We start from the raw sequence: 110,762 nt of genomic DNA, 5'->3' as shown, positions 1-110,762 counted from the left end.
CCACGCCCACCTGGGACACGGGACTGTTGGAGCCGGAGGAGCTGGTGGCCCGCCTCACCGCGTACCGACGGCTCGATGCCCGGCCGGGGACGGCCGACTTCGCCCAGGCACTGCTGAGGGTGCGGCGGGACGACCGGGCGACGGCGCAGGCAGCGGCGGTGCGGGCCCGCACCCTCGGCACCCCTGAGGGGTACCGGCTGGCCCAGTGGCTCACCGCCGAGGGGCCGGACCTTCCTCTGAGCCGACGGCGGACCTCGGGCGTCCTCATCCTGCTGGAATTGGGCGAACTCGAAGAGCTGCAGGGACAGTTCCCGCCGGAGTTCCGCGGGTTGGGGCGTCCGCTGTCCGTCTTCAAGGACCGCTGGCACTGCCCGCACTGGGACGAGTCGGATCGGCAGCACTGGCCGGCCGTCGTGCCCGAGCGGCGGGAGTTGGTGGCGGCACGCGTACTGGGCGACCTGTCCTCGGTGGCCGTGGACGACAGCCGACGGGGAGCCGCCATCCTGCCGCTGCTCGCCGAAGCCGACGGTGAAGCGGGCGAAGCGCTGCATCTGTGCCTGGCGTACGGGCTCGGGGCGCGGCATTCGGAGGACCGGCTCTGTGCCGTGGACGCCTTGCTGGTGCTGGCCGCGCGGGGGCAGCTCGACGCGGGGCGGCTCGGCGGCGACCTCGGGCAGTTGGTGCGCCGGGGAGCCGTCAAGCCGCTGCGGCTGGCCGAGTCCATACGGACGGCGGCGGCCACGGGCGCGTACGCCACCGTCTGGTCGGTGCTCCGCGAGACGCTGCCGATCCTGCTGGCCGATCTCGCGTCGGACGCGACGATCGGTAGGCCGGCGCGCGGGCTCGGGGATCTGCTGGCCGTCGCCGCCGACTGTGCCGAGCGGTCCGGGGCGCGCGGTGATGTCGCGCATCTGGCGCAGGCGGCCGGGAGGCGCGGCTCGTCCAAGTTGGTGACTCAGGCCCGTCGGCTGAGGACCGCGCTGACGCAGGGGGTCGCCGCCTGACCAGGGTCGTAAGCTCAGCCGTCCAACCTGAGCAAAAGAACCGTAAAAAGAACTGCAAAAGGTGCAGAACGACACTTAACCGATCAGTCACAAACCGTTCGTGATCACGCAACACCCTTCCTTCACAGTGGTTGCATGACTCCAGACATGTCTGATGTGACCCGTGCGAGGCACGGTCGACCCGTCCACCACTGGCGGCGGGACGTCATCGAACTCGCCGCGCTGTTCACGGCCGTCGCGGTCGCCGACGCCGTCGCCAACCTGATCGGGCACGGACCGGACGGGCCCGCCCTGCTGTTGATCTCGGCGATAATCCTCATCGCCACGGCCGGGTTCCACACTTGGTGGGCACGACGCCACGGTCACGCGCCGCCGGCGGACGATACCGGCGCCCGGCCGATCGCCGACGCGCGACGGGCCGGGCCGTCCGAGCAGCGAGAGCGGGACGGGGAATCCGGCGCGACGCCAGACGCCGTCGCCGGGGCGACCGTGCTGTGGCGGATGCGGACGACGGTGAAGGACGCGCCGGGTTCGCTCGCCGCGCTGTGCACGGCGCTGGCCCAGCGGCAGGTCGACATTCTGAGCCTGCAGACGCACCCGCTCGCGGAGGGCACGGTGGACGAGTTCCTGCTGCGCGCTCCCTCGGAGCTGGCCGCGTCCGAGATCACTCGTGCGGTGTCGCGGGCGGGTGGCGTCGGCATCTGGATCGAGCGGGCCGACACCCACGACCTGGTGGACGCGCCGACGCGGGTGCTCGGCCTGGCCACCCGCACCGCTCTGGACGCCGCGGAACTGCCGCTTGCGTTGCGGCAGTTGCTCGGCCGCTGCACGATCCGCTCACTGCCCGCCAAGTCCCCGGGTTCCGGGCGGGCTGAGGAGGGGGCTCCCGTGGAGGGGGCGCTCGAGGACACGGTGATGCGGCTGCGGGCGCCGGAGGGTGGGGTGATCACGGTGGAGCGGCCGTATCTGCCGTTCACGCCGACCGAGTTCGCGCGGGCGCGGGCTCTGGTGGAGCTGGACGCGCGGCTCGGTCCGCGGATCCCGCGCAGCCAGGACATGTTGACGCTGCCTCAGGGCAACGCCATCACCGTGCGACGCGCCGACGTCTCCGATGTCGAGGCCGCCAAGGCGATGCAGGAGCGCTGCTCGTCCCGCACGCTGAGCATGCGCTACCACGGCCCGGTCGGCGACGCGGACCGCTATCTCAACCATCTGCTCAGCCCCCGCTTCGGACGCACCCTCGCCGTGCAGACGGCATCGGGGCGGATCGTCGGGCTCGGCCACCTTCTGTGGGACGGCGACGAGACGGAGATCGCGCTCCTCGTCGAGGACGACTGGCAGCGACGCGGTATCGGCGGCGAACTGCTCGGCCGCCTCGTGACGATGGCCGTCGAGGCCGGCTGCGAGAGCGTGTACGCCGTCACGCAGGCCTCCAACACCGGCATGGTCGCCGCCATGCGCGGCCTCGGCCTCCCCCTCGACTACCAGATCGAGGAGGGCACCCTGGTCATCACCGCCCGCCTGGACGCCACTCCGGTGGCTTCGCGACTGCCGTACGACCAGGGGCAGCGGGGAGAGCACGCGGTGCGGGACTAGGGCGGGGCGGTCCCGGGCCGGGCGGCGCGCCTCGGGGTGACCGGCCCTTCCGGTGACTTCAGGTGGCTGGTGCGTCCCGGACCGCCCGCCCCACGGGCGCCCGCCCCAGGCGGACATCGCGTGCGGCGGGCGGCGCAGGACTGGTCTCGGGCGGTGTGGCGACCCGCCCCCGGGGAACCGGTCCGGCCCGCGGCCGAGCCCCGACTTCCTCAAGCCCCCAACGCCCCCTCCAGGTCCCCCCAAAGGTCCTCCACATCCTCCAGCCCCACCGACAGCCGGAGCAGGTGGTCGCTGACGCCCGCGTCGTGGCGGTCCTGGGGAGGGACGATGCGGTGGCTGATGGAGGCGGGGTGCTGGATGAGGGTGTCCACGCTGCCGAGGCTGACGGCGGGGGTGATCAGGCGGACTCCGGCGATGACGTCGTGTGGGTCGCCGTGGACCTCGAAGGCGATCATGGCGCCGCCGATGCGCGGATAGTGGACACGGGCGACGCGCGGGTCGGCGGCGAGGCGGCGGGCGAGTTCGGCGGCGTTCGAGGACGCGGCCCGGACCCGTACGGGCAGGGTCGACAGCCCGCGCAGCAGCAGATAGCCGGCCAGCGGATGCAGGACACCCCCCGTCGCGAAACGGACTTGGCGCAGCCGGCGGGCGAACTCCTCGTCGCAGGCCACGACGCCGGCCATCACGTCGCCGTGTCCGCCCAGGTACTTGGTCGCGCTGTGCAGGACGAGGCGGGCGCCGTGTTCGACGGGGCGTTGCAGGACGGGCGTGGCGAAGGTGTTGTCGGCGAGGAGCGGGACCGAACCGCAGGCGTGCGCGACGGCACGCAGGTCGAGTTCGGCGAGCGTGGGGTTGGCCGGGGACTCGACCATCACCAGGCCGGTGTCGGGGCGGACGGCGTCCGCGATGCCCGCCGGGTCGACCCAGGTCACCTCGGTGCCCAGCAGCCCGGCCGTGAGCAGGTGGTCGCTGCAGCCGTAGAGGGGGCGTACGGCGACGACATGGCGCAGACCCATCGCGTTCCGTACAAGCAGTACGGCGCTCAGTGCGGCCATGCCGCTCGCGAAGGCGACCGCGCTCTCGGTGCCTTCGAGGCGCGCGAGCGCGGTCTCGAAGCGGGCGACGGTCGGGTTGCCGAGCCGGGCGTAGACGGGCGGCCCCTCCGGTTCGGCGCCGTCGGCCGCGAACGCGTCGATCCGGGCGGCCTCACCACGGCTGTCGTACGAGGGGTATGTGGTCGACAGGTCGATCGGTGCCGCGTGCAGCCCCTGCGCGGCGAGATCCTCCCGCCCGGCGTGCACGGCCTCGGTGGCGAGCGCCCGAGCCAAGGGCGCGACAGGGATCTGGCCGGTTCCATTCAGCTCGGACTGAGCGTCGTATGTGTCGTACACCACGGATTCCATGCCCGAGAGTCTGAACACCGGCCGGGGTCCATGCGCCGAATCCCGTGTTACGTTCGCGCCATGGCCGAATCTGTCGTACTCGATCCGGTGGATCTGCATCTGCTGCGGCTGTTGCAGAACGACGCCCGGACCACATACCGCGATCTCGCGGCCCAGGTCGGTGTCGCGCCCTCGACCTGCCTGGACCGGGTGACGAGGCTGCGTCGGGCAGGGGTGATTCTCGGCCATCAGCTGCGGCTGGACCCGGCGAAGCTGGGGCGGGGTCTGGAGGCCTTGCTGTCCGTGCAGGTCAGGCCGCATCGACGGGAGTTGGTGGGGCCGTTCGTGGACCGGATAAGGGCGCTGCCGGAGTCCCGTACCGTCTTCCATCTCACCGGACCCGACGACTATCTCGTGCATGTCGCCGTCGCGGACATGGCGGACCTGCAGCGACTCGTGCTCGACGAGTTCACCTCGCAACGCGAAGTGGCACGGGTCGAGACACGGTTGATCTTCCAGCAGTGGGACTGCGGCCCGTTGCTGCCGCCCCAACGGGATCCCCACCCGGCCAGGCCGCCCGCGGACGAGCTCGCGGCGAAATCGGGTTGATACCGGCGCGAGGCCCTGCTTATCGGGCTGACGCCGACCGCATCCTCGTATGAGGATGTCCGCATGTCAGAGACGAAGAGCCCGTTGCCCCGAGAGGTCGCCGACGCCTATGTCGACGATCTCATCGCCCTCGACCCGGTTCTCGGTACGTATCTCGGTGTGAAGGAGAGTTACAGCAAGCTCCCCGACACCTCGCCCGCCGGCCAGGAGGCCGTCGCCGAGCTGGCGCGGGCGACCCTCGCGCGGCTGGACGAGGCGGAGCGGCAGCCCGGCGCGGACCGTGACATGGAGCGCCGCTGCGCCCGGCTGCTGCGCGAGCGCCTCACCGCCGAACTCGCCGTCCACGAGGCGGGAGAGGGCCTGCGGTCGGTCGGCAACCTGCACACGGCGGCGCACGGGGTGCGGCAGGTCTTCACCCTCACGCCGACCGAGACGGACGAGGACTGGGCCGCGATCGCCGAGCGCCTGCGCGCGGTGCCGGCCGCGCTGGAGGGGTACCGCGCGTCCCTCGCCCTCGGCCTGGACCGCAAGCTGTACGCGGGCCCCCGCCCGACCGCGACCTTCGTCGACCAGCTCACCGAGTGGTCGGACACCGACGGGCAGGGCCTCGGCTGGTTCGAGGACTTCGCGTCGGCGGGCCCCGAGGCGCTGCGCGACGAGCTGGACACGGCGGCCCGCACCGCGACCGAGGCGCTGGCGGCCCTGCGGGACTGGATGCGCGACGTGTACGCGCCCACGATCGAGGGCGCGCCCAACACGGTGGGACGCGAGCGCTACGCGCGACTGGCGCGCTACTTCAACGGTACGGATCTGGACCTCGACGAGGCGTACGCGTACGGCTGGGCCGAGTACCACCGGCTGCTCGCCGAGATGAGGACCGAGGCCGAGAAGATCCTGCCCGGCGCCGAGACGCCGTGGGTGGCGCTCGCGCACCTCGACGAGCACGGCAGGCACATCGAGGGCGTCGACGAGGTCCAGGCCTGGCTCCAGGGCCTGATGGACGAGGCGATCGAGGCCCTGGACGGCACGCACTTCGAACTCGCCGAACCGGTCCGGAAGGTGGAGTCCCGCATCGCGCCGCCCGGCGGTGCGGCGGCCCCTTACTACACCGCGCCGTCGGCGGACTTCACGCGGCCCGGCCGTACGTGGCTGCCCACGATGGGGCAGACCCGCTTCCCCGTCTACGACCTCGTCTCGACCTGGTATCACGAGGGCGTGCCCGGGCATCACCTGCAGCTCGCGCAATGGGTGTACGTCGTCGAGGACCTGTCCCGCTACCAGGCCACCGTCGGGCGGGTCAGCGCCAACTGCGAGGGCTGGGCGCTCTACGCGGAGCGCCTGATGGACGAGCTGGGCTTCCTGACGGACGCCGAGCAGCGGCTCGGTTACCTCGATGCGCAGATGATGCGCGCCGCCCGGGTCATCGTCGACATCGGCATGCACTTGGAACTCGAGATTCCGGCCGACTCGCCCTTCCACCCGGGCGAGCGGTGGACCCCTGAGCTGGCACAGGAGTTCTTCGGCGCGCACAGCAGCCGTCCGGCGGACTTCGTGGAGAGCGAGCTGACCCGCTACCTCACCATCCCCGGTCAGGCCATCGGCTACAAGCTCGGCGAGCGTGCCTGGCTGCTGGGCCGCGAGAACGCGAAGAAGCGCCACGGCGACGCCTTCGACGCGAAGGCCTGGCACATGGCGGCCCTCTCCCAGGGCTCCCTGGGCCTGGACGACCTGGTGGACGAGCTGTCGCGGCTCTGACGCTCACTGCGCGGCGGCCGGTCTCAGCCCCACCGCTCGAGCCCGGCCACCGCGGGTCGTCGTCCCCACACCGGGGAGCTCCCGTGATCGGCCGGCGTCAGCGGCGGAATCCGCCCTCCGAGTCGATGACCTCCCCGGTGATCCACGCCGCCTCGTCCGTGGCGAGCCATGCGATGAGGCGCGCGGGATCGTCCGGCCGGCCCCAGCGCCCGGCGGGAAACATCGCCGCGACGGCCGAGTGGGCGTCGCCGGTCAGGTAACCGGTGTCCACAGGACCGGGATTGACGGTGTTCACGGTGATCGCGTGCTCGGCGAGGGCGGTCGCCAGCGACCGGGTGATCGACGCGAGGGCGCCCTTCTGCAGGGCGTACGCGATCTCGCCGGGCATGCCGCCCGCGATGTCCTGGCCGGAGGTCATCATGACGATGCGGCCGCCCGGCATGCCCGGCGGCAGTGCGGCCCGCCCTCGGACATAGGCCTGGACGAGGAGGAGCACCGAGCGGGTGTCGACCGCCCAGTGGGCGTCGAGCATGGCGGCGTCGATGGTGTCGAGGGTGCCGTCCGAGCCGCTCAGCGCGTGGTTGGCGACGAGGATGTCGACACCTCCGCCGAGCGCGTCCGCGGCCGTCCTGATCAGCCGGGCCGGCTCCGTCGGGTCGGACAGATCGCCCGGCCCCTCGACGACCCGGGCCGCGGGGTCGCCGAGTGCCTCGCGCACCCCGGCGGCCACCTCCTCGGGGCGGTCGGCGCCCCACGGCATCGCGGCATCGTGCGGCACGTGGTGGTGCAGATACACGCTCGCTCCGTAGGCGGCGAGCCGCCGGGCCACGGCATAGCCGATCCCTCCGCGTCGGCCCGCCCCGGTGACAAGGGCGGTCCGGCCGCGCAGCGGAAGCACGTCTCGACGGAGTTCTTCGGGGGTGGGGTGCGGGAGTTGGGGCATGACCGCCCATGATGGGCGGTGTGCGGGTGCGGTGCACGTGAATTCCCGCGCACCACTCACTTCCTCAGGACGTCAGCCGACGCAGTTGTACGAGCCCTACCCACGTCTCAGGTCCCGGCTCCACGTACGCCGCTCGCACCGCGTACCGCCCCGGCTCCAGCGCGACCCTCAGGTGGTCCGTGCGCGCCGAGGCGGTTCCCGGCCAGGCCGCGTCGAAGAGGACCACGGGACCGGGCACGTTCCACTGCACCTCCGGCTCCCACTCCGCAGCCGCGAGGGCCGCGGGGACTCCGGAGAGCAGTTCGTCCTCCGACTCGGCGGCGCACCACCGCACGAAGGTGCCGTGCTCGGGCAGGTAGGAGGTCGAGGCGGGCTCGTCCCCGAGGACCAGGGCCCTGGTGTCGCCGACGGGCACGAGGCCGATGAATCCGTCGACGTCACAGGCCCGGTCGTAGTCGGAGGACATGTCGTCGCCATCGGCCCCCGACCAGAACGGCAGCACGACCTCCGGGATCGCTATGAGCGGTCCGCCGCCCGACTCCACCCACTCGACGGCACCTGGGTCCGCGTATCTGGCCATGCGCAGAAGCTACACGGCGGGGATGCGCGGGAAATTCGGTGTCCCCTCCCCTGTCCGATACGCGACCCTCGACCCCCACGAGCACGAGCGACGCTGTACGCAGGGCCGCTGTTCGCGGACGCCGTCGCCGTCGCCGTCGCCGTCGCCGGGGAGCCGGGACCGGGACTCGGATTCCTCGAGGCGCCGCCGGACTGTCCGGCCCGGCTGCCGTACGAACTCACGGGCAGGGAGATCGAGTTCAGCACCGTCGCCGAGACCCGACAGCTGCGACGTCCGGCGTTCTTTGAAGCCGCCCAACGATCAAGAGCCTTCCGGCGCGCGTCCATCAGGACGGCAGCCGGCTGCCCGGGCCGGACGCGGTGGACGACGACACGCCGTCCTCGTGAGCGACGTCATGGCGTTCACCGGGGAGTACCGGCTCTTCCTACTGGACGGCGAAGTCCGTGCCGGAAGCCGGTACTTCACGCGGGGCGAACTGGACGGCGCACCGCTCGACGAGGACCCCGGCGGGGACGAGGTGCTCGCCTTCGCCGCTCGCCTCTCCGAGGCGGGGTTGCGGAGTGCCGTCGTCGTCGACGTCGGTCCGACGGCCGCGCCGGGCCGTCGTCGAGGCCAACGCCGCCTGGGCCGGCGGGCGAGACGCCTGCGACCCCGACGCCGCCCTCGACGTGGTGCTGCGAGCGGCCCGCTCGGTGGCCGAGTGCACGGCGGCGGACCGCCGCTTCCCGCACCCGCTGCCCGAAGTCGTACGGGACTGAGCCGGACGCCCTGGGTGGCAGGGGACCCAGCGTGATGTCCGGGGCCGTACGGACTGAGCCGGACGCCCGGGGCCGTACGGGACTCGGCGTGATGTCCGAGACCGGTCAGCAGCCGCAGTCCTCCGCGTCGACCGGCGCCGTCAGCGGGTCCGCGGCGCGCCGCTCTCGTCCCTCCCAGGTCTCGAACTCGAAGCCCTCGCGTGCCCAGTACTCGAAGCCGCCGAGCATCTCCTTGACCTGGAAGCCGAGTTCGGCGAGGGCAAGGGCGGCGCGGGTCGCGCCGTTGCAGCCAGGGCCCCAGCAGTACGTGACGACGGGCACCGACCTGTCGAGGAGCTGCTCGGCCTGCTCGGGGATGAGCGTGGAGGGCAGGTGGATCGCACCGGGGATGTGTCCCTGGTCCCACGACTCGGTCGACCGGGAGTCGAGAACGACGAAGCCGGGGTCGCCGTCGGCGGCGAGGGCGGCGGCGACGTCGGACACGTCGGCGTGGAAGGCGAGGCTCGCGCCGAAGTAGGCGGCGGCCGCGGCCGGGGATGCCGGCGCGACACGCAGAACGGGGTTCGTCACCGTCGTGGAGCCGGCCACCGAGCTGGTCACGGAGCTGGTCACGGGGCTGCTCGCAGTGGTGTCACTCGCAGTGGTGTCAGCGGTCACGTTCATGGTCTGGCCTTCCCTCCCGGGTCCCGCGGATCCGGTGCCGTTTCCGGCACTCCCGGTGCTTCTTCCGCACCGGCCACGCGGGACTTCCTGGCCAAAAATCTACGGCTGGTGATCTGCTTCCTGAAGTGGCGATCCACGGCATCACTCTTGATCAGCCGGGGATTTCCCTGCTATCCATCGCTTATGACCGCGTATTCCCCGGACGCCACCGACTGGCGCATCCTCGATGTCCTCCAGCGCGAGGGCCGGTCCAGTTTCGCCGAGCTGGCCCGGGCCGTCTCCATGTCCGCGAGCGCGGTCACCGAGCGGGTACGGCGCCTGGAGGAGGCGGGCGTCATCCAGGGGTACGCGGCCGTCGTCGACCCGGAGAGCCTGGGCCTGCCCATCCTCGCGTTCGTCCGCCTCAGATACCCCAACGGCAACTACAAGCCGTTCCACGACCTCGTCGAGGCGACACCCGAGATCCTGGAGGCGCACCATGTCACGGGCGACGACTGCTTCGTCATCAAGGTCGCAGCACGCTCGATGAGCCACCTGGAGGAGGTGTCGGGCAGGATCGGCGCTCTGGGGTCGGTGACGACGAGCGTCGTCTACTCCTCACCGCTGCCGCGGCGACCGCTGGGCCACTGAGCCGGGGCCTGCCTGCCGGGCCTCGTCCGTCAGACCCGACCTGTCGGGCCCTGCCGGCCTGGCCTTTTCAGTCGTCGATGCCCCGCTGCCGTACGACCGACCCCGTTCTCCCCTTCACCACCTCCAGCTGGGCGTGGATGCGCCGGCGCAGGTCCGCGACATGGCTGACGATGCCGACGCTGCGGTCGCGCTCCCGCAGCGAGTCGAGGACGTCGAGAACCTCGTCGAGGGTCTGGTCGTCGAGACTGCCGAAGCCCTCGTCGATGAAGAGCGTGTCGAGCCGCACTCCCCCGGCCTCGTCCGTGACGACGTCAGCGAGGCCGAGGGCCAGCGCGAGGGAGGCGAAGAACGTCTCGCCCCCGGAGAGTGTCGCCGTGTCGCGCTCCCGGCCGGTCCAGGCGTCGACGACATGCAGTCCGAGCCCGCTGCGGCCACGGCCCGCACGGTCGTCGGAGTGCACGAGGGTGTAGCGCCCGGAGGACATCCGCTGCAGTCGCACGGTCGCGGCGGCGGCGACCTGCTCCAGGCGCGCGGCGAGGACATACGACTCCAGGCGCATCTTGCGCTCGTTGTCCGCCGACGTGCCCGCCGCGAGACCGGCCAGGCGAGCCACCCGGTCGTACTCCTTACGCAGCGGCGCCAGGCGGCGTACTCCTCTGGCCGCGCGCGCGGACAGCCCGTCGAGCTCCGCGCAGCGCCGCGCGGCCGCGTCCTGCGCGGAGGCGGCGTCCCGCAGGCGCCGGGCGGCGGACTCGGCGGCCTGCTCCGCGGCCCATACGTCGGCGGGCGGCCGCTGGGCCGCGGCCGACGTATCGGCCTCGGCGAGTACGGCACGCACCGCGGCCTCCTCCGACTGCCAGGCGTCCAGCCGTCGTTGAAGCTCCCGGTGGGCCGCGTCGTCGAGCAGCGCATCGGCCGCCGCCTGCGGCGTGTCGAACCCGGCACGGAAGGCCGCGTCGGAGAGTCGCGCGTCGGCGTCCTTGAGGCGCTGCGCGGCGTCCTCGGCCCCACGGACGGCGTCCGCGGCCTCGGTGAGCAGCGCGACCTGCCGCTCCAGCTGCGTGGCCCGCGCGGACACGCCTCCGGCGGCGCCGCGCGCCTGCTCCAGCTCCCCTTCCAGACCGGCCCTCTCGCGGTCCAGGGCATCTCTGAGAGAGGCGCGTGAGGCGACGCGGCGGGCGGCCGCCTGTTGGGCGGACAGCCGCCGCTCGTGCTCGTGTTCGGCCTGCTCCCGTGCCTCACGCGCGGCATGCAGCCCGGAGGCGGCGGCGCGCGCCTCGGCGTATCGTCGCTCCAACTCCTCGCTCTGTTCGGCGAGTTGTGCCGTGGGCGCGTCGCCCGCCTCAGCGCTCGCCGCAGCAAGTGCCTCGCGTACGAGACCGAGCCGCCGCTCGTCCTCGGCGACCGCCTCGTCGGCACGCTGATACGCGGTGAGGGCGCGCTCCTCCGCCTCCCGGTCGACATGTCCCGCGATCTTCCGCGCGGGCGCGGGGTGCTCGGTGGCGCCGCACACGGCGCAGGGCTCGCCGTCGACGAGACCGGCGGCGAGTTCCGCGGCGATGCCGTTCAGGCGCTGTTCCTTCAGGTCCAGCCAGTGGGAGCGCGCCTCCGTGGCGCGTTCGCGCGAGGCGAGGGCCCGCGCGGCGGCGTCGTCCGTATCCTGGGCGAACTCGTCGCGCTGTCGGGCCGCGTTGAGCCGCTTCAGCGCCGGTTCGCGCTGGACGGCGAACTGCTCGGCGAGCGTCGCGGCCTCCTGCGCGGACTCGATCCGTGCCTCGATACCCCCGCGGGTCGCCTGCCACGTGGCCAGCCAGCTCTCGGCCTCCTGGAGGACGTCCTCGTCGGCGCGCTCCTGCCGGTCCAAGTCGGCGCGCTCCTCGATGAGTTCGGCCACTCTGCGCTCGGCCCGGCGTGCCGACTCCAGGCCGCCCAGTTCCTCGAAAGCCTTGCGCGCCGCCGCCGCGAATCCGGGCGCACCGGCGTCGGCGAAGGTCCCCGGCAGGGCGGCACGCGCGTGTGCCTCCTCGGCCGCCGCGCGCCGGTGCTCGGCCTCGGCGGCCTCGCGCAGGTCGAGCGCGGGGGCCACAGCCTCGGCCTTACGGGCGCGCTCCATCCGCGCCTGGGCCTCCCGATGGGCGTCGGCCCGCTCCTCCAAGAGCACGGCACGCTCCCGGGCCTGAGCGAACCGGCGCTGCAGCCGGGCCACTTCGCGTACGTCGTCGAGCACGCGGTCCGCCGCTGCCTGCGCGGATTCGGCGGCCATACGCGCGCAGTGGGCGATCGTGAGCCGTTCACGGGCGGTGCTGCGGGCCACGGCGGCCCAGGCCAGGACGGCGCCGGCGAGGCCCGGATCGCCGGGCGCCAGGTCGGGCAGCGGAATCTCGACCGTGTTCCCGGCCTCCTGCTGCATCCGGTGCGCGTCGGCCAGCAACGCGGCGTCCTCGGCCCGTACTTCGGCCTCGGCCGCCCGTCGTCGCTCGGCCAGGCGCTTCTCGACCTCGGCGAAGCGGTGGGTGTCGAAGAGACGGCCGAGCAGCTTCCCGCGGGCCTCGGCGTCGGCCCGCAGGAACCGCGCGAAGTCGCCCTGGGGCAACAGAACGACCTGGCAGAACTGCTCGCGGCTCATGCCGAGCAGCTGGGTGATCTCCTCACCGATCTCCTGGTGGGAGCGGCTGAGGTCCTTCCAGGAGCCCGCCGTCGCGTCGTACTCGCGCAGCCAGCTCTGCGCCTTTTCGGTCGTCGTGCCGACGCCGCGCTTCTTGGGGCGCTCCCAGGGCGGCTGCCGGGTGATCTCCAACCGGCGTCCGGCGACGGTGAGTTCGAGGCGGATCTCGGTGCGGGTGGCGGCTGCCGCGTGGTCGCTGCGCAGGCCAAGGCCCTGACCGCTCTGGCGGGCGCCGGGCACCGCTCCGTACAGCGCATAGCAGACGGCGTCCAGGACCGAGGTCTTGCCCGCGCCCGTCGGCCCGTGCAACAGGAAGAGACCGGCGGCGGACAATTCGTCGAAGTCGACCTTCTGGGCACCGCCGAAGGGCCCGAAGGCGGTGATGTCCAGGCGGTGCAGCCTCATCGCTCCCCCTCGATATCCAGCGGGCGTCGGGCACTCGCGGAGCCCCACAGGCATCGGGCAGTCTTGGAGTCCACGAGGCATCGGGCCGTCTTGGAACGCACAAGGCATCGCGCCCTTTTGCACTCCAGTGCGCGTGATGTCACTGGGCGCCCTCCCTGTTCCGCAGCCGTCGCTTCACCGGGCGACCTCCCGTACGGCCTCGTCGGCGCGGACGGCGTCGAACGCGTCACGCAGCACGGCCTGTTCGTCCGCGTCGGGGCCCGCGCCGCGCACATGGGCCACGAAGTCCTCCGCGATCTGCTGCTCACTGCGGCCGGCCAGACGCCGGGCGTAGGAGATGTCCGGGTCCTCCGGAGCCCGCTCCGGGTCGAAGACGAGGCTGAGCGTGTGCGGGAAGCGCTCCGTCAGCCGCGCCATGGGGTCGGCCGGGCGCACCGGGTCGGTGAGGGTCGCCTCGATCCACGCCTCCTCGTGGCGCTCCAGCTCCGGGTCGGCGAGCAGGTCGTCCAGGTGGCCGCGGATGCGGGCGAGCGCCCGGGGGACGGGGCAGTCGATCCGCTCCGCGCCCAGGGAGCCTTCGGGGCCCAGGTCCACGAGCCACATGCTCTTGCGGTGGTCGGTCTCCGAGAACGAGTACGGCAGCGGGGAGCCCGAGTAGCGCACCCGCTCGGTGATGGTCTGGCTGCCGTGCAGATGCCCGAGCGCGGTGTAGTCGACGCCGTCGAAGACGCCGGCGGGTACGGAGGCGACCCCGCCGACGGTGATGTCCCGCTCACTGTCGCTGGCCTCGCCGCCGGTGACGAAGGCGTGGGCGAGCACGACGGAACGAGTGCCCGGCGCGCGCGTGGCGAGATCGGCACGGACCCGGTCCATGGCGGCGGAGAGCACGCTCTCGTGCCCGGCCTTCTCGACCCCGAACTCGTCCTTCACCAGGGCCGGTTCGAGATAGGGCAGCCCGTAGAAGGCCACGTCGCCGTGGGCGTCGGCGAGCACCACGGGTGTGCCGCAGGCCGAGGCCTCGGTGCGCAGGTGGATGCCGGCGCGCCCGATGAGGCCCGCGCCGACACCGAGCCGGCGCGCCGAGTCGTGGTTCCCGGAGATCATCACCGTGGGCACGCCGAGGTCGGCCAGCCGGTGCAGGGCCTCGTCGAAGAGCTCGACGGCGGCGAGCGGCGGCACCGCCCGGTCGTACACGTCCCCCGACACGACCACGGCATCGACGTCGCGCTCGCGCGCGGTCGTGACGAGGTGGCCGATGAACTCGCCCTGGGCGCCGAGCATGTTCACCCGGTGGAACGCCCGGCCGAGATGCCAGTCGGAAGTGTGCAGAAGCCTCATGATCCCCGAGACTAACGGGCGGGTCGGACATCACGGGCGGCTACTCCCGTATCGGCCCGGCTGCCCCGCCTATGCGTCCCCGTATGCCTCTCCGCCCAGTTCGAACCCGGCCGTCCCGGCGGTGACGTCGGCCAGCCACGCCCGGAAGGCCTCCACGTCGGAGTCCGGCAGCCCGATCTCGATGGTGACCGCCTCGGCGTAACGCACGTCACGCACGTCGCGCCCGGTGGAGCGCAGGTCGTTCTGCACCTTGCCGGCCCGCTGGTGGTCGACCGTCACCGTGGCCAGACGAAAGCGTTTGCGCGTGATGGTGCCGAGTGCGTCGAGCGCCTCGCCCACCGAGCCGCCGTACGCCCTGATCAGTCCGCCCGCGCCCAGCTTGACCCCGCCGTAGTACCGGGTGACGACGGCGACGACGTACCGCATGTCGCGGCGCAGCAGCATCTGGAGCATGGGGACGCCCGCGGTGCCGCCGGGTTCGCCGTCGTCGCTCGCCTTCTGGACGGCGGCGTCGGCGCCGATGACGTACGCGTAGCAGTTGTGCGTGGCGTCCGCGTGCTCCTTGCGGACGCCGGCGATGAACTCCTGCGCCTCCTGCTCGGTGGCGGCCGGGGCGAGGGCGCACAGGAAGCGGGAGCGGTTGACCTCGGTCTCGTGCACGCCGGCGCGGGCCACGGTGCGGTACTCGTCCTGCATCACGCCAGCGTATGTGCTGCACGCGCGCGTGGCGGACGGCGCATCCCCGCCGGGCCGCCCCGACAGCGGCGCGGGCAACGATGTGGTGGATACTCGCTCGTCGTTGTCCAAGGCCCCCGGCCAGACCATCGGCCCACGGGGCCCGACCGATCGCAGGGAGATCGCAGCATGACCGGCACTCAGGTGGAGAGCAAGGACGCCACCGAACCCGACGAACCGGGGCCCTCCGCTGCCACGCCCCGCCGGCGGGCATGGCTCCTGGAGGGCCTGAGCGAACAGTCGGCTCGGCACCCGGGCCCGCACGCCACCCCGGACGCCGAGCACCACGGCCACACGTGGTGGCGGGTCATGTGCCTCACCGGCGTGGACTACTTCTCCACGCTCGGCTACCAGCCGGGTATCGCCGCACTCGCGGCCGGACTGCTCTCCCCGCTCGCGACGCTCGTGCTGATCGCGCTGACCCTGCTCGGCGCGCTGCCGGTCTACCGCCGGGTCGCGCGCGAGAGCCCGCACGGCGAGGGCTCGATCGCGATGCTGGAGAGGCTGCTGCCCTGGTGGGCGGGGAAGATCTTCGTTCTCGTGCTGCTCGGGTTCGCCGCCACCGACTTCATGATCACCATCACGCTGTCGGGCGCCGATGCCGCCGCGCATGTCGTGGAGAATCCTTTCGCTCCGCACTGGATGCACCACGCCAACGTCTGGATCACCCTCGTCCTGGTCGCCGCCCTGGGTGCGGTCTTCCTGAAGGGCTTCAAGGAGGCCATGGGCATCGCCGTGGCGCTCGTGGCGACGTATCTCACACTTAATGTCGTCGTTCTGGCCGTCGCCGCCTGGGAGGTGCTGAGCCACCCGGTCAGGATCGGCGACTGGACCGACGCGATGACGGCCGAGCACTCCTCGCCGCTCGCCATGATCGCCGTGGCGCTCCTCGTCTTCCCCAAGCTGGCGCTCGGCATGTCCGGCTTCGAGACGGGTGTCGCGGTGATGCCCCAGGTCACGGGCGACCCGACGGACACCTACGCGAAGCCGACGGGCCGGATCCGTGACACCCGCAAGCTGCTCACCACGGCCGCCGTGATCATGAGCGGCTTCCTGCTGCTGTCCAGCCTGGCGACGACGATCCTGATCCCGCAGGACGCGTTCAAGAGCGGCGGCCCGGCGAACGGGCGCGCCCTCGCGTATCTCGCCCACGAGCACTTGGGCGAGGCCTTCGGCACGGTCTACGACCTCTCGACCATCGCGATCCTCTGGTTCGCGGGCGCCTCCGCGCTCGCCGGGCTCCTCAACCTCGTGCCGCGCTATCTGCCGCGCTACGGCATGGCACCGGAGTGGACCCGTGCGGTGCGCCCGCTGGTCCTGGTCTTCATGGCGGCCGCGGTCTTCATCACGCTGTGGTTCAACGCGAACGTCGACGACCAGAGCGGCGCGTACGCGACCGGTGTGCTGGTCCTGATGCTCTCCGCGTCCTTCGCCTCGGCGGTCGCCGTGCACAAGCGGGGCCGCCGGGCCGCCGCGACCGGATTCGGCGCGATCACCGCGGTCTTCGGATACACCCTGGTCACCAATGTGATCGAGCGTCCGGACGGCATCAAGATCGCGCTGATCTTCATCCTCGCGATCCTGATCACCTCGTTCGCGTCCCGCGTGCGCCGCGCCTTCGAACTGCGCGCCGCCGACGTCACCTTCGACGAGGCGGCGGCACGGTTCGTCGACGAAGCCGCCGCGAGTGGCCCCCTGCAGCTGATCGCGAACGAGCCGCAGGAGCACAGCACCCGGGAGTACCGCGCCAAGGAGCACAGCCAGCGCGAGCACACCCACATCCCCGACGGCCGCCCGGTGCTGTTCCTGGAGGTCTTCGTCACGGACTCCTCGGACTTCACGGCCGACCTGACGGTGCACGGCGACGAGAAGCACGGCGTGCGCAGGCTGCGGGTGGAGGGCGCGACCGTGCCCAACACGATCGCCGCCGTCCTGATGCAGCTGCGCGAGCGCACCGGCCAGGTGCCGAACGCCTACTTCAACTGGACCGAGGGCAATCCGCTGAGCCACCTCGTGCGCTTCCTCGTCTTCGGCGAGGGCGAAGTCGCCCCGGTCACCCGGGAGGTACTCCGGCGCGCGGAGCCCGACCCGGAGCGCAGGCCCCGGGTCCACGTCGGCTGAGCCTCAGGGGTGCTTCTTGCCCCTCGGCACGAGCATGTCCGTCAACAGGGCCGTGCCGGGGGCGAGTTCCCGCCAGCTGTTGCCATGCCAGGCGAGAACCGCGACGGCCGAGGTCGGGAACTTCAGGCGTACCTGGTCCAGCGCGTCGCCGAGCCCGTCCCCCGCCAGTTCGAGGACCAGCTCCTCAAGGCCGGGGTTGTGCCCGATCAGCAGCAACGTCCTTACCTGGTCAGGGACTTCGTGCAGGGCCTGAAGCAACTCCGGTACGTCCGCGCCGTACAGCCGCGCGTCCAGCCGTACGGGCGGCGGGGTGCCCCACTGCTCCGCGGCCAGCTCCCAGGACTGGCGGGCGCGCACCGCGGTGGAGCACAGCGCGAGGTCCGGCAGACAGTCGGCCTCGGCGAGGGCACGGCCTGCCGCCGGGGCGTCGCGCCGGCCGCGCGGCGCGAGGGGCCGCTCGTGGTCGGCCACGCCCGCGGGCCAGGCGGACTTGGCGTGCCGCAGGACGACGAGTCTGCGCAGCGGGCCGGCGCCGGCGCGCGCCATCACAGCGACGCCCCGATCTCCCGGGTGAGTTCGAGCCCGAGGAGACGGTCCGCGTAGGCGTAGGTCTCGAAGCGCGCCCCGTCCGGCACGTCGGACGTCTCCACCCAGCGCAGGACGCGCAGGACGCCGGGTACGTCCAGGTCGTTTTCCCAGGCTGCGCGCAGCCGCTGGCGTACATCCTCGGGGACCGGCCGGGACGGCCGGGTCGCCCAGCCGGCGACCGCACCGCGCCAGCGCGTGAGCGTGTCTTCGGCGTCCGCCAGGGTGGCCGCGTCCAGCCGCACGGGCTCGTCCCTGCGGTGCGCGAGCAGGGCCAGCCGCAGGACGGAGGGGTCCACGGGCCCCTTGCCGGGCTCGACCGGCGCGACCTCGACGCGCACGCCGCCCGTCGCCGCGCCCTCGGTCGTCCCGTCGTCCATCGGGTCGCAGTCCGGGCCGAGCACGTGGATGGTCTGCGCCTCGCCCGGCTCGGTCCCGGCCTCATGGTGCTCCTCGAACGGCCGGATACCGAGCGTCGCGGCGCCGGCTCGGAGTTCCGCCCGGTCCGCCGAGCAGCTCAGGGTCGCCCAGACGGGAGTTCCGCCGAGTTCCAGGGCCCGTACGAGGACATCGGCGACGAGGAGCACCCGGAGACCCGTGGTGTCGTACCCGCACGCGCGCGCGTGGACGCGGACCAGGCTGCGGCGGGCGCGGGCGGCGTCGGTGGGCTCGCCCGTTCGGGCGTCGGTGATACGGAGCACGAGGTGAGCGTAGGCGGGCCGGGGGCCGGGCGCAGGGAGGTGGGACCCATTCCAGACATGTGTACGCGTTTCAAGTGGCCTGTCGCCGTACGACCACGAGGGCCGCCGGCAGGTCTTCGGACTCGGGGTCACCCCGGACGGAGCTCCTTCCCGGGCCCGGGCAACAGGGTTCGACCGGCTCCCGCACAAGCTTCACCCGGCCTGCCATGGACCGCGCCGCGGCCGAGTCCGCCGAGACCGCCCGGCAGCCTGGGCTGCTGTTCCGGCGGCGTTCATCGTGCCGCCACGCGTGTGCCCCTGCGGCCTGAATGAGTGGTTCCGCTCAGTGAGTCACTCGGAGGCACCGGAGGGCCGCCCCATGGCCGGGACCGAACCCGCGTCCGCGATCAACCGCCGTCGATTTCTGCTCGCCTCGGGCGCCGCCGCGACAGTGGGGGCGGCCGGCACGGCGGGGGCACTCCTGCCCCCGCAACGCCGGCCCCATTCCGCGAAGCCCGAGCCCGTCGTACACACCGCCGCCAAGCGGTCGGCGCCGCGCGCCACGACCACCCTGGAGACGACGGCGCGCCTCGGGGGTACCGCGCACCCGGGCACCTACCGGCGGCTGGTCTCAGGCCCCGGCTGGCCCACGGTCGTACGGAGTGACCTGGCGCCTCCCCGTGCCGGGCGCGAGGACCGGCGCACGGCGCTCGCGTGCTTCGTGCAGTTCACCGACCTGCATCTCGCCGACGTGCAGAACCCCCTGCGCACGGAGTTCCTGCGATCGCGCACGCCCACCGCGTGGCGGGCGCAGGAGGCGCTGACGATGGCGGGCGCGGTCGCGCTCGTGGAGCAGGTGAACGCGCTCGGCGGGGGCCCGCACACCGGTCTGCCGCCCGCGTTCGTGATGACCACGGGCGACAACGTCGACAACAACTCCGCGATCGAGCTGGAGTGGTTCCTCACGCTGATGAGCGGCGGCCGGATCACCCCCAACACTGGTGACCCGGGGGTGTACGAAGGCGTCCAGAACTCCGGGCTCTCCCTGTACTGGCATCCGGGCGACGCGGCGCTGCGCGACCTCGACAAGCGGCGCGGGCTGCCCCTGATCCCCGGCTTCCTCGACGCCGCGACCCGGCCGGTGACCAGCCCGGGGCTGCGCATCCCGTGGTACTCGACGGTCGGCAACCACGACGATCTGCCCGGCGGTTGCCTCTCGCCCGCGCTGAGCGACTACGCGGTCGGCTCCCGCAAGCTGCTGTCGGTACCGCCCGCGGACGCCGCCGCCTACGCGAAGGCGCTGGGGTCGGGCGACGATCCCAAGAGCGAGGTGCTCAAGTCGATCCTGAGCAGGAACGCGGCATCGGCACGGACCGTGACGGCCGACGAGCGGCGCCGGACGTGCACCCCGCACGACTATCTGGCCGCGCACCTCGACCCCGCCCACGCCGGTGCCGGTCCGGTCGGCCACGGCTATACGGAGGACCATCTCGACGGCGATCGGATGTACTACACCTTCCGGGTCGCCGAGAACGTCATCGGGATCAGCATCGACACGACGTACCGCAGCGGGCACTACGAGGGTTCGCTCGGCACCGACCAACTGCGCTGGCTGGAAAGGACACTGGCAGCGCACAGTTCCCGTTCCTACGACGCGGACGGCCGTCTCGTCCGCAACCCCGGTGCCGACGACGCCCACATCCTGGTCTTCAGCCACCACCACAGCCCGAGCATGACCCGCCGCCCCGACGCCGCCCGCACCGACGAGCCGCGCCACGACGGCGCCGAGGTCATCGCCCTGCTCAGCCGGTTCCCGAACGTGGTCGCCTGGATCAACGGCCACAGCCACGTCAACCGGATCACACCGCACGGGAACGCGACGCCCGCCCGCTCCTTCTGGGAGGTCAACACCGCCTCCCACGTGGACTATCCGCACCACGCCCGGCTGTTCGAACTGGTCGACAACGAGGACGGGACGCTGTCGCTGTTCACCACCCTCATCGAGTCGGCCGCCCCGCACCGCACCGCCCCGGACTTCGACGATCTGTCGGCGGTCGGCCTCGCCTCCCTGTACCGGGAGCTGGCGTACAACGCTCCCGGCCTGGCCGACGGCATGAGGGCCGGGGTCCAGGAGGGCTGGGCGGGCGGCACCGGCGATCGCAACACGGAACTGCTGAGCACCGTGCGGCCCCACGACACACACGGACAGTGAGACCCTGCCGTGCGGCTCACCCTTGGCCGACCACGCTCCTCCAGGCGTCCGGCACAGCAGGCCTGGAGGCAGTCGCGAAGGGGCACCGGAGCAGTGGGCAGGGCGCGGGTGGTCCGGCGGGGAATAGGCCGCAGCAATTAAACATTCAATAAAGTGGATCTGACGACGGACCCTACGGGAGGCTCGCATGGGCATCTTCGACCTGGGGCGCGCCGATGTCTGAGCTGGGACTCCTCGACACCAGCGGCATCCTGCGCCAGGCATGGGTGAGCCCTGAGCGGACCAGCTCAGGCCTGGGCTGGGAGCACGCGTATGTCTCCACCCAGCGAGAACGGCCGTATCACGCGACATTCGACGCCGCCCCCACCCACCTGCTGATCCTGCACCTGGACGGCCCGGTGACCGTCCGGCGCCGCGCGGGCCGGTCGATGCGCACCCAGCGGATTCCGGCCGGCGGGATCTTCCTCCACCCCGCGGGCCGCGCGCTGGACGTGGAACTCCAAGGGGGACTCGACACCGTCCACCTCTACCTCGCCGACTCGGTCCTGCAGGAAGCGCACGGTGAGGGCCGGACGGTGGAACTCGCCGAGGAACTGGGCAGCTCCGACCCGCTGATCGAGCACCTCGTCCTGGCTCTGGACGGCGTCGTGCGGCGCTGGGAGCCCTCCGCCCGCACCTACGCGGACCACCTTGTCGGCACGCTCGCCGCTCAGCTCGCCCACGCGCACGCGGCCGGCCGGCCCGCGGAGCGCGACAGCGCGTCGTCAGGACTGACGGGTCCGCAGCTCACGTCCGCACGCGAGTTGATGGAGACGCGGCTCTCCGAGCCGCTGCCCGTGGCCGAGCTGGCCTCGGTCACCGGTCTGAGCGCGAGCCAGTTCACCAGACGGTTCCGAGCAAGCACCGGGAAGTCACCGCACCAGTTCCTGCTCCAACTGCGTCTTGACCACGCACGCCGGCTGCTGCGCACCACGACGGTGCCCATCGCCGACGTGGCTGTCCGCTGCGGCTTCTCCCACCAGGAACACCTCACACGCGTGATGCGCGACAAGCTGGGCACGACCCCCGCTGTCTTCCGCCGGGCGGCCTGACCTTCGGTTCCGCAGCCCGGACCGCCCCATCACTCGCACCTTCCGCCGCACTGCCCCGTGCCCGCCCCGCCGCGGTCCGACGCGCTCCGCACCGGACCGCCGGGCCTTGGGAGCACTGCGCCGATCCTGCAGAAACTCGCGTGAAACGTGCAGGAAACGGAACGTCCACGGCCCCGACACTCGGTGGCAGACGTCCAAGGACCCACGGCTCACGCGAAGGCGGAAAACGATGAGGAACTTCGTCTACACCTCCCACCCCTCGCGGGTCATCTTCGGCACCGGAACGGTCGGCCAGGTTCGCGACGAAGTCGAGCGGCTCGGCTGCTCCCGCGTCCTCCTCCTGTCCAGCCCGCAGGTGGCCGAGGCCGCCGCCCGAGTCCGTGATGTCCTCGGGGACCTCACCGTGGCGGAGTTCGACGGCGCCGCGATGCACACCCCGGTCGAGGTCACCGAGCGAGCGCTCGCCGTGCTCCGGGAGCACTCGGCCGACTGTCTGGTGGCTGTCGGCGGCGGTTCCACGACAGGGCTGGCCAAAGCCCTGGCACTGCGCACGGATCTGCCGCAGCTGATCCTTCCCACCACGTACGCGGGTTCCGAGGTCACCCCCGTGCTGGGCGAGACGCAAGGCGGACGCAAGACCACCCAGTCCTCGGCCGCGATTCTGCCCGAGACCGTTGTCTACGACGTCGAGTTCACCCGGGGTCTGCCGGTGGACATGTCGGTCACCAGTGCCGTCAACGCCCTGGCCCACGCCGTGGAGGCCCTGTACTCGCCGCAGGCGAACCCGGTGATCGACGCCATCGCCCTCGACGCGGTCGCCAGGATCTCCCGCGCCCTGCCCGCGCTCGTCGCCGAGCCGTCCGACACCGAGGCGCGCGCCGACCTTCTGCATGCCGCCTGGCTGGCCGGCACCTGCCTCGCCTCCGTCGGAATGGGACTGCACCACAAGCTGTGCCACACGCTGGGCGGCGCGTACGGGCTGCCGCACGCGGAGACACACACGGTGATCCTGCCGCACGCCATGGCCTACAACGCGCCTGCCGCCCCGGACGTCATGCGCCGCATCGCCGAAGCGCTCGGGGTGGAAGACGCCCCGAGCGGAGTGTTCGACCTGATCGCCTCCCTGGGCGGCCCCACCTCGCTGGCCGGACTGGGCATGGCGGAGGGTGACCTGGCGGAGGCCGCGCGGCTGGCCACCGCCACGCCGTACCCCAATCCCCGGGAGCTCACGTCCGAGGGCATCGAGAATCTGCTGCGTGACGCCTGGCGGGGCCGCCGTCCGGCAGTTCCTGCGGTGCAGGCGCCCCCTGCCGCCGGGGCGGCCACGGACCTGGAGCTCCTGACCGAACAGGTGGTGACGAGCTTCGCCGACGCACCCGATCCGCGGGTCGGGCAGCTGCTCGCTGACCTCGTACGGCACCTGCATCACTTCGTGACGAGCAACGACGTCACCGAATCCGAGTGGCAGTACGCCGTCGACTTCCTGACCCGTACCGGGCAGATCTGCACGAGCACCCGCCAGGAGTTCGTGTTGCTGTCCGACACCCTCGGGGTCTCCAGCGTCGTCGACCTGCTCACCAATTCGCGGACCCCCGAGACCACACCGTCGGCTGTCCTCGGACCGTTCTACACGGAGGGTCCCCCGGAGACCGCACACGGCGACGACATCTCGCAAGGGGTCGCCGGCACTCCCCTGTGGGCCGACATCCGTATCACCGACACGGACGACCGGCCCGTGCCGGACGCCGTCGTGGATGTCTGGCAGGCCAACAAGGACGGGTTCTACGACGTCCAACTGCCCGAGTGCGAAGGGCCGGTGCTCCGGGGCCGCCTGCGCACGGACGAGCAGGGACGGCTGCGCTTCTGGAGCATCCTGCCGGCCGAGTATCCGATCCCGGACGACGGGCCGGTGGGACAGATGCTCAAGGCGGTGGGCCGTCATCCCTACCGTGCCCCCCACCTCCACTTCATGATCGCCGCACCGGGCCACCAGCGCCTGGTCACCCAGTTGTTCGTGAAGGGCGGGCGCTACATGGACTCCGACACCGTGTTCGGAGTCAAGGAGGGCCTGGTCGTCGACTTCGCGCCGCGCGTCGGACCGCCCCCGGGCGGCCGCGCGATCGACGGGGAGTGGCGCAGCCTGCAGTTCACCTTCCGCATCGCCCGCCTCGCCGACGAACCGACCCGCTGATCAGGAGCAGTCCCATGGAATCGACCCACGCCTACGACACCGACGTCCTTGTGGTCGGCAGCGGCCCCGCCGGCGGATCCGCCGCCCTGCTCCTGGCCACCTACGGAATTCGCACGCTGCTCGTCACCAAGTACGGCTGGCTGGCCAACACCCCCCGCGCACACATCACCAACCAGCGCACCATGGAGGTGCTGCGCGACCTCGGTGTGGACGCCGAAGCCGCCGCGGCCGGCAGCCCCGCCGAACTCATGGGCGACACCGTCCTGTGCACCGCCCTGACCGGCGAGGAGATCGGCCGGATCCGCAGCTGGGGCACCGGTCCGCACGCGGCCACCGAGTACGGTGCCGCCAGCCCCACGCAGATGATCGACCTACCGCAGACGTACCTCGAACCGATCCTGGTGAACAACGCCGCCGCGCGCGGCGCCAAGGTCCGCTTCGACACCGAGTTCCTCAGCCTGCAGCAGGACGCCGACGGCGTCACCGCCCGGCTCCGGGACCGGGTGCGCGGAGACGAGTTCACCGTGCGGGCCCGCTATCTGATCGGTGCGGACGGCGGCCGCAGCCGGGTGGCGGAGCAGATCGGGCTGCCGATCGCCGGACAGAGCGGCAAGGCCGGCAGCATGAACATCACCTTCAAGGCCGACCTGTCCCGGTATGTGGCCCACCGCCCGAGCGTTCTGTACTGGGTGCTGCGTCCGGGCGCCCACATGGGCGGCATCGGCATGGGCCTGGTGCGCATGGTGCGGCCGTGGAACGAGTGGCTGCTGGTGTGGGGGTACGACATCGACCAGCCGCCGCCCCAGATGGACGAGGCGACGGCCCGGGACATCGTCCACGACCTCATCGGCGCCCGTGACATTCCCGTCGAGATCACGTCGAGCTCACTGTGGACGGTCAATCACAGCTACGCCACGACGTACTCGGCCGGGCGTGTCTTCTGCGCCGGAGACGCGGTACACAGGCACCCGCCGTCCAACGGTCTCGGTTCCAACACCTCGATCCAGGACTCGTACAACCTGGCCTGGAAGCTCGCCATGGTCATCCGTGGTCAGGCCGGACCGGGTCTCCTGGACACCTACACCACGGAGCGGGCACCGGTCGGCAAGCAGATCGTCGATCGCGCCAACCTGAGCCGCGACCAGTTCGGCCCGATCTTCGAAGCCCTGGGCCTCGACGGGTACAGCGGGGACGACGACATCGCGAACGGTCTCGCCGCATCCCGCAGCGAGACGCCCGACGGCACCAAGCGGCGGCAGGCGCTGGAGGAAGCCATCCAGCTGAAGAACTACGAGTTCAACGCCCACGGTGTCGAGACGAACCAGCGCTATGTGTCCTCCGCGGTCATCCAGGATGCCGGCCCCGCCGAGGTGTGGACAGGGGACCCGGAGCTGATCCACCGGCCCACGACCCGTCCCGGCGCCAAGCTGCCGCACGCCTGGCTCGTCGACAACGACGGCCACCGGCTGTCCACGCTGGACGTCGTCGGCAAAGGAACCTTCACTCTGGTGACCGGGCCGTCCGGAGGCGTCTGGGAGGCCGCCGCGGCCGCCTGCGAGGCCGCCCTGGGTGTTCCACTCAAGTGCGCGCGCATCGGCGGCGAGAAAAGCCGCGACGCCTACGGCGAGTGGCGCCGCGTATCAGAGGTGGCCGAGGACGCCTGCCTGCTCGTCCGTCCGGACGGATACATCGCCTGGCGGTCCGCCACGACGCCGAAGGACGAATCCTCGGCCAATGCCGAGCTGCTCGGCGCGCTGAGGACCGTGCTCCAGCGCTGACGGCGCGGCCCGGGCCCCACACAGGACCACACGAAGCCCCGGCCCCCAGACAGGACCACACGAAACAAGGCAGACGCCGTTCCGGCGAGCTGCCGGACCCGAACGGAGTGCAGTGCCCATGGACAAGGTGGTTGCCACCGCCGAGGAGGCGCTGGCCGGTGTCGTGGACGGAGCGTCGTTCGCCGTCGGCGGCTTCGGCCTCAGCGGTGTCCCCAATGTGCTGATCCAGGCGCTGTACGCGACCGGCGCGAGCCGGCTGAGCGTGGTGTCGAACAATTGCGGTGTGGACGGCGGCGGCCTCGGCATCCTCCTCGCGGCGGGTCGCATCGCCCGGGTCACCGGCTCATACGTCGGCGACAACAAGGAGTTCGCCCGGCAGTACCTCTCCGGGGAACTGCTGCTCGAGCTGACGCCGCAGGGCACGCTCGCCGAACGCCTGCGTGCCGGCGGCTGCGGAATCCCCGCCTTCTTCACCCCCGCCGGTGTCGGCACCCAGGTCGCCGAGGGCGGCCTGCCCTGGCGCTACACACCCGACGGCACCGTGGCAGTCGCCTCACCGCCCAAGGAAACACGCGAGTTCGACGGCCGGCGTTACGTGCTCGAGCAGGGCATCACCACCGACTTCGCACTTGTCCGGGCCGCCCAGGGCGACCGCCACGGCAATCTCGTCTTCCACCGCTCGGCCCGCAACTTCAACCCGCTCGCCGCCATGGCCGGCCGCGTCACGGTCGCCGAAGTGGAGCAGCTGGTGGAGCCCGGCGAGCTGGACCCGGACAAGATCCATCTCCCCGGCGTCTTCGTCCAGCGGGTGGTCGAACTGACGCCGGAGCAGGCCTCGGACAAGCAGATCGAACGGCGCACAGTCTCCGCGCCTCCGGCACGAGGGACGGTGCGACGCTGATGCCTTGGACCAGGGACGAGATGGCCGCACGAGCGGCCGCCGAAATCCAGGACGGCGACTACGTGAACCTCGGCATCGGACTGCCCACGCTGGTGCCCGAGCACATCCCTGAAGAGGTGCACGTGGTGCTCCAGTCGGAGAACGGCATCCTCGGTGTCGGCCCGTACCCGGCCGACGAGGACGTCGACCCGGACCTCGTCAACGCGGGCAAGGAGACGGTCACGGTGCTGCCGGGCGCGAGCTTCTTCGACTCGTCGTTGTCCTTCGGGATGATCCGAGGCGGTCACATCGACGCCGCGATCCTGGGAGCCATGCAGGTCTCCGCCGCCGGGGACCTCGCCAACTGGATGATCCCGGGCAAGATGGTCAAGGGCATGGGCGGTGCGATGGATCTCATCCACGGCGCCCGGCGGGTGATCGTCGTCATGGACCACTGCGCCAAGGACGGCAGCCCGAAGGTCGTGGAGGCCTGCACCCTGCCCCTGACCGGCAGGGCATGCGTCGACCGCATCATCACCGACCTCGGTGTCCTGGACGTCACCGAGGACGGTCTCGTCCTCGTCGAGACGGCTCCCGGCGTCAGGGCCGACGACATCGTCAGCCGTACCGCCGCGCGCGTACGAATGCCCGACCCCGTCGGATGACCCCGGGTCGGCTTCCCCCCGATCGCCCGCCGGCCGGGTTTCCCGGACAGCACCCCGGACCGGCGGGCTGACATCAGCCACCTTCCGTATCTCCCCCTCCACCACAAGGAGTCTCGATGAACGAGCGCCTGCGGGACGTCTACGTCGTCGACGCCGTCCGTACGCCGATCGGCCGCTACGGCGGCGCACTGTCGTCAGTGCGCCCCGACGACCTCGCCGCCGGCGTGCTGCGCGGCCTGCTCGACCGCAGCCCCGCCCTCGACCCCGCCCTCATCGGCGACGTGCTCTTCGGAAACGCCAACGGCGCCGGGGAGGAGAACCGCGACGTCGCACGCATGGCCGTCCTGCTCGCCGGGCTGCCCGTCACCGTCCCCGGAGCCACCGTCAACCGGCTGTGCGGCTCGGGGATGGAGGCCGTGATCCAAGCCGCCCGCGCGGTGGCGCTCGGCGATGCCTCCATCGCCGTCGCAGGCGGAGTGGAGTCCATGAGCCGCGCCCCCTGGGTCCTGCCCAAACCGGACAAGGCATTCCCGGTCGGCAACCAGCAGCTGTACTCCACCACCCTGGGCTGGAGGATGGTCAACCCGCGCATGCCCGAGGAATGGACCATCCCGCTCGGCGAGAGCGCCGAGCTGATCGCCGACAAGTACGGAATCACCCGCGAGGCCCAGGACGCCTTCGCGCTCGCCAGCCACGAGACGGCCTCGCGGGCGTGGAAGGACGGTGCGTACGACGACGAGGTCGTCCCCGTCGACGGCGTTGACCTGCCCCGCGACGAGGGCATCCGGGACGACACGTCCCTCGAGGCGCTGGCCCGCCTCAAGCCCGTCTTCCGCGAGGGCGGCACGGTCACGGCCGGCAACGCCTCGCCCCTCAACGACGGCGCGGCGGCCCTGCTGCTGGCCGACGAGGCCGGGCTGGCCCAGATCGGCCGTGAGCCGCTGGCCAGGATCCGGGCGGGCGCCGTGACCGGCATCGAGCCGCAGTACTTCGGTCTCGGCCCGGTGGACGCCATCCGCAAGGCGCTGGCGAAGGCCGGGCGCGACTTCGGCGACCTGCACACCGTCGAGCTCAACGAGGCCTACGCCGCACAGGCGTTGGGCTGCCTCGCGGCCCTGCCCGACCTCGACTCCGGCCTCCTCAACACGAGGGGCGGCGCGATCGCCCTCGGGCATCCCCTCGGAGCCTCGGGCGCCCGCATCACGGGAGCGGTCGCCCACCAGCTCGCCGCGGCGGGCACGGGCACGGGGCTGGCCGCGCTGTGCATCGGTGTCGGGCAGGGTCTGGCCCTGGTCCTGGAGCGCTGAGCCACGCCCTGGGGTCTGTGACCCGCGTCGCCGAGGAACGTGGACGCCAACGACCGACATGTCGCCGGACACGCGGGGCGTCCCTGTGGTGCCCAACTCGCCGCGTCTGCACCGGCATGGAGAGCGAGCCCCTCGGAGATCGAGCCTCTCGGAGAGAGGCCGAGTGTCGACCCGAGCCGGGATCGACCGACGCGAGGACACCGCACCCCGATCGCTGATCAGCGCCATGGGCGGCCCGGAAGCCCGGAAGGAATCCATCCCGGTGTGCGGAGTCGCTCGGCCTCCGGGGAATGGTCGCCCGCCGCACGCTGTTGGTCCGCTGGACAACACCCGCAGAGACTCCAAGGAGGCCGACCGTGTACGGCGACCCGGCAACGATCCGCAAGATCCTCACCGAGCTCGGCGACACCTGGGCAATCGTCGGCCTCTCGACGAACGAGCGGCGCGCGGCACACCGCGTGGCAGACGTCCTCCAGCGTTTCGGCAAGCGCATCGTCCCCGTCCACCCGAAGGCCGAGACGGTCCACGGTGAGAAGGGATACCCCACCCTCTCAGCGATCCCCTTCGAAGTGGACGTTGTCGATGTATTCGTGAACGGCGACCTCGCCGGCCCCGTCGCGGACCAAGCCGCCGCCATCGGCGCCAAGGCCGTCTGGTTCCAGCTCGACGTCATCGACGAGGCCGCGTACCACCGGACCCGGGCCGCCGGGCTCGACATGGTGATGGACCTCTGCCCGGCCATCGAGATCCCACGGCTCGGCTGACCGACCGCCGCCCCGCGGGCAAATGCGGTTGACGTCCCGTGGGCGACACCGGTTTCCTGCACCCCGTGTCCATCCTTCGCATCGAGCAGCCGGACGACGAAGCCCGTCTCAAGGACTGGCAGCACGTCCACAATGTGATCGTCCCGCCCGCCGCCATGTCGCTCGACGACGTACGGGAGCGCGTCCGCCGCAACCGCCTGGAGGTCGCGTATCTCGGCGACGTCCTGGTGGGCTGCACAACGGTGCGTCCGCCCACGAACGACACCGGCACGGCCACGGTGATCGCGCGCGTGCTCGCCGAGCACCGCGGGCAGGGCTTCGGCGAGGAGCTCTACGCACGCGGGCTCGAGCAGGCGCGCGAGCTGGGCGCCGAGGTGATCGAGACGGTCGTCCTGGCGGCCAACGAGGACGGTCTGCGGTTTGCGCGCAAGCGCGGGTTCGTCGAGATCGAGCGGTATGTGCTGCCGGGCGAGTCCGCCGAGTGGATCGACCTGCGGTTGACCTGAGGCAGTCACTTCTCCCGGTCGAGGAAGTCGGCGACGGTCTCGCTGAAGCCGTCCGGATCGTCGAGCCACGGGAAGTGCCCGGCACCCGGCTGGACGGTCAGCTCGGCCCGGGGGAAGAGTTCCGCGATGGCAGCGGCGACGCGCGGCAGCGGGCCGCTGTCCAGGGCGCCCGCGACGAGCAACACCCGCGCGTCCCAGGCGGCGACAACCGCGCGGGCCTCGGCGGGACGGAAGGCGCCGGAGGACGCGTACAGCTCCGCGGCCTCCTCATTGGTCTGTTCGGCGTCGGCCGCGGCATGCGCCTGGGCAGCCGCGTCCCAACGGCCGTAGAAGAACGGGGCGATGGCGTCCGAGTCGGCGTCACTCGCGGCACCGGCCCAGACCCGTTCGTAGGCCGGGTGAGCTGCCTCGAACCACGGCTCCGCCTTGCGCAGGGCGGCCGCCTCCCTGCGGTGCTCCTCCGTGAAGTCGACGCCGAGGGCCCGCGCACGGCCGGTGACGAGCGTGAGGGAGCGGACGCGCCGCGGGTACCCGGCCGCGTACAGGAGCGCGAGGTCGCCGGCCGCCGAGTGGGCGAGCAGGTCGACGCGTTCCAGCCCGAGGTGCGCGCGGAGTGCCTCGACGTCGCCGACCTGCCGGTCGCAGCGGTATGTCGCCGGGTCGGCCGGGATGCCGGAGTCGCCGGTGCCCCGCAGGTCGAGCCTGATCAGCCGGCGGTGCCGTGACAGTCCACCGAGGTCGCCGAGGTAGGCGGAGGCGCGCATCGGCCCACCGGGCAGACAGAGCAGCGGCTCGCCCTCCCCCGTTGCGTGGTAGGCGAGTTGGGTCCCGTCGAGTGCGGTGAAGGTGGGCATGGCGCCATCCTGACGACCGTGTGACGATCACGGCAAGCGGTTTGCTCGGCGGGCGACGGGGCAGCCGCGCACGCGCCCCACCGTGCCCCGCGGGGACTCCGTCCGATACGCCCGCAAACACATGTTCACCTTTACTCCGGCATGTGTGGGCTTCGCTTCCGATTCGCCGTGCGTATGCCTGCGGTTGCTTGCATCGAGGAATGGACCACATCACGTTCCTCGTGGCGGTCGTCATCGCCACGGCGCTGGCCTTCGACTTCACCAACGGGTTCCACGACACCGCGAACGCGATGGCCACCTCCATCGCCACCGGTGCGCTCAAACCGAGAACAGCGGTCCTGATCAGTGGCGTTCTGAACGTCGGCGGGGCGTTCCTGTCCACCGAGGTCGCCAAGACGATCTCGGGCGGCATCGTGGACGACACTCTGGTCACCCCGGGCATGATCTTCGCCGGGCTGGTGGGGGCGATTCTGTGGAATCTGCTGACCTGGCTGCTCGGGCTGCCGTCCAGCTCCTCGCACGCCCTGTTCGGCGGACTGATCGGGGCGGTCTGGGTGGGTGCCGGTGAGCACGGCGTGCACTTTGACAAGGTTGTCGAGAAGGTGCTGATCCCCGCCGTGGCCTCCCCGATCGTGGCCGGCGTCGCCGCACTGCTGGCCACCTACCTCGCCTACAAGATCACCGCGCGGGCCCGCAAGGAGTCGGTGACCAAGGGGTTCCGGCTCGGGCAGATCGCCTCGGCCTCGCTGGTCTCGCTCGCGCACGGTACGAACGACGCGCAGAAGACGATGGGCGTCATCACGCTGACGCTGATCTCGGCGGGCGCGCTGGGCCATGACGCGGGTCCCCCGGTGTGGGTGATCGCGTCGGCCGGTCTGGCCATCGGACTCGGCACCTATCTGGGCGGCTGGCGGATCATCCGCACCATGGGCAAGGGGCTCACCGACATCCAGTCGCCGCAGGGCTTCGCCGCCGAGGCCGCCTCCACGACGGTGATCCTCACCTCCGCCCACCTGGGCTTCGCGCTCTCCACCACGCAGGTCTGCTCGGGCGGCATCCTCGGCGCAGGTCTCGGCAGGCGCCTGGCCGAGGTCCGCTGGGGCACCGCGGGCCGCATGGTCATCGCCTGGCTGGTCACACTGCCCGCCGCCGCGCTGGTCGGCGGGGTCTCGGCGAGCGTGGTGAAGCACGGCGGGAACGTCGGCACCGTGGTGATCGCGCTCGTCGCCGCCGCCGTCGCCTTCTTCATCGTGGTGGCGTCGCGCCGCAACCCGGTGCACGCCGCCAACGTCAACGACCACCACGAGGTCACCATCCGCACCGCGACGCCGACCGACGTCGGCGCCGCTGCCTGAGCCAGGGAGATTTCCGGACATGCATCTCGACTGGACCGCACTCGGCGAGGTCGCCGCGGTGAGCACCGGAGTTACTGTCGGAGTGGTCGTAGTTTTTGCCCTCGGCGTGCTGGGCCTCGCCCGGGTCGAGACCGCGCGCGAGGGCGACGGCGGCGACGCGCTGGGGTTCGCCCAGGCCGGGCTCTGCTTCCTGGCCTGCGCGGCCGTGGTGGCGTACGGCATCTATCTGATCGTGCCCCAGTTCCACTGATCACTGCGGGACGTGGGAAGCCGAAGAAGAGGAGGGCCGGATGACGGAACTGCTGTCAGGCATGCGAGTCGACTACAGCGACCACGACGACCCGGTGCTGATCCGCCCGGACGGCAGCCCGGTGGAGACCTGGCGCGAGAACTACCCGTACCCGCAGCGCATGGAGCGCAAGGAGTACGAGTGGCACAAGCGGCTCCAGCAGATCGAACTGCTGAAGCTGCAGAGCTGGATCAAGGAGACGGGACGGCGTCTCGTCATCGTCTTCGAAGGACGGGACGCGGCCGGCAAGGGCGGCACGATCAAGCGGTTCACCGAGCACCTCAACCCGCGCGGCGCCCGGGTGGTGGCCCTGGAGAAACCGACCGAGCGCGAGCGTGGGCAGTGGTACTTCCAGCGGTACGTGGAGCATCTGCCGACCGCGGGCGAGATCGTGATGTTCGACCGGTCCTGGTACAACCGGGCGGGCGTCGAGCGGGTCATGGGTTTCTGCACGGACGACGAGTACCGGCGCTTCACGCGGCAGGCCCCGGCCTTCGAGCGGATGCTCGTCGACGACGGGGTGGACCTGATCAAGTTCTGGTTCTCGGTCTCGCAGGGCGAGCAGCGTACGCGCTTCACGATCCGCCAGGTCGATCCCGTACGGCAGTGGAAGCTGAGCCCCATGGATCTGGCCTCGCTGGACCGCTGGGACGACTACACCGCCGCCAAGGTCGCCATGTTCCGCGAGACGGACACCGAACAGGCGCCCTGGACCGTGGTGAAGAGCAACGACAAGAAGCGAGCTCGTGTCGAGGCCATGCGCAGCGTCCTGGCCCGCTTCGACTACGCCGACAAGGACGAGGAGGTCGTCGGCAGCCCGGACCCGAGAATCGTGGGCGCGGCGGCGAACCTGCTGGAGGCGGGCGAGGACGACACCGACGACTGAGGGGTACCGCGACCACGGGGCGCACGGCCTCCTGGCCGTCGTCAGTCGTGCGCGGGCCGGTCGTTGATGCGGTGGTCGGCAAGGCTCAGTGCCTCGTCGACCACCCGGCGCAGATGGCCGTCGCCGAGCGAGTAGATCACCCGGCGGCCTTCCTTCCTGGTGTTCACGAGCCCGGCGAGCCGGAGCCGGGCCAGATGCTGGCTGACGGCGGGACGCGCGGCGCCGCATGCCTCCGTGAGCGTGGTGACGTCGGCTGCGCCGCCGGTCAGGGCATGGAGCAGCGCGAGGCGGGTGCGATCGCCGAGGAGGGCAAGGAGTTCGGCGGCGAGCGCGAACTGCTCCTCGCCGGGGGTGCGCGGGTGCGCATCATGCGCAGGTGATAGGTGCATGCGTGCGCTCATACGCACATAATGGCCCGGTGGACACCGACACGTCCACTCCCGCACGGCGGAAGGGGCCCCACGTGAGCGATCGGCACCACCACGAGCACGGCAACGAGCAGCCGCACGCTCACGAAGAGCCGTACGGGGACGGACACGGCCACGGGCATCCGCACCGCCGGCACGACCGCGATCACCCGCACGGACACGAGCACGGCCATGGGCACCCGCAGAGCCACGAGCACGGCCCCGATCACCCGCACGGACACGACCGCACTCGCCAGCACCGGCACGGGCGCCCCCGCCCTCACACCCACCCGCTCCCTCACGCGCACACCACCCTCGCGAGCCGTCTGCGCCACCTCCTCACCCCCCACTCCCACGAAACCGCCGACAAGCTCGACTCCGCGTTGGAGTCGTCGGCCCGAGGCATGCGGGCGCTCTGGCTCTCCCTGGCCGTCCTCGGCGCGACGGCCTTGGCGCAGGCGGTCGTCGTGGTCGTCTCGGGGTCGGTCGCGCTGCTCGGTGACACCGTGCACAACGCCGCCGACGCGCTGACGGCCGTACCGCTCGGGATCGCCTTCGTACTGGGCCGCCGCGCGGCGACGCGCCGCTTCACGTACGGCTACGGGCGGGCGGAGGACCTCGCGGGCATCGTGATCGTGCTGACGATCGCCGCGTCCGGGACGTTCGCGGCCTGGACGGCGATCGACCGACTGCTGGACCCGCGGCCCATGCGGCACATCCCGGTCGTCGCGGCGGCCGCCCTCATCGGCTTCCTGGGCAACGAGTGGGTCGCCCGGCACCGCATCCGCGTCGGCCGCGAGATCGGCTCCGCAGCGCTCGTCGCGGACGGACTGCACGCCCGAACGGACGGGTTCACCTCACTCGCCGTGCTGGTGGGCGCGGGCGGGGCCGCCCTCGGCCTGCAACTCGCCGACCCGCTGGTGGGACTGGCGATCACGGCCGCGATTCTGCTGGTGCTGCGCGATGCCGCCCGCGAGGTCTTCCGGCGCGTGATGGACGCCGTGGAACCGGAGTTGGTGGACCGCGCCGAGCGGGCGCTGCGGCAGGTCGAGGGGGTACGCGACGTGGGTGAGCTGCGGCTGCGGTGGATCGGGCACCGGCTGCGGGCCGAGGTGGCGGTCGTCGTGGACGGCGAGGCGACCGTCCGCCGGGCCCATCGCATCGCCGTGGACGCCGAACACGCCCTGCTGCACGCCGTCCCGAAACTCACCGCCGCCCTGGTCCACGCCGATCCGGCACCGGCCCCCGGCGAGACGGATCCGCATCTGGCCTTGGCCCACCACGCGCCGTCGTGATCACGAAGCGGCGCCGAAGACGCAGACCACGTCCGTCGGCCCGCTCGTGGGTGATGTCGTATTCCCGCAGGTACGAGGCTGTCGGTCCGGAGTGCAACAGGGAGCCGCCGACCGATCCCCGACCCTTGGCGAACGCGGCGCGGCCGGGCTCCTCGGGAGTGCGGCGACAGCGGGGGCTCAGGCCCCGAAGGCCTTGGCGGCCCGTGTCAGCGCCGCTGAACAGGTAGACGGCCCGGCCGGGGGTGGACTGCAGCACGCCCCGGCGCTCCAGCCCCAGCTGGTTGGCGGCGCTGAAGCCGGTGCCGGACATGCCCAGGTGATGGACGAACTCCTGGTGCGGGCCGCCCACTTCCACCCCTGGCCCGAGCTCCCCTTCGTCCCCGTCCGAGACGCGCCGCCCGTACCCTTGGCGCTGCTGTGGCGCACCGCGGACGAGAGCCCGTTGATCCGCGTGTTCGCCGAAGCCACCGCCAAGTTGACCGGCTCCGGCAATCCGGCCGCGCGTGGGGCTCGGACAGCCTGAGGCAGTCGTGGACTCCTGTGTCGTCGCTGATGGCGGGGGTGATGCGGGAGTTCGGCGGCTGAGCCCGAGTGGGACTGGAGATCGACGAGCCTGAAGGGCCGTCGGAGCGCCCGTTCGAGGCAGCGACACAGCCGCGGGCTCTCTCCGATCAGCCTTTACACACCGAGCCCGTCCAACACCACCGCGTTCGGCAGCTCCGCGAACACCTTCCCCGGCACCAGCAGCTTCCCGCGCCGTCGGCCACTGCCCACCAGGACGTACGGCAGCTCGACGACCGCCGAGTCCACCAACACGGGCCAGTCGCCCGGGAGTCCGATGGGCGTGATGCCGCCGTACTCCATACCGCTCTCCCCGGTCGCTGTGTCCATCGGCGCGAACGAGGCCTTACGGGCGTCGAGTTGACGGCGAACCACGCCGTTGACGTCGGCACGGGTGGTGGAGAGGACGACGCACGCGGCGAGCGTGGTCTCGCCGCCGCGCCTGCCCGCGACGACCACGCAGTTGGCGGACTGGTCGAGCAGCTCGCGGCCGTAGTGCTCGACGAACGTGGCGGTGTCGGCCCACTGCGGGTCCGTGTCGACGTAGACGATCTGTTCGGCGGGAATGCTGCCCCGCCATTCGCGTACGGCGTCGGCGACCGGGCGGGTGAGCTCGTCGAGGCACTCGGGGGCGGGTGTGGCGTGGTCGAAGTGTCCGATGGGTGCGCGCATGACCGCACGCTAACAGCCGCGTCGGCGCCGCCCGCCAGGTGTCTCAGTGCACGAGCGGGACGGACACCGCCATGACCATCTCGACCGGTACGTCACCGTCATTGCCGTACGTATGCGGGGTGTTGGCCTCGAAGGAGGCGCTCGCGCCCGCCGGGACGCGGTGCTCGACTCCGTCGACCGTGAGCGTCAGCTCGCCCGCGAGGACATGGACGAGCTCGACGGTGCCGGTGGGATGCGGGTCCGAGGGGCTGCTGTCGCCGGGCATGAGCCGCCAGTCCCACATCTCCAGCGGGCCGGGCGCCTCGGTGCCCGCGAGGAGCCGGTTGTAGCTGCCCGCGTCCGTGTGCCACAGGCGCACGGCCTGCTCGGCGGGGACGATCCGGACCTTGGGGCCCTGCTCGTAGTCGAGGAGGGTGGTGATGCTGACACCGAGGGCGTCGCCGATCTTGACGACAGTGCCCAGGCTGGGGTTGGTCCTGGCCTGCTCGATCTGGATGAGCATGCCGCGGCTGACTCCGGCGCGAGCGGCGAGCGCTTCCAGGGTGAAGCCGCGCTCGGTGCGCCAGCGCTTCACGTTGCGCGCCAGGGACTGAGTCAGCAGGTCGAGGTCCGACACATTCCGTCCAATATTCTGGATGACAGAGTTCAATCTGGTGAACTATCGTGTGGTGCACCTGATCGTTCACCGAACTGTACTGCGAGGTACCCCGTGACAGCACTCTTCGCCCTGGCCACCAGCCTCCTGTGGGGCCTGGCCGACTTCGGCGGAGGCCTGCTGACCCGGCGTATGCCCGCCCTCACGGTGGTCGTCGTCTCGCAGACCATCGCGGCGGCGGTGCTGGGTGCGATCGTGGCCGCCACCGGCGGCTGGAGCGCGGCGGGACCGCAGCTGTGGTTCGCGCTCGCCGCGGGACTGGTGGGACCGGTCGCCCTGCTCTCCTTCTACAAGGCGCTCGCCCTGGGCCCGATGGGGGTCGTCTCCCCGCTCGGCTCGCTGGGCGTGGCCGTCCCCATCACGGTGGGCCTCGTCCTCGGTGAGCGCCCCGGGCTCACGCAGTTCGCGGGCATCGCGGTCGCCGTCGTGGGCGTCGTGCTCGCGGGCGGACCACAGCTGCGCGGCGCCCCCGTGCAGCGGCAGGCGATCCTCCTCACGCTGCTCGCGGCGCTCGGTTTCGGCACGGTGTTCGGGCTGATCGCGGAGGCGTCGTCGTCGGTGACCGGGCTGTTCCTCGCGCTGTTCGTCCAGCGCGTGACCAATGTGGCGGTGGGCGGCACGGCCCTGTTCGTCTCCGTGAAGCGCGGCGCCCGGGCCCTCCCCGAGGGCGCTTTCCCCTGGGGCTCCCTCCCCGCGCTCACCTTCGTCGGCCTGGCCGACGTCGCGGCCAACGGCACGTACTCGGTCGCCGCCCAGCACGGCCCGGTCACCGTCGCCGCCGTCCTCGCCTCGCTCTATCCGGTGGTCACGGCCCTGGCCGCACGCGGCTTCCTCAGCGAACGGCTGCGCGGGGTGCAGGCGGCGGGCGCGGGCCTCGCGCTCGTCGGCACGGTACTGCTCGCCACCGGTTGAGTGCCTGAGGGCTCAGGACTCGGCGCGTACGTCCCCGGAGGCGCCCTCGGCATCGAGGTCCAGTTCCGCCAGACGCGCCGCGGTCTCCTCGTCCATCCCCGACAGCGCCAGCAACTGCTCGGGCGTCACCCCGTCGGGAATCGGCACCGGCGCCGGCGTCCGCAGCGGCGGCTGCCACCCCTGCACCGGGTCCCAGCGCCGTACGACGCGCGCGGGGGCGCCCGCCACAACCGAGTGGTCCGGCACCGCCCCACGGACCACCGCACCGGCCGCCACCACGACGTTCCGCCCGATCCGCGCCCCCGGCAGGATCACCGCCCCGGTCCCGATCCAGCAGCCGGGCCCGATCTCCACCGGCTCCATCCGCGGCCACTGCTTGCCGATGGGCTCGTGCGGATCGTCGTACGAATGGTTGGTGGACGTGACGTACACGTACGGCCCGAAGTAGCAGTCGCTGCCGATAGTGACCGTCGTGTCGGCGATGACGTGACTGCCGCGACCGAGCACCACGCCGTCGCCGATGCGCAGGATCGGATCGGGGCCGAGGTCGAGGTCGGGCATCAGACCGGCGGTCAGCGTGACCTGCTCCGCGACGATGCAGTGGGCGCCGAGGTGGATCCACGGTTCCCCGAAGACCGTGCCGAGCGGGAAGGCCAGTCTGGTACCTGTTCCCATCGCGCCGAAGCGGAATCGCCCGGGGTGCTCGGCCGTGACCGCACCCGTGCGCTGCACCCAGGCCCAGCCCGCGTGGACGGCGCGCTGCGCGAGGCGGCGCCGCCATGATGAGAACGTGTTCTTGCTCCTGGGCACCCGCTCACGGTACTCAGCGCACGGTGCGCCGATGAGGTCGTACGGCTGTGATCTTCACCCCACCGGGGCCGGGACCGATGGCATACGGTGCCGGTGTGCCGAACTACGAGGAGACGGTGATGACGCAGCAGGCGCTGATCATGGGGATCGGCGGCAAGGATCCGCAGCTGGACCAGGAGGCGTTCGCGGCGCCCACGTCCGTGGTCATCGGGGACGTCACGCTGCACGCGGGCGCGAGCGTCTGGTACGGCGCGGTGCTGCGCGCCGACTGCGGGCCGGTCGTCATAGGCGCCGACAGCAATGTCCAGGACAACTGCAGCCTTCACGTGGACCCCGGATTCCCCATCTCCATCGGCGAGCGGGTCTCCATCGGGCACAACGCCGTGGTGCACGGCGCGACCGTCGAGGACGACTGCCTGATCGGCATGGGCGCCACCGTGCTGAACGGCGCGGTGATCGGCGCCGGTTCGCTGGTGGCCGCGCAGGCCCTGGTGCCGCAGGGGATGCAGGTACCCCCGGGTTCACTCGTCGCGGGCGTGCCCGCCAAGGTCAAGCGCCAACTGAGCGACGAGGAGCGCGAGGGCATCTCACTGAACGGCACGCTGTACGTGGAGCTGGCGAAGGCACACCGCGAGGCGCACAACGCGGGGTAGGGGGAGCGCCCCGTAGGGGCGCGAGGAACTGCGCGACCAGCCACGGACGGCCCGCGCTGTCCGAACGATCCGTGCGTCCCGGTGGAACTTACTCGGCGGCGGCCGCGGGCTCCGGCTCGGCCGCCGCGCGCTCCACGGTGGCCTTCTTCGCCTTACGGCGAACGATCAGCATCGAGGCGAGCCCAATGAGCACCGCCGCCACCAGCCCGAGCCACGAGAACCGCTTGAGCCAGGACTCGGCGACCACACCGACGTAGTAGATGACCGCGGTCGTACCGCCGGCCCAGATGATGCCGCCGAGCACGTTGGCGATCAGGAACTTCCAGTACGGCATGCGCAGCACACCCGCGAGCGGACCCGCGAAGATCCGCAGCAGGGCGATGAAGCGGCCGAAGAAGACGGCCCACATGCCCCACTTCTGGAAGGACCGCTCGGCGGTGGCGACGTGGCCTTCGCTGAAGTGCTTGGGGAACTTGGCGCCGAGCCAGGCGAGCAGCGGGCGTCCCCCCTTGCGGCCGATGGCGTAGCCGATGGAGTCACCGACGATCGCGCCGAGGCTGGCGCACGCCCCGAGGATGACGGGATTGATCCCCGCGTGCTGCGAGGAGAGCAGGGCCGCCGAGACCAGGATGATCTCGCCGGGCAGCGGGATGCCCAGGCTTTCCAGGCCGATGACCAGGCCCACCAGCGCATAGATGCTGACCGCGGGCACCGTCTCGAGCCACTCCTGGACGTGCAACGCCGGTTCCTCCCGTTTCGCTGTGCGTGTTCCGGGCGTGCACCGTGCGTGTGCGGTACATGATCACCCGGCGTGCGCTCCCCCCTGGGCGCACGCCGGGCAGCCTACTTGGTTCGTCTTACGAGGCGGAGTCCCAGAGGTCGCACCGGTGCTCGTGAGCGACAGTGGTGCTGAGGGTGTTTCCGCCCGCGGAGGCGGTCCGCAGCGAGAGCACCGCCCCCGTGCCGTCGGGCATCGCGGGCTGTCCGTCCGCCCTGGGCACGCCGCTCCGGATGAAGGATCCCCAGTACTGCACCATCTGCCTCGACAGCACCCGCTGCTCCGCGTTCAGCGGGGTTTCGAGCCCGAAGTGCTTGAAGAGGTACTGCACCTCGTTGACGTGGGTCGCGCCGAAGTCGAAGTCTGTGTGCAGATTGCGCAGCGAGGCGAAGGGCGGCGAGGTGCGGTCGGCGAACTCGTACGAGTAGACCGGACCGCGAGCCGCGAGCGCGCCGTCGAGCCGGAGTGCCGGGCAGGCCATCAGATAGTCGCCGAAGGCGGTGCCGTACGCGATCGTGGGCGAGGGGTAGTCCGACAGCGGGTAGCGCTGGAGAACCCGCCCGCCCTGGTCCGCGCCGAAGACGGCCTTGACGACGCCGGGATACCGCTCGGCGGTGAGCGGTGTCCCGCTCGCGTCGAACTGGCCGAAGGCGAAGAGCCGCCCCTCGTCCTCGTTCGCCCCATTGAGTACGGGCACCCGGGCGGCGGCCCCCTTCGCGTACGCCTCGAAGGGCTGCGCGGGCAGGAAGTCGCCGCCGACGACGGGTCCCCAGTCGAAGCCGGCCTGCGCGGCGAGGATCTCCTCGGAGGACTTGCCCCGCAGACAGCCGAGCGAGAGATCGGCACAGCCCACCTTCTTCGCGAAGGCGCCGCCGGCCGAGACGGCCGTCTCGTGGGTGCGTGCCGCGCAGTTCCCGTACGCGCCGCTCTCGACAATGCCCGCGCGGTACAGGCCCTTGGAGGTCGGCGAGGCCATCTGGGTGCAGACCGAGCGGCCGCCGGCCGACTCGCCCGCGATGGTGACGCGTCCCGGGTCGCCGCCGAAGCGCCCGATGTTGGCACGCACCCAGCGCAGCGCGGCCTGCTGGTCGAGCATCCCGAAGTTGCCCGAGACCCGGTCGCGCGCCTCGCCGTCGAGTCCGGCCGTGGCGAGGAAACCCATCGCGCCGAGCCGGTAGTTGACGGTCACGACGACTGCGCCGGTCTGCCGGGCGAAGGTGTCGGGCACGATGTCCTCGCCCGCGCCCGCGGTGAGCCCGCCGCCGTGCAGCCAGACCATCACCGGACGCCCTCCGGCGCCCTCGGGAACGTACACATTGAGGTCGAGACAGTCCTCGGTGTGGCTGGGCTGTTCGTAACCGGGGTCCCAACTCGCCGTCTGCACACAGCGGTTGCCGAAGTCCTTCGTGGTGCGCACACCGTGCCAGGGCTCGAGGGGCCGAGGGTTCCTCCAGCGGAGGTCGCCGACGGGCGGCTCGGCATACGGGATGCCGAGGAACTGCCGTCCCTCGGTCGTGGCCTCGCCGCGGACCCAGCCCGCGTCCGTGCGCACGAGGGTGTGCCGCGCGGAAGAAGCGGAGGCGGACTGGGCCGGTGCCGTGGCGACGAGGACGCCGGCGAGGGCGGTGAGCCCGAGGGCCAGGCGGCGTATCACGCGCTCACCTCCGCGGTCGTCTTCATCCGAAGATCGCGCGAGGACGCACCCACCCATACGGTGCGGCACCCGGTGCCGAGCACCCAGTCGTGCCTCTTCACGTCCCAGGACGAGAGTGTGCGCGCCGATACCCGAACGGTGACCCGGCGCCGCTCCCCCGCCCGCAGCGCGAGCCGTCGGTACCCGCCCAACACCCGTACGGCCTGATCCAGTTGGAGATCCGGCGAGCGTCCGACGTAGACCTGGGCGACCTCGATGCCGTCGCGCCGCCCGGTGTTGCGCACGGTGAAGGTCACATCGAGACCGTGGTGGGCGCGGCGCACGCGCAGATCGTCGTACGCGAAGGAGGTGTACGAGAGCCCGTGCCCGAAGGGGAACAGTGGGCGCACGCCTTCGGCGTCGTACCAGCGGTAGCCGGCGTGGATGCCCTCCGAGTACTCCTCGGTGCCGTCGACGCCCGGGTAGCGGCGTGGATTCCCGGCGACCAAATGATGGTCGTCGTCGACCGCGAAGGACTGGGTGAGCCGTCCGCCGGGGTCGCAGTCGCCGAACAGGACGGCGGCGGTGGCGGCCGCGCCCTGCTGGCCCGGGTAGTACATCTGGAGCACGGCGGCCGTGCGGTCCAGCCAGGGCATGGATGTCGAGGACGAGGTGTTGAGGACGACGGTGGTACGAGGGTTCGCCGCCGTCACCGCCTCGATCAGCTGCGCCTGGTGCCCCGGGAGCGCGATGGTCGTGCGGTCCAGGCCCTCGGTCGCGTCCTCGTAGGCGAACAGGACAACACTGTGCGCGGCCCGCGCGGCCTTGACGGCCTCGGCGACGTCCTGCGCGCGGGTCGCGCCGGTGATGCGCCGCAGCCGGAACAGCTGCCCGCCGCTCCCGCCCTGCGCGGTGATCTGAAGCCGGTGAGCGCCCTTGGCGAGGTCGAGCGTCTTGCGGCGCACGGACAGGCCGTCGGGGGCGGCCGAGACAAGGCCACCCGAGAAGTACTCCCCGAATCCGGGTGCCACCGGGAACAGGTCCTCGCCGTCGAGGAGCACCTTGGGGCGCTCGCCCGAGTAGTGGATGACGAAGGTCCACGCGTCGGCGTCCGCGACCGTCAGCGTCCCGTCGTACGTCCAGGTCCGGCCGGCGGCGACGGCCTGGGCCTCGGTGCTGAAGGCCGGGCTCGGCGCGCCCGCGGGGATGGGCTTTCCGAAGAGGTCCTCGCCCAGCGCGTACGAGACGTGGGCGCCTCGTCTCGCGCGGGACTTGATGGCGTCCAGCGGGCTGTCGGCCCGGTCAGGGACGACATGCGCGCTGCCGCCGCCGCTGACGAAGGGGAGCGCCCCGGTGGGTCCGACTACGGCGATGCTGCGGGCGGCGGCTCCGGTCAGGGGCAGCGCGCGGCCCTCGTTGCGCAGCAGGGTCGCCCCGGCCTTGGCGACCTCAAGAGCCACGGCGGCGCCCGCCATCGGGTCACGGTCCGGGCGGGGCGGGGCGCTTGCGTCGAGCAGTCCGAAGCGGTCCATCACCGCGAGGACGCGGCGCACAGCACGGTCGACGTAGGTTTCGGAGACGCTGCCGCTCTGGACGGCCGTCTTCAGGGCGGCACCGAAGTAGGTGCCGTCGGGCATCTCCATGTCGAGGCCCGCGGTGATCGCGGCTGCGGTGCTGTGGGCGGCGAACCAGTCCGTCATCACCCAGCCGTCGAAGCCCCATTGGTCCCGCAGGACGTCGGTGAGCAGGGTCTTGTTCTCACAGGCGAAGGTGCCGTTGACCTTGTTGTACGCGCCCATGACCGCGCCGGAGCGGGCGGCGATCGCCGCCTCGAAACCGCGCAGTTCGACCTCGTGCATGGTCTGTTCGTCGACCCGCACGTCGATGGACATGCGGTCCTTCTCCTGGTTGTTCAGCGCGAAGTGCTTGACGGTGGCGATGAGGCCCTCGCCCTGGATGCCGCGGATCTCGGCCGCGACCAGGTCGCCGGCCAGCAGCGGGTCCTCGCTGAAGGTCTCGAAGTTGCGGCCCGCGTACGGGGTGCGGATGAGGTTGACCATCGGGGAGAGCAGCACGTCCTGGCCCAGGGCGCGGCCCTCGCGCCCGATGACCTGGCCGTAGCGGCGGGCGAGACCTGGGTCGAAGGCGGAGGCCAGCAGGACGGGGGCGGGCAGGGCCGTGGCGTGCTGGGTGACGCGGACGCCGGCGGGCCCGTCGGCGAGGCGGAGCGGGGGGATGCCGAGGCGCGGGACTCCGGGCACGTATCCGGCCTGGCCGAGCGAGTTGGGGTCGGTGGCGCCGTGCAGCAGGGAGATCTTCTCGTCGAGGGTGAGCTTCCCGATCAGGCCCTCCACGCGAGGGCCGACGCCGGATCTGGACTCGGCGTAGGCGAACGGGGCGGAACCGGTGCTGGTGGCCGCCGCGGCGACCGCGATGGCGCCGCCCAGCAGTCGCAGGGCCGATCGCCGGGAAAACCCATCAGAAGCAGCGTGGGACATGAGCCGTCACTCCTTCGGTGCGCGGCCACATCGTTGTGGACCGCATGTACACGTGCCAACGCACGCCACGTTCGGCCCTTGAACGCACTGCGCGTCAGAGCCGGCTTGACATGCCGTCAGGCACCACGGGCACGGCGCGAAAACTATGACCGGAGGTGACTCGTGTCAATGAAGTGAACAGAAACAGCTAACAACCCGACAAGAACCGAAGGGACATGGACAACAGGCAGGCCACTACCCCCGGGGGCGGCGACCCGCCTTGCGCACACATGCCACCCCACGCGGCGACGCGGTGCGTCGCGAACGACAGGGGCAGAGCGGCCCCGCATGAACGACCAAGGGCCTCGACCAGGTCGTGCGACCCGACCAAGGCCCTGCGCAAGGCGTGTGGCTCAGCTGTTCGGGCGGAGCGTCCAGACGACGGTCATCTCACCGGTCACGGCACCGTCACCGCGCTGGATGGCAATGGCGACGGGGAACTCGGGGCGCTGCCCGGCGTCGAGTTCGGCGACGACGTCGGCGGCGGGCCGGCCGAGCGTCGCGGTGGCCGTGACGGGCCCCATCGCGAGCTTCTTGTACGAGATTTCGGCGCTGACCGCGAGCGGCACGGCGCGCGACAGCTGCTCCCCGAACGCGGCGAGGACGATCGCCCCGCTCGCCGACTCCCCCAGCGTGAACATCGCTCCGGCGTGCGGCCCGCCGACATGGTTGTGGTAGTCGCTCTGGTCCGGCAGAGCCACTACTGCCTTCTCCGGACTGGTCTCCACGAACTCGAGGTTCAGGGTCCGGGCCATCGGCACGGTGGCGGCGAGCATCTCGCCGATCGTCATCTGGTCTGCGCTCATACCGCCATGTTACCCGTGAGTAGCAACCCTTGACCAGCACCCGGTGATGATCGCCGTATCGTTACGCCGCATGTGGCCAGGAGAGCAGCCACCAGGGGGCGCGCAGAATTCGCAGCGGAACATCGGCAGCGGGCAGCCGTACGCGGGAGGCGGGCAACCGTACGCGGAAGCCGGGCAACAGAATCCGTATCAGCAGCCGGGGTATCAGCAGCCCAACCCGTACCAGCAGCAACCGGAACCATGGAACGCCCCGACGGTCACCGCAGGTCCCGCGGCACCCCCACCGGGCGGCGACGGCAACAGGACGAAGGTCATCGCGATCGTCGCGGCAGCGGCCGTCGTGATCGCCGCCGGAGTGACCGGATTCGTCCTGCTCGGCGGCGGCAAGGGCGACAGGACCGACCCCGAGCCGACCAAGTCCCCGTCCCAGCGGTCGAGTCCGGCGAGCGATCCGCGAGGCACCGACGGTGCCGAGAAGCCGACCGTCGCCGGCTGGAAGACCGTGGTGAACCCCAAGCGCGGCATCGCCTTCGACGTGCCCGCGGAGTGGGGACTCAAGTCGACCAGCTGGGTCACGTACGTCTCGAAGAACGACGACCCCGAGGACAAGCTCCTCATCGGTGTCGGAGCCCCCGCGCTCCTCAAGGAGCAGTGGTGCGGCACCGACGAGGACAAGGACGGCACCAAGGAGTACCGATGCTCGCGGGCGCCGGAACCAAGCGCAACAACGGCGCGAAGAGCCCCGAGGAGGCCGCCCGTGACGACGCGGCCGCCTGGGTCTACGGCGCCTACACCCAGCCCGACAAGAAACTCGTCACGCCCGGCGCGGTGGAGTCGTACACGACGAAGTCCGGGCTCAACGGCAGCCTGGCCACCGCTTCGTCGTCGGGTGTGAAGAAATCGAAAAAGTGCGCCACCGACGGGAAGGCCACCGTCTTCTCCTTCAAGGACCCTTCGGGCGACATCGTGTCGTGGGAGTTCTTCGGCGCCAAGGGGGTGTCCGAGGAGGTACCGGACACGACGGTCCGGAAAATCGTCGCCACCGTACGCCTTTACAAGGTCCCGTCCGACTCCTGACCGGTACATGCCTGACGAATCGCGGTGACCGAAACGTGTCACAGGCAGCACTAGGGTTACTGCCCATGTGGCCAGGACAGCAGCCGCCCGGGGGCGAGCAGAACCCGCAGGACCAGAACCCGTACCAGCAGCCGGGGTACCAGCAGCCGAATCCGTACCAGCAGCCCGGATATCAGCAGACCGGCGGCCAGCCGGGATATCAGCAGCCGGGGTATCAGCAGCCCAACGCGTATGGGCAGCAGCCCGGTCAGGGGCAGTGGGGCGCTCCCTCTCCCGCAGGGGCGCCCGAACCCCCGAGCGGTGGCGGGAACCGGACGAAGGTCATCGCGATCGTGGCGGCCACGGCCGTGGTCGTGGCCGCCGGTGTGACCGGCTTCCTCGTCCTGGGCGGCGGCGGCAAGGACGACAAGGCGGACGGCGGCAAGGACTCGAAGCCGTCGGTCAGCCCCTCGCAGCACCCGAGCGCGTCGGCCTCGGACGACAACCCGCGGGGCGGCGACGAGGAGAAGCCGACCATCGCCGGGTGGAAGGTCGTCGTGAACCCCAAGTGGGGTACCGCGTTCGACGTTCCGGCGGACTGGGAGGTGGAGTCGCCGGGCACGTCGATCGGCTTCGAGAAGCACAACGCCAAGGCCGGCGACAAGCCCATCATCATGATGTCGGCACCCGCGTACTTCAAGTCCAAGTGGTGCTCGTCCGACGACGACAAGGACGGCCGTAAGGAGGACACCGCCCTCGGCGCCGCGGGCACCAAGGGCGCGAGCGGAGCCAAGGACACCGACGAGGTCGCCGTGAACCAGGTGCCCTGGTGGGTCTACGGCGGTTACACGCAGCCGGACAAGAAGAGCATCACCTTCGACGAGAAGGCCAAGCCGTACACCACGAAGTCGGGCGTCGAGGGCAGCATCGCCTGGGCCAGGTCCAAGAACACGCCCCAGAAGGGCAAGTGCGCGAGCGACGGCAAGGCCATCACGTTCGGGTTCAAGAACTCCGCGGGCGACTACGTGGCGTGGAGCCTCTACGGAGCCACCGGCGTGGAACAGGAGATCCCGGACACGACGGTCCTGAAGATCCTCAGCACCGTGCGGCTGCACGGCGATCCGACGGAGTCCTGAGCCGGCGTCCTGAGCCAACTGCCCGGGTGTCCGGCCCTTTTGTGGACCGCCGTGGCACTCGGGTCCCGGGCCCCTCTATCGTTACCGGCCATGTGGCCAGGACAGCAGCCGCCCGGGGGCGAGCAGAACCCGCAGGACCAGAACCCGTACCAGCAGCCGGGGTACCAGCAGCCGAATCCGTACCAGCAGCCCGGATATCAGCAGACCGGCGGTCAGCCGGGATATCAGCAGCCGGGCCCGTACGGGCAGCCGCAGTGGGGGGCTCCGCCGGAGCCCCCCGGCGCGCCGCAGGCCTCGGGGGGCAACGGCGGTGGCGGGAACAAGACCAGGATCACCGCGATCGTCGCGGCGACGGCCGTCGTGATCGCGGCCGGGGTGACCGGGTTCCTGGTTCTGGGCGGCGGTGACAAGGACGACAAGGCGGGCGGCGATCCGTCCAAGTCCCCCAAGCCGTCCGTCTCCTCTTCGCCGAGCGAGAGCGGTGGTGACGACAACCCGCGCGGCGGCGACGAGGAGAAGGCGACGATCGCGGGCTGGAAGGTCGTGGTGAACCCGAAGTGGGGCACCGCCTTCGACGTGCCCGCGGACTGGGAGGTCAAGACTCCCGGCACCTTCATCGGCTTCGAGGACGAGAAGAAGGGCGACGGCTCCTCGCTGATCGGGATGTCCGCGCCCGCCTTCCTCCAGGAAAAGTGGTGCACGTCCGACGACAACAAGGACGGGTACGAGAACGACACGGCGCTGGCCGCCGCGGGCACCAAGGGGCAGAGCGGTGCCAAGAACACCGACGACCCCGCGCGCAACGACGCGGCGTGGTGGGTCTTCGGTGGTTACACCGACCAGAAGGACGCGTCCAAGAAGCTGCTCACCATCGGCAAGCCCAAGCCGTACACGACGAAGTCGGGCGTCAAGGGCAGTGTCGCGACGACGTACTCGACCGGCGTCCCCAAGAAGGGCAAGTGCGACTCCGACGGCAAGGCGACCACGTTCGCCTTCAAGAACTCGGCGGGCGACTTCGTGTCCTGGACGTTCTACGGCGCCAAGGGTGTGTCCGACGAGGTGTCGGACGCGACCGTGCAGAAGATCCTCAGCACGGTACGCCTGCACGGTGATCCGACGGATTCCTGAGCCGCGTAGGGCAGCTCAGGGGCCTCCTGGGCTGCCTCCGGTACTCATGGAGTCCCGGCCCCGGTTCATGACCGGCAGGGACATCAAGAGCACCGAGGAGCAGGAGAGGGCCCGACGCACGCCTGACACGACCACGACCGTACCCAGGTTTCAGGGGTGCCAACGAGAGAGCCAGCCTGAGGGACTACCCGATGCCGGTGTGGGACTCCTCGGAGGAAGGCCTGTGCTGCAACTGCCACGCCAAGTGCAAGCGCTACCGGACCGGGGCGAATCCGCTGTGCCGGGACTGCTTCCCGCAGGTCGCAGCGAAGTGGGGTCCCGGCGTGCGGCAGAAGGGCTACAACGTCTGAAGTGAGTCGTACCAGCGGCCACTCGCCCGGACGGCGGGCAGGTCAGCCGTTGGAGTTGCAGTCCCAATAGCCCTTGTGCCAGTGGTGGTGACTGTCGTACCAGCCGCTGTGCCACGAGCAGCTCGCGGGAACCGAGGCGGTCGTCGTGCTGGGGGCGGCTGCTGCGGCCGTGCCCGCCACTCCGATTGCGGTGCCGCCGGCCAGCAGGAAGCCGGCCGCGACGCAGGCGAAGGCGCGCTTGGCGCGATGTGCTCGCATGGCTCTGCTCTTTCTTCCACGTTCTCGCGCTGTCCCAGCACGAGAGGGATGGCCGCGGCCTCACGCCGAAGCGTGGGGTCCGGCGATGGCTGGATGGTGCCGCTCGAAGACCGATGCGGCGCTGTCGTCGAGGTCGCCGCGTGAAAGCGAGGGACGCACGTCTCCCGGCTGCAGGCCCACCGTTCCGTGGAGCGCGTCGCGGGACGTGTCCTGAATCGCGACCTCACCTCTTTACGAGGGTAGCGGCCCATCCGCTGACAGGCACCTCGAGCCCACAGCGCCTATGTCTACGTCCGCAGGCCGATCATCACGCGGTGCATCGAGGCTGAACCTGCCCTGGCCAGATGATCGATTCCAAGGGATCGGCTGCGCGCGCAAGGGAAGGGAGCCCAACGTCGGTGTGTGAAGACAGAGTTGGACTCCCTCGCCACCGCACTCCATGTGAAGACCGACGACCTGCTGAAGGCATCACCGCATCTGGCTCCCTGGCGTCCGGCCATCGGGATCGCTCCGCAACTGACCGATGCCGAGCTGGTCACGCTCGCGATGATGCAGGCCATGCTGGGCTTCACCTCCGAGGCCAAGTGGCTTCGCTACGCCCGCTCCCACCTGCGGCATCTCTTCCCCTACCTGCCCAAGCAGCCCGGCTACAACAAGCGCCTGCGCAAGGGCTGCGCGGCGCTGGTCGTGGTGGTCACCTCGGCGGTGCTGTGCGTGCCGGACGGGCGGAATCCGACGCGGCGGACCAGGCCGGTGGCTCAGGGGACGCCGGTGCCGGACCTGGTGAATGGGTCAGCCGATACTGAAGGCCCCGTCGGGCGGCTCGGGTGAAGGGACCGCGTTCTCGTCACGGACGGGTTCGGCGGCGCCGATGAACTCCCGCAGTGCGGGGCCGTGTTCGACACGCGCGGGGAAGGCGTCGGAGGCGGTACGGCGGGCGAGCGTGGCCGTGTCGAGGGGGCGGTGGGACGCCACGAGCACCGCGTTGCCGAAGCGGCGGCCGCGCAGGACGCCCGGTTCTGCGATGAGGGCCAGCTCCTCGAACACCGTGGAGAACGTGGCGAGTTGGGAGCGGAGGAAGGCGAAGGGGGCGGCGTCGGCGAGGTTGGCGAGGTAGACGCCGTCGGCGCGCAGCACCCGCCCGGCGGCGCGCGCGTACGCGGTGGAGGTCAAGTGCGCCGGAACCCGTGAGCCGCCGAAGACGTCCGCGATCATGATGTCGGCGGAGTCGGGCGCGGCGGCCTCGAGCCAGGCACGGGCGTCCGCGCCATGCAGCGCGATCCCCGAACCGTCGGGTACGGGCAGATGCTCGCCGACCAGGGACAGCAGACCGCGGTCGGCCTCCACCACGTCCTGCCGCGAACCGGGCCGGGTCGCGGCGACATAGCGGGGCAGAGTGAGCGCCCCGCCCCCGAGGTGCAGCACGTCCAGGGCCACTCCCGGTTCCACCACCGTGTCCAGCACATGCCCGAGCCGTCGCGCGTACTCGAACTCCAGATGCGTCGGCGCATCCAGATCGACGTACGACTGGGGCGCCCCGTCCACCGTCAGCAGCCACGCCCGCTTCCGGTCGACATCCGGCATCAGCTTGGCGGTCCCGTGATCCACGGCCCGTGTCACGGGTATCGGCTCGTCCACGGGTCCATTGTGCCGTCATACCTCCCGAGACGGGGGTCGTCCCCGTCCCGGCGACGACCCCCGTCTCAGCCCTGCCACACCTCGGCGGCTTCCGCCGCGTGGATCGCGGCCTGTTTCCGCCCAGCGCGTGCCGCGGCCGCCCGAACCTCGGGGTCCAGGGGGTTGCGTCCGAAGGACTGCTTCGCGTCACGGTCGGGCGCGATCACGGCGACGCGGGCGCCCTTCTCCGTGAGCTTGCGGCCCTGCTCGGTGGCCGAGGTCAAGGGGCCGCCGCCCGCCGCGACGGGAGCCAGGACGACCACGCGCGCATACCCGGCGGCGAGGTGAGCGTTGGCCGGTGAGTGGGTGCCGCCGTCCATCCAGCGGCGGTCGTCGATCGTGACCGGCGGCCATGCTCCCGGCACCGCGCAGCTCGCGGCCATGGCGTCCACGAGCGGCACCCCGCTGTCCTTGTCGAAGACGCGCAGCTCGCCCGTTGCCGTGTCGACGGCGGGCATGCGCAGCGGCCGCGCCGGCCACTCGGGCGCGGCGAGTCGGCTCTCGATCGCGTAGCGACGCGACGCCTCGTCCGGAGTGCGGGCCGCCACCGCCAACCGGCCGATCTTCCGGCCGTAGTCCTCGGGGGTGCGCGAGGTCAGCGTCGCCCAGGCATAGCGGGCGTAGGCGCCCACGCCCAGGCGTCCGGTCAGCTCGCCGCTCTGCGGGCCCAGTTGGCGCTGGTGCAGCTCCAGGAGGGTCAGCCGACCCGAGGCGAGCTGAGCGCCCACGGACGAGCCCGCCGACGTACCGATCACCACATCGGCGTCGCTCAGGTCGACACCCCCCTCCAGGAGCCCGTACAGCATTCCGGCGAGCCAGCCGATCCCCCCGCTGCCCCCGCCGCCGAGCACAAGTGCCTTGTCCCCCATGGCTGTTCCCACCCCTCGGCTCGGCGCCCCTGACGCTCCGTCTGCGATCAGTCTCGCGCACGGCACTGACATCGGTACGAGCGGGTGCCCGCCCCTCTCGGGGCGGGCACCCTGGTCCCTCGGCCGACGCTCAGCCGACCGACGTCACCGTCCCCGCGCCGACCGTCCGGCCGCCCTCACGGATCGCGAAGCCCAGTCCGGGCTCCAGCGGGACCTCGCGCCCGAGCTCCACCGTCATCGTGACGGTGTCGCCGGGACGCGCGACCGCCGTCTCACCGAGGTCGACGTCGCCGACCACGTCCGCGGTGCGGATGTAGAACTGCGGGCGGTACCCGGTGGAGACGGGTGTCGTGCGTCCGCCCTCGCGCGTCGACAGGACGTACACCTGCGCCGCGAAACGGCGACTGGGTACGACACTGCCGGGCGCGGCGACGATGTGCCCGCGGCGCACCGCGTCGCGCGGAACACCGCGTAGCAGCAGCGCCACGTTGTCCCCGGCCTGCGCCTCCTCCATGGGCTTGCCGAAGGTCTCCAGACCGGTGACCACCGTGTCGACGGTGGCGCCGAGCACTTCGACGCGGTCGCCGACCCGGATCGTGCCGCGCTCCACGGCACCGGTGACGACCGTGCCGCGGCCCGTGATCGTGAGCACGTTCTCGACCGGCAACAGGAACGGCGCGTCGAGATACCGCTCGGGCATCGGCACATATGTGTCCACCGCGTCGAGCAGCGCGTCGATCGCCGCCGTCCAACGGGGGTCCCCCTCAAGGGCCTTGAGACCGGACACCCGTACGACGGGTACGGCATCGCCCCCGTAGCCGTGCGCGGAGAGCAGTTCACGGACCTCCAGCTCCACGAGGTCGGCGAGCTCTTCGTCGCCCGCGTCGGCCTTGTTGAGGGCGACGACGATGTGGTCGACGCCCACCTGCCGGGCGAGCAGCACATGCTCCGCGGTCTGCGGCATGATCCCGTCGAGCGCCGAGACGACGAGGATCGCCCCGTCGAGCTGGGCCGCGCCCGTGACCATGTTCTTGACGTAGTCGGCATGGCCCGGCATGTCCACATGCGCGTAGTGCCGGGTGTCGGTCTCGTACTCGACGTGCGCGATGTTGATGGTGATGCCGCGAGCGGCCTCCTCCGGCGCACGGTCGATCCGGTCGAACGGTACGAAGGTGCCGGAGCCGCGCTCGGCCAGGACCTTGGTGATGGCTGCGGTCAGGGTGGTCTTGCCGTGGTCGACGTGACCCATCGTGCCGATGTTCAGGTGCGGTTTGGTGCGCACGTAAGCCGTCTTGGGCATGGCTGTACCTCGAAGCCTCTTCAGTGTCAGCGGAACTGAGTGATGGCCCCGGCGCATACGGGCCGGGACGGGGACCCCAAGGACTTGCCGACCCTCCCCCTGCGGGGTCCGCCGGACGATCCGGGAAGGGTCAGCTTCGGGCGCCGTCGACGGCGGCCACGATGATCGGGACGGCAGCCTTCGGGGCATCCGCGACTGCGGATGCTGCGAGGAGGAAGGCGTACCGGAACATGAGGAGATCATCGCCGACGCGTCGGCCCACGTCGAATGGTTTTCGGCGCCCGGGAGTCGGGTGTTTCGGGTGGTGCGTCCGGATGCTGAAGGTGCCTCAGGCGCCGATGTTCTTGAGTGCCTCGCGCACGGACAGCGGCGCGAGCCTCCCCTGCTCCCGGGCGACGAAGTCCCGTACCGCCTGCGGGTCCGTCTTCGCGTACTCGCGCAGACACCAGCCGATCGCCTTGCGGATGAAGAAATCGGGGTGTCCGGACTGGTGGACGCAGTACCCGAAGAGGCGCTCGGTGTCAGTGGCGTCCTTGTAGCGGAGCTGGTGGAGCAGGGCCGTACGCGCGACCCACAGGTCGTCGTCCTCGATCCACGCGTCCATGTCGGTCTTCAGCTTCGGGTCGGCGGCCACCAGGCCTCCCACTACGTGGGAGGCGAGTGCGTCGACGGTGTCCCACCAGGGGACCGTGCGGACCAGGTGGAGCGCCACCGGCAGGAAGCCCGACGACAGCCGCTTGACGTGACGGCGCAGGTAGTCGACGGCGAAGTAGTGGTACTCGCGCTCGGGCAGCTCCCAGCAGCGCAGCGCGAGCGCCGTGCAGTCGGCCTCGTCGGGTCGGGCGGTGTCCTGGAGGACGGTCCGCGACAGGGCGCGACGCTCGGGCGTGGTCAGTCCGAGGAAGGGCGCGACGTCCTTCATGTACGCGCGCATCGCCGCGGCCCGTTCCGCATCGGCGGCCGCGCCGTACGTGGCGGTCAGCCGTTGCAGCACGGTGTCCGCGACGGCGCTGTTCGGCACCTCGAACCGCGCACCCGACGTTCCGGAAGCTGTGACGCCCATGAGACGCACCATACGGCGATCACACACATTGGTCGGTTAGTGTCACCGGATGCTCGATGCCACCACCCGCTCTGGGGGCACCGCCACGGCCACTCCCCAGGCCGCCGCCACGGAGCTCGCCGTGGCCACGGACCTGCCCGTCGCCGCGGAGCTCGCCGTCGCCGCACCCGCCGTCCTGAACGCCGCCCGCACCGGCCTGACCGCCCGCTGCGCGAGAGCACTGCTCTCGCCCTGGTCGCGGCTCTCCCTGCTCGTGGTGCTGCTCGCGGCGGCCGCGTCGAGCGTGCTGCTCTTCGAACCGCAGCGGCTGCTCGCCGACGGCTGGCCGCCGCAGCTCGGCGGTGCCGCGGCGGCCGTCGCGTTCTCCGTGGCGTACGGGCTGTGCACGGTCGCGTTCGTGCCCCGGCCGCTCCTCAATCTGGCGGCAGGCGCCCTCTTCGGCTCCCAACTGGGCCTCGGCACAGCGCTCGTCGGCACGGTGCTCGGCGCCGGTGTCGCCTTCGGGCTCGGCCGGCTCCTCGGGCAGGACGCACTGCGCCCGCTGCTGCGCACCCGCTGGCTGAAGGCGGCTGACGGACAGCTCAGCCGGCACGGCTTCCGCTCGATGATGGTGGCCCGGCTGTTCCCCGGGGTCCCGTTCTGGGCCGCCAACTACTGCGCGGCCGTCTCCCGCATGGGCTGGCTGCCCTTCCTCCTCGCGACGGCGCTCGGCTCGATCCCGAACACCGCCGCGTACGCTGTCGCCGGCGCCCGGGCCTCGGCACCGACGTCGCCCGCCTTCCTGATCGCGATGGGCTTCATCGCCGTACCGGCCCTGGTCGGAGCGGTGGTGGCCTGGCGCAAGCGCCACCACCTGCGCGGCCGCTGAAGCACCACACGGTCACTGAAGCGCTGACGGCCTCCGGCACCACCGCGGCGGCACTGCACGGCCACCGGCACTACACGGCTTCCAGCACCATCGCGTTGGCGAGCCCGCCCGCCTCGCACATCGTCTGCAGCGCGTAGCGGGCTCCGCGGCTCCGCATGGCGTGGACGAGGGTGGTCGTCAGGCGGGTGCCGCTCGCGCCCAGCGGGTGGCCGATCGCGATCGCTCCGCCGTGCACATTGACCTTGGAAAGGTCGGCGCCCGTCTCCTGCTGCCAGGCGAGGACGACGGCCGCGAAGGCCTCGTTCACCTCGAAGAGATCGATGTCGCCGAGGGCCAGCCCCGCCTTGCGCAGCACCTTCTCGGTGGCCGGGATGACGCCCGTGAGCATCAGCAGCGGGTCGGAGCCGGTGACGGCGAAGCTGTGCAGCCGGGCGATGGGCCGCAGGCCGAGGCGGGCCGCGGTCTCGCTCGATGTGATGAGCACGGCCGACGCGCCGTCGTTGATGGGGCTTGCGTTGCCCGCCGTGACGGACCAGTCGATCTGCGGGAAACGCTCGCCGAAGGTGGGGTCGTAGTAGGCGGGCTTGAGTCCGGCGAGTATCTCCGTGGTGCTGGCCGGCCGGACGCACTCGTCGCGGGTCACTCCCTCCAGGGGCGCGACCTCGGCGTCGAACAGGCCGCTGTTCCACGCCGCGGCCGCCTTCTGGTGCGAGGTCACCGCGAAGGTGTCCATCTGCTCGCGGGAGATGCCCCACTTGGCGGCGATGAGTTCGGCGCTGATGCCCTGCGGCACCAGACCCTCCGGGTAGCGCTCGGCGACGCCGGGCCCGAAGGGGTCCTTGCCCGCCGGCACGTTCGACCACATCGGGACTCGGCTCATCGACTCCACACCGCAGGCGACGACCATGTCGTACGCGCCCGACATGACGCCCTGCGCGGCGAAGTGCACGGCCTGCTGTGAGGAGCCGCACTGCCGGTCCACGGTGGTCGCGGGCACCGTCTCGGGGAATCCCGCGGAGAGCACGGCATACCGGGTGGTGTTCATGGCCTGCTCGCCGACCTGGTCGACGGTGCCCCCGATGACGTCGTCGATCAGCGCCGGGTCGACTCCGGAGCGCTCGACGAGGGTGCGCAGCGTGTGGGCGAGGAGCTCCACGGGGTGGACATGGGCGAGGGAGCCGTTCGGCTTGCCCTTGCCGATGGGGGTGCGTACGGCTTCGACGATCACGGCGTGACGCATGGGATGCCTCTCAGGTCTCTGAGGTCAGGGAACCGGCGACGAGCGGGTTCGTTCTTCAAACTCGGCATGAGTTTGCTTTCCAAACCCACTAAGTGACTCAAGAGTAGCTCAGTGGGTTGGACAAACCAACCCACCCCTTAAACTGGTGGCATGAAGGACGCGCGCCCCTGCTCGATCGCCGACACCCTCGCCCTCGTCGGCGAGAAGTACTCCCTGCTCGTACTGCGTGAGGTGTCCTTGGGCGCCACGCGGTTCGACCAGCTGGTCCGCAACATCGGCGCCCCGCGCGATGTGCTGACGGCTCGCCTCAAGCGGCTCGTCGACGCCGGCGTTCTGGAGAAGATCCAGTACAGCGACCGCCCCAAGCGCTACGAGTACCGGCCCACCCAGGCCGGTCTGGAGCTGGTGCCGGTCCTGTGGACGCTCATGGCGTGGGGCGACCGCCACCTCCACGCCGACGGCAACCGCCCGATGGTGATCGAGCACCTTTGCGGCCACGAACTCGTCCCGCAGGTCGTCTGCGCCGAGTGCGGCAATGAGGTGAAGCAAGGCGACCTGAAGGCGCACCCACAGGCACCGGGCTGGACGGTGACGGGGCCCGCGGCGGCGTAGCGCGCGGCCCGGCGCAGGCCCAACGGGCCCCTTGCCGGCCTGGACGGTCCCCTGTTTACAGGCCTAGACGGTCCCCTTGTAGACGTCGAGCCGTCCGCACATCCCGAACCGGCCGTACGCGGACGGCTGCTCGGCCCGCACGACGGCATCACCGAGGTGGGACGTGTCGCCCCGCTCCAGGCGGTCGAGCTGGTCCCCCGTGGCCGCGGCGGCCGCCTCGGCGCCGCGCCGCCACCGCTCGCGCCACTCCACGAGGCGGGGCCGCACCAGCGCGACAGCGGCCCGGTGGAACGCGGCGAGCGGCTCGGGCCCGTCCGCGTCGCGCAGCGCCCGGTAGCCCTCCAGGGCGAGATCGCGCCGGGTCCGGGCGACCCGCGCCTGCTCCGCCTCGTTCGCGTCGGCCGGGATGACGGTCGCGGCCGCGTAGGTCTCGGGGTCGGCCAGATACGCAGGGGGCAACGTGAGGACCGCGTCGCCGGCCTCCGGCAGACCGTTGTTCTGCATGAGGACGGTGATGCGCAGGTCGTCCTCGTTGACGAGCCGGTGGATCGTGCCGGGCGTGAACCACGCGACGGTGCCCGGGCCGAGCGGTGTGACCTCGTACCCCGACGTCGTCAGCGTCTGCACCGATCCGCGCCCGCCGGTGACGACGTACGCCTCCGAACAGGTCAGGTGCAGATGAGGGGTTCCGCCGCGCACGCCGTCGGCCGCGGGCCAGTCGTAGACGCAGAGGTGCGAGACCGCGACGGCCCCCGGGAGTCCGGCGAAGCCGGGGATCACAGCGCTCACCAGGGATGCTCCTCCAGGTACTTGGCGATCTCCTCGCGCTCCCAGGCGCCCTCCGCGACGACGACCCGGTAGCGGCGGATGAGCGTGTCCCCGGGCGCGAGCTCCAGTTCGTCGAAGAAGGCGAGCGACGGGGCGACAGCCGCGAAGGGTTCGTTGCGGACGAACCAGTGGGCCGGGTGGGCGCCGCGTGATCCGGAGTGGTCGTTCTCGGGGGCGTGCGCGAAGACGAGGGTCGCGTGGCCGTCGGAGCCGTCGTGCTCCCCCGAGTACGCGAGCCACGGCGCCTGCCGCCCCATCAGCCCGGACCCTTCGGAGTCGGGCCCGATGACCCGGCCGCCGCGGAAGGCGCGCGGGCCACGCCAGAACAGGCCCGTGTAGCCCGCCATCTCCCGCCCGGCGGTAGTGGGACTGCCGAAGCGCAGGGGCTCCTCACGGCGGTTGGTGACCGCGGTGGTCCAGGTCAGCGCCCAGGAGCCCGCCCCGGGATCGATGTCGTGCACCTCGATGCGGCGCTCCTCGTCGGCCCACGGATCCCCGTCGTACGGATACCAGGTGAGGCGTTCCGCGATGACCGCGCGGGCACCGTCCGAGGCGATCTCGTCGAACGTGACGTGCGCCATCGACCCGACACGCTCTGGGAGTTCGAGATATCCCTTTCCGTGGACGTATGTGTTGCCGCCCCACAGGTTCTGGCCGGAGAGGTGCGAGGCCGTCATCTGCAGGCCCTTGTGCCAGCGGTGGTCGTTGGGCCGGTAGTCCGTGACGACGTTGTTCGCCAGCGTCCTGAGCGGATGCAGATACGGCTTCGGGGACTCCCAGGCGGCCTCGGGCCGGTAGACGTAGCTCAACAGCTCGACGCCGCTGGTGACTTCACTGACGGCGACGCGCTCCCCATGTGTGTGGACGAGGCGCAGGCCGCCCTTCGAGGACGTGGTCACGCCGGCACCTCCTGGCCCAGGGAAGCCTCCGGAACCACTGGCGCCCAGCCGGGCGCACCGCCGTGCAGGGCCGCGTAGAACGGATCCCCCGGGCCGATCTCCCCCGCGCGGACGGTCGTGTCCGTGAACGCCGACTTGTAGAGCGCGGTGATCAGTTCCAGGCTGGTTCGTCCGTCGGCGCCGCTGCTGCGCGGCCGTTCCCCGGCGCGCATGCTCGCGACCAGCTCCCGCAACTGCGCGAGGTGCGAACTCGGCACGTCCACGCCGAAGTCCCGCCAGGCCGCGACATCGGCGTCCGGCACATCCGGTGCCGGTGTGATGCGCCAGTTGTCGTTGCTGTGCCCGTACAGATGCGTGAGCTCGACGGTCCCGCGTTCGCAGTCGATGCGGATGCGGCTCACCTCGTCGGGGCTCAGAACGCTGTTGACGACGGTGGCCATCGCGCCGCTCGCGAAGCGGACGAGGGCGGTCGAGACGTCCTCCGTCTCCACGTCGTGCACCAGGCGTCCGGCCATCGCCCGCACCTCGCTCCACGGCCCCAGCAGGTCGAGCAGCAGGTCCATCTGGTGGATGCCGTGTCCCATCGCGGGCCCGCCGCCCTCGGTCGCCCAGCGTCCGCGCCAGGGCACGGCGTAGTAGTCGGCGTTGCGATACCAGGTGGTCTGGCAGTGCGCGACCAGGGGACGGCCCATGGCCTCCGCGGCGATCAGGCGCCGTACGTGCCGGGCGCCCGAGCCGAAGCGGTGCTGGAAGACGATGGACGCGTACGGGCCCCCGTCCGTGCCCTCCTCCGCCTCGACGGCGTCGAAGTCGGCCAGCGTCGGGACGGGCGGCTTCTCGCACCACACCCAGGCGCCGGCGCGCAGCGCGGCGACGGTCTGCTCGCGGTGCAGGGTCGGCGGGGTGCAGATGGCGACCAGGTCGGGCCGCTGCTCTTCGAGCATCCGGTCCAGATCGGTGTACGCGTGCGGGATGCCCGCCTCCGCGCAGAACTCCCGGACCGCACCCTCGGCGATGTCGACCGCGGCGACGATCTCCGTCTCGCCCTCCTCGGCGAGCCGCGCGAGCGCCGGGTAGTGGCTCCCGCGCGCGATGGCGCCGGCGCCGATGAGGGCGGCCCGGACGCGGCGGCCGTCGAACGCGGTCGCGGGGATGTTCGCGGAGATCTCGGGGCCGGTTGCGGTGCGGGATGTGCTCATGTACGTGATCAGCGCTCCATCGGACGTGACGTCAGACGTTGGCCAACGCATGATGCCCCCGGGCGAGACCCAGTGACAGCAAGCGCTTTCCCTCCGGCTGCAACGTATGCGGCGATCCGGCGGCCGGTCAACACCCCGGTCACACCATGGACAACGTTGCCGCGCGCCCCGGGCAGGACCGCGTCGTACGGCTGCGAAACCCCTGCGGCCGGGCCGTCACAGACGGACGCTACGCTGCCCTCGACACCCGTGATCACCCGAACGGCGGCACGGCGTGCCCGTCGCCCCTCCCACCATCGGCACTTGGACCACGTAACTTCATGTCTTGGTTTGAATCCCTCATCCTCGGACTCGTCCAGGGGCTGACCGAGTTCCTTCCCGTCTCCTCCAGCGCCCATCTGCGTCTGACCGCGGCGTTCGCGAGCTGGGACGACCCGGGCGCGGCCTTCACCGCGATCACCCAGCTCGGCACGGAGGCTGCGGTCCTGATCTACTTCCGCAAGGACGTCGGACGGATTCTCGCGGCGTGGTTCCGCTCGCTCACCAACAAGGCGATGCGGCGGGACCACGACGCACAGATGGGCTGGCTGGTGATCGTCGGCTCCATTCCGATCGGTGTGCTCGGGGTGACGCTCAAGGACCAGATCGAGGGACCCTTCCGCGATCTTCGGGTCACCGCGACGATGCTGATCGTGATGGGCGTGGTCATCGGCGTCGCCGACCGGCTCGCGGCACGCGACGAGACGGGCGGCAAGCACCGGGCGGCCAAGCAGCGCAAGACACTTGAGGATCTGAACGCCAAGGACGGCCTGCTCTACGGCCTCTGCCAGGCGATGGCACTGGTCCCCGGAGTCTCCCGGTCCGGCGCGACCATCAGCGGCGGCCTGTTCATGGGCTACACCCGCGAGGCAGCCGCCCGCTATTCCTTCCTCCTCGCCATGCCGGCCGTCCTCGCCTCCGGCACCTTCGAGCTCAAGGACGCCGCCCAGGAGGGGCACATCTCCTGGGGCCCGACGATCTTCGCGACGGTGATCGCGTTCGCGGTCGGCTACGCCGTCATCGCGTGGTTCATGAAGTTCATCTCGCACAAGAGCTTCATGCCGTTCGTCTGGTACCGGATCGCTCTCGGCATCGTCATCATCGCGCTGGTGGCGACGGGCGGGCTGAGCCCGCACGCGGCGGAGTCGTCGGGCTGACGACTCACACCCCGGGCGCCCCCGGCGTCCCTATGGTCCTGGACAGGGCGAGTGCCCAGGGTTCCTCCTCGATCCGCGCACCGCTGGCGACATACGCGATTGTCCCGCGCCCGGGCCGGGCGAGCGTGAGCGCGAGGCCCGGACCGGGAACGCAGCGCGCTTGAACGCAGCGCCTCGACGACCCCGCGAAAGTCCAGCGACAGCGGGCCTCGGGCCTGGCCATACTCCCCTGCATGGCCTTGACCCAGCAGTTCGCCCGCGTCTCTCCGGAGTACCTGGCGCGGCGTCGTGAGTCGGCCCTCGGTTCGCCCGGCGCCGCTCCCGGTTGGGCCCCTCCGCCCCGCGATCTCCTCGACGCCGACTGGGCGTTGTGGGGTCTCCTCTGGTACTGCCGCAAGCCGGCCGCCCACCCACGTCTGATCGATGCGCTCGACCGGGCGTTGTCCGGAGACCCCGGAGGCGACATCGGCTTCCTCGACCACGACGAGGTGTACGACGGCCTCACCGACCCGCCCGGTCTGCTGACTCCTGCCGCGGTCGACGAGATCACCCGCGCCCTCTTCGCCGTGGACATCGGCCAAGTCCTCGCGGATCTGCCGCAGTCCCCGGAGGCCGCCGCCTCCGTCGTCGGATTCGAGGGGTTCCGCGGCAACGTACGGGACTACCTGGTCGAGCACTTCCTCGCGCTGCGTGCCTTCTTCCGCGGCGCGCAACTGCGCGGTCAGTGCGTCGTCGTCTGGATCGACTGAGCCCGGCCGAGGCGGTACTCGACGGGCAGCGCGTCGGATTCCCCGCCCGCCGTGACGAAGCACATACGGCATGAGTAGCCGTCCGGTAGCGCACTGTCAGTCCTTGCCCCTAGGCTTGTGCGCATGTCCCCCGATTTCACTCCCTCTGGTTCCGTGCGGTCCGCTGCCGCGTTAAACGAGCAGATCCGTGCCCTGTGGACGCGCGCGGGCGGTTCCCTGTCCGCCCAGGAGCGAGCGGAGTACGAACTGCTGGTCGTGAAGTGGGCGCAAGCGATACGGGGAGAGGTCGTCGAGGCGGCATGAGAGCCGCGGGGTGAGCGCGCCGACCGGGCCTGACTTCCCACCGGTCGAAGCCGACGCATCTCCACGACAGCCGGTCAGTTGAGGCCGACGCATCTCCACGACAGCCGGCGAGTCGAAGCCGGCGCGTCTGCAAGGTAGTCGGCCAGCCGAAGCCGGCACATCCCCACGGCAGCCCGCCACTTGAGGCCGGCGCACCCGCCCTTCAGCACCGGCGGCCGAGCGGCGCTCCGTCACCGCCCCCCGGACACCCGAAGCACAGCCCCCGTCAGGTACGACGAGTCGGGCGACATCAACCACGCGATGGCGGCGGCGATTTCCTCCGCCCGACCGACGCGTCGAAGCGGAATCGAGAAGGCGGCGCGCTCGGCGCGGCCCGGGTCGCCCATCGTCGCGTGCATCTCGGTGTCGATCATGCCGGGTGCGACCGCGTTGACGCGGATGCCGTCGGGGCCGAGTTCCTTGGCCAGACCCGTCGTGAGCGCGTCGACGGCCGCCTTGGTGGCCGCGTAGTGCACGAACTCGCCGGGGCTGCCGAGCGTGGCGGCCGCCGAGGACACAGCGAGTGCCTGGGGGCGGACCTGGTCGTGGCCGCGGACGGGGTGCGGTCCGCGGCCCGCCAGTGGCTCTTCGGCGCGGATGAGGCAGTCTTCTCGAAAACCGCTGCCTACCGGGCGCTGCTCTCGGTCGATGAAGTGGCCGATGCGGACCTGCCGGATACTGGAGTCCGGCTCGGACCGGACCGGCATTTCGTGCACTACTGGGTGCGTCGTGGGGAACTGCTCAACATCGTGGCCGCGTTCCGGGCGGAGGCGGCGCAGGAGTCGTGGACCGCGCAGGCGGAGCCGGGAGAGCAGCTGCGCGAGTTCGACGGGCGGGACTCCCGGGTGCTCCCCGTGCTTGAACGCGCGGGACCGCAGAGGAAGGGCGGTTGACCTTCCGGCTGGACATGATGGCTTGGGTGGACGGTCGTCGCGGTGCGGCCGCGGAACCGAGGGAGGCCTCGCATGAGGGTCGTGTTCGTCCACGGAGCGTGTGCTCTGGATGCCGACTGGTGGTGGCACCGAATGGTGGAACCACTCGCCGTCCTGGGCCTGGAGAGCCGCAGCGTGGACCTGCCCAGCTGCGGCGAACAGGCTGGGGCTGCGTGTGGGGCGGATCTGTACGCCGACGCTGACGCCGTGCGGGCCGTACTCGATGAGGAGCCGGGGCACCCCGCCTTGCTGATCGGGCACTCCTACGGTGGGATGGTGATCACCGACGCCGCCGCGGGCCGGCGAGACGTCGGCCACCTCCTCTATGTCACCGCGGTCGTGCCGGACCGCGGCGAATCCCTCGCCTCCCTGGCCGGACCGGAACCCGCGCCCTGGGTCGTGCCGAGGGATGACGGCACGGTCGTCCCGAATACGGCGGTCGACCTGCGGGGCGCCTTCATGTACGACTGCGACGAGGAGGCCGAGGCGAGTGCCTTCCAGCGGTTGGGACCGCAGTCACAGGCGGTCTTCGCTCAGGCTCCGCGCGGCATCGCCTGGCACAAGACCGCCTCGACTTACGTCGTCTGTACAGAGGACCGGGCCACGCCGCCGGCGAAGCAGCGGGAGTTCGCCCGGCGGGCGTCCAGGGTGATCGACCTGCCGACCGGCCACCATCCGTTTCTGTCCCACCCGGCGTTGCTGGCCGAGGCGATCGGCGAGATCGCCGACGAGGTCGGAGCGTGACATCGAAGACCGTCGGGCACGCAGGCATCCAGGACAGCAGCAAGGGTCTTGGTGGCAGCGGTCCATGAGCCGCCTGCACCGGCGAAGGCGACAGCACGGTCCGCCGCGCCGGCAGGCGGCATCTGGTTCCTGGTATCGCGTCGGGATCACCGATGGAATTGGGGAACGATGAGGTAGATCCCGTAGAGCACCGCGGCGGCACAGGCCATGAAGCACGTTCCGGCAGCCGCGAGTGCGGCCCTTCCGGCCTCGCCGTGCTCGCGTGCTGTGTCCCGCTGGGACAGCGCGACCACACCGAAAGCAAAGACAACGACGACAGCAAGTGCTGCGCCCGCTCCCACTACGACCACCTGGCCGAGTGCGCTCCAATGCAGGTTCATCCCGACCGACCTTCCTCTCGCTCATAGCTCTGCGCCGCACTGGTCCGGTTCTGCCGGCAGGTCACCGGCCGGTGCCCCCGCCCGTCTGCACCGCGAGACCGACCCGTACCGTCTTGGCCTCGTTGACGTTGCGCGCGGTGACCGGATTCCGTCGGGCGAGTACGACGATGACCGCGGCGACGGCGAATGCGCACAAGGACACCAGGGCGAGGCCGAGGTTCCCGCCCTGCGTGACCCCCACAGCCGCGACCGCGCCGACAAGACCGGCCGACGGCAGGGTGACCAGCCAGGCGATCGCCATACGCCCGGCTGTTCCCCACCTCACCTTGGCCAGCCGCTTGCCGACCCCGGCCCCGATGATGGCGCCCGAGCACACCTGGGTGGTGGACAGGGCGAAGCCGAAGTGCGCCGAGGTGAGGATGACGGTGGCGGAGGAGGTCTCGGCCGCGAAGCCCTGAGGGGATTCGATGTCGGTCAGGCCCTTGCCCATCGTCCGGATGATGCGCCAACCGCCCAGATAGGTGCCCAGGCCGATCGTGAGCCCGGCGGTGATGATCACCCACAGCGGCGGCCCGGAGCCGGAAGGGAGAGTGCCGGCGGAGATCAGGGTGAGGGTGATCACCCCCATCGTCTTCTGCGCGTCGTTCGTACCGTGCGCGAGTGAGACCAGCGAAGCCGAGGCCGTCTGGCCGAGCCGGAAGCCGCGCGTCACCGTGCCCTTGCGAGCGCGCACGGTGATCCGGTAAGCCGCATAGGTGGCCATCAGCGCGGCCGTACCGGCGACGAACGGCGACGCGAACGCAGGAATGATGATCTTCTCGACCACTTCGGAAAAGTTGATGGCGGAGATCCCCGCCCCGACCCACACGGCACCGATCAATCCCCCGAACAGGGCGTGCGAAGACGAAGAGGGCAGACCGACCAGCCAGGTCAACAGGTTCCACAGGATGGCGCCCACCAGACCCGCGAAGATCATGGTCGGCGTCACCTGAGCGTCGTTCACGATGCCGTTCGAGATGGTCTTCGCCACTTCAGTGGACAGGAACGCACCGGCGATATTCAGCACGGCACTGATCAGGACTGCGACCTTGGGCCGCAACGCCTTGGTGGCGATGGACGTTGCCATCGCGTTCGCCGTGTCGTGAAAGCCATTCGTGAAGTCGAAGGCTAACGCCGCAACGATGACTGCCACCACAATGAACGAGATGTGGTCCATACCCCTGAGTTAAACAGGCGGGTTCAGTGCGAGCGACCTGGCAAATGTTGCCGCGTGGGCGGTCAGGACGACGGGCGGGAACGCTCCGATGACCGGAGAACGGTGATGCTCGGCGTACCAGAGTGGCAGGTAACCGAGGTCCTCAAGGCGTCGGGCGAACTCGGTGGTGTCTCGTAACGGGTCTGCGGCTCGGGCGCCCGTTTGGACCATGGCCACTTCGAGCGCGCTGAGCGGAACGGTGATCATTCGGGCAGTACAGGAATCGTCGGTCAGCGCCAACCCCCTTTGCCTACAAGGCGGATCGGCCGCTACGCCGGCCACGAGCGCCCAGTGTCTCGTTGGCTGACGCGCAGGGCACGAATCGAGCCGCTGCCCTGCCGGGCTGGTTCGCAAGCGATTGATCGTTCACGGGCAACAGCGTCCACCGGACGAACCTGTCGGGGCCACCGACTATCAGCCGCCGAATATCACCGCACGGCCCTTGGCGTGGCACGCTCCGTGGCCAACACTGAGCCGATGACGCAGCGTGTAGAGCTCGCGACCGTGATGGACCGGTTGGCCGTGGATGGACTCGTCACCGACTACGCGGTGGCGGTGGACGACGGCGACTGGGAGGCGTACCGGGGGCTGTTCGCGCCGGACGGGCGCGCGGACTACCGTTCGGCCGGCGGCATCGAGGGGAACGCCGACCAGGTGGCGGGATGGCTCGCCCAGAGCATGGAGCTGTTCCCGATGCGCCAGCATTTGATCGTCAACCGGCGCATCCGGTTCGGGATCCTCGAGCAGGACACCGGCGACACGGCCCGGGTCCAGGCGGATTACATCAATCCGATGAGGTTCGCGGGACACGACGGAGGATCCACCGCGCCGGACTTCGTGTGCGGCGGCCGTTACGCCTTCGGGCTGCTGCGTACGGACGACGGCTGGCGGCTGCGCCACGTGATCGTCCAGGAAAAGTGGCGCCGCGCCCCGCGGACGCTTCAGGAACCGGCGGCCACCTGAGTGGGCCCGCTGCCCCATGGCACCGCCACCGTAGCGGGCTCCCCACCGACGGCACCCGCCACCAGAGCGGGCTCCTGCCACGAGACCGGCCACCAGGGCGGGCCCGCCACGACACCCGCAACCAGAGCGGCCCCCTACCGACCACACCCACCACCAGGGCCGCCCCCGCCGAGGCCCCCTGTCGGAGATCGTCACCGACGCGCACACTGGAGGCACGCACCTGGGGAGGGAGGCGCTGCATGAAGAGGCCCGACCAATGGCTCGCCTCTCCTTGGCGACGCGGGATCATCGCCGCGCTGGCGGGCGCGTTGCCCGTGTTCGCCTTTCCCGCCCCGTCCTGGTGGTGGTTCGCGTACATCGCGCTCGTGCCCTGGATCCTGCTGGCCCGCTCGGCCCCGACCGGCAGGCGGGCCGCCTTCGACGGCTGGCTCGGCGGGCTGGGCTTCATGCTCGCCGTGCACCACTGGCTGCTGCCGAGCCTGCATGTGTTCACGGTGCTCATAGCGGCACTGCTCGGTGTGCTGTGGGCCCCTTGGGGCTGGCTCGTCCGGCGGTTCCTCGCCGGGGTGCCCTCGGCGGGACGGGTCGGCGCCGCGCTCGTCGTACTGCCGTCGGGGTGGCTGGTGGTCGAACTGGCCCGGTCCTGGCAGGGCTTGGGCGGCCCCTGGGGCCTGCTCGGGTCGAGCCAGTGGCAAGTGGAGCCCGCGCTGCGGCTGGCCTCCGTCGGCGGGGTGTGGCTGCTCAGCTTCCTGGTGGTGGCGGTCAACGTCGCCGTCGCCGTACTGGTCGCGGTGCGTGAATCCCGTATGCCCGCCGTGGCAGGACTGCTCGCGACGGCTGCCGCGACCTCGGCGGCGTGGGTGTGGTCGCCGCGACCCGACGTGGACGGGCGGGTACGGATCGCCGTCGTGCAGCCCGGGATCGTCGACGGCATGGGCAGCCCCGCCAAGCGGTTCGCGCGCGAGGAGGCGCTCACCCGGACGCTCGCGGGGCAGCACGTCGACCTGGTCGTCTGGGGCGAGAGCAGCGTCGGCTTCGATCTGGCCCACCGCCCCGACCTGGCGAGCCGGATCGCCGCGCTCTCCCGCCTGACCGGTGCCGACATCCTGGTGAACGTCGACGCGCGCCGCTCCGACCGGCCCGGCATCTACAAGAGTTCGGTCCTGGTGGGACCGCAGGGCCCGACCGGCGACCGGTACGACAAGATGCGCCTCGTGCCCTTCGGCGAGTACATACCCGCGCGTTCCCTGCTCGGCTGGGCGACCTCGGTGGGCAAGGCGGCGGGTGAGGACCGCAGACGCGGCACCGAACAGGTGGTGATGAACGTCGGGCACGGGCTGCGCATCGGCCCCATGGTCTGCTTCGAGACGGCCTTCCCCGACATGAGCCGCCATCTCGCCCAGGACGGCGCCGGGGTGCTCCTCGCGCAGTCGTCGACATCGACCTTCCAGAAGAGCTGGGCACCCGAGCAGCACGCCTCGCTCGCCGCGCTGCGGGCCGCCGAGACCGGCCGCCCGATGGTGCACGCGACGCTGACCGGCGTCTCCGCCGTCTACGGCCCGAGCGGTGAGCGCATCGGCTCCTGGCTCGGCACGGACGCGAGCACGACGATGGTGTACGAGGTGCCGCTGGCCCGGGGTGTCACACCGTACGTCCGGTTCGGCGACTGGCCGGTGCACGCGGCCCTGCTGGTGCTGGCGGCGCTGTGCGCGACGGAGAGCGCCCGCGCGATCAGAGCGCGGCGGCACGCTCCTCAACCGCACGTACCACCCGCTCGCACAGTTCATGGGTCGCCAGCGCGTCACGGGCGCTGAGCACCTTGCCCGCGCGCACCGCGTCGAGGAAGGCGATCGCCACCTGCTCGATACCGCGCTGCCTGGCCACCGGCACCCAGTCCCCGCGCCGCCGGACAGTCGGCTGCCCCTTGTGGTCGATCACCTCGGCGAGGTTGACCACCTGACGCTTGGTGTCCTGGCCCGAGACCTCGAGGATCTCTTCGTTCGAGCCGCTGAGCCGGTTCATCACGCCGAGCGCCGTGAAGCCGTCCCCGGCCAGTTGCAGCACGACGTGGTGTATCAGCCCGTTCTCGACGCGGGCCCGCACGGTCACGTCGTCGACCGGCCCCGGCACCAGGAACCGCAGAGTGTCCACCACATGGATGAAGTCGTCGAGGACCATCGTGCGCGGCGCCTCGGGCAGTCCTATGCGGTTCTTCTGCATCAGGATCAGCTCACGCGGGTGATCGGCGCACTGCGCGTAGGCGGGCGCGTAACGCCTGTTGAAGCCGACGGCGAGACCGACGTTCCGCTCCTCCGCGAGCCGCACGAGCCGCTCGGAGTCGGCGAGTTCGTACGCGAGCGGCTTGTCGACGTACGTCGGTACCCCCGCCTCCAGCAGGCGCGTGACGATCTCGGGATGCGCGACGGTGGCGGCGTGCACGAACGCCGCGTCGAGATCCTGCGCCAGGAGCTCCGCCAGGTCGGTGTGTCGCTGCGCCTCGGGAAGGTGGAGGCTGTCGGCGACCTGGCCGAGCGTCGCGGGCGTCCGCGTCTGCAGATGCAGCTCGACCCCCGGCTGGACGCCGAGCACCGGCAGATAGGCCTTCTGCGCGATGTCGCCGAGTCCGATGCAGCCGACTTTCACAACAGCCCGCCTCTCGATGATGCGCCGGTTACCGAGGCCGACCTGCTCTTCTGCCGGGAGTCCGGGGATTGTCCCCCGGGAAGGCACAGCACAGGGGTCTCCTCAAAGGGTGCGTTGCGGGTTCCTGACCTCGGGGGAAGCATACGGCTGCCCGGGCGGCCGCCAGTCGGCGATGCCGTCGAAGCTCCGCAGGAACAGCGCGGGCCCGGCCTTGGACAGCGCGGCGATCGCGGCATTGCGTACGGCGATGCCGGCGCGGTTGCTCATCAGGCTGAGCCGCGCCACCTGGACGGCCTTCCGCGCGATGGCGGTCGTACGGGGCTTGCGGTCCGCCGTGTAAGCGGCCAGGTCGGTCCCCTCCGGGCGCGCGTGGTGGGCGAGCACGATCGCGTCCTCGATGGCCTGGTTGCCGCCCTGCCCGAGGGTCGGCGGCATGGCGTGCGCGGCGTCGCCGAGCAGGGCGACCCGTCCACCGTAGAAAAGCGGGCAGCGGCTCGGCGATGTGATGGACGTCGTGGCGCGGTACGTCCGAGGGGCCGACCGCGTCGATCAGGGCCGGGATCGGATCGTGCCAGTCGCCGAACCGGCGCAGGAACTCCTGCTTCTCGTCGTCGTCCGCTCGCTCCCCGGCGGGGGCCACGGCGGCGGCGTACGCGTAGACCCTGCCGTCCTGGAGCGGCTGCGTCCCCCAGATCCGGCCCCTGCCCCAGGTCTCGTGCGCGGCGAAGCGCAGCTCCGGCGCCGGGACGACGAAGCGCCACGTGGTGAAGCCCGAGTGGACGGGACCGGGGTGACGCGGGAAGAGCGTCTCCCGTACGGCGGAGTGGATGCCGTCGGCGCCGACGACCAGCTCGGCCTCCAGATGGCCGTCCGGGGTGCGGACCAGGGCGGGGCGCGTGCCGTTGCCGGGGTCGACCAGGGTCGCGGGGGCCGTCGTGCGCACGGTGCCCTCGGGGAGCCGCGCGGACAGCCGGTCGATGAGGGCCGCCCGGTGCAGGACCACGAGCGGGCCGCCGAAGCGGTCGGCGAGGGCGGCGGCACTGGTGCGGGACACCCAGCGGCCGTCCGGGGTGCGCATCCCGCCGTCGCCCTGCCAGGCGGCGAGTTGCCGGATCTCGTCACCCACGCCGATCACGTCGAGCGCGCGCAGGGCATTGGGGGCGAGGGAGATTCCGGCGCCGACCGGGGCGAGCGAAGGGGAGCGTTCCAGGACGGTGACCCGCCAGCCGCGGCGGAGCAGCGCCACGGCCGCGGTGAGACCTCCGATGCCGCCTCCCACGACGACGGCACGGGGTGCCGGGGCGTGCGGCTTCGACTGCGCCTCTGCCTGTTGTGCCATGACTCCTCCTCGCCCCCCAGGGGGCACCGTGCGTATGCGATGACCGGACCCGCTCCGGCTGCCGCACATGTCCGGACCACCTCGGTCACTACAGCTGTAGTAGCCCGCCATCTCGACCGTACTACAGATGTAGTGCTCCGGGTAGGTTGACCTCATGTCCGTACGCAGCACCGGTGCGTCCCGCGCCGAACTCATCGCCGACACCGCCCTCGCCCTGCTCGCAGAGCGCGGTATGCGCGGTCTCACCCACCGCGCGGTCGACGAGGCGGCGGGGCTGCCCCAGGGCTCGACCTCGAACCAGGCGCGCACCCGGCTCGCCCTGCTGGAGGCCGCCGTACGGAGGCTCGCGGAGCGCGAGGCGCAGGTGCTGACGCCCGACGAGATGCCGGATCCGCGAGGCGGGTTCGACGCGCTCGCCGACGGTCTCGCGCTCGCCCTGCACCGCTATCTGACGCGCCATCGTGAACTGCTCGTCGCCCGCTACGAGCTGGCCCTGGAGGCCACCCGGCGGCCCGAGTTGCGGGAGTTCTTCGACGCGGCGGGGCAGCGCTTCCGGGATCCACTGAACGCGCTGGTCACGGCGGCGGGGTCACGCGATCCCGCTCGCCATGTGCTGTCGCTGGTCGCGTGGTGCGACGGGCTGATGTTCTCGTGCGTGGCCGGTTCGTTCCACGACTCCGTGCCGAACGTCGACGAACTGCGGGAGAGCTTCCGAGAGCTGTTGAGGGGGATGCTGACGCCATGACGACGGAGCGGACCGAACCCGCCACGAACGCCGATGAGCACATGGCAGAGGTGGAGCGGGGCTGGTTCCGCACGGTCCTCGCGACCGACGACGCGGGGCCGATCTACGCCGCCGAAGCGGACCCGGACGGGGACTTCCATGTCACCGAGGCGGACACCTGGGACGAGGCGTATGCCACCTGGCAGACGGAGATCGGGATCGCCCGGCGCAACACGGCGCGCTTCGCCCTGGACGACGTCTGCGCGAAGGCACCCACCTTCACCAGCGAACCCATCAGCCTGCGCCGGCTCCACCACCCACATGATCAAGGAGTACGCGCGCCACATCGGCCACGCGGATCTGATCCGGGGGCGGATCGACGGCGCCACCGGCGAGTGAGAACACCGGGCACAGTGCCGACGGGAGGGCGAGGCACGCACCACAGCGCCGGCGAGAGGGCGAGGCACGCACCACAGCGCCGGCGGAGGTCGAGGCACCCGGCGGCGGGTCACCCTGCTGACGGCGACACCCACCGGAGGAGCGGAAAGATCACTCGTGTGGAGCAACCTTCGCTTGTCCGCTCCCCAAGGAAGGCCCGACCCAGCAGAGTTGAGCGGGTGCATCGAACGACGACGACCGCAACGCTCCTGGTCACCGTGGCTGTCACGGCCCTCTCCGGCTGTGTGACCGTCCAGCGATCGCCTGCCTCCGGCACGCCGCCCGCGCCGTCCCGGCATGACGCACCGGGTCCGGACGGCGAGGCCGAGCCGCAGATCGTGCAGGCCCCGGCGCGGGAGGCCCTGGAGCTCATCGGGCCGTCCCGGAAGCCGTCACCGAGTGCGACGACACCGCGCCGTGCGGCTCCCCCGCCGCCCACTGCGGCACCGGCGATCCCTCCGCGCCGTCCCCGTCCCGCCCCGCATCCCGAGTCACGGCGCCCCCAACCCCGCGTCGCCGTCCCGCCCGCAGCCCCCGCTGTGCCGCAGGACCCGGACGTGTGTGCCCTCGGCAGGAAGTACGGCGGCTGGCAGGCGGACAGTCCAGAGGTGACCATCTGCCAGGGGGCGTACGGACATTGACGGAGTCGGCGCCCGTCGCAAGGGGGTGCGTGGCCACGAGGGCGCTCACCACGGGTGCCGGCGTGCGGCCGGATCCGCCACGGATCCGAGGCAGCCGGCCGGCACGCACACGCTAGGGCCGCTGTCTCGGCGGTCCCAGGGTCTCGCCTCCGGGCCCGCCGAGACGGTCGGGGCCGGGGACCTCCCCCAATCCCCCGGCACCGTCGAGCCGCAGCTCGAGACGGCCGATCGCCGCCCGGACGCCGTCCCCGTAGCTGTCGTGCCCGAGGGCGCCGACCGCCCCGCGGGCCCGGCCCAGATGGCTGCGGGCGGCCTCGGAGCGGCCGAGCTTCAGATAGTCGGCGGCCAGGTTCAGATGCAGCGACGGGTAGAACGCGCGCACCGCGAGCGACTGGTGGTGCTCGGCGACCTGCCCGTCGCTGAGCTCCTCGGCCGCCGACAACGCCCGTAGGTCCCAGGCGAGTTCGTCCGAGGGATCGTCCTGTGTGTCGGCCATGTAGTGCGCCAGTGTGCAGCGGTGCAGGGGGTCGCCGTCCTCGCCGATCTCCGCCCACAGGTCCAGGAAGCGACCCCGAGCCTCCTCGCGGTCACCGCCGTGGTGCAGCATGACGACCTGCCCGATCCGGGTCATCATGGCGTCCGGCGCCGCCTGCTCCTGTTGCTCCGCCACCGCGTCCTCCAGGCTCGTCGCTGTCCTTCACGACGCTAGCCCGCGGCACTGACAATCACGCTCAGGCGCCCCCGTGCACCGCTGGGCCAGGCCGGTGACGGTCGGGCCCAGCGGCGGTGATGTCAGCCCAGGTCCGGGATCTGCCAATCGATGGGCTCGTGACCCTGCCGGGCCACCGCCTCATTGATCTGCGTGAACGGACGCGAACCGAAGAACTTCTTCGCCGACAGCGGCGAGGGGTGCGCCCCCTTCACCACCACGTGCCGCTCCTCGTCGATCAGCGGGAGCTTCTTCTGCGCGTAGTTGCCCCACAGCACGAAGACGGCCGGGTCGGGCCGGTCGGCCACGGCGCGGATCACCGCGTCCGTGAACTTCTCCCAGCCCTTGCCCTTGTGCGAGTTGGCCTCGCCGGAGCGCACGGTCAGCACCGCGTTCAGCAGCAGCACACCCTGCTCGGCCCACGGCATCAGATAGCCGTTGTCCGGGATCGAGGTGCCCAGCTCCTCCTTCATCTCCTTGTAGATGTTGCGGAGCGAGGGCGGGGTCTTCACCCCCGGGCGGACCGAGAAGCACAGGCCGTGTCCCTGGCCCTCGCCGTGGTAGGGGTCCTGACCGAGGACGAGCACCTTCACCCGCTCGTACGGCGTCGCGTCGAGCGCGGCGAAGACCTCCTCCCGCGGAGGGTAGACGGGACCCTTCGCGCGCTCCTCCTCGACGAACTCGGTGAGTTCCTTGAAGTAGGGCTGCTGCAGCTCCTCGCCCAGGACGCCGCGCCAGGACTCGGGCAGCATGGCGATATCGGTCACGTCAACTTCCTCCGATGTGCGGTCACTTCCAGACCACAGAACCTACCGTCGCCCACTGACAACCGGCTCCGGTCCCGCTCCCGCACGGCCGGTCCAGCCGTGCGCTACCAGCTGGTTTTGCGGTGCAGCTCCCACATCGCCATGATCGTCGACGGGTCCAGGGCCCGCTCGCCGCCCGAGATATCCTCGCTCGCGGCCACGTACTGCTTGCCCTGCCACAGCGGCAGCAGCCTGGCGTCGTCGACGAGGATCTGCTGGGCCTCCTCGAACTCCTTGACCACGGCGCTGCGGTCGCTCTGACGGCGCGACTCCGGCAGCAGGTTGTTCGTGATCCGCGGGGCCGGATAGGGCGTACCGAGGGCGTTCTGATCGCCCACGAAGGGTGCGATGAAGTTCTCGGCGTCCGGGAAGTCGGGGAACCAGCCGCGACCGAACACCGGGTACTCGCCCTTGCGATAGCCCGCCTCGTACGTCTTCCAGGGGCGGCTCTTCAGCGTGACGCGGAACAGGCCGGAGCCCTCGAGCTGACTCTTGAGCTCCCGGAACTCCGGGGCGGTCTCGGAACCGTAGCGGTCGGTCGTGTACCAGAGCGTGAGCGGGACGGGCTCCTTGATGCCCGCCTCCAGGAGGATCTTGCGGGCCTTGGACGAACTGGGTGCCCCGTAGTCGTCGAAAAACCCGGCGCTGTGCCCGATCAGGCCCGCGGGGACCATGGAGTACAACGGGTCGACGGTGTCCTTGTAGACCTTGTGCACGATGGCCGGCCGGTCGACGGCCTGGGCGATCGCCTTGCGGACCGCGAGCTTCCCGGCCCATGGGTCCTTCGGGTTGAACACCAGGTAGCTGATTTCGGTGCCGGCGCCTTCGAGGAGCTGGATGTCCTTCTGGGAGTCGTGCCCCTGGAGCTCGACGATGTCCGATGCTGCGAGCCCGCGGTAGGTGACGTCGATCTTCTTGTTCCTGAGCGCTTCGACCATCTGGGCCGAGTCCGGGAAGTAGCGGATGGTGACCGCGTCGTTCTTGCGCTGGGCGAAGCCGTCGTAGTGGTCGTTCCTGACCAGTTCGGCCTTCTTGCCCTCCTCGTAGGACTGGAGGGTGTACGGCCCGGATCCGAAGACCTTGCCGTCCGTGCGCAGGGCGTCGGCGGGGTATTCGTTGGGGTCGACGATCGACATGGCGGGGGTGGCCAGGACGAAGGGGAAGGTGGCGTCCGGCTTGTTGAGGTGGAAGACGACCTCGCGGTCACCCAGTGCCTGGACCCGGTCGAGGCTGCCGAGCAGGCCCGCCGGACCACCGCGGACCGCGATCTTCTTGATGCGGTCGATGGAGTGCTTGACGGCCCGGGCGTCGAGCGTGTCTCCGTCGGAGAACTTCATGTTCGGGCGGAGCACGCAGCGGTACGCACGATTGGACCGGTCCGTGAATTCGCAGTTCTTGGCCGCGTCGGGCTGGGGCGTGACCGCGCCGTTGGGGTAGCTGAGCAGCGTCTGGTAGATGTTGCGGAACAGCTCCCAGGAGCCGTCCCAGGAGGCGGCCGGGTCCAGCGTGCTCGGCGCACTGGTGGTACCCACGACGATCGGCCCCTTGTCGTCGGACGATCCCGAGGACAGTACGCCGCACCCGGCCACCAGGGTTATGGACGTAGCCGCCGCCAGTTGCCGTAGACATCGGTTCCGGTTGAACACGCGCGCGCTCCTCGATCTGCCTTACCAAGGGTCGGCAGACCATACCGCAGTGCCCTGCCGGTGGAACCACATTCCCGGCAGGGCACTTGATCAGCACGGATGTGACTACGTTGTCAGACTTCTATGAACCCGTTGCCGAAGCCTTCGTCGAAGTCGATCTCGGTCGACGCCGTCGTGGTTTTTGTCAACTCGCCACAACGCGCGGGTTACTCGACTCCGGCGTTCAGGAACTTGCCGCCGTCGACCACGAGCGTCTGGCCGGTGACCCAGTCCGCCTGCTGCGAGGTGAGGAACGCGGCGGCGCCCCCGATGTCGGAGGGCACGCCGAGCCGGCCGAGCGGGTAGCCCGCGGCCGCCTGCGCCTCGCGGCCCTCGTACAGGGCCGCGGCGAACTTGGTCTTCACCACGGCGGGCGCGATGGCGTTGACCCGCACCTTGGGCGCGAACTCGTGCGCCAGCTGCACGGTCAGGTTGATCATGGCGGCCTTGCTGATGCCGTACGCGCCGATGAACGGCGAGGGAGCGAGGCCCGCGACGGAGGCGATGTTGACGATCGCACCGCCGTTCTCGCTCTGCCAGGCCTTCCAGGTCTGCTGGGCGAAGCCGAGCGCCGAGACGACATTGGTCTCGAAGACCTTGCGCGCCACATTGAGGTCCAGCTCGGCGATCGGCCCGAACACCGGGTTCGTACCGGCGTTGTTGACCAGGAAGTCGACGCGCCCGAAGGCCTCCATGGTGCGCTCGACGGCGATGGCCTGGTGGGCCTCGTCGTGGGCCTTGCCGGCGACGCCGATGACACGGTCGGAGCCCAGCGCCTCGACGGCCTCCTTCAGCGCGTCCTCGTTGCGGCCGGTGATGCAGACCCGATCGCCGCGGGCGACCAGGGCCTCCGCGATGCCGTAGCCAATGCCGCGGCTCGCGCCCGTGATGAGCGCGACCTTGCCCGAGAGTTCGGGAAGTGTGGTCATGTCCGTGTCCTCCGGCCTTAGTTGAGCGGCCCGCCGGCCACGTACAGCACCTGGCCGGAGACGAATCCGGCAGCCTCGCCGGTGAAGAAGGCGATCGCGTTGGCGATGTCGTCGGGGTTGCCGACGCGCTGCACGGGGATCTGCGTGGCGGCGGCGGCCTGGAACTCCTCGAAGCCCATGCCGACGCGGGCCGCGGTGGCGGCGGTCATGTCGGTGACGATGAAGCCGGGCGCGACGGCGTTCGCGGTGACGCCGAACTTGCCGAGCTCGAACGCGAGCGTCTTGGTGAAGCCCTGCAGACCGGCCTTGGCGGCGGAGTAGTTCACCTGGCCGCGGTTGCCGAGCGCCGAGGACGAGGACAGGTTGACGATCCGGCCGAACTTGGCGTCCACCATGTACTTCTGGACGGCTCGCGTCATCAGGAAGGAGCCGCGCAGGTGCACGTTCATGACCGTGTCCCAGTCGGACGCGCTCATCTTGAAGAGCAGGTTGTCGCGGAGCACGCCCGCGTTGTTCACCAGGATCGTCGGCGCACCGAGCTCCTCGGCGACCCGCGCGACGGCGGCCTCGACCTGGGCCTCGTCGGAGACGTCGCAGCCGACCGCGATGGCCTTGCCACCGGCGGCGGTGATCTTCTCCACGGTGTCCTTGCACGCGGCCTCGTCGAGGTCGATCACCGCGACGGCGCGGCCCTCCGCGGCCAGTCGTACGGCGGTCGCGGCGCCGATGCCGCGCGCGGCACCGGTCACTACGGCGACGCGCTGCTCAGTGGTGGACATTGCTGGTTCTCCTCGCCCTTGGAAAAGCCTGTCGGAAAGCCTGTGGATGGCCCGTCTCGGCAACCTTGGCACCCTCGCGGACGCCTCGGCGGTCCTGAAAAGCCTGCGGCTCACGGTACGCCCCTCTGGTGAGCGACCGCTTAGTACCTTCAGCAGACGTGACGCTAGAAGCCCTGGCACCCGGTGTCAACGGCACACCGCGTGCGTGTGATCCATTACCTGACCAGCAGGTCGAGCAACCGCTCGGCCTCGGTCACCGGATCGGCGGTGAGTCCGGTGTGCACGGGCCCCGGCTGGACGACCGTCGAGCGGGGCGCGATCAGCCAGCGAAAACGCCGCCCGGCGTCATCATGGGCCGCCTGACCAGCCGCTTCTCCTCCGGCGCAGACCCCTTCGACGGCACGCAGCGCGGCCAGTACGCCCGCCACGTCCGCCTCCGGGTCCAGCGCCCGCAGCTTGGTTTCGTCCAGATGTGTCCGCGCCGCGACAAAGGACTTGGCGCGGCAGTACACCAGTACGCCCGCGTTGAAACACTCGCCGCGCTCGACGCGCGGCACCACGCGCAGCAGCGCGTACTCGAAGACGTCCCGCTCGCTCATTTGTCCCCCTCGATGCCCTTGATGCGTTCGTGGATGACGGTGGCGCGCGCCAGGAGCGGTTGCGCATAGGCGCGGCGCAGCGCGTCGGTCGAGTCGAAGCCGGGCTCATCGGCCAGCCACTCCTCGGGAATCTCGGCGGTCACCTCGGCGAGCAGTTCTTCGGTGACCAGCGGCGCCAGCTCGGCGGCGGCCGCGGCGATGTCCGGCCCGAAGGGCGCGAGCGCGTGGTCGGAGGCGTCGTACGGCTTGGCGGCGGAGGCCCCCGCGCCGGGCCAGTGGTGGTGCCAGATCATCGTGGCGCCGTGGTCGATGAGCCACAGGTCGCCGCTTCGGACCAGCAGGTTGGGGTTGCGCCAGGAGCGGTCGACGTTGTTGACGAGCGCGTCGAACCAGACGATCCGGCCGGCCTCCTCGGGGCTCACGTCGAAAGCGAGTGAGTCGAAGCCGATCGCGCGGGAGAGGAAGTCCATCCCGAGGTTCAGCCCGCCGCTCGACTTCAGCAGCTCCTGGACCTCCTGGTCCGGCTCGCCGAGTCCCATGACCGGGTCCAGGTCGATCGTCACCAGACCGGGTACGCGCAGGCCCAGCCGGCGGGCGAGTTCACCGCAGACGACCTCCGCCACGAGCGTCTTGCGCCCCTGTCCGGCGCCGGTGAACTTCATGACGTACATTCCGAGATCGTCGGCCTCGACGAGTCCCGGCAGCGAGCCGCCCTCACGCAGGGGCGTGATGTAGCGGGTCGCGATGACTTCCTTGAGCATCGCCCCAGGCTACTGGGGTGACCACGGCCGACGGACGCGCCCCGTGTGCGCCCGCCGCGCCCGGATCCCGATGGGGCCGTACATGCTGTCGAACTGCTGTCGATTTGGCCAAGAAGTCGCCAACCCCCTGAACAGGGCGCAGGGGCAGGCCGTACTCCTGTACGGATCATCCTCACGTTCGTTGAAGGGAAAGTCAGCATGACCAGCGAATCGCTTCAGCCCGTCTCGGCTCCGGCCCGCCGTACCGTCGTGGCGGCGGTCGGCGCGGCGGGGCTCGCCGTCGCGCTGACCGCGTGCGGGTCGGACGACAAGAAGTCGTCCGGTTCCACCGAGGTGAGCGGGGGCGGCTCCGGAGGCGGCGACAACGGCGCGGCCGGGAACGCCGGCGCCACTGTCCTCGCCAAGACCAGCGACATCCCGGAGGGCGGCGGCAAGGTCTTCGCCGACCAGGGTGTGGTGGTCACCCAGCCGACCGCGGGGACGTTCAAGGCCTTCTCGTCCAAGTGCACCCACCAGGGCTGCGCGGTGAAGGGCATCTCGAACGGCGTGATCAGCTGCCCCTGCCACGGCAGCCAGTTCTCCGCCGCCGACGGCAGCGTGAAGAAGGGACCCGCGACCAGCGCGCTGGCCGCCGCCAAGATCACCGTCGACGGCGACTCGATCACGCTGGCGTGATCCCCGGGGACTTCAGCGGTCAAGCTCGCGTGATCATCCCTGTGGACCTCAGCGGTCAGGCTCGCGTGCCCCCTGGGGACTTCAGCGGCGCGGTCGCTTGAAGCACGCCAGCACGTCGTCGGTCGCTGTGATGGTGGCGACCAGGGCGAGCGTGTTGCGGATCATCGCGGGGGTGTAGTCGGAGGGCACCCCCGCGATGGCGTCCGCGGGCACCACGGCGGTGTAGCCACGGTTGACGGCGTCGAACACGGCATTGGGGATGGCTACGTTGGCCGAGACACCGGTCACCACGAGGGTGCGGCAGCCCAGGTTGCGCAGCAGCGGATCGACGTCGGTGCCCGCGATCGGCGAGAGGCCGTGCAGTCGGCGTACGACGAAGTCCTCCTCGGCGACCTCGATGGGCGGCACGATCCGCACGGCCGTGGTCCCCGTCAACTGCTGCACGGGCAGCCGCTCGGCCGCGCGGAACAGCCGGGCGTTGCGGTTGGCGCCCCGGCCGTCCGGGCGCCGCTCGGCGATCGCGTGGACGACCTGCACCCCGCCCTCGTGCGCGGCGGCCACCAGTCGGGCGACGTTGGTGAGCGCCCCCGACGACCGTGCCTCCTTGGCGAGTTCGGGCAGCGCGCTGTCCTGGCCCACGACACCCTGCTGGCACTCGACGGTGAGCAGCACCGTGGCGGCGGGGTCGAGGAGTTCACTGAGCTGTTCGTACGACGGCATGGCTCCCCTTGTCGTCGGAGGTCGGAGCGGGCGAGCGTAACGACCATTGCGTGGGGACGGAAGACGGCCCATGCTTTTCTGACGCGATGTCAGAGGATCTCTGTCGGCCCGGACGAGGGCCGACGCGAAGAAGAGGGGACCGCATGGCCGTCACTCAGCGCAGAGGCCGGAAGATCATGATGACTCCCGGCGAACTGGACGAGTTCCTCACCACCCAGCGCACCTGCCGCGTCGCGACCGTGTCGAAGGACGGCGCCCCGCATGTGAGCGCCCTCTGGTTCGCCTGGGACGGGACCTCGTTGTGGCTGTACTCCGTGGTGCGCAGCAAGCGCTGGGCGGAGCTGCGCCGCGACCCACGCGTCGCCGTGGTGATCGACTCGGGCGAGGAGTACGGGGAGCTGTGCGGCGTCGAGCTGTCCGGCACGGTGGAGTTCGTGGGGGAGGTCCCGCGCACCGGGGAGCTGTGCGCCGAACTCGACGTCCCGGAGACCCTGTTCGCGCGCAAGAATTTCGGCCTGCAGGAGATGCCGCACGACGGCCGCCACGCCTGGGCACGACTGACACCCGAGGCGATCGCTTCGTGGGACTTCCGGAAACTGCCTCCCCTGTAGCGCACTTGACTCCGCGATTCAGCTGACGCTGCAACTCGGCTGACTCCGCAGCTCACTTGACGCCCTCACCGGCCCTGCGCAAGGCGTCCACCGCCGCCCTGATCGACGGTCGGCGGTCGGCGTCGGCCCGCCACACGACGTACACATGGCGCCGTACGCGCTGCCGCACCGGCACCGTGACCACTCCCTCGGGCATCGGATGGCGCCCGAGCAGCGGAGCCACGCACACCCCGAGCCCCGCGGCGACCAGGCCGAGTTGGGTGTGCGTCTCCGCCGCGCGATGCCCGATGTGCGGTTCGACGCCCTTGGAGCGCAGCGTGAACATCAGCCATTCGTGGCAGAACTCGCCCTCGCCCCAGGTGATCCACTCGTCGTCGGCGAAATCACCGAGGTCCACCTCCTCTCGGTCCGCGAGCCGGTGCCCGACCGGCATCGCCACATCGGCCGGGTCGTCGAGGATCGACGCCTTCACCAGGCCGTCGGGCAGCGGCATCGGCTTGTTGTACCAGTCGAGCACGACCGCCAGGTCGAGGTCGCCGCGCACCACCCCGGCGACGCCGGCTTCCGGCTCCAGCTCGCAGGAGCGCACCCGCAGCCCGGGATGATCGGCACGCAGAGCGGCGAGCGCGGCGGGAAACAGCCCGCGCGCGGCGGTCGGGAACGCCGACAGCCGCAACTCACCCACCACCCGACCGCGCTGGGCCTCCAGGTCGGACTGGGCGAGCTCGACCTGCGACAGGATCCGCGCGGCATGGTCGGCGAGCAGCCGCCCGGCGTCGGTGAGGCGCACGCCCCTGCCGTTCTTGGCGAGCAGCTGCTGCCCGACCTCGCGCTCCAGCTTGGACATCTGCTGGGATACGGCCGACGTCGTCACGTGCAGCCCCTCGGCCGCGCCGCTCACCGAGCCGTGCCGGGCCAGGGCGTCGAGTGTGCGCAGGCGCTCCAGATTCAACATGTAAGCAATGCTACGAGATACCGCTCGAAAAATCTCGCTTGTGCTACGAGATCACATGCTTCATCGTTACGACCATGAGCACCGTCACGAGCCGTCCCACCCCCGCCGCCGCGACCCCGACTCCACACCGCCGTACCGCTCTCGACTGGCGGATCCGCTTCGGCGCGCTCTCCCTGATCTGGGGCTTCAGCTTTCTCCTCATCAAGGTCGGTACGGAGGGCTACGCACCCTTCCAAGTCACCTTCGGGAGGCTGCTGTTCGGGACCGCGGTGCTCGCGGCGGCGATGGTGGTGAAGCGGGAGCGGCTGCCACGCGGTGCGCGCACCTGGGGGCATCTCGCGGTCGCGGCCTTCCTGCTGAACGCGCTGCCGTTCTCGCTCTTCGCCTACTCCGAGCTGACGATCCCGTCGACGCTCGCGGGGATCTGCAACGCGACTTCGCCGCTGTGGGGCATGGCCCTGTCCCTGGTCGCTCTCTCGGAGGACCGGCCGACCCGCCTCAGGGTGGCCGGCCTCGGCATCGGCTTCCTCGGCGTGCTGACGGTCCTCGGCGTCTGGCAGGGCTTCCACGGCCTGGACGCCACGGGCACGGCGATGGCCCTGCTGGCGTCGCTGAGCTACCCGATCGGCTGGATCTACGTCCGCCGCACCCTGGCCGGCACCGGTCACTCGCACCTGTCGATGACCGGCGCCCAGCTGCTGCTGGCCACCGCACAACTGGCGGTCGTGACCCCGCTGTTCACCACGATGCCGAGCCATTTCCCGGTGGTGCCGCTGCTCGCGATCGCCGCCCTGGGGGCCCTCGGCACGGGCCTGGCCATGCTCGTCCAGTACGGCATCGTCGCCGAGGTCGGCCCGACGACGGCCCAGATGGTCACGTACTTCATCCCGGTGATAGCCACCGCCGCGGGCGTCGCGATCCTCGGCGAGTCGCTCACCTGGTCGACTCCGGTCGGCGCGGTGATCGTCCTCGCGGGCGCGGCGCTCACCCAGGCGAAGACGCGCCGCTGACTCACACGTAACGACGTGCGGGCGCCGGGCCGACGGCGGAGGCGACGGCGTCCGCCAGCGGCTCGATGTCGCCCGGCGCGAGGGTCGAGACAGTGATCCGGACGGCCGGCGGAGCACCCATCCGGAAGCGCGCCCCGGGCGCCACCGCCCAGCCGGAGTGCAGCAGCCGTGCGACCGCCCCCGTCTCGTCCGGGACGGGGATCCACACGTTCATCCCGCTGCGCCCGTACGCCTCGATGCCGCGCTCCTTCAGGGCGTCGATCAGCGCTTCGCGGCGTCGCCCGTACGCGGCCGCCACCGCTTCGGCGTCCACGGCACCCGACGTCCACAGGTGGACGACGGCCCGCTGGAGCAGATGGCTCACCCAGCCGGGCCCGAGCCGCTGCCGGCCGTGCACATGGTCGACGGTGACGGGGTCCCCGGTGAGCACGGCGAGCCGCAGGTCGGGGCCGTACGCCTTGGCGACGGAGCGCACGAGGGCCCAGCTGTGCGTGACCCCGGCCAGGGGGTGCAGAGGCAGGTCGACGATCCGATGCCCGTGGTCGTCCTCGATGAGCAGGGTCTCCGGGTACGCCTTGAGCACGGACCGCAGGGCACGCGCGCGTGTGGCGCTCACCGCGGCACCGGTCGGGTTCTGCGCCCGGTCGGTGACGATCAGCGCCCGTGCTCCGGCCTCCAGCGCACGGCGTACGTCGTCGGGGAGCGGGCCCTCGTCGTCGACGCCGACACCGACCGTGCGCAGCCCGAGCGCCGGGGCGAGGTCGAGCAGGCTGCCCCAGCCGGGGTCCTCGACGGCGACGGCGTCCCCGGGTTTGAGATGGACCACAAGGACGCGCTCAATGGCGTCGAGCGATCCGGAGGTGACGACGACGGGTCCGTCGGGCACACCGTCCGCATCGAGGTCGGCGCGCGCGAGCCGCTCCAACTCCGGTTCGACGGCGGCCTCCCCGTACATGACGGGCTCGCGGTCCGACCACTGTGCCGCCGCCGCGAATGCCTCGGCGAGACCGGGCAGCAGCGCGCGATCAGGATTGCCGTCGGCCACGTCCCGCGCCCCCTCCGGCACCTCGACCCGGATGTACTCGCGCCCCGTGGTGGCGGGCTTGGAGCGCACCCGGCTGCCCCGTCGACCCGCGGTCTCGATCACCCCACGCTCACGCAGCGTGCGATAGGCAGCGGCGACCGTATTCGGATTCACGCCGAGCCGCTCGGCCAACTCCCGCATCGGCGGCAGCAGTTGACCCGGCTCCAGGTCTCCCGACCCCACCGCGCGCTCGACGCTCGCGGCAATCTCGGCTGCGCGACGCCCTTCGATCCGGTATTCTCCTAGCACAAAGCAGATTATGCACTAGTGCAATGGAGAAAGCAATGCCGGAGACGAGCACCCTGCCTGGGACGACGCAGCCCGCTGCCTATGCCCCGACGGACCGCACCGTCCCCACCCGCTCCAAAGACCGTGCCGCGTACGACCGCGAGATGGTGCACGCGATACTCGACGAGGGATACGTCTGCCACCTCGGCTTCGTCCGCGACGGCGCGCCGGTCGTGCTGCCCACGCTGTACGGACGCGTCGGCGAGCGCCTCTACGTGCACGGCTCGACGGGTTCGCGCCCGCTGCGGATGACCGGCCAGGCCGATCCCGGGCTGCCGGTCTGCCTGACCGTGACCCATGTCGACGGCCTGGTCCTGGCCCGTTCGGCCTTCCACCACTCGATCAACTACCGCTCCGTGGTGGTGCACGGCGTCGCCCACCAGGTGACGGACCCGGACGAGAAGCGCGAGGCGCTGGACGCGCTGGTCGACCAAGTCGTCCCCGGCCGCGCGCACGACTCGCGCCCCGCCAACGCCAAAGAACTCGCCGCCACCGCCGTGATCCGCCTCGACCTGAACGAGGTCTCCGCGAAGCTGCGCACCGGCGGTCCGAACGACGAGCCCGAGGACCTCTCGCTCCCCCACTGGACCGGAGTCCTCCCGCTGGCCAAGGGGTACGGCGCCCCGATCCCGGCGGACGACCTGGCCCCCGGCATCGAGCTGCCCGACTATCTGTCGACTCCGTGATGCCGGAGGGGCTGAATGATTTCAGCCCTCCGGCATTTGAGGACGAGCAATCAGCGCGATACGGGGGTCTGGGGCGGAGCCCCAGGGACGATGGGGGTCCTCCCTGCTCGAGCGAAGCCGAGAGCTTGGGGAGGGCAGGGGCGGAGCGGGCGAAATCCGCCAACCCGGATGAGCTCAGGGGTGCAGGCCACGGTGAGCCCGCACCCGGCTCCTCAGACGAGCGCCGTTTCCTTCTCGGGTGCTGTGCGCCCGCTGCCCCCCGCGTCCCGCGTCTCCGCCAGCGCGAGCCCCGTGACCGAACCCAGCATCAGCAAGGTGCCCGCGAGCGTGGCCACGGTCAGGCGTTCACCCAGCAGCCCAACGGCCAGTACGGCCGCGCTCACCGGCTCCAGGAGCATGATCACGGAGACGGTCGCGGAACGGACGACGGCCGCGCCCGCGAAGAACAGGGCATAGGCCAGAGCGGTGGGGATGGCGGCGATGTACACCAACAGGGCCAGGACGTGCACCGGTTGGGTGGCGTGCGGGACCAGCCCCTCGGCCACGCCGAGCGGAAGCAGGCAGACGGTGGTGACGGCGAACGCCCACACCGTCGTGCCGGACCCGTCGGCCCGGCCGTCGCGCCCCCACCACCGGGTGAGCAGCGTCATCGTGCAGTACCCGGCCGCGGACACGACGGCGAGCAGGACACCCCAGGGGCGCACGGTCGCACCCCCGCTGCCCAGCACCAGTACCCCGAGCCCGGCGAGCGCCCCGGCGACGGCAGCACTCCCGCCGCGCCCGAGTCGCTCCCCCATGGTCAGCCGCGCGCCGAGCGCGATGAGCACGGGCCCGGCGCCCAGAGTGACGACGGTCGCCACCGCGAGGCCGGTCGCCTCGACGGCCGCGAAGTAGGCGGTCTGGAAGACGGTGAGCCCGAAACCCGTGCCGCCGATCCGCAGGGCCTTGCGACCGAGCGGCTCACGGACGGCGGGCGCGACCCGTCCCCGGCGCCGCAGCCGCATGGCGAGCAGCAGCGCGAGTCCGCCCGCGCAGCGCCAGAAGGAGAGGGCGATGGGCCCCATGTCGCTGGCCCGGTAGACCAGTGACGCGGCAGCGCCCGCGGTGCCCCAGGCGGCACCGGCGACGATCAGATAGAGGAGGCCTCGCCCGGTGGGCAGGCAGGATGCAGTGTTCGACACGTGTTCTCTCCGCAGATACGCAGAAGCTCAGGAAGGGACCACGTCGCAGCCCATGCCGACGGGCAGGGGGCGTACGGAAAGGTCCTCGGACTTCTTCTGCGGGCAGCACCGTCCCGCCCGGCTCAGGGCTGGGCGTGGATTCCGGAGGGCCCGCCTCAGGCGGCCGGAGGCGGAAGAACGAGCGTCGAAGGCACGATCAGCACCCTACGCTGCGGTTCCGTGGGCCGACAACTCCCGTTCGAGGTCGCTCCCGCCACTCGCGACGGGGCCGTCCGACGGCTTCGCGGGCGCCGACGACTGGGCGATGAACGCGCCGAGCAGCACCACCGAGCCCCCGATGATCTGCGGTGCCGAGAGATGCTCGCCGAGGAGCACCCAGGCGAGGACGGTCGCGATCACCGCTTCGAGGCAGGCCACGACGCCCGCGACCTGCGGAGAGAGCCTGCGCACCGAGAGCACTCCGGTGCCGTACGCGACGACGGTCGCGATCAGCACGATCCAGCCGAGGAGCAGCGCGGCGAGCACAGACGTCCCGTTCATGTCCGCGCTGCCCCCGAGCACGGACCAGTCCATGGTCCAGGGCCGCGCGATGACCGTCAGCACGAGGGCGCCGACGAGCAGCCCGTACGCGATCACGCCGAGCGGGTCCGGCGCCGCCTCGCCCGCGTCGCTGCCCTGGTCGGACAGGACGAAGTAGCCGACCTGACAGCAGGCGGCGCCCAGCGCGAGGACCAGTCCCACGGCGTCGAAGCTCAGCCCGGACCACACCTCGACCACACACGCGAGTCCCCCGACCGCGAGGACGACCCCGAGGGCCGCTGCGCGCGTCACGGGCCGGCGCTGCACGAAGCGCACCCAGCCGAGCACGAGCGCGGGTGCGAGGTACTCGACGAGCAGCGCGACGCCGACGGGGATACGGGAGATCGCGGCGAAGTAGCAGGCCTGGACGCCGGCCACACCGAGCAGCCCGAACCCGGCGAGTAGCGCGGGACGCTGTCGCAGCAGTGCCCGGTGGCGTACCGCCAGCGGCAGCATCACCAGCGCGGCACCCGTTACACGCAGCCACACCACGTGGAGCGGGTCGAGACCCGCCTCGATCAGCGGCTTGGCCGCGACACCCGATCCGCCGAAGGCGATCGCCGACGCGAGCGCGAGGCCCAGGCCGACGCCCCTTCCACGGTTGCCCTGACTGCCCTGAGACGTATGCACCGGCACATGATGACAGGCGATGACATGAGCGTCATCCCCAATGACACCTGTCTCAACGGCTGGACGTGGCCGCGACGACTCGACTTCGAGGTCTGCCGCCTTCGTCCGACCTCAGCGGGCGGCTCCCCCCGGTCTGACCGGGCAACTCTCCCTGGCCTCAGCGGGGGGATCCCCGGCTGAGCGGGCGACTCTCCCTGGCCTCAGCGGGCGGCTCCCCCGGTCTGACCGGGCAACTCTCCCTGGCCTCAGCGGGGGTCCCCCGGCTGAGCGGGCGACTCTCCCTGGTCTCAGCGGGCGGCTCTGCCCAGGCTCAGCGGGCAACTCTCCCCGGCCTGAGCCGGCGGCTCTCCGCCGGGCTCAGCCCCCGGCTCCCCCCGAACTCAGCCCCTGCCGGCCCTCCACTCAGCAGCCGCCGTCGCCTGGCGCGGCGTACTCCTCGAACCCGGTCTCAATGCGCTCCAAAAGCACCCGGGCGTCGACTCCCGCGCGTCCGAGAACCTCGACCGCCCGCGACTGGGGATCGGTGACGACCGCCGCGAGCAGATCGAGACCGCGGGCCCGCTCGTCGCCCCGCAGTACCGCGCGCTCGTACGCGTCCTCCATGGCACCGGCCGCCATCGGGGACCAGCCCGCCTCGGCGACCACGGGCACGGCACCGGAGTCCTCGACCGTGCTCTGCCAGCGCAGCCCGTAGCCGATGCTGCGCTGCACGAGGTAGCCGAGCAGCCGGGCGACCTGCGGCCCGCCGTCGAAGACGGCGCGCACCTGGGGGTCGGACTCCAGCAGCGAGTGCAGCAGATGGGCCGTGTCGATCTGCCGGTCCCCGTCCCGCAGCGCCCTCCTGCGCGCGCCGGAGACCACCGAAGCCAGCTCGGCACTGAGCCCGGCTTCGACTTCCGTTCGGTTCGGGCCGCTCTCGGCGGCGGACTGCTGGGGAATACGGGATGGCACAACCCCTACCCCATCAGTCTTTGCGAGCCAGGTCATCCCCGGCTGGCAGCATTTTGACGTCCGACACAGGGTGGGCATCCGTGGGCAAGTTCTCCTCCTTGCGGATGACTTCGCGCCGATTCCCCTCTGGGGCGCGCGCCGCCTTGCTTCGCGCCCCGCACGCAACCACGTCGCTCCGGCGCTCGCCCCTCGCGGCATGGAGAGCAGGTGCCGGCTGGTGACCCTGCCTGCGATCGACGGCCGGCAGTACGTGTACCGGGTGTACGCCCCCGAGAACGCGCTGCTCGCCCACCTGTTCTGGGAGGCGTTGCACTGCCACGAGGAGGGTCCCCACCCGCGGGCATGGGACCTGTTCGACGCGGCGGTGACACGACGGGTGGGCTGCCCCCTGTGAGCACGACCCCGCCGCACCATCCCGCAGCCGCCTCCTCGCACCGCCCCCCGCCTCCTACACAATTTCTGACAGTTCATCAGTATTGAATGTTCCGGGCCCTGCGGCTACGTTCCGCGACACCGTAGCCCGACACGAAGAGGTGGTCGCATGGCCGAAGTCAGCGCGGAAGCTCGCATAGAGGCGCCTGCCGAGAAGGTCTGGGCGCAACTCACGGACTTCTCCTCGTACGGCGAGTGGAACTCGACCCACACCAGCTTCCCGAAGGGCGGCCCCGCGTCACTGGAGGTCGGCGGCACCTTCGAGGAGAACATGAAGCTGATGGGCTTCCCGGCCGAGGTCAACTGGACCATCGAGGAGCTGGAAACCGCCCGCACCCTGGCCATCCGAGGCAAGGGCCCGATGGCGGTGAACGTCGCCACGCGGTACACCCTGACCCCCGACGGCGACGCCACGTCCGTGCGGATCGACGGGGAGTTCACCGGCGCCGCCGTCTCGCTGATGGCGGGCAAGCTCAAGGACTCGGCGACGGCCGCCCTCAACGAGTCGCTGCGCAAGCTGGCCGGACTGGTCACCTGAGCCTCGCACACCGCCGCCCGCCCCGGAGCGGCACCCCGCGGTGCCGTACGCGGAAAGGCGCCCCGCGGAAACGCTTCCGCGGGGCGCCGTCAGGTACCACAGCACGCCGTCAGTCCTCGTCGGCGAGGATCAGGTACAGCTTCTTGCGGGCTTCGTTGATGACCGCCACCGCCTTGTCGCGCTGGTCCTTGCTGCCGGTCTTCCAGACCTGACCGAAGGCCTCCATGAGGCCGAAGCCGGCCTGCCGGATCTCGTGCAGCGTCTCCCAGTCGACCCCGCGCCCGGCCTCTTCCCACGGCGCGTCGGGACCCTCGTCGGCCGCACTGCGGCCCGACTCGGTGAGCGAGAACAGCTTCTTGCCGCCCTCGGCCTCGCTGGTGATCAGGCCCTCGTCCTCCAGCAGCTGAAGGGTCGGGTAGACCGAACCCGGGCTGGGCTTCCATGCCCCGCCGCTGCGCTCGGCGATCTCCTGGATCATCTCGTAACCATGCATGGGCCGGTCCTTGAGCAGGGCCAGGATCGACGCGCGCACGTCGCCGCGCCGCGCCCGCCCCCGGGGTCCGCCCCGGCCGCCGCGCCCGCCCCAGGGGCCCGGGCCGAAGCCGGGACCGCCACCGAAGCCGGGACCGCCGGGGCCACCCGGCCCGAAGGGCCCGAAGGCCCCACGCCGTCCCTCGAAGCCGCCCCGACCTCGATGGCCGGGCCCGCCGTGGTGTCCATGTCCGTGTTCGTATCCGAAGTCTTGTCCACGGGAACGCATCGCAATCACTCCATTCCATCGTTGATCGGTCGCGATGCGTCAACGATATATCGGAAGCGCGGCCATGGCAACCCCCGAAGGCTGGGCAGGGCCGAGAGTCCGGATCAGACCCGGGACCATGGGAGATGACGGCGCATGGTCGCTGGAGGCCGCCTGGGACTGGATGACGGCGGGCGCGCAAGGCGTGGATGCCGCGATTCGGGAGCGGGACTCCTGCGTGTCACCGGTGGAGAGGGAGCTCGTGCGGGCCGCGCGCGAGCGAGCTCGGCCGGTGGCACCCGTTCACCGATGAAGCCCGGTCACTTGTCACAACCAGCTGAGGTTCGCCGGTCACCGCCGACGCCGACGCCGCGGTCGATCCTCTCGTGCGGCTGCTGCTGCCAGGAGACAGCCGGCCCGGTTGGGGCGACGACCAGTCCAGCTCCCGGGAATTGGCCTTGGCCGGTGGCTTTGCGGCGCGGCTAGCGTCGCGTCATGCGGATTCGAATCGTCGACGCCTTCACCGACCGCCCCTTCTCCGGCAACCCTGCCGGTGTCATGCTCCTCGACACGTTCCCGGAGGACGCCTGGCTCCAGAACGTGGCCCTTGAGGTCAACCACGCCGAAACGGCGTTCGCCCGCCGACTTCCGGAGGGCGGCGATGCCGACTGGGCGCTGCGCTGGTTCACGCCCGTTACCGAGGTCGCGATGTGCGGGCACGCGACGCTGGCCACCGCGCACGTGCTGCACACCACGGGCGCCCACGAGGGACCTGTACGTTTCGCCACGCTCAGCGGCGTCCTCATCGCCACACCCCACCAGGACGGTTCCCTCACGCTGGACTTCCCGACCGCGCCGCTCACCCCGGTCGAGGTCCCGGACGGCGTCGCCGAGGCGCTGGGCGCCGAGCCACTGACCGCCTTCGACACCGGCCCGAACATCAGCGACCTGGTGATCGAAGTCGCCGACGAGAAGACAGTCCTGGGCCTCGCGCCGGACCACAAGGCGCTCGCGCAGTACTCCGAGCGCGGCATCATCACGACCGCTCGCGCCGAAGACCCTTCCCGGGGCTACGACTTCGTCTCCCGCTGCTTCTTCCCCAATGTCGGCATCGACGAGGACCCGGTCACCGGCAGCGCCCACACGGCCCTCGCCCCCTACTGGTCCGAGCGCCTCGGCCGCCCCGATCTCACGGGCCTGCAGGCCTCCCCGCGCTCCGGCCTGGTCCGCACGCAACTGCGCGGCGACCGCACCCTGCTCACCGGCCGGGCGGTCACGGTCATCGAGGGCGACCTGCTCGCATAGCGTCCGCCGCGCCGGCAGCGATGAGCTGCGCGGCACACAAAGGGGGCGTACGAGAGTGTCGTACGCCCCTGAGTCCTGCTCACACCGCTCGAGCCCCTCACGCCGTCGGCAGCCATCCCACCTTCCCCGCCAGCAGCGCGTAGCCCACGAACGCTCCGATGTCGAGCAGCGAGTGCGCGACCACGAGCGGGCCCACCCGTCCCCAACGCCGGTACAGGAAGACGAAGACCACACCCATCGCCATGTTGCCGATGAAGCCGCCGATGCCCTGGTAGAGGTGGTACGAGCCGCGCAGCACCGAGCTCGCCACCAGGGCGGTGCCCGGCGTCCAGCCCAACTGGCCGAGCCGGCGCAGCAGATACCCGACGACGATGACCTCCTCCAGCACGGCGTTCTGTACGGCCGACAGGATCAGCACCGGGTACTTCCACCACACGTCGGGCAGCGCCTCCGGCACCACGGTGAGGTTGAAGCCGAGCCCGCGGGCCGCCAGATAGAAGGCGATGCCCGTGCTGCCGATCACCGCCGCGATGACCGCCCCGCGCCCGAGGTCCGGCCACGGCCGCGCGCGGTCGAAACCGATCACGCGCAGCCCCTGCCCCTCCCGCAGCAGGAAGTGCGCGACCAGCGCGACCGGCACCAGAGCCGACGCGATTCCGAACAACTGCCAGGCCAGATCAAGCCAGGGCCGACCCGGCGCGGCCGAGGCGTTCAGGGTGGCCGCCTGGTCCTTGAGACCCCCCGGTTTGGTGACCGATCCGACAAAGCTGATCAGCGCGGACACCCCGCTCGCACCGAGCGAGAGCCCCAGGACGAGCAGCGTCTCGTCCCGGAAAATCCGTCGTGTCAGCCGCTCCGTCGGAAAAGAATCGGCCACCGACCCCGCCTCCACCTGCACTCCCGCCTCCAGTTGAGTAATCCCGCCTCATCCCCATCTTCGCCCCGCTAGGGTCTCGAAAGAAGTTACGAAGATCGTGCGCGACAGGCCGTTGGGGGGACGGGCGCCGTACGGGGCGTACCTCCCCCTTGCCTGCCTTACGGCTGTCTCACGGCTCAAGGCTCAACAGGGAGGGGCACTACCGTCATGGGACGTCACAGCTTGCCCGACGAGCATCGGGCGGGCGCCGCCGACCCCCGACCCCGCGCGCGCCGCCGCAACGTGGCCATCGCGACGGTGCTCGTACTCACGGTCGCAGCGGGCACGGCGGCCGCCGTCCACGGTGGCCTGCCCTCCTTCGGCGGCTCCTGCCAGGACGACGCCGTGCACCTCGAGGTCGCCGCGTCGCCGGACGTGGCGCCCGCCCTCAGGGCCACCGCCGATCTCGCCCGCAAGAACAACATCACCTCCGACGGCCGTTGCCTCGACGTCAGCGTGACCGCGCGCGAGTCGTACAAGTTCACCGACACGCTCCGGTCGGGCAAGACGTCCGACGTTCAGGTGTGGGTGCCGGACTCCGACGTGTGGGTGCAGCGCGCCGGCGCGGACAGCACGGCGACCGAGGTGACCAACGCGGGCAACGTCGCCTACTCACCGGTCGGCGTCGCCATGGTCCCGTCGGCCGCGAAGTCCCTGGGCTGGCCCGAGAAGACGTACACCTGGACCGAGTTGGCCGGCGCGACGATGACGAGCGACCGACTGAAACTCGGCGCGGCCGACCCGACGCGCAGTGCGACCGGCCTGCTCGCGCTGACGCAGCTCAGCACCGCCGCGGCGCGGACCAAGGGCGGCGACACCCAGGCGGCCGCCATGGCGAAAGCCCTCTCGCAGCGCACCTCCGACAGCGACAGCCAGGTCCTGGACACACTCCCCCGCGACTCCTCCGGCACCGAGCAGGGCAATCCGAAGCGCAACCAGGCGCTGATCCTCTCCGAGCAGGCGGCGTTCGCGCACAATGCCTCGGCCGACGGCGGCGACGGACTCGACCTCTTCTACCCCAAGGACGGATCGCCCCAGCTCGACTACCCGTTCACGCTGGTCGACGAGCCACGGCTGAGCACCGACCAGAGTCGCGCCGCCCTGCGCTTCATGACGCTGCTGGGCGAGTCGGGGCCCCAGAAGATCCTCCAGAAGCACGGCTTCCGCACGGACGCCACAACCGCCTCGGACGCGCTGGTCACCGAGGCCGGCGGGCGCTCCCCGCAGCCGTACGCCCAGGCCTCGGCCGAACCCGCGTCGGCGAAGGCCCTCCAGGAGACCCTCGGCATGTGGACGATCACGGTGCAGAGCGCCCGGATCACCACGGTCGTCGACGCCTCCGCGTCCATGTCCGAGCCGGTGCCGGGCACCGACCAGTCCCGTATGGACGTCACCAAGGCATCCCTGCTCCAAGCCCTGGCCACCTTCACGCCCGAGGACGAGATCGGGCTGTGGAAGTTCTCCACGAAGCTCGACGGCGACAAGGACTACCGCGTGCTCGTGCCGACGGAACGCCTCGGCGACCGCAAGGGCACCGGCACCCAGCGGGACACACTGTCGGCGGCCTTCAGCTCCCTGGAGCCCGTCCCGGGCGGGGCGACGGGTCTGTACGACACCACGCTGGCCGCATACCAGGCGGCCATCTCCTCCTATGTGAAGGGGAAGTTCAACGCCCTGGTCGTCCTCACCGACGGTGTCAACCAGGACCCGGGCAGCATCTCGCGCTCCAGCCTCGTCGCCCAGCTCCAGAAGCTCACCGACCCGCAGCGCCCGGTACCGCTGATCGCGATCGCGGTGGGCCCGGACACCGACAAGGAGGAGGTCGACCAGATCGCCAAGGCGACCGGCGGCTCGGGCCACCAGGTCAACGACCCGTCACAGATCCACTCGGTGATCCTCAAGGCGATCGTGGAGGCGGGCAGTCAGAGCTGACGCCCCAGGGAGGCGGACAACCAGGGCCGACGCCCGTACGAACGCCCCTCACCCGAGCGGAACCGGCTCCGGCAGCCCCACCGGCCAGGTGTGCACCGGCTCCCCGAGGTGCATCAGCTCGCCGTACCGCCGGGTCGTCGCGGCCAGCGCGGCATCCCTCCCGAGCCCCTTCTCCACGGCCCGGTGGAAGGTGGCCGCCTGCCAACTCGCGCCATTGACCCGCAACCGGCACCGGTCCTCGACAACGCCCAGGAAGAGGTCCCGGTCGGCGGGCTCGACACCCCACGCGTCCAGCCCGGCGGCGGCGAGCGGCAGCAGCTCGTCGCGGACCAGGTTCACGGCGTCCACCCGCACGGTCCCGCCGTACCGGCCGCGCCGCGGCCACTCCAGACGCGCCTCGATGCCATGGCGGCAGGCGGCGTCGAAGTTGGCGGCGGCGGACTCGAACGACAACCGCGTCCACACGGGCCGCGCCTCCTCCGCCAGCGCGCGGACGAGCCCGTAGTAGAAGGCCGCGTTGGCGATGACGTCGGTGACGGTGGGGCCCGCGGGCAGCACCCGGTTCTCGACGCGCAGATGCGGGACACCGTCGGCGATGCCGTACACCGGCCGGTTCCACCGGTACACCGTGCCGTTGTGCAGCACGAGTTCGGCGAGCTTGGGGATGCCTCCCGCGTCGAGGACGCCGATTGGGTCCTCGTCGTCGCAGATGGGCAGCAAGGGCGGGAAGAAGCGCAGGTTCTCCTCGAAGAGGTCGTACGCCGACGAGATCCACCGCTCGCCGAACCAGGTGCGCGGCCTGACCCCCTGCGCCTGCAGCTCGGGCGGCCGGGTGTCGGTGGACTGCTGGAACAGCGGGGGCCGCGACTCGCGCCACAGCTCACGCCCGAACAGGAACGGCGAGTTGGCGCCCACCGCGATCTGTGCGGCGGCCACCGCCTGCGCCGCGTTCCACACGTCCGCGAAGCGGCCCGGGGTGACCTGCAGATGCAACTGCACGGAGGTGCAGGCGGCTTCGGGCGCGATGGACCTCGACGTACAGACAAGGCGCTCCACACCGTCGATGTCGAGGGCGAAGTCCTCGCCGCGGGCGGCCACGATCTGGTCGTTGAGCAGGGTGTAGCGGTCGACGTCCGACAAGTTCGAGGAGACCAGGTCGTTCTGGCCAAGGGTCGGCAGAATGCCGATCATCACGATTCCGGCGTCGACTTCGCTCGCTTTCCGATGGGCGTACCCGAGTGAGGTGCGCAGCTCCTCGGCGAGCCGGTCGAATACCCGGCCGCCCAATCGATGGGGGGCTATGTTGACTTCCAGGTTGAACATGGCGAGTTCTGTTTGGAAATCGCGGCTCGCAATCCTTTCGAGTACCTGCGCGTTCATCATTCTGGGCATGCCGTCGGGCCCTGCGAGATTCAGCTCGATCTCCAGCCCCATGAGATTCTGCGGACGATCGAACCGCTTCTCCTCCAGCAGCCGCTCCAGCCCCGTCAGACACTGCCGGAGCTTGCCGCGGTAGCGCTGCCGATCGGACAGGTCGAACGGCCCTGCCACGACCTTCTCCCCCATCGAAGTGTCCCTCCTCGGATGGGCAGGCCGATGCTCCGGCCCCTGGCGTCCCGGGTCACGGGGGATGATGCCCAGGCAACGCGATCGATAACGCCCTGGACACACGCTCCGCCCGCTACTCTGTACCCGGGTACCCGCGGCACATTCACGGGGCATGATGCAATGTGCAAGTTTCAGCCCGACATGATCTCGTGAAAAACGCCGACGAGAATCGGCCGACCGCTTCGGCGAAGCATTCCGAGGTCATCGCGGCACGCCGCCGCGGAATCGGGATGAACCTCGCGTTTCGCCGACCGAATAGTGCCTTGTTCTTCATATTCGGGACGGGTAGACGAAACACCGTCTGAAGACGTGTCGTATAAACTCCGCAAACGAGGCAGAGAGTTGGCGCTCGCGGTCCTAGGTCGTGTCGTCAAGATGACGTACGGCAGCGACATCCTGTCGGCAGATCCAGACCTCTCGCCCTTCTGACCCCGAGAGCTGACAGCGCCGTCCGCCCCCGCCCTCGCGCCACTGTGCCTGTCGAATGAGAGGCGACCCACCATGCCGCTGCACGTACCCCCGGCTCCCGCGCCCGCCCTGCGCACGGTCCTCACGGCACTCGGTTCCCCCACCGCTGTCCGCGAGGCGCGCACTCCGTCCCTGCGCCTGGCCCAGGGACCCGTCACGCCCGAACTCCCGCTGCCGGTGCATGTCCTGGACCGGATCACGCCCGCGGGCGCCTCCGCCACCCGGCTCGCCGGGTGGCGTTTCCTGATCCGCTGCGGGGACCGCTCGGTGGCCGCAGCCGACACCATGCTGACCCCTGACGGCTGGGCCTTCTCGCGCTTCTTCGAGGGCCCGTACATCACCGCCACCGAACGCGCCCTGCGCCAGGCCGAGACCATGCAGCAGCCGTACCAGGCACGCCTGTTGTCCGTGCCCGAGCTCTACATGCTCACGCTCTGGCTGCACGGCGACTGCGCCGCGGACGGCGCCACCGGCCACCCGGCCGCCACCGACCTCCTGGTCCCGCTTGCGCCCGCCCCGCCCGGCATCGCCGCGCACCGCCCGCACCGCGTCGCCGAACTGCTGCCGGTCCTCACCCACCGGGTCACGCGTGCCCCGCTGCTGGGCTCCCCCGCGGAGGTCCCGGCATAAGTCCCGCACAGGCGAAACATCCGTGCCCCGCCGCCGTTCATTCGGCCGCGGGGCACTGTGCTCATTAGGGCCGCACCCCGCTCGTACGAGGGAAAACGTGCTGCTCACCCCGACCGGACTAGCCCCATTCGGCCACCTCGAACCACCCGAAGGGACAGTGCAATTGGAATGAACCGACCGCGCGGGTGATGCGTCATCAACCTGTGAGAAGCGGTGCCGCTAAATCCCTGCGGATTGACGCCCGTAGGGCAACACTGGGTTCCAGACCACACACCAACGGGGGGCGGCCATGAACACATCGAGCCGCGGGACAGACACCACAGCCATCACTCACATCTCAACCCAGCGAAAGATCCCATCCATGTGCCAGCACCAGCCACCGTGTCCGTCAGCCGAATCAGCCGACCGGGAGTCCGCCCGTCTCATGGCGCACCACCCGGAGCAGGGATGGAGCCTGCTGTGCAACGGCGTTCTGCTCTTCGAGGACACCGGTGAGCTCCTGCCGGACGGCCAGATCATCGCCCCGCACCGCCCCATGGGCAGCGAGCACGTGATGACGGCCGCCTGAGCCGCACAACCGGGTGGCCTCGCCAGCGAGCCACCCAGACATAAGAGGGGCCGGCCCGGAGACATACTCTCCGAACCGGCCCCGACGCATGTCCGAGGGTGACTACTCCCCGTAGGCGTCCAAGTCCTCAGCGCTGATCAACCCTCGTAGGCGTCCAGCGGCGGGCAGGAGCAGACCAGGTTCCGGTCGCCGTACGCCTGGTCGATGCGGCGCACCGGCGGCCAGTACTTGTCCGCGGCCGAGACACCGGCCGGGAAGACGGCCTCCTCACGCGTGTACGCGTGCTCCCAGTCCCCGCCGAGCGCGGCGGCCGTGTGCGGTGCGCCCCGCAGCGGGTTGTCATCCGCCGCCCACTCGCCCGAGCCGACCTTCTCGATCTCCGCGCGGATCGCGATCATCGCGTCACAGAACCGGTCGAGCTCGCCCAGGTCCTCGGACTCGGTCGGCTCGATCATCAGCGTGCCGGCCACCGGAAACGACATCGTCGGCGCGTGGAAGCCGTAGTCGATCAGGCGCTTGGCGATGTCGTCGACGCTGACGCCGGTCGCCTTGGTCAGCGGGCGCAGGTCGATGATGCACTCGTGCGCGACGAGCCCGCCCGGACCGGTGTACAGCACCGGGTAGTGCGGCTCCAGGCGCTTGGCGATGTAGTTGGCGGACAGCACCGCCACCTGCGTGGCCCGCTTGAGGCCCTCGCCGCCCATGAGCCGGACGTACGCCCACGAGATCGGCAGGATGCCCGCGGAGCCCCAGGGAGCGGCCGAGATCGGGCCGACGCCGGTCTCGGGACCGGCCGCGGGCTGCAGCGGGTGGTTCGGCAGGTACGGCGCCAGGTGCGCGCGCACACCGACCGGGCCGACGCCCGGACCGCCGCCGCCGTGCGGGATGCAGAACGTCTTGTGCAGGTTGAGGTGCGAGACGTCACCGCCGAAGTGGCCCGGCTTGGCGAGGCCCACCAGCGCGTTGAGGTTGGCGCCGTCGACGTAGACCTGACCGCCCGCCTCGTGCACCTGCGCGCAGATGTCGGCGACATGCTCCTCGAACACACCGTGCGTCGAGGGGTACGTGATCATCAGCACGGCCAGCTCGTCGCGGTACTGCTCGATCTTGGCGCGCAGGTCCTCGACGTCGATCTCGCCGTCGTCCGAGGTCTTCACGACCACGACTTTCATGCCGGCCATCACGGCGCTCGCGGCGTTCGTGCCGTGCGCGGAGGACGGGATGAGGCAGACGGTGCGCTGCTCGTCGCCGTTGGCGCGGTGGTAGCCACGCACGGCCAGCAGACCGGCCAGCTCGCCCTGCGAACCGGCGTTCGGCTGGAGCGAGACCTTGTCGTAGCCGGTGACCTCGGCGAGCCGCTCCTCCAGCTCATCGATGAGCGTGAGGTAGCCCTGCGCCTGCTCGGCGGGCGCGAAGGGGTGCATCTGACCGAACTCGGGCCAGGTGACCGGCTCCATCTCCGTGGTCGCGTTGAGCTTCATCGTGCAGGAGCCCAGCGGGATCATGCCGCGGTCGAGCGCGTAGTCGCGGTCGGAGAGCTTGCGCAGGTAGCGCAGCATCGCGGTCTCGGAGCGGTGCTGGTGGAAGACCGGGTGCGCGAGGTAGCCGTCGGTGCGCAGCAGCGCGGCCGGCAGCGTGTCCTGCGCCGTCGCGTCCAGCGCCTCGACGTCACCCTCGACGCCGAACGCGGTCCATACGGCGGCCAGTTGCTTGCGCGTGGTGGTCTCGTCGCAGGCGATCGACACCTGGTCGGCGTCCACGAGGTGGAGGTTGACACCGCCCTCGCGCGCAGCGGCGACGGCTTCAGCGGCCTTGCCCGGCACCCGCACGGTGAGCGTGTCGAAGTACGCGCCGTGCACGACCTCGACCCCGCCCGCCGTCAGACCCGCGGCGAGGATCGTGGCGTACCGGTGCGTACGCCGCGCGATGGTCCTCAGGCCCTCGGGACCGTGGTAGACGGCGTACATGCCGGCCATCACGGCGAGCAGCACCTGAGCCGTACAGATGTTGCTGGTCGCCTTCTCACGGCGGATGTGCTGCTCACGCGTCTGCAGGGCGAGGCGGTACGCCTTGTGCCCGTCCGCGTCGACGGACACACCGACGAGTCGGCCCGGAAGACTGCGCGCGAAGGTCTCGCGCACCGCCATGTATCCGGCGTGCGGCCCGCCGAAGCCCATCGGCACACCGAAGCGCTGCGTCGTACCGACCGCGATGTCGGCGCCGAGCTCGCCGGGCGAGGTGAGCAGGGTCAGGGCGAGCAGGTCGGCGGCGACGGTGACGACCGCCCCCAGCCCGTGCGCCTGCTCGACGATCGGCTTGAGGTCACGTACGGCACCGGAGGCGCCCGGGTACTGGATCAGTACGCCGTTGATCTCGCGCTCGGCGATCCCGGCGGGGATGCCCTCGCTGAGGTCCGCGACGACGACCTCGACGCCGGTCGGCTCGGCGCGGGTCTCGATGACGGCGATGGTCTGCGGCAGCGCGTCCGCGTCGACCAGGAACAGACCCTTCTTGTTCTTGCCCATGCGCCGGGACAGCGCCATCGCCTCGGCGGCGGCGGTGCCCTCGTCGAGCAGCGAGGCACCGGAGGTCGGCAGCCCGGTCAGCTCGGCCACCACGGTCTGGAAGTTCAGCAGCGCCTCGAGACGGCCCTGCGAGATCTCCGGCTGGTACGGCGTATACGCGGTGTACCAGGCCGGGTTCTCCATGACGTTGCGCAGGATCACCGGCGGCGTGAACGTGCCGTAGTAACCGAGGCCGACCATCGAGTCGAGCACCTGGTTGCGGTCCGCGAGGGAGCGCAGCTCGGCCAGCACCTCCGCCTCGGTGCGCGCGCCCGGCAGGTCCAGGGCATCGGCGTTCTTGATGACGTCCGGGACCGCGGCGGCCGTCAGCTCGTCGAGCGAGCCGTACCCGACCTGCGCGAGCATCTTGGCCCGTGCCTCGGAGTCGGGCCCGATGTGGCGCTGCTCGAAGGGGATTCCCTGTTCGAGCTCGGTGAGCGGAATGCGATGGGCGGTCATGGCGGAGGCCTCCTGGTCTGACGCGACCTTCGAGGGGCACCCCGGCACGGGCACCCCGACGGCCTCCCCCTCTGTCATCTCAACCTGAGAGCTTCACCGGACCGTCCGCTGACGACCCGGTTTTCACCGTCGGTGAGAGCGGAGGCCATCGACACCCGCCCTGCTTTCCAGAGTGACCTCGTCCGTGCGGTACGTGAGCCTGAGAGATTCCGGGGAGGATTTGCTCCTTCGGCGCCTCCGATGAAGTCTGGAGGACTCTCCCGCACGGGGTCAGCAGCCGCCTGCCAGCCTACCAGCGAGGACAAGACCCGAGCCTTCGAGTGGCCGCCTTCCTGAATGTGCTCTTTTGTAGTGCTTACGGATGAGTTGCGACCAAGAGGAGGGCCCGTGCAGACCGACATCGATCCGCGCAACCTGATCGGCCGCAAGGCGTTCGACCGCAATGGCACCAAGATCGGCACGATCGACGAGGTCTACCTCGACGACGCGACCGGGATCCCGGAGTGGGCGGCCATACGCACGGGCCTGTTCAGCAGGGACGCCTTCGTGCCACTGGAGCCCAGTGAACTCGTCGAGGGCACTCTTCGCATCCCCTTCGACCGAGCCCTGATCAAGGACGCCCCCGACTTCGGCGTCGGACGCCACCTCTCCCCCGAGCAGGAACTCCAGCTGTACCACCACTACGGTCTCGACGTGGCGCCCCCTCCGCCCCCGCCAGACCGCGACTTCGGCCGACTCGCGGGCACGGAGGACGCCTGAGGTCCGGGGTCCGCAACCTGGGGCCCCGGAACCCCCGGTCTTCGCTCCACCAGAGGCAGCGGCTCCGCCGGCTCCAGCTCCGGATCGTCGGTGCGGAACGTCCGTACGCGCCCGGGCTCGGAGTACGGCGTCTCGAACCGCACCGTGACCCGCCCGAGGCCGCTGCCTTGCACCCACCCGTGCCCGTACTCGGCATGCCGTACGTCGTGCCCCGCGGGCCACCGCCGCTCGGCGGGCGGCACATGCTCCTCGGCGAACTCCTCCGGCGCCTCCTCCGCGGAATGCTCCTGGACCGCCGGCTCCCCCGCGGCGGCCTGCGCCTGCGCCTGTGCGAACAGGTCCTCCTGCGTGTAGTCGGCCAGCCCGGTCACGCCCACACCCAGCAGTCGTACGCCACCGGTAGTGTCCACCGCCTCCAGAAGCCGCGCGGCGGCCTCCCGTACGACCGTGGGGTCGTCCGTGGGCCCCCGCAGCGTCTCGGACCGGGTCAGCGTCGAGAAGTCGTACCTGCGCACCTTCAGGACGATGGTCCGCCCCGACAGCCCGGCTCCGCGCAGTCGCCGCACACACCGGTCGGCGAGCCGCTGCACCTCCAGACCGACCCGCACGCGGTCATGGATGTCCACGTCGTACGTGTCCTCGACCGACACCGACTTGGCCTCCCGCTCGGCCACCACGGGCCGCTCGTCGTGGGCCAGCGCCATCCCGTACAGCGCATGCCCATGCGCCTTCCCCAGCAGCCGTACGAGCTCGTCCTCGCCGGCCTCGGCGATCTCGTCGACCGTGGTGATCCCGGCACGCCGCAGATGGTCCCCGGTCGCGGGCCCCACGCCCGGCAGCGTCCGCACCGACATCGGCCCCAGCAGCGCGCGCTCGGTCCCCGGCTCTATCAGCACGAGACCGTCGGGCTTGGCCTGCTCCGAGGCGATCTTCGCGAGCATCTTGGAAGCGGCGAGCCCCACCGATCCCGTGAGCCCCGTGACGGCCCGGATGTCCGCGCGCAGCTTCACCCCTGCCAGCCGCGCCGAGCCCTCGTCCCAGGCCGTTCCCCCCGCCTCCAGGTCCACGAAGGCCTCGTCCAGGCTCAGCGGCTCCACGAGCGGCGACAGGGCCCGCAGCAGCCCCATCACCTGCTCGCTGACCTCGCGGTAGAGCCCGAAGCGCGGAACCAGATACGCGGCGTTCGGCGCGAGCCGGCGCGCCTGGGCCATCGGCATCGCCGAGTGCACTCCGAAGACGCGGGCCTCGTACGAGGCGGTGGCGACGACTCCGCGCGGCCCGAGTCCGCCCACGACGACCGCTTTCGTGCGCAGGCTCGGCTTGGATGCCTGCTCCGCCGAGGCGAAGAAGGCATCCATGTCGAGATGCAGGATCGTGGGCGCGGTTCTCACATCTCCGATGCTGCCCTACGCCACTGACAATGCCCCGGTTCGGCCCGCGCCCGTGGACCTCGCCCGCCCCGGCCGACTCCTCTGCGGCCCCGCCCGGGCCTCAGACGGCCCGGTTGCGCCGTCTCGCCAGCTCGTCGGCGGGGTTGTGCCCGAGGAGCGTCTCGCCCGTGTCCACGCGCTCTCCATGCAGCTGCGAGAGCGCGCTCTCGACGTCCCGCCACACCACACCCACGGCGATCCCGAAGACCCCCTGGCCACCCTGGAGCAGGGCGTGGACGTCATCGGGGGACGTGCACTCGTAGACCGTCGCGCCGTCGCTCATCAGTGTCATCCGCTCCAGGTCCCGGAAGCCGCGCTCCCTGAGGTGCTGGACGGTGGTACGAATGTTCTGCAGCGACACCCCGGTGTCGAGGAACCGCTTGACGATCTTCAGGACGACCACGTCCCTGAAGCTGTAGAGGCGCTGCGTGCCCGACCCGTAGGCGGGCCGCACACTCGGCTCGACCAGACCGGTCCGCGCCCAATAGTCGAGCTGCCGGTAGGTGATGCCCGCGGCGGCGCACGCCGTCGGACCGCGATAGCCGATCTCCTCGGAAACCGCCCCTCCCTCGCCGGACACTGCCGTCGGCCGCCGCGGAACGTGATCGGCCGCGCTGCCGTGAAGCGGGTACGGGCCGCTCTCCCCCAGACCGCGTCCGGGGGCACCCCCAGCCGTACCGTCGCCGCTGCTTCTCACGCCGACCTCCGTCCTTGACCTGCCTTCTCGACGGTAGGCAGTCACCAGGGGTGCGTCAACGATCGCCACACTCGCCACGCCGAGTGATAATCACCCTAGGAGTGGTTTGCCGTGCCCCACCGCGGGGAAAGGCTAGCCGAATGCTCTCGGCGCGGACCGCAGTGCACCACGTGGACCGCAGGCAATTGCCGTCCGGGGTGTGCCGACGCTTCAGGTCGTCACTGGCTGTTGGTACCGAAGTCCTCGGGCGAGATCTGGTCGAGGAACTCGCGGAACTTCTCCACCTCGTCCTCCTGCTCGTCCGGGATCGCGATGCCGGCATCGTCGAGCACCCCGTCGCTGCCGTAGATCGGCGTCCCGGTGCGCAGCGCCAGCGCTATGGCGTCGGACGGCCGCGCACTCACCTCGACCCCGCTGGCGAACACCAACTCCGCGTAGAAGACGCCCTCACGCAGGTCCGTGATGCGCACTTCGGTGAGCTCCTGGCCGACGGCCTCCAGCACGTCCTTGAACAGATCGTGGGTCAGCGGTCGTGCGGGGGCCATGCCCTGCTGGGCGAAGGCGATCGCCGTCGCCTCACCCGGTCCGATCCAGATGGGGAGGTAGCGGTCGCCTCCCACTTCACGCAGAAGCACGATCGGTTGGTTGGAGGGCATTTCGACCCGGACACCTACGACATCGAGCTCGTTCACACAGTAACCCTAGGCCGTGCCCGGGACGTTTGGGTAGTCGGGCACAGAACGGGTGGACGATCCACAGCCTGGGCGGGCGCCCCGGATCAGGGCAGTCGCACGCCGAGCGCGGTCTGCACCAGCGCCGCGTGCAGTTTCACCGTGAGCCCCGCCAGCTCCTTCGTACGGGCCTCCGCGTGCGCCCTGGTCTGCGGATTGCGGTGGCGGCGCAGCGGGGCCACCACCTGGTCCACAAGGCCCGCGTCGCGATCGGCCGCGGCCTTCATCGCGCGCAGATGCCGTGGCTCGATCCCGAACCGTCCCAGCTCGACGACGAGCGCGGCGACGGTCACCGCCTCGGCGTCGTACGCGCCGTCCGGCAGCGGCGCGATCAGCCCGTACGACTCCCACTCCTCGAGCTCCTGCTCGCCGATCTCCGCGGCGGCCAGCAGTTCGGCACGGCCAACGCGGGCCGCCGTGGGCACCTCGGGCTCGCCGAAGAGGTCACCGAGCGACTCACCGTCACCGGAGTCGCGCTGACGCCCCACGGAGGGCAGCCGCACCGGCTCACCGCGCTCCAAAGCGTCCAGATGCTCGCGAATCACCTTCAGCGGCAAGTAGTGGTCCCGCTGCATCCTCAGGACGTGACCGAGGCGCTCGACGTCGTTCGCGCTGAACTTGCGATACCCCGAGGGGGTTCGCTGCGGCTCGATGAGCCCCTCCGCCTCCAAGAACCTGATCTTGGAGATGGTGACTTCGGGGAACTCGTCGCGCAGCACGTTCAGCACCGCGCCGATGCTCATCAGCCCACTGTCCGCGGCGGCGGCACCGCTGCCGGCACCGCCGCTCGGTCTTTGAAGCATGGACCTTCCTGGGGGTCCCCCCGGACGGTGCCCGGGGGAGGGTCAGATGCCCCGCTGGCTCGCGTAGAAGACCAGCCGGTACTTGCCGATCTGCACTTCGTCACCGTTCGACAGAGCGACCTGGTCGATCCGCTCGCGGTTGACGTACGTGCCGTTCAGGCTGCCGACGTCGGCCACCGTGAACGAGCCGTCCGCAGCGCGGCGGAACTCCACGTGGCGGCGCGACACCGTCACGTCGTCCAGGAAGATGTCGCTCTGCGGATGACGCCCGGCCGTGGTCAGCTCGCCGTCCAGCAGGAAGCGGCTGCCCGAGTTCGGGCCACGGCGCACCACCAGGAGCGCCGAGCCGAGCGGCAGCGCGTCGACGGCCGCCTGCGCCTCCGGGGAGAGCATCGGCGAGGGCGTCTGGCCCGTCACCTCGGCGTCATAGGCCTCAAGGCCCGAAATGGAGATCGTGGACGTCGTCTCGGACGGACGCTCAGCGCCGCCCCGAAGCGGCGCACCACAGTTGGAACAGAAGCGGCTGTTCTCCGCGTTGCGGTTACCGCACCTCGTACACACCAGGGCCGACATGGACGGATCCTCCTGCCGCGGCTGCCCACCAGGGGCATGGGACGCATACGGGTCGGAGGCAAACCCTCCACCCGTACTTGAGGTTGACGGATCCCCGAAACCTATGCGGCCGGACTGGGCAGGGTCAACAGACGGCGCGCCCTGACCACCGGAAATGTCACCGACCTGGTCCCGGAACAGCGGGCGGTCGCCGCCCTGGCCCTCTACGTCTCCATGCCGCGGTGCGCGGTGGCGGGCAGTCGCATTGTCACCGCTGCCCTCTCGCGCGCTCTTGCCGAACAACTTCGCAAACAACTTCACGGGCGATTCCCCTTGACCGAAACAGACCCGCCCGTGGGGCAGGACGAACCCTGATTGAACACACCGGTCGACCCGGACATCCTCACAACGTCCGTAACCACCAGACAGTTTCCACCACGCACCACCCATTCGGTGCGCCGACCCCCCGCAACCTCATGCCCTCGCAGGGCGCCCCCCATGCGGCCCCGGCTCACTGGGAGGACGACCGAGCGTAGTCAGGCCGCTTCGCCGGTCGCAAGGCGTCTACAACGATCTTCGTCGAGCGGTCCACCGTGACGGTGGCCTGCTCCTTCTCCATTGTCTGCACCACGCCTCCGGGGATGTTGAGCGCCGGTTCCAGATCCTGCGGCTTGCCGATGACCTTGAAACGATAGGGCTGGGTGATCTTGTTCCCGTCGACCTTCACTCCGCTTCCGGAGTCCGTCAGATAGGTGCCGGCGACGACACGTACGCCGTTCACCTGGATCGCCTCCGCGCCGGCCGCGCGCAGCTCCTGGATCGCGTCGAGCAGCATGTCCGCCTTGACCGTCCCCTTCGTGTCGTCGATCGTCAGGGTGATGCCGGGTCCCTGCGCAGCCACGGTGCCCGCCAGAATGCCGAGTTGCTTCTCCTTCTCGACCGTCTGCTTGCGAGCCTCCTCGGCCTGGTCCGAGCTGTTCTCCAGCTCGGTGCGCTGATCTTCGAGACCCTGCTTCTCGTCCTCAAGACGCTGAGTTCGGTTGTCGAGTTCATCGAGGATGCGTACGAGATCTTCCTGACGTGCACCGCGCAGGGCGCTGCCGCTGTCACTGTTGGAGGCGACCTGGACGGCCAGGCCGAAGCCGAGGCCGAACAGCAGCACGGCGACGATGAGTTGCGCACGCGTCACACGCGGCGGCCACAGACCCTTGACCAGTCGCTGCCGGCCGGTCAGCGACGGTTCGGCATCCCCTTCACGATTGCCCTGCTGGGAACTCTCGGGAGCCGCTGCGGGCACCTCGTCGGGCAGCTCCTTGCGCAGCCGGTTCTCTGGGGTCTCGGCGGGCCGGGGGGTCTGTGAGGGCTGGGGGGTCTGCGAGGGCTCGGGGATCTCTTCCTCGTTGCTCATCGGCCTCACGCCCGGAAGACGTGCCGACGGATTGCCGCGGCGTTGGAGAAGATTCGGATGCCGAGTACGACCACGACGCCCGTGGAGAGCTGGGCGCCCACGCCCAACTTGTCGCCCAGGAAGACGATCAGCGCGGCCACGACCACGTTCGAGAGGAACGACACCACGAAGACCTTGTCGTCGAAGATGCCGTCGAGCATCGCGCGCAGGCCTCCGAACACGGCGTCCAGCGCCGCCACCACGGCGATCGGAAGGTAAGGCTCGACGACCGCCGGAACCTCGGGCCGGACCAACAATCCAGCCACGACTCCCACGACGAGGCCCAGTACGGCGATCACGATGTGCCCTTCTCTGTGCTCGGCTGTGCTGTACGTACGATCACACTAGGTGCGGCGGACAACCGGATGTCGTCCTCGACGGAGATGCTGGTCCGGATGCCGAAGTTCTCTTGCAGGGCATGCAGATACAGCCCGTCGGCACTGTTCTGGAACCTGGTGCTGAGCCGCTTGCCGTCCCCCACCGCGAGCACCGTGTACGGCGGCACCAGCGGCTTGTTGTCGACCAGTATCGCGTCACCCGCAGCCCGGATCGCCGACAGGGCCGTCAGCCGCTGACCGTTGATCGCGATGGCCTCGGCGCCCGACTCCCAGAGTCCATTGACAACGCGCTGCATGTCACGGTCGCGCACGCGTCCTGTGTCGGAGAACCCAGAGGTCTCCCGCGGATTTCCGTCGCCGCCCGTGCTGGCTTCCTTGGCGTCGTTCACGACGAGCTTCACGCCGGGGCCGTGCACATCAGTGGCGCCCGACAAGATGCTCACCAGGTCGGCCTGCCCGCCGCCGTTCTTCTTGAGCGCCTCGCGCTGCCGCGCGCTCACATCGGCACGCAGGGTGTCGACATTGCTCTCGAGTTTGTCGGCGGCCGTGGTCTCACGCTCGATGCGGTCGATGAGCTCCTGACGCTCCTTGGCGACGACCGGGGCCGCGATCCGCGCGTTCGCCGCCCCCACCGTCACCACGAGGGCCGCGAGCACCAGACCTGCGGCGAGACCGAGCTTCGCCCGCACCGTCTTCGGCATGCCACCGCCGCCCTCGGCCCTCTTACGGGCGGCCGCCTCGGCGTATCCGTCGTCGAGGCTGTGGTCCATGACGTTGGTGAGCAGCGACATGGAGGCGTCCGGGCGCGAGGGGCGCGGAACGCTGCTCCGAACGGGGGGCTGCTGCGGCATGCCGCACATCGTCGCACGTCGCGGGCGCTACCTCCGAATGGCCCCACCGGCGTGCCGGACAGGCCCCCTTGGGGGCACTTGTCCGGCACGCGCGCGTGCTGGGTGTTTCAGCGACCGGCGCTGTCCACCACGGCCGCCCACTCGTCGAGCAGGGCCTCGGCGGACTCGTCGTCGGGCCCTTCGGCCCACAGATGCGTGACGGCCTCGGCGGGGTCCGGGAGCACCATCACCCAGCGCCCGTCGGTCTCCACGACCCGTACGCCGTCGGTCGTGTCCACGAAGCGGTCTCCGGCCTCTTCCACGACCCTGCGCATCACAAGTCCCTTGACGGCCCAGGGAGTCGCGAGATCGCGCTTGAGGACGTGCGCCCGCGGAATCCGCGCGTCGATCTGGCTGAGCGTGAGCTGCGTCCGCGCCACCAGCCCGATGAGTCGTACGAAGGCGGCGGCGCCGTCGAACACACCGCTGAACTCGGGAATGATGAAGCCACCGCGCCCGTCGCCGCCGAAGATCGTCGACTCTTCGCGCCCGACCCGCGTCAGATCATCGGGAGACGTGGTCGTCCACTCCACCTGTGTGCCGTGGTAGGCGGCCACCTGCTCGGCGATCCGCGTCGTGGTCACCGGCAGCGCCACCCGCCCACTACGGCGCTCCGCGGCCACCAGGTCGAGCATGACCAGCAGGGCCCGGTCGTCCTCGACGATCCGCCCCTTCTCGTCGACGAGCGAGAGCCGCTCACCCACCGGGTCGAAGCGCACCCCGAACGCCGCCCGTGCGGATGCCACGATCTCACCGAGCCGCACCAGACCGGCCCGCCGGGTGTTCGCCGTCTCCGTAGGCCTCGACTCGTCGAGACCCGGGTTGATGGTCAGCGAGTCCACTCCGAGCTTGCCCAACAAGCTGGGCAGGACGAGCCCGGCGCTGCCGTTCGAAGCATCCACGACCACCTTGAGCCCGGATTCCGCGATACCGCTGGTGTCGACATTCCTCAGCAGCGACCCCGTGTACGAGTCGAAGACGCTGGACGGGAAGTGCAGATCCCCGATCTCACCGGGGAACGCACGCCGGTACTCCTGCCGCGCGAAGACACGGTCCAGCTTCCGCTGCCCAGCCTGCGACAGATCCGCGCCCGCTCCGTCGAAGAACATGATGTCGACGGAGTCCGGCACACCCGGCGTCGTCCGGATCATGATCCCGCCCGCACTGCCCCTGGCAGTCTGCTGCCGGGCCACGGGCAGCGGTACGTTCTCCAGGTCGCGTACGTCGATGGCGCTGGCCTGCAGCGCCGAGATGACCGCCCGCTTCAGCGCGCGAGCGCCTCGGGAGTGGTCGCGGGCCGTGGTGACGGTGGAGCCCTTCTTCAGGGTCGTCGCGTACGCTCCCGCGAGGCGCACGGCCAGCTCCGGGGTGATCTCCACGTTCAGGATTCCGGACACGCCACGGGCGCCGAAGAGATGCGCCTGGCCCCGCGACTCCCAGATCACCGAGGTGTTGACGAAGGCGCCGGCCTCGATGGTCTTGAACGGGTAGACGCGCACGTTGCCCTGGATGATCGATTCTTCGCCGACGAGGCATTCGTCGCCGATGACGGCACCGTCCTCGATCCGCGCGGCCCGCATGATGTCGGTGTTCTTCCCGATGACGCAGCCGCGCAGATTGCTGTGCTGACCGATGTACACGTTGTCGTGCACGACGGCCCTGTGCAGGAATGCGCCGCTCTTGACCACGACATTGGAGCCGACGACGGTGTGCTCGCGAATTTCGGCGTTGGCCTCGACCTTGGCGTAGTCCCCGATGTAGAGCGGTCCGCGCAATATGGCGTCGGGGTGCACTTCGGCCCCCTCGGCGACCCATACGCCCGGGGAGATCTCGAAGCCGTCGATCTCGACGTCGACCTTGCCCTCCAGGACATCGGCCTGCGCCTTCACATAGCTCTCGTGCGTACCGACGTCTTCCCAGTAGCCCTCGGCGATATAGCCATAGATGGGCTTGCCTTCCTTCATCAGCTGGGGGAAGACATCACCGGACCAGTCGACGGAGACATCGGCCTCGACATAGTCGAAGACCTCGGGCTCCATGACATAGATGCCCGTGTTCACCGTGTCCGAGAAGACCTGCCCCCAGGTCGGCTTCTCCAGGAAGCGCTCGACCTTGCCCTCTTCGTCCACGATGGTGATGCCGAATTCGAGGGGGTTCGGTACGCGCGTCAGACAGACGGTGACGAGCCCACCCTTTTCCTTATGGAAATTGATGAGGTCGGTGAGATCGAAGTCGGTCAGAGCATCACCGGAGATGACGAGGAAGGTGTCGTCCTTCAACGCCTCCTCGGCGTTCTTGACACTCCCAGCGGTACCGAGTGGCTTCTCCTCATTGGCATAAGTGAGCTCCATGCCGAGCTCTTCACCATCACCGAAGTAGTTCTTGACCAGTGATGCCAAGAACTGGACAGTAACGACGGTCTCGTTGAGCCCATGCCTTTTGAGCAGCCTGAGCACGTGCTCCATGATCGGGCGGTTCACCACCGGCAGGAGCGGCTTGGGCATGCTTGAGGTCATGGGACGAAGGCGTGTGCCTTCGCCTCCGGCCATCACGACGGCCTTCATGTCGGAAGCGTCCTCCTTGAAGAGACGACGGTCTAGCCGACTTCACCCGTCCAGATTGTCCCGCACTTTTCGTCCGCGGGCCAACGAGCCACTACAGCCCGCTATCGGCGAGCTCAATCGGCCATGGTGTCCGCCCTGACAAGACGGCGGACCTGAACCACGTAGAGGATCCCTGCCCACCAGTACAGCGTTGTACCCCATCCGGCGAACGCCCATCCGAAAATAGCAGCGAGCGACGCGATCCATCCACTTCCGTCACTGAGCAGTAGCAACGGGAAGGCGTACATCAGGTTGAACGTGGCAGCCTTGCCAAGGAAGTTGACCTGAGGCGGCGGATAGCCGTGGCGCCTGAGGATGCCCACCATCACCAGCAGAACCAGCTCGCGCGCCAAAAGTGCAGCCGTCAACCAGAGCGGAAGAATCTCGCGCCACGTCAGCCCCACGAGAGTCGACAGAATGTAGAGCCGGTCGGCCGCGGGGTCGAGCAGCCGGCCGAGGCTGCTGATCTGGTTCCAGCGGCGGGCGAGCTTCCCGTCCAGATAGTCGCTGATACCGCTCAGCATGAGCACGAGCAGCGCCCAACCGTCGCTCTTGGGACCGCCGAACTCCGGCCTGAGGATGAGCCACAGGAAGATGGGTACGCCGACGAGGCGCGCCATGCTGAGGATGTTCGGGATGGTGAGGACCCGGTCCGTCTGGACACGGGTCTCCTGGACCTCCACCCGGGGGCCTCCTGTGGGAAACGAGCCAACGATGCCCCCTGACCTTACCCGCAGCCCTCACGCGGCGGTGCGGAGGGGTGGAGATGCCATCGGGAAACTCCTCGGAAAACAAAAAAGCTCCGGCTCTTGGGCGGTATACCCAAGAGCCGGAGCTCTAAAAGAAGTTCGGCGGCGTCCTACTCTCCCACAGGGTCCCCCCTGCAGTACCATCGGCGCTGTAAGGCTTAGCTTCCGGGTTCGGAATGTAACCGGGCGTT

105 protein-coding genes, 1 rRNA gene, 7 pseudogenes and 1 riboswitch (1 of these 114 running past the window's edge) are annotated in these 110,762 nt (G+C 70.7%); of the genes and pseudogenes, 52 read left to right on the top strand and 61 right to left on the bottom strand.

Annotated features, from left to right (window positions below; translation table 11 throughout):
* A protein-coding gene (locus ACZ4RZ_RS38970; protein WP_467751947.1) for a DUF7824 domain-containing protein crosses the window boundary here: on the top strand, positions 1–1,004 show its end. It extends 1,648 nt beyond the left edge of the window; only the last 1,004 of its 2,652 coding nucleotides appear in the window; its start codon lies off the left edge, out of view; it ends in the stop codon at positions 1,002–1,004.
* 147 nt (positions 1,005–1,151) lie between these two features.
* Positions 1,152–2,600 carry a GNAT family N-acetyltransferase gene (locus ACZ4RZ_RS38965; protein ID WP_467751946.1) on the top strand — a complete coding sequence of 483 codons (1,449 nt, stop codon included), beginning with the start codon at positions 1,152–1,154 and terminating at the stop codon, positions 2,598–2,600.
* Between the two features lie 209 nt (positions 2,601–2,809).
* Here ACZ4RZ_RS38965 and ACZ4RZ_RS38960 read toward each other — a convergent pair whose 3' ends face one another.
* A complete protein-coding gene (locus ACZ4RZ_RS38960) occupies positions 2,810–4,003 on the bottom strand; it encodes a trans-sulfuration enzyme family protein (protein WP_467751945.1) in 1,194 nt (397 codons plus the stop codon).
* A 60-nt stretch (positions 4,004–4,063) separates the two neighbouring features.
* On the opposite strand from ACZ4RZ_RS38960, the gene ACZ4RZ_RS38955 reads away from it, so the two are divergent.
* Positions 4,064–4,591 carry an Lrp/AsnC family transcriptional regulator gene (locus ACZ4RZ_RS38955; RefSeq protein ID WP_467751943.1) on the top strand — a complete coding sequence of 176 codons (528 nt, stop codon included), beginning with the start codon at positions 4,064–4,066 and terminating at the stop codon, positions 4,589–4,591.
* A 63-nt stretch (positions 4,592–4,654) separates the two neighbouring features.
* Positions 4,655–6,346: a DUF885 domain-containing protein gene (locus tag ACZ4RZ_RS38950; RefSeq protein WP_467751942.1), complete on the top strand. Its 1,692-nt coding sequence runs from the start codon at positions 4,655–4,657 to the stop codon at positions 6,344–6,346.
* A gap of 97 nt (positions 6,347–6,443) precedes the next feature.
* On the opposite strand, the gene ACZ4RZ_RS38945 is transcribed toward ACZ4RZ_RS38950, so the two are convergent.
* Together ACZ4RZ_RS38945 and ACZ4RZ_RS38940 are read right to left on the bottom strand one after the other, a co-directional pair.
* Positions 6,444–7,289, bottom strand: a complete 846-nt coding sequence (locus ACZ4RZ_RS38945; protein WP_467751940.1) for an SDR family oxidoreductase — start codon at positions 7,287–7,289, stop codon at positions 6,444–6,446.
* A gap of 64 nt (positions 7,290–7,353) precedes the next feature.
* On the bottom strand, positions 7,354–7,869 hold the full coding sequence (locus tag ACZ4RZ_RS38940) for an immunity 21 family protein (RefSeq protein ID WP_467751938.1): 516 nt from the start codon (positions 7,867–7,869) through the stop codon (positions 7,354–7,356).
* On the opposite strand from ACZ4RZ_RS38940, the pseudogene ACZ4RZ_RS38935 reads away from it, so the two are divergent.
* Positions 7,754–8,410: pseudogene (locus tag ACZ4RZ_RS38935) on the top strand (hypothetical protein); the annotation flags it as partial. The gene ACZ4RZ_RS38940 and the pseudogene ACZ4RZ_RS38935 overlap by 116 nt on opposite strands.
* A 19-nt stretch (positions 8,411–8,429) precedes the next feature.
* The gene (locus ACZ4RZ_RS38930) at positions 8,430–8,627 is read left to right on the top strand and encodes a hypothetical protein (protein WP_467752012.1); all 198 of its coding nucleotides are present in this window, start codon (positions 8,430–8,432) and stop codon (positions 8,625–8,627) included.
* 105 nt (positions 8,628–8,732) lie between these two features.
* Here the strand turns inward: ACZ4RZ_RS38930 and ACZ4RZ_RS38925 are convergent, their stop codons facing one another.
* The gene (locus tag ACZ4RZ_RS38925) at positions 8,733–9,290 is read right to left on the bottom strand and encodes a rhodanese-like domain-containing protein (RefSeq protein ID WP_467751936.1); all 558 of its coding nucleotides are present in this window, start codon (positions 9,288–9,290) and stop codon (positions 8,733–8,735) included.
* A gap of 183 nt (positions 9,291–9,473) precedes the next feature.
* Between ACZ4RZ_RS38925 and ACZ4RZ_RS38920 the strand changes: the two genes are divergently transcribed.
* Positions 9,474–9,920 (top strand): Lrp/AsnC family transcriptional regulator, encoded by a 447-nt coding sequence (locus ACZ4RZ_RS38920; RefSeq protein ID WP_369244993.1) that lies wholly within the window; start codon positions 9,474–9,476, stop codon positions 9,918–9,920.
* Positions 9,921–9,987: 67 nt separating this feature from the next.
* Here ACZ4RZ_RS38920 and ACZ4RZ_RS38915 read toward each other — a convergent pair whose 3' ends face one another.
* From ACZ4RZ_RS38915 to ACZ4RZ_RS38905, 3 genes are all read right to left on the bottom strand, one after another.
* Positions 9,988–12,990 (bottom strand): AAA family ATPase, encoded by a 3,003-nt coding sequence (locus ACZ4RZ_RS38915; RefSeq protein ID WP_467751935.1) that lies wholly within the window; start codon positions 12,988–12,990, stop codon positions 9,988–9,990.
* A 174-nt stretch (positions 12,991–13,164) separates the two neighbouring features.
* Positions 13,165–14,328: an exonuclease SbcCD subunit D gene (locus ACZ4RZ_RS38910; protein WP_467751934.1), complete on the bottom strand. Its 1,164-nt coding sequence runs from the start codon at positions 14,326–14,328 to the stop codon at positions 13,165–13,167.
* A gap of 69 nt (positions 14,329–14,397) precedes the next feature.
* The gene (locus ACZ4RZ_RS38905) at positions 14,398–15,024 is read right to left on the bottom strand and encodes a YigZ family protein (RefSeq protein WP_467751933.1); all 627 of its coding nucleotides are present in this window, start codon (positions 15,022–15,024) and stop codon (positions 14,398–14,400) included.
* A 168-nt stretch (positions 15,025–15,192) separates the two neighbouring features.
* Here ACZ4RZ_RS38905 and ACZ4RZ_RS38900 point away from each other — a divergent pair, with 168 nt between their 5' ends.
* Positions 15,193–17,184 carry an APC family permease gene (locus ACZ4RZ_RS38900; protein ID WP_467751931.1) on the top strand — a complete coding sequence of 664 codons (1,992 nt, stop codon included), beginning with the start codon at positions 15,193–15,195 and terminating at the stop codon, positions 17,182–17,184.
* Between the two features lie 3 nt (positions 17,185–17,187).
* Here the strand turns inward: ACZ4RZ_RS38900 and ACZ4RZ_RS38895 are convergent, their stop codons facing one another.
* Positions 17,188–17,733, bottom strand: a complete 546-nt coding sequence (locus ACZ4RZ_RS38895; RefSeq protein ID WP_467751929.1) for a SixA phosphatase family protein — start codon at positions 17,731–17,733, stop codon at positions 17,188–17,190.
* Positions 17,730–18,470: a hypothetical protein gene (locus ACZ4RZ_RS38890; protein ID WP_467751928.1), complete on the bottom strand. Its 741-nt coding sequence runs from the start codon at positions 18,468–18,470 to the stop codon at positions 17,730–17,732. Before ACZ4RZ_RS38890 ends, ACZ4RZ_RS38895 begins: the two co-directional genes overlap by 4 nt.
* 358 nt (positions 18,471–18,828) lie before the next feature.
* On the opposite strand from ACZ4RZ_RS38890, the gene ACZ4RZ_RS38885 reads away from it, so the two are divergent.
* The 9 genes from ACZ4RZ_RS38885 (at position 18,829) to ACZ4RZ_RS38845 (ending at position 29,843) form a co-directional block, all read left to right on the top strand.
* Complete coding sequence (locus tag ACZ4RZ_RS38885) at positions 18,829–20,661, top strand: TIGR03767 family metallophosphoesterase (RefSeq protein WP_467751926.1); 1,833 nt, start codon at positions 18,829–18,831, stop codon at positions 20,659–20,661.
* A gap of 215 nt (positions 20,662–20,876) precedes the next feature.
* Complete coding sequence (locus tag ACZ4RZ_RS38880) at positions 20,877–21,752, top strand: helix-turn-helix domain-containing protein (RefSeq protein ID WP_467751924.1); 876 nt, start codon at positions 20,877–20,879, stop codon at positions 21,750–21,752.
* A 229-nt stretch (positions 21,753–21,981) separates the two neighbouring features.
* On the top strand, positions 21,982–23,943 hold the full coding sequence (locus tag ACZ4RZ_RS38875) for a maleylacetate reductase and hydroxyquinol 1,2-dioxygenase domain-containing protein (RefSeq protein WP_467751923.1): 1,962 nt from the start codon (positions 21,982–21,984) through the stop codon (positions 23,941–23,943).
* Between the two features lie 14 nt (positions 23,944–23,957).
* Positions 23,958–25,721 (top strand): FAD-dependent oxidoreductase, encoded by a 1,764-nt coding sequence (locus ACZ4RZ_RS38870; RefSeq protein WP_467751922.1) that lies wholly within the window; start codon positions 23,958–23,960, stop codon positions 25,719–25,721.
* A gap of 118 nt (positions 25,722–25,839) precedes the next feature.
* Positions 25,840–26,622, top strand: a complete 783-nt coding sequence (locus ACZ4RZ_RS38865; protein ID WP_467751921.1) for a CoA transferase subunit A — start codon at positions 25,840–25,842, stop codon at positions 26,620–26,622.
* On the top strand, positions 26,622–27,266 hold the full coding sequence (locus ACZ4RZ_RS38860) for a CoA transferase subunit B (RefSeq protein ID WP_467751920.1): 645 nt from the start codon (positions 26,622–26,624) through the stop codon (positions 27,264–27,266). Before ACZ4RZ_RS38865 ends, ACZ4RZ_RS38860 begins: the two co-directional genes overlap by 1 nt.
* 116 nt (positions 27,267–27,382) lie before the next feature.
* Positions 27,383–28,573 (top strand): thiolase family protein, encoded by a 1,191-nt coding sequence (locus tag ACZ4RZ_RS38855; protein ID WP_467751919.1) that lies wholly within the window; start codon positions 27,383–27,385, stop codon positions 28,571–28,573.
* A 356-nt stretch (positions 28,574–28,929) separates the two neighbouring features.
* Positions 28,930–29,337 (top strand): CoA-binding protein, encoded by a 408-nt coding sequence (locus ACZ4RZ_RS38850; RefSeq protein WP_467751917.1) that lies wholly within the window; start codon positions 28,930–28,932, stop codon positions 29,335–29,337.
* A 65-nt stretch (positions 29,338–29,402) separates the two neighbouring features.
* Positions 29,403–29,843: a GNAT family N-acetyltransferase gene (locus tag ACZ4RZ_RS38845; protein ID WP_467751916.1), complete on the top strand. Its 441-nt coding sequence runs from the start codon at positions 29,403–29,405 to the stop codon at positions 29,841–29,843.
* Positions 29,844–29,848: 5 nt separating this feature from the next.
* Here ACZ4RZ_RS38845 and ACZ4RZ_RS38840 read toward each other — a convergent pair whose 3' ends face one another.
* The gene (locus tag ACZ4RZ_RS38840) at positions 29,849–30,697 is read right to left on the bottom strand and encodes an alpha/beta fold hydrolase (RefSeq protein WP_467751914.1); all 849 of its coding nucleotides are present in this window, start codon (positions 30,695–30,697) and stop codon (positions 29,849–29,851) included.
* 200 nt (positions 30,698–30,897) lie between these two features.
* Here ACZ4RZ_RS38840 and ACZ4RZ_RS38835 point away from each other — a divergent pair, with 200 nt between their 5' ends.
* Genes ACZ4RZ_RS38835 through ppk2 form a run of 3 tightly spaced genes read left to right on the top strand, consistent with a single transcriptional unit; the run spans position 30,898 to position 33,227 of the window.
* Positions 30,898–32,052 carry an inorganic phosphate transporter gene (locus ACZ4RZ_RS38835; RefSeq protein ID WP_467751912.1) on the top strand — a complete coding sequence of 385 codons (1,155 nt, stop codon included), beginning with the start codon at positions 30,898–30,900 and terminating at the stop codon, positions 32,050–32,052.
* 19 nt (positions 32,053–32,071) lie between these two features.
* The gene (locus ACZ4RZ_RS38830; RefSeq protein WP_467751910.1) at positions 32,072–32,302 is read left to right on the top strand and encodes a hypothetical protein; all 231 of its coding nucleotides are present in this window, start codon (positions 32,072–32,074) and stop codon (positions 32,300–32,302) included.
* Between the two features lie 40 nt (positions 32,303–32,342).
* Entirely contained in the window at positions 32,343–33,227 is an 885-nt protein-coding gene (gene ppk2, locus ACZ4RZ_RS38825) for a polyphosphate kinase 2 (RefSeq protein WP_467751909.1), read from the top strand.
* Between the two features lie 41 nt (positions 33,228–33,268).
* On the opposite strand, the gene ACZ4RZ_RS38820 is transcribed toward ppk2, so the two are convergent.
* Entirely contained in the window at positions 33,269–33,628 is a 360-nt protein-coding gene (locus tag ACZ4RZ_RS38820; protein ID WP_467751907.1) for an ArsR/SmtB family transcription factor, read from the bottom strand.
* A 62-nt stretch (positions 33,629–33,690) separates the two neighbouring features.
* On the opposite strand from ACZ4RZ_RS38820, the gene ACZ4RZ_RS38815 reads away from it, so the two are divergent.
* Together ACZ4RZ_RS38815 and ACZ4RZ_RS38810 are read left to right on the top strand one after the other, a co-directional pair.
* Positions 33,691–34,929, top strand: a complete 1,239-nt coding sequence (locus tag ACZ4RZ_RS38815; RefSeq protein ID WP_467751905.1) for a cation diffusion facilitator family transporter — start codon at positions 33,691–33,693, stop codon at positions 34,927–34,929.
* A gap of 319 nt (positions 34,930–35,248) precedes the next feature.
* On the top strand, positions 35,249–35,452 hold the full coding sequence (locus tag ACZ4RZ_RS38810; RefSeq protein WP_467751904.1) for a hypothetical protein: 204 nt from the start codon (positions 35,249–35,251) through the stop codon (positions 35,450–35,452).
* Between the two features lie 155 nt (positions 35,453–35,607).
* Here ACZ4RZ_RS38810 and ACZ4RZ_RS38805 read toward each other — a convergent pair whose 3' ends face one another.
* Together ACZ4RZ_RS38805 and ACZ4RZ_RS38800 are read right to left on the bottom strand one after the other, a co-directional pair.
* Positions 35,608–36,162: a YbaK/EbsC family protein gene (locus ACZ4RZ_RS38805; RefSeq protein WP_467751902.1), complete on the bottom strand. Its 555-nt coding sequence runs from the start codon at positions 36,160–36,162 to the stop codon at positions 35,608–35,610.
* Between the two features lie 43 nt (positions 36,163–36,205).
* A complete protein-coding gene (locus ACZ4RZ_RS38800) occupies positions 36,206–36,778 on the bottom strand; it encodes a helix-turn-helix domain-containing protein (RefSeq protein WP_467751901.1) in 573 nt (190 codons plus the stop codon).
* A gap of 93 nt (positions 36,779–36,871) precedes the next feature.
* Between ACZ4RZ_RS38800 and ACZ4RZ_RS38795 the strand changes: the two genes are divergently transcribed.
* Positions 36,872–37,729: an EamA family transporter gene (locus tag ACZ4RZ_RS38795; protein WP_467751899.1), complete on the top strand. Its 858-nt coding sequence runs from the start codon at positions 36,872–36,874 to the stop codon at positions 37,727–37,729.
* A gap of 12 nt (positions 37,730–37,741) precedes the next feature.
* Here ACZ4RZ_RS38795 and ACZ4RZ_RS38790 read toward each other — a convergent pair whose 3' ends face one another.
* Entirely contained in the window at positions 37,742–38,539 is a 798-nt protein-coding gene (locus tag ACZ4RZ_RS38790) for an acyltransferase (RefSeq protein WP_467751897.1), read from the bottom strand.
* A gap of 119 nt (positions 38,540–38,658) precedes the next feature.
* On the opposite strand from ACZ4RZ_RS38790, the gene ACZ4RZ_RS38785 reads away from it, so the two are divergent.
* Positions 38,659–39,192, top strand: a complete 534-nt coding sequence (locus ACZ4RZ_RS38785; protein WP_467752009.1) for a gamma carbonic anhydrase family protein — start codon at positions 38,659–38,661, stop codon at positions 39,190–39,192.
* Between the two features lie 88 nt (positions 39,193–39,280).
* Here ACZ4RZ_RS38785 and ACZ4RZ_RS38780 read toward each other — a convergent pair whose 3' ends face one another.
* The 4 genes from ACZ4RZ_RS38780 to ACZ4RZ_RS38765 all read right to left on the bottom strand — a co-directional run bounded on the left by ACZ4RZ_RS38780 (position 39,281) and on the right by ACZ4RZ_RS38765 (position 44,946).
* Positions 39,281–39,931 (bottom strand): DedA family protein, encoded by a 651-nt coding sequence (locus ACZ4RZ_RS38780; RefSeq protein WP_467751895.1) that lies wholly within the window; start codon positions 39,929–39,931, stop codon positions 39,281–39,283.
* Positions 39,932–40,049: 118 nt separating this feature from the next.
* On the bottom strand, positions 40,050–41,624 hold the full coding sequence (locus tag ACZ4RZ_RS38775) for a carboxylesterase/lipase family protein (protein ID WP_467751893.1): 1,575 nt from the start codon (positions 41,622–41,624) through the stop codon (positions 40,050–40,052).
* Entirely contained in the window at positions 41,621–44,101 is a 2,481-nt protein-coding gene (locus ACZ4RZ_RS38770; protein WP_467751891.1) for a beta-glucosidase, read from the bottom strand. The genes ACZ4RZ_RS38775 and ACZ4RZ_RS38770 overlap by 4 nt, the downstream gene beginning before the upstream one ends.
* A gap of 392 nt (positions 44,102–44,493) precedes the next feature.
* Positions 44,494–44,946, bottom strand: a complete 453-nt coding sequence (locus ACZ4RZ_RS38765; RefSeq protein WP_467751890.1) for a DUF4442 domain-containing protein — start codon at positions 44,944–44,946, stop codon at positions 44,494–44,496.
* A gap of 70 nt (positions 44,947–45,016) precedes the next feature.
* On the opposite strand from ACZ4RZ_RS38765, the pseudogene ACZ4RZ_RS38760 reads away from it, so the two are divergent.
* The 4 genes and pseudogenes from ACZ4RZ_RS38760 (at position 45,017) to ACZ4RZ_RS38745 (ending at position 48,616) form a co-directional block, all read left to right on the top strand.
* A pseudogene (locus ACZ4RZ_RS38760) lies at positions 45,017–46,023 on the top strand (DUF8017 domain-containing protein).
* Positions 46,024–46,088: 65 nt separating this feature from the next.
* On the top strand, positions 46,089–47,138 hold the full coding sequence (locus tag ACZ4RZ_RS38755) for a DUF8017 domain-containing protein (RefSeq protein ID WP_467751888.1): 1,050 nt from the start codon (positions 46,089–46,091) through the stop codon (positions 47,136–47,138).
* 90 nt (positions 47,139–47,228) lie between these two features.
* Complete coding sequence (locus tag ACZ4RZ_RS38750) at positions 47,229–48,266, top strand: DUF8017 domain-containing protein (protein ID WP_467751887.1); 1,038 nt, start codon at positions 47,229–47,231, stop codon at positions 48,264–48,266.
* A gap of 191 nt (positions 48,267–48,457) precedes the next feature.
* Positions 48,458–48,616, top strand: a complete 159-nt coding sequence (locus ACZ4RZ_RS38745) for a hypothetical protein (protein ID WP_467751885.1) — start codon at positions 48,458–48,460, stop codon at positions 48,614–48,616.
* A 42-nt stretch (positions 48,617–48,658) separates the two neighbouring features.
* Here ACZ4RZ_RS38745 and ACZ4RZ_RS38740 read toward each other — a convergent pair whose 3' ends face one another.
* Positions 48,659–48,874 carry a hypothetical protein gene (locus ACZ4RZ_RS38740; protein ID WP_467751883.1) on the bottom strand — a complete coding sequence of 72 codons (216 nt, stop codon included), beginning with the start codon at positions 48,872–48,874 and terminating at the stop codon, positions 48,659–48,661.
* A 402-nt stretch (positions 48,875–49,276) separates the two neighbouring features.
* Here ACZ4RZ_RS38740 and ACZ4RZ_RS38735 point away from each other — a divergent pair.
* Positions 49,277–49,558, top strand: a pseudogene (locus ACZ4RZ_RS38735) (IS982 family transposase); the annotation flags it as partial.
* A 108-nt stretch (positions 49,559–49,666) separates the two neighbouring features.
* Here ACZ4RZ_RS38735 and ACZ4RZ_RS38730 read toward each other — a convergent pair.
* The 4 genes from ACZ4RZ_RS38730 to ACZ4RZ_RS38715 form a co-directional block, all read right to left on the bottom strand.
* A complete protein-coding gene (locus ACZ4RZ_RS38730; protein WP_467751882.1) occupies positions 49,667–50,512 on the bottom strand; it encodes a spermidine synthase in 846 nt (281 codons plus the stop codon).
* Between the two features lie 65 nt (positions 50,513–50,577).
* Positions 50,578–51,420 (bottom strand): patatin-like phospholipase family protein, encoded by an 843-nt coding sequence (locus tag ACZ4RZ_RS38725; protein WP_467751880.1) that lies wholly within the window; start codon positions 51,418–51,420, stop codon positions 50,578–50,580.
* Between the two features lie 130 nt (positions 51,421–51,550).
* Complete coding sequence (tuf, locus tag ACZ4RZ_RS38720; RefSeq protein WP_467751878.1) at positions 51,551–52,720, bottom strand: elongation factor Tu; 1,170 nt, start codon at positions 52,718–52,720, stop codon at positions 51,551–51,553.
* Positions 52,721–53,048: 328 nt separating this feature from the next.
* Positions 53,049–53,783 carry a DNA alkylation repair protein gene (locus tag ACZ4RZ_RS38715; RefSeq protein WP_467751876.1) on the bottom strand — a complete coding sequence of 245 codons (735 nt, stop codon included), beginning with the start codon at positions 53,781–53,783 and terminating at the stop codon, positions 53,049–53,051.
* A 49-nt stretch (positions 53,784–53,832) separates the two neighbouring features.
* Between ACZ4RZ_RS38715 and ACZ4RZ_RS38710 the strand changes: the two genes are divergently transcribed.
* A complete protein-coding gene (locus ACZ4RZ_RS38710) occupies positions 53,833–54,651 on the top strand; it encodes a TVP38/TMEM64 family protein (protein ID WP_467751874.1) in 819 nt (272 codons plus the stop codon).
* 70 nt (positions 54,652–54,721) lie between these two features.
* On the opposite strand, the gene ACZ4RZ_RS38705 is transcribed toward ACZ4RZ_RS38710, so the two are convergent.
* Positions 54,722–55,891 (bottom strand): thiolase family protein, encoded by a 1,170-nt coding sequence (locus tag ACZ4RZ_RS38705; RefSeq protein WP_467751873.1) that lies wholly within the window; start codon positions 55,889–55,891, stop codon positions 54,722–54,724.
* Positions 55,892–56,041: 150 nt separating this feature from the next.
* On the opposite strand from ACZ4RZ_RS38705, the gene ACZ4RZ_RS38700 reads away from it, so the two are divergent.
* A complete protein-coding gene (locus ACZ4RZ_RS38700) occupies positions 56,042–56,503 on the top strand; it encodes a winged helix-turn-helix transcriptional regulator (RefSeq protein ID WP_467751871.1) in 462 nt (153 codons plus the stop codon).
* Positions 56,504–56,566: 63 nt separating this feature from the next.
* On the opposite strand, the gene ACZ4RZ_RS38695 is transcribed toward ACZ4RZ_RS38700, so the two are convergent.
* Genes ACZ4RZ_RS38695 through ACZ4RZ_RS38685 form a run of 3 tightly spaced genes read right to left on the bottom strand, consistent with a single transcriptional unit; the run spans position 56,567 to position 59,429 of the window.
* A complete protein-coding gene (locus ACZ4RZ_RS38695; RefSeq protein WP_467752007.1) occupies positions 56,567–57,295 on the bottom strand; it encodes a cupin domain-containing protein in 729 nt (242 codons plus the stop codon).
* On the bottom strand, positions 57,289–58,230 hold the full coding sequence (locus ACZ4RZ_RS38690) for a DUF6807 domain-containing protein (RefSeq protein ID WP_467751870.1): 942 nt from the start codon (positions 58,228–58,230) through the stop codon (positions 57,289–57,291). Before ACZ4RZ_RS38690 ends, ACZ4RZ_RS38695 begins: the two co-directional genes overlap by 7 nt.
* Positions 58,227–59,429, bottom strand: a complete 1,203-nt coding sequence (locus ACZ4RZ_RS38685; protein WP_467751868.1) for a Gfo/Idh/MocA family protein — start codon at positions 59,427–59,429, stop codon at positions 58,227–58,229. Before ACZ4RZ_RS38685 ends, ACZ4RZ_RS38690 begins: the two co-directional genes overlap by 4 nt.
* Before the next feature lie 320 nt (positions 59,430–59,749).
* On the opposite strand from ACZ4RZ_RS38685, the gene ACZ4RZ_RS38680 reads away from it, so the two are divergent.
* The 3 genes from ACZ4RZ_RS38680 (at position 59,750) to ACZ4RZ_RS38670 (ending at position 61,677) form a co-directional block, all read left to right on the top strand.
* A complete protein-coding gene (locus ACZ4RZ_RS38680) occupies positions 59,750–60,625 on the top strand; it encodes an undecaprenyl-diphosphate phosphatase (RefSeq protein ID WP_467751866.1) in 876 nt (291 codons plus the stop codon).
* Between the two features lie 233 nt (positions 60,626–60,858).
* A complete protein-coding gene (locus ACZ4RZ_RS38675; protein ID WP_467751864.1) occupies positions 60,859–61,374 on the top strand; it encodes a DUF1877 domain-containing protein in 516 nt (171 codons plus the stop codon).
* 123 nt (positions 61,375–61,497) lie between these two features.
* Positions 61,498–61,677, top strand: coding sequence for a hypothetical protein (locus tag ACZ4RZ_RS38670; RefSeq protein ID WP_467751863.1), 180 nt, complete (start codon positions 61,498–61,500; stop codon positions 61,675–61,677).
* 230 nt (positions 61,678–61,907) lie between these two features.
* Here the strand turns inward: ACZ4RZ_RS38670 and ACZ4RZ_RS38665 are convergent.
* Positions 61,908–62,234 (bottom strand): annotated as a pseudogene (locus ACZ4RZ_RS38665) (SDR family oxidoreductase); the annotation flags it as partial.
* 27 nt (positions 62,235–62,261) lie between these two features.
* Here ACZ4RZ_RS38665 and ACZ4RZ_RS38660 point away from each other — a divergent pair.
* Together ACZ4RZ_RS38660 and ACZ4RZ_RS38655 are read left to right on the top strand one after the other, a co-directional pair.
* On the top strand, positions 62,262–62,609 hold the full coding sequence (locus ACZ4RZ_RS38660; RefSeq protein WP_467751862.1) for a hypothetical protein: 348 nt from the start codon (positions 62,262–62,264) through the stop codon (positions 62,607–62,609).
* Positions 62,610–62,681: 72 nt separating this feature from the next.
* A complete protein-coding gene (locus tag ACZ4RZ_RS38655) occupies positions 62,682–63,392 on the top strand; it encodes an alpha/beta hydrolase (RefSeq protein WP_467751861.1) in 711 nt (236 codons plus the stop codon).
* A 146-nt stretch (positions 63,393–63,538) separates the two neighbouring features.
* Here the strand turns inward: ACZ4RZ_RS38655 and ACZ4RZ_RS38650 are convergent, their stop codons facing one another.
* The 3 genes and pseudogenes from ACZ4RZ_RS38650 to ACZ4RZ_RS38640 all read right to left on the bottom strand — a co-directional run.
* The gene (locus ACZ4RZ_RS38650) at positions 63,539–63,772 is read right to left on the bottom strand and encodes a hypothetical protein (RefSeq protein WP_467599396.1); all 234 of its coding nucleotides are present in this window, start codon (positions 63,770–63,772) and stop codon (positions 63,539–63,541) included.
* Between the two features lie 61 nt (positions 63,773–63,833).
* A complete protein-coding gene (locus ACZ4RZ_RS38645; protein WP_467751859.1) occupies positions 63,834–64,988 on the bottom strand; it encodes an inorganic phosphate transporter in 1,155 nt (384 codons plus the stop codon).
* 24 nt (positions 64,989–65,012) lie between these two features.
* Positions 65,013–65,234: pseudogene (locus ACZ4RZ_RS38640) on the bottom strand (LLM class flavin-dependent oxidoreductase); the annotation flags it as partial.
* A gap of 270 nt (positions 65,235–65,504) precedes the next feature.
* Between ACZ4RZ_RS38640 and ACZ4RZ_RS38635 the strand changes: the two are divergent.
* Positions 65,505–65,990 carry a nuclear transport factor 2 family protein gene (locus ACZ4RZ_RS38635; RefSeq protein WP_467751857.1) on the top strand — a complete coding sequence of 162 codons (486 nt, stop codon included), beginning with the start codon at positions 65,505–65,507 and terminating at the stop codon, positions 65,988–65,990.
* Positions 65,991–66,229: 239 nt separating this feature from the next.
* Complete coding sequence (gene lnt, locus ACZ4RZ_RS38630; RefSeq protein ID WP_467751855.1) at positions 66,230–67,804, top strand: apolipoprotein N-acyltransferase; 1,575 nt, start codon at positions 66,230–66,232, stop codon at positions 67,802–67,804.
* Here the strand turns inward: lnt and ACZ4RZ_RS38625 are convergent.
* Both ACZ4RZ_RS38625 and ACZ4RZ_RS38620 read right to left on the bottom strand, forming a co-directional pair.
* Positions 67,722–68,633, bottom strand: a complete 912-nt coding sequence (locus ACZ4RZ_RS38625) for a Gfo/Idh/MocA family protein (protein WP_467751854.1) — start codon at positions 68,631–68,633, stop codon at positions 67,722–67,724. The two genes, lnt and ACZ4RZ_RS38625, sit on opposite strands and share 83 nt — an antisense overlap.
* Before the next feature lie 102 nt (positions 68,634–68,735).
* Positions 68,736–69,972: pseudogene (locus ACZ4RZ_RS38620) on the bottom strand (FAD-dependent oxidoreductase).
* Positions 69,973–70,126: 154 nt separating this feature from the next.
* Here ACZ4RZ_RS38620 and ACZ4RZ_RS38615 point away from each other — a divergent pair.
* The 3 genes and pseudogenes from ACZ4RZ_RS38615 to ACZ4RZ_RS38605 all read left to right on the top strand — a co-directional run bounded on the left by ACZ4RZ_RS38615 (position 70,127) and on the right by ACZ4RZ_RS38605 (position 71,775).
* A complete protein-coding gene (locus ACZ4RZ_RS38615) occupies positions 70,127–70,717 on the top strand; it encodes a TetR/AcrR family transcriptional regulator (protein ID WP_467751852.1) in 591 nt (196 codons plus the stop codon).
* A pseudogene (locus ACZ4RZ_RS38610) lies at positions 70,714–71,095 on the top strand (mycothiol transferase). The gene ACZ4RZ_RS38615 and the pseudogene ACZ4RZ_RS38610 overlap by 4 nt, the downstream one beginning before the upstream one ends.
* A gap of 218 nt (positions 71,096–71,313) precedes the next feature.
* Positions 71,314–71,775, top strand: coding sequence for a hypothetical protein (locus tag ACZ4RZ_RS38605; RefSeq protein ID WP_467751850.1), 462 nt, complete (start codon positions 71,314–71,316; stop codon positions 71,773–71,775).
* A 112-nt stretch (positions 71,776–71,887) separates the two neighbouring features.
* On the opposite strand, the gene ACZ4RZ_RS38600 is transcribed toward ACZ4RZ_RS38605, so the two are convergent.
* The 7 genes from ACZ4RZ_RS38600 to ACZ4RZ_RS38570 all read right to left on the bottom strand — a co-directional run bounded on the left by ACZ4RZ_RS38600 (position 71,888) and on the right by ACZ4RZ_RS38570 (position 78,043).
* Positions 71,888–72,445, bottom strand: coding sequence for a hypothetical protein (locus tag ACZ4RZ_RS38600; RefSeq protein WP_467751848.1), 558 nt, complete (start codon positions 72,443–72,445; stop codon positions 71,888–71,890).
* A 122-nt stretch (positions 72,446–72,567) separates the two neighbouring features.
* Positions 72,568–73,251: a uracil-DNA glycosylase gene (locus ACZ4RZ_RS38595; RefSeq protein ID WP_467751847.1), complete on the bottom strand. Its 684-nt coding sequence runs from the start codon at positions 73,249–73,251 to the stop codon at positions 72,568–72,570.
* Between the two features lie 104 nt (positions 73,252–73,355).
* Positions 73,356–74,936 carry an ABC transporter substrate-binding protein gene (locus ACZ4RZ_RS38590; RefSeq protein WP_467751845.1) on the bottom strand — a complete coding sequence of 527 codons (1,581 nt, stop codon included), beginning with the start codon at positions 74,934–74,936 and terminating at the stop codon, positions 73,356–73,358.
* A gap of 206 nt (positions 74,937–75,142) precedes the next feature.
* Complete coding sequence (locus ACZ4RZ_RS38585) at positions 75,143–75,904, bottom strand: SDR family oxidoreductase (protein ID WP_467751843.1); 762 nt, start codon at positions 75,902–75,904, stop codon at positions 75,143–75,145.
* A 17-nt stretch (positions 75,905–75,921) separates the two neighbouring features.
* On the bottom strand, positions 75,922–76,683 hold the full coding sequence (gene fabG / locus ACZ4RZ_RS38580; protein WP_467751841.1) for a 3-oxoacyl-ACP reductase FabG: 762 nt from the start codon (positions 76,681–76,683) through the stop codon (positions 75,922–75,924).
* A gap of 215 nt (positions 76,684–76,898) precedes the next feature.
* Positions 76,899–77,282, bottom strand: coding sequence for a DUF3037 domain-containing protein (locus ACZ4RZ_RS38575; protein ID WP_467751839.1), 384 nt, complete (start codon positions 77,280–77,282; stop codon positions 76,899–76,901).
* Positions 77,279–78,043 carry a HipA family kinase gene (locus ACZ4RZ_RS38570; protein ID WP_467751837.1) on the bottom strand — a complete coding sequence of 255 codons (765 nt, stop codon included), beginning with the start codon at positions 78,041–78,043 and terminating at the stop codon, positions 77,279–77,281. The genes ACZ4RZ_RS38575 and ACZ4RZ_RS38570 overlap by 4 nt, the downstream gene beginning before the upstream one ends.
* Positions 78,044–78,241: 198 nt before the next feature.
* Between ACZ4RZ_RS38570 and ACZ4RZ_RS38565 the strand changes: the two genes are divergently transcribed.
* The gene (locus tag ACZ4RZ_RS38565) at positions 78,242–78,718 is read left to right on the top strand and encodes a Rieske (2Fe-2S) protein (RefSeq protein WP_467751835.1); all 477 of its coding nucleotides are present in this window, start codon (positions 78,242–78,244) and stop codon (positions 78,716–78,718) included.
* 81 nt (positions 78,719–78,799) lie between these two features.
* Here ACZ4RZ_RS38565 and ACZ4RZ_RS38560 read toward each other — a convergent pair whose 3' ends face one another.
* Positions 78,800–79,438, bottom strand: coding sequence for a cysteine hydrolase family protein (locus tag ACZ4RZ_RS38560; protein WP_467751833.1), 639 nt, complete (start codon positions 79,436–79,438; stop codon positions 78,800–78,802).
* 143 nt (positions 79,439–79,581) lie between these two features.
* Here ACZ4RZ_RS38560 and ACZ4RZ_RS38555 point away from each other — a divergent pair, with 143 nt between their 5' ends.
* The gene (locus tag ACZ4RZ_RS38555; protein ID WP_467751831.1) at positions 79,582–80,049 is read left to right on the top strand and encodes a pyridoxamine 5'-phosphate oxidase family protein; all 468 of its coding nucleotides are present in this window, start codon (positions 79,582–79,584) and stop codon (positions 80,047–80,049) included.
* A gap of 52 nt (positions 80,050–80,101) precedes the next feature.
* Here the strand turns inward: ACZ4RZ_RS38555 and ACZ4RZ_RS38550 are convergent, their stop codons facing one another.
* A complete protein-coding gene (locus tag ACZ4RZ_RS38550; RefSeq protein WP_467751830.1) occupies positions 80,102–81,004 on the bottom strand; it encodes a LysR family transcriptional regulator in 903 nt (300 codons plus the stop codon).
* 74 nt (positions 81,005–81,078) lie between these two features.
* Between ACZ4RZ_RS38550 and ACZ4RZ_RS38545 the strand changes: the two genes are divergently transcribed.
* Positions 81,079–82,014 carry a DMT family transporter gene (locus ACZ4RZ_RS38545; protein WP_467751828.1) on the top strand — a complete coding sequence of 312 codons (936 nt, stop codon included), beginning with the start codon at positions 81,079–81,081 and terminating at the stop codon, positions 82,012–82,014.
* Position 82,015: 1 nt separating this feature from the next.
* Here ACZ4RZ_RS38545 and ACZ4RZ_RS38540 read toward each other — a convergent pair whose 3' ends face one another.
* On the bottom strand, positions 82,016–83,347 hold the full coding sequence (locus ACZ4RZ_RS38540; protein WP_467751827.1) for an aminotransferase class I/II-fold pyridoxal phosphate-dependent enzyme: 1,332 nt from the start codon (positions 83,345–83,347) through the stop codon (positions 82,016–82,018).
* A gap of 35 nt (positions 83,348–83,382) precedes the next feature.
* Between ACZ4RZ_RS38540 and ACZ4RZ_RS38535 the strand changes: the two genes are divergently transcribed.
* Positions 83,383–84,072 carry a pyridoxamine 5'-phosphate oxidase family protein gene (locus ACZ4RZ_RS38535; protein ID WP_467751825.1) on the top strand — a complete coding sequence of 230 codons (690 nt, stop codon included), beginning with the start codon at positions 83,383–83,385 and terminating at the stop codon, positions 84,070–84,072.
* Between the two features lie 212 nt (positions 84,073–84,284).
* Here ACZ4RZ_RS38535 and ACZ4RZ_RS38530 read toward each other — a convergent pair whose 3' ends face one another.
* The 3 genes from ACZ4RZ_RS38530 to ACZ4RZ_RS38520 form a co-directional block, all read right to left on the bottom strand.
* Positions 84,285–85,253, bottom strand: a complete 969-nt coding sequence (locus ACZ4RZ_RS38530; protein ID WP_467751823.1) for a DMT family transporter — start codon at positions 85,251–85,253, stop codon at positions 84,285–84,287.
* Positions 85,254–85,457: 204 nt separating this feature from the next.
* Complete coding sequence (locus tag ACZ4RZ_RS38525) at positions 85,458–86,468, bottom strand: EamA family transporter (RefSeq protein ID WP_467751821.1); 1,011 nt, start codon at positions 86,466–86,468, stop codon at positions 85,458–85,460.
* A gap of 396 nt (positions 86,469–86,864) precedes the next feature.
* Complete coding sequence (locus ACZ4RZ_RS38520) at positions 86,865–87,449, bottom strand: peptidase (RefSeq protein WP_467751819.1); 585 nt, start codon at positions 87,447–87,449, stop codon at positions 86,865–86,867.
* Positions 87,450–87,630: 181 nt separating this feature from the next.
* On the opposite strand from ACZ4RZ_RS38520, the gene ACZ4RZ_RS38515 reads away from it, so the two are divergent.
* Positions 87,631–87,807, top strand: a complete 177-nt coding sequence (locus ACZ4RZ_RS38515) for a hypothetical protein (RefSeq protein ID WP_467751818.1) — start codon at positions 87,631–87,633, stop codon at positions 87,805–87,807.
* Positions 87,808–87,954: 147 nt separating this feature from the next.
* Entirely contained in the window at positions 87,955–88,383 is a 429-nt protein-coding gene (locus tag ACZ4RZ_RS38510; RefSeq protein ID WP_399080381.1) for a type II toxin-antitoxin system Rv0910 family toxin, read from the top strand.
* A gap of 109 nt (positions 88,384–88,492) precedes the next feature.
* Here ACZ4RZ_RS38510 and ACZ4RZ_RS38505 read toward each other — a convergent pair whose 3' ends face one another.
* Positions 88,493–89,143, bottom strand: a complete 651-nt coding sequence (locus ACZ4RZ_RS38505) for a PadR family transcriptional regulator (protein ID WP_467751815.1) — start codon at positions 89,141–89,143, stop codon at positions 88,493–88,495.
* A 474-nt stretch (positions 89,144–89,617) separates the two neighbouring features.
* On the opposite strand from ACZ4RZ_RS38505, the gene ACZ4RZ_RS38500 reads away from it, so the two are divergent.
* Entirely contained in the window at positions 89,618–90,427 is an 810-nt protein-coding gene (locus ACZ4RZ_RS38500; protein ID WP_467751813.1) for a PhzF family phenazine biosynthesis protein, read from the top strand.
* A 97-nt stretch (positions 90,428–90,524) separates the two neighbouring features.
* On the opposite strand, the gene ACZ4RZ_RS38495 is transcribed toward ACZ4RZ_RS38500, so the two are convergent.
* Entirely contained in the window at positions 90,525–91,325 is an 801-nt protein-coding gene (locus ACZ4RZ_RS38495; protein WP_467751811.1) for a CPBP family intramembrane glutamic endopeptidase, read from the bottom strand.
* A 186-nt stretch (positions 91,326–91,511) separates the two neighbouring features.
* Between ACZ4RZ_RS38495 and ACZ4RZ_RS38490 the strand changes: the two genes are divergently transcribed.
* Positions 91,512–93,275 carry a substrate-binding and VWA domain-containing protein gene (locus ACZ4RZ_RS38490; RefSeq protein ID WP_467751809.1) on the top strand — a complete coding sequence of 588 codons (1,764 nt, stop codon included), beginning with the start codon at positions 91,512–91,514 and terminating at the stop codon, positions 93,273–93,275.
* A 48-nt stretch (positions 93,276–93,323) separates the two neighbouring features.
* On the opposite strand, the gene ACZ4RZ_RS38485 is transcribed toward ACZ4RZ_RS38490, so the two are convergent.
* Entirely contained in the window at positions 93,324–94,841 is a 1,518-nt protein-coding gene (locus ACZ4RZ_RS38485) for a glutamate-cysteine ligase family protein (RefSeq protein ID WP_467751807.1), read from the bottom strand.
* 543 nt (positions 94,842–95,384) lie between these two features.
* Here ACZ4RZ_RS38485 and ACZ4RZ_RS38480 point away from each other — a divergent pair.
* Both ACZ4RZ_RS38480 and ACZ4RZ_RS38475 read left to right on the top strand, forming a co-directional pair.
* The gene (locus tag ACZ4RZ_RS38480) at positions 95,385–95,981 is read left to right on the top strand and encodes a hypothetical protein (protein WP_467751805.1); all 597 of its coding nucleotides are present in this window, start codon (positions 95,385–95,387) and stop codon (positions 95,979–95,981) included.
* Positions 95,982–96,342: 361 nt separating this feature from the next.
* Entirely contained in the window at positions 96,343–96,549 is a 207-nt protein-coding gene (locus tag ACZ4RZ_RS38475) for a DUF5999 family protein (protein WP_467751803.1), read from the top strand.
* A gap of 137 nt (positions 96,550–96,686) precedes the next feature.
* Here ACZ4RZ_RS38475 and gcvP read toward each other — a convergent pair whose 3' ends face one another.
* Positions 96,687–99,572, bottom strand: coding sequence for an aminomethyl-transferring glycine dehydrogenase (gene gcvP, locus ACZ4RZ_RS38470; protein ID WP_467751801.1), 2,886 nt, complete (start codon positions 99,570–99,572; stop codon positions 96,687–96,689).
* 177 nt (positions 99,573–99,749) lie between these two features.
* A riboswitch (glycine riboswitch) is annotated at positions 99,750–99,845 on the bottom strand.
* A gap of 114 nt (positions 99,846–99,959) precedes the next feature.
* On the opposite strand from gcvP, the gene ACZ4RZ_RS38465 reads away from it, so the two are divergent.
* Positions 99,960–100,331: a PRC-barrel domain-containing protein gene (locus tag ACZ4RZ_RS38465; protein WP_467751799.1), complete on the top strand. Its 372-nt coding sequence runs from the start codon at positions 99,960–99,962 to the stop codon at positions 100,329–100,331.
* Here the strand turns inward: ACZ4RZ_RS38465 and ACZ4RZ_RS38460 are convergent.
* From ACZ4RZ_RS38460 to rrf, 11 genes are all read right to left on the bottom strand, one after another.
* Positions 100,253–101,722, bottom strand: a complete 1,470-nt coding sequence (locus tag ACZ4RZ_RS38460; protein ID WP_467751797.1) for a DNA polymerase IV — start codon at positions 101,720–101,722, stop codon at positions 100,253–100,255. The two genes, ACZ4RZ_RS38465 and ACZ4RZ_RS38460, sit on opposite strands and share 79 nt — an antisense overlap.
* A gap of 100 nt (positions 101,723–101,822) precedes the next feature.
* On the bottom strand, positions 101,823–102,458 hold the full coding sequence (locus ACZ4RZ_RS38455) for a MerR family transcriptional regulator (RefSeq protein ID WP_467751796.1): 636 nt from the start codon (positions 102,456–102,458) through the stop codon (positions 101,823–101,825).
* Positions 102,459–102,676: 218 nt separating this feature from the next.
* Positions 102,677–103,150 carry a bifunctional nuclease family protein gene (locus ACZ4RZ_RS38450; protein WP_006123076.1) on the bottom strand — a complete coding sequence of 158 codons (474 nt, stop codon included), beginning with the start codon at positions 103,148–103,150 and terminating at the stop codon, positions 102,677–102,679.
* A gap of 86 nt (positions 103,151–103,236) precedes the next feature.
* Entirely contained in the window at positions 103,237–103,992 is a 756-nt protein-coding gene (gene ftsR, locus ACZ4RZ_RS38445; RefSeq protein WP_467751794.1) for a transcriptional regulator FtsR, read from the bottom strand.
* Positions 103,993–104,034: 42 nt separating this feature from the next.
* A complete protein-coding gene (locus tag ACZ4RZ_RS38440; RefSeq protein WP_467751792.1) occupies positions 104,035–104,994 on the bottom strand; it encodes an FHA domain-containing protein in 960 nt (319 codons plus the stop codon).
* 61 nt (positions 104,995–105,055) lie between these two features.
* The gene (locus ACZ4RZ_RS38435) at positions 105,056–105,952 is read right to left on the bottom strand and encodes a DUF881 domain-containing protein (RefSeq protein WP_467751790.1); all 897 of its coding nucleotides are present in this window, start codon (positions 105,950–105,952) and stop codon (positions 105,056–105,058) included.
* A gap of 5 nt (positions 105,953–105,957) precedes the next feature.
* The gene (locus tag ACZ4RZ_RS38430) at positions 105,958–106,290 is read right to left on the bottom strand and encodes a small basic family protein (protein WP_003988855.1); all 333 of its coding nucleotides are present in this window, start codon (positions 106,288–106,290) and stop codon (positions 105,958–105,960) included.
* Positions 106,287–107,189, bottom strand: coding sequence for a DUF881 domain-containing protein (locus ACZ4RZ_RS38425; protein WP_467751788.1), 903 nt, complete (start codon positions 107,187–107,189; stop codon positions 106,287–106,289). Before ACZ4RZ_RS38425 ends, ACZ4RZ_RS38430 begins: the two co-directional genes overlap by 4 nt.
* A 98-nt stretch (positions 107,190–107,287) precedes the next feature.
* Complete coding sequence (locus ACZ4RZ_RS38420; protein WP_467751786.1) at positions 107,288–109,783, bottom strand: sugar phosphate nucleotidyltransferase; 2,496 nt, start codon at positions 109,781–109,783, stop codon at positions 107,288–107,290.
* A 113-nt stretch (positions 109,784–109,896) separates the two neighbouring features.
* Positions 109,897–110,505 carry a CDP-alcohol phosphatidyltransferase family protein gene (locus ACZ4RZ_RS38415; RefSeq protein ID WP_467751784.1) on the bottom strand — a complete coding sequence of 203 codons (609 nt, stop codon included), beginning with the start codon at positions 110,503–110,505 and terminating at the stop codon, positions 109,897–109,899.
* A 163-nt stretch (positions 110,506–110,668) separates the two neighbouring features.
* A 5S ribosomal RNA gene (rrf, locus tag ACZ4RZ_RS38410) occupies positions 110,669–110,762 on the bottom strand; the annotation flags it as partial.

Source organism: Streptomyces sp. NPDC027189 (assembly GCF_055566975.1).
The sequence above is the reverse complement of the archived record's forward strand: the minus strand, read 5'-3'. Positions and strand labels throughout refer to the sequence as shown.

Bases quoted from the DNA above. Each gene is read 5' to 3' on its own strand.
- ACZ4RZ_RS38965 (WP_467751946.1), top strand. From the start codon at position 1,152: ATGTCTGATGTGACCCGTGCGAGGCACGGTCGACCCGTCCACCACTGG.
- ACZ4RZ_RS38960 (WP_467751945.1), bottom strand. From the start codon at position 4,003: ATGGAATCCGTGGTGTACGACACATACGACGCTCAGTCCGAGCTGAAT.
- ACZ4RZ_RS38955 (WP_467751943.1), top strand. From the start codon at position 4,064: ATGGCCGAATCTGTCGTACTCGATCCGGTGGATCTGCATCTGCTGCGG.
- ACZ4RZ_RS38950 (WP_467751942.1), top strand. From the start codon at position 4,655: ATGTCAGAGACGAAGAGCCCGTTGCCCCGAGAGGTCGCCGACGCCTAT.
- ACZ4RZ_RS38945 (WP_467751940.1), bottom strand. From the start codon at position 7,289: ATGCCCCAACTCCCGCACCCCACCCCCGAAGAACTCCGTCGAGACGTG.
- ACZ4RZ_RS38940 (WP_467751938.1), bottom strand. From the start codon at position 7,869: ATGGCCAGATACGCGGACCCAGGTGCCGTCGAGTGGGTGGAGTCGGGC.
- ACZ4RZ_RS38925 (WP_467751936.1), bottom strand. From the start codon at position 9,290: ATGAACGTGACCGCTGACACCACTGCGAGTGACACCACTGCGAGCAGC.
- ACZ4RZ_RS38920 (WP_369244993.1), top strand. From the start codon at position 9,474: ATGACCGCGTATTCCCCGGACGCCACCGACTGGCGCATCCTCGATGTC.
- ACZ4RZ_RS38915 (WP_467751935.1), bottom strand. From the start codon at position 12,990: ATGAGGCTGCACCGCCTGGACATCACCGCCTTCGGGCCCTTCGGCGGT.
- ACZ4RZ_RS38910 (WP_467751934.1), bottom strand. From the start codon at position 14,328: ATGAGGCTTCTGCACACTTCCGACTGGCATCTCGGCCGGGCGTTCCAC.
- ACZ4RZ_RS38905 (WP_467751933.1), bottom strand. From the start codon at position 15,024: ATGCAGGACGAGTACCGCACCGTGGCCCGCGCCGGCGTGCACGAGACC.
- ACZ4RZ_RS38900 (WP_467751931.1), top strand. From the start codon at position 15,193: ATGACCGGCACTCAGGTGGAGAGCAAGGACGCCACCGAACCCGACGAA.
- ACZ4RZ_RS38885 (WP_467751926.1), top strand. From the start codon at position 18,829: ATGGCCGGGACCGAACCCGCGTCCGCGATCAACCGCCGTCGATTTCTG.
- ACZ4RZ_RS38880 (WP_467751924.1), top strand. From the start codon at position 20,877: ATGTCTGAGCTGGGACTCCTCGACACCAGCGGCATCCTGCGCCAGGCA.
- ACZ4RZ_RS38875 (WP_467751923.1), top strand. From the start codon at position 21,982: ATGAGGAACTTCGTCTACACCTCCCACCCCTCGCGGGTCATCTTCGGC.
- ACZ4RZ_RS38870 (WP_467751922.1), top strand. From the start codon at position 23,958: ATGGAATCGACCCACGCCTACGACACCGACGTCCTTGTGGTCGGCAGC.
- ACZ4RZ_RS38865 (WP_467751921.1), top strand. From the start codon at position 25,840: ATGGACAAGGTGGTTGCCACCGCCGAGGAGGCGCTGGCCGGTGTCGTG.
- ACZ4RZ_RS38860 (WP_467751920.1), top strand. From the start codon at position 26,622: ATGCCTTGGACCAGGGACGAGATGGCCGCACGAGCGGCCGCCGAAATC.
- ACZ4RZ_RS38855 (WP_467751919.1), top strand. From the start codon at position 27,383: ATGAACGAGCGCCTGCGGGACGTCTACGTCGTCGACGCCGTCCGTACG.
- ACZ4RZ_RS38840 (WP_467751914.1), bottom strand. From the start codon at position 30,697: ATGCCCACCTTCACCGCACTCGACGGGACCCAACTCGCCTACCACGCA.
- ACZ4RZ_RS38835 (WP_467751912.1), top strand. From the start codon at position 30,898: ATGGACCACATCACGTTCCTCGTGGCGGTCGTCATCGCCACGGCGCTG.
- ACZ4RZ_RS38830 (WP_467751910.1), top strand. From the start codon at position 32,072: ATGCATCTCGACTGGACCGCACTCGGCGAGGTCGCCGCGGTGAGCACC.
- ppk2 (WP_467751909.1), top strand. From the start codon at position 32,343: ATGACGGAACTGCTGTCAGGCATGCGAGTCGACTACAGCGACCACGAC.
- ACZ4RZ_RS38820 (WP_467751907.1), bottom strand. From the start codon at position 33,628: ATGAGCGCACGCATGCACCTATCACCTGCGCATGATGCGCACCCGCGC.
- ACZ4RZ_RS38810 (WP_467751904.1), top strand. From the start codon at position 35,249: ATGGACGAACTCCTGGTGCGGGCCGCCCACTTCCACCCCTGGCCCGAG.
- ACZ4RZ_RS38805 (WP_467751902.1), bottom strand. From the start codon at position 36,162: ATGCGCGCACCCATCGGACACTTCGACCACGCCACACCCGCCCCCGAG.
- ACZ4RZ_RS38785 (WP_467752009.1), top strand. From the start codon at position 38,659: ATGACGCAGCAGGCGCTGATCATGGGGATCGGCGGCAAGGATCCGCAG.
- ACZ4RZ_RS38770 (WP_467751891.1), bottom strand. From the start codon at position 44,101: ATGTCCCACGCTGCTTCTGATGGGTTTTCCCGGCGATCGGCCCTGCGA.
- ACZ4RZ_RS38765 (WP_467751890.1), bottom strand. From the start codon at position 44,946: ATGAGCGCAGACCAGATGACGATCGGCGAGATGCTCGCCGCCACCGTG.
- ACZ4RZ_RS38755 (WP_467751888.1), top strand. From the start codon at position 46,089: ATGTGGCCAGGACAGCAGCCGCCCGGGGGCGAGCAGAACCCGCAGGAC.
- ACZ4RZ_RS38750 (WP_467751887.1), top strand. From the start codon at position 47,229: ATGTGGCCAGGACAGCAGCCGCCCGGGGGCGAGCAGAACCCGCAGGAC.
- ACZ4RZ_RS38745 (WP_467751885.1), top strand. From the start codon at position 48,458: ATGCCGGTGTGGGACTCCTCGGAGGAAGGCCTGTGCTGCAACTGCCAC.
- ACZ4RZ_RS38740 (WP_467751883.1), bottom strand. From the start codon at position 48,874: ATGCGAGCACATCGCGCCAAGCGCGCCTTCGCCTGCGTCGCGGCCGGC.
- ACZ4RZ_RS38725 (WP_467751880.1), bottom strand. From the start codon at position 51,420: ATGGGGGACAAGGCACTTGTGCTCGGCGGCGGGGGCAGCGGGGGGATC.
- tuf (WP_467751878.1), bottom strand. From the start codon at position 52,720: ATGCCCAAGACGGCTTACGTGCGCACCAAACCGCACCTGAACATCGGC.
- ACZ4RZ_RS38715 (WP_467751876.1), bottom strand. From the start codon at position 53,783: ATGGGCGTCACAGCTTCCGGAACGTCGGGTGCGCGGTTCGAGGTGCCG.
- ACZ4RZ_RS38710 (WP_467751874.1), top strand. From the start codon at position 53,833: ATGCTCGATGCCACCACCCGCTCTGGGGGCACCGCCACGGCCACTCCC.
- ACZ4RZ_RS38705 (WP_467751873.1), bottom strand. From the start codon at position 55,891: ATGCGTCACGCCGTGATCGTCGAAGCCGTACGCACCCCCATCGGCAAG.
- ACZ4RZ_RS38700 (WP_467751871.1), top strand. From the start codon at position 56,042: ATGAAGGACGCGCGCCCCTGCTCGATCGCCGACACCCTCGCCCTCGTC.
- ACZ4RZ_RS38685 (WP_467751868.1), bottom strand. From the start codon at position 59,429: ATGAGCACATCCCGCACCGCAACCGGCCCCGAGATCTCCGCGAACATC.
- ACZ4RZ_RS38680 (WP_467751866.1), top strand. From the start codon at position 59,750: ATGTCTTGGTTTGAATCCCTCATCCTCGGACTCGTCCAGGGGCTGACC.
- ACZ4RZ_RS38675 (WP_467751864.1), top strand. From the start codon at position 60,859: ATGGCCTTGACCCAGCAGTTCGCCCGCGTCTCTCCGGAGTACCTGGCG.
- ACZ4RZ_RS38670 (WP_467751863.1), top strand. From the start codon at position 61,498: ATGTCCCCCGATTTCACTCCCTCTGGTTCCGTGCGGTCCGCTGCCGCG.
- ACZ4RZ_RS38655 (WP_467751861.1), top strand. From the start codon at position 62,682: ATGAGGGTCGTGTTCGTCCACGGAGCGTGTGCTCTGGATGCCGACTGG.
- ACZ4RZ_RS38650 (WP_467599396.1), bottom strand. From the start codon at position 63,772: ATGAACCTGCATTGGAGCGCACTCGGCCAGGTGGTCGTAGTGGGAGCG.
- ACZ4RZ_RS38645 (WP_467751859.1), bottom strand. From the start codon at position 64,988: ATGGACCACATCTCGTTCATTGTGGTGGCAGTCATCGTTGCGGCGTTA.
- ACZ4RZ_RS38635 (WP_467751857.1), top strand. From the start codon at position 65,505: ATGACGCAGCGTGTAGAGCTCGCGACCGTGATGGACCGGTTGGCCGTG.
- lnt (WP_467751855.1), top strand. From the start codon at position 66,230: ATGAAGAGGCCCGACCAATGGCTCGCCTCTCCTTGGCGACGCGGGATC.
- ACZ4RZ_RS38615 (WP_467751852.1), top strand. From the start codon at position 70,127: ATGTCCGTACGCAGCACCGGTGCGTCCCGCGCCGAACTCATCGCCGAC.
- ACZ4RZ_RS38585 (WP_467751843.1), bottom strand. From the start codon at position 75,904: ATGACCACACTTCCCGAACTCTCGGGCAAGGTCGCGCTCATCACGGGC.
- fabG (WP_467751841.1), bottom strand. From the start codon at position 76,683: ATGTCCACCACTGAGCAGCGCGTCGCCGTAGTGACCGGTGCCGCGCGC.
- ACZ4RZ_RS38575 (WP_467751839.1), bottom strand. From the start codon at position 77,282: ATGAGCGAGCGGGACGTCTTCGAGTACGCGCTGCTGCGCGTGGTGCCG.
- ACZ4RZ_RS38570 (WP_467751837.1), bottom strand. From the start codon at position 78,043: ATGCTCAAGGAAGTCATCGCGACCCGCTACATCACGCCCCTGCGTGAG.
- ACZ4RZ_RS38565 (WP_467751835.1), top strand. From the start codon at position 78,242: ATGACCAGCGAATCGCTTCAGCCCGTCTCGGCTCCGGCCCGCCGTACC.
- ACZ4RZ_RS38560 (WP_467751833.1), bottom strand. From the start codon at position 79,438: ATGCCGTCGTACGAACAGCTCAGTGAACTCCTCGACCCCGCCGCCACG.
- ACZ4RZ_RS38555 (WP_467751831.1), top strand. From the start codon at position 79,582: ATGGCCGTCACTCAGCGCAGAGGCCGGAAGATCATGATGACTCCCGGC.
- ACZ4RZ_RS38550 (WP_467751830.1), bottom strand. From the start codon at position 81,004: ATGTTGAATCTGGAGCGCCTGCGCACACTCGACGCCCTGGCCCGGCAC.
- ACZ4RZ_RS38545 (WP_467751828.1), top strand. From the start codon at position 81,079: ATGAGCACCGTCACGAGCCGTCCCACCCCCGCCGCCGCGACCCCGACT.
- ACZ4RZ_RS38535 (WP_467751825.1), top strand. From the start codon at position 83,383: ATGCCGGAGACGAGCACCCTGCCTGGGACGACGCAGCCCGCTGCCTAT.
- ACZ4RZ_RS38520 (WP_467751819.1), bottom strand. From the start codon at position 87,449: ATGACCTGGCTCGCAAAGACTGATGGGGTAGGGGTTGTGCCATCCCGT.
- ACZ4RZ_RS38510 (WP_399080381.1), top strand. From the start codon at position 87,955: ATGGCCGAAGTCAGCGCGGAAGCTCGCATAGAGGCGCCTGCCGAGAAG.
- ACZ4RZ_RS38505 (WP_467751815.1), bottom strand. From the start codon at position 89,143: ATGCGTTCCCGTGGACAAGACTTCGGATACGAACACGGACATGGACAC.
- ACZ4RZ_RS38500 (WP_467751813.1), top strand. From the start codon at position 89,618: ATGCGGATTCGAATCGTCGACGCCTTCACCGACCGCCCCTTCTCCGGC.
- ACZ4RZ_RS38490 (WP_467751809.1), top strand. From the start codon at position 91,512: ATGGGACGTCACAGCTTGCCCGACGAGCATCGGGCGGGCGCCGCCGAC.
- ACZ4RZ_RS38485 (WP_467751807.1), bottom strand. From the start codon at position 94,841: ATGGGGGAGAAGGTCGTGGCAGGGCCGTTCGACCTGTCCGATCGGCAG.
- ACZ4RZ_RS38480 (WP_467751805.1), top strand. From the start codon at position 95,385: ATGCCGCTGCACGTACCCCCGGCTCCCGCGCCCGCCCTGCGCACGGTC.
- ACZ4RZ_RS38475 (WP_467751803.1), top strand. From the start codon at position 96,343: ATGTGCCAGCACCAGCCACCGTGTCCGTCAGCCGAATCAGCCGACCGG.
- gcvP (WP_467751801.1), bottom strand. From the start codon at position 99,572: ATGACCGCCCATCGCATTCCGCTCACCGAGCTCGAACAGGGAATCCCC.
- ftsR (WP_467751794.1), bottom strand. From the start codon at position 103,992: ATGCTTCAAAGACCGAGCGGCGGTGCCGGCAGCGGTGCCGCCGCCGCG.
- ACZ4RZ_RS38440 (WP_467751792.1), bottom strand. From the start codon at position 104,994: ATGGGTGGTGCGTGGTGGAAACTGTCTGGTGGTTACGGACGTTGTGAG.
- ACZ4RZ_RS38435 (WP_467751790.1), bottom strand. From the start codon at position 105,952: ATGAGCAACGAGGAAGAGATCCCCGAGCCCTCGCAGACCCCCCAGCCC.
- ACZ4RZ_RS38425 (WP_467751788.1), bottom strand. From the start codon at position 107,189: ATGTGCGGCATGCCGCAGCAGCCCCCCGTTCGGAGCAGCGTTCCGCGC.
- ACZ4RZ_RS38420 (WP_467751786.1), bottom strand. From the start codon at position 109,783: ATGAAGGCCGTCGTGATGGCCGGAGGCGAAGGCACACGCCTTCGTCCC.